102 protein-coding genes and 1 other RNA gene (1 of these 103 running past the window's edge) are annotated in these 115343 nt (G+C 32.4%); 73 read left to right on the top strand and 30 right to left on the bottom strand.

Features of this window, described 5'->3' with window-relative positions:
- The 22 genes from hisD to pdxH all read left to right on the top strand — a co-directional run.
- Positions 1-644, top strand: partial view of a histidinol dehydrogenase gene (gene hisD, locus ACWNT5_RS09840; protein ID WP_299600861.1) — the 3' end only. 646 nt of this gene lie to the left of the window's left edge; the window shows 644 of its 1290 coding nt (coding positions 647-1290); the start codon falls outside the window, past its left edge; its stop codon occupies positions 642-644.
- Positions 645-685: 41 nt separating this feature from the next.
- A complete protein-coding gene (locus tag ACWNT5_RS09835; RefSeq protein WP_456517246.1) occupies positions 686-1525 on the top strand; it encodes a DUF3667 domain-containing protein in 840 nt (279 codons plus the stop codon).
- A gap of 20 nt (positions 1526-1545) precedes the next feature.
- Positions 1546-2595, top strand: coding sequence for a histidinol-phosphate transaminase (gene hisC / locus ACWNT5_RS09830; protein WP_299600865.1), 1050 nt, complete (start codon positions 1546-1548; stop codon positions 2593-2595).
- An 87-nt stretch (positions 2596-2682) separates the two neighbouring features.
- Positions 2683-3825 (top strand): bifunctional histidinol-phosphatase/imidazoleglycerol-phosphate dehydratase HisB, encoded by a 1143-nt coding sequence (gene hisB, locus ACWNT5_RS09825; RefSeq protein ID WP_456517245.1) that lies wholly within the window; start codon positions 2683-2685, stop codon positions 3823-3825.
- A 98-nt stretch (positions 3826-3923) separates the two neighbouring features.
- Positions 3924-4505 (top strand): imidazole glycerol phosphate synthase subunit HisH, encoded by a 582-nt coding sequence (gene hisH, locus ACWNT5_RS09820; RefSeq protein ID WP_456517244.1) that lies wholly within the window; start codon positions 3924-3926, stop codon positions 4503-4505.
- A 47-nt stretch (positions 4506-4552) separates the two neighbouring features.
- Entirely contained in the window at positions 4553-5281 is a 729-nt protein-coding gene (gene hisA, locus ACWNT5_RS09815; protein ID WP_456517243.1) for a 1-(5-phosphoribosyl)-5-[(5-phosphoribosylamino)methylideneamino]imidazole-4-carboxamide isomerase, read from the top strand.
- Positions 5282-5283: 2 nt separating this feature from the next.
- Positions 5284-5799, top strand: coding sequence for a DinB family protein (locus ACWNT5_RS09810; protein ID WP_299600873.1), 516 nt, complete (start codon positions 5284-5286; stop codon positions 5797-5799).
- Positions 5799-6554: an imidazole glycerol phosphate synthase subunit HisF gene (gene hisF, locus ACWNT5_RS09805; protein WP_299600875.1), complete on the top strand. Its 756-nt coding sequence runs from the start codon at positions 5799-5801 to the stop codon at positions 6552-6554. Before ACWNT5_RS09810 ends, hisF begins: the two co-directional genes overlap by 1 nt.
- A gap of 92 nt (positions 6555-6646) precedes the next feature.
- The gene (hisIE, locus tag ACWNT5_RS09800) at positions 6647-7243 is read left to right on the top strand and encodes a bifunctional phosphoribosyl-AMP cyclohydrolase/phosphoribosyl-ATP diphosphatase HisIE (protein ID WP_299600878.1); all 597 of its coding nucleotides are present in this window, start codon (positions 6647-6649) and stop codon (positions 7241-7243) included.
- Between the two features lie 333 nt (positions 7244-7576).
- Complete coding sequence (locus ACWNT5_RS09795; RefSeq protein WP_456517242.1) at positions 7577-10366, top strand: T9SS type B sorting domain-containing protein; 2790 nt, start codon at positions 7577-7579, stop codon at positions 10364-10366.
- 7 nt (positions 10367-10373) lie between these two features.
- A complete protein-coding gene (locus ACWNT5_RS09790) occupies positions 10374-11291 on the top strand; it encodes a PorP/SprF family type IX secretion system membrane protein (protein ID WP_456517241.1) in 918 nt (305 codons plus the stop codon).
- A gap of 3 nt (positions 11292-11294) precedes the next feature.
- Positions 11295-13340: an OmpA family protein gene (locus tag ACWNT5_RS09785; protein WP_456517240.1), complete on the top strand. Its 2046-nt coding sequence runs from the start codon at positions 11295-11297 to the stop codon at positions 13338-13340.
- Positions 13341-13436: 96 nt separating this feature from the next.
- Complete coding sequence (locus tag ACWNT5_RS09780; protein ID WP_456517239.1) at positions 13437-13958, top strand: DUF7151 family protein; 522 nt, start codon at positions 13437-13439, stop codon at positions 13956-13958.
- Positions 13959-14167: 209 nt separating this feature from the next.
- Entirely contained in the window at positions 14168-15994 is a 1827-nt protein-coding gene (gene rpsA / locus ACWNT5_RS09775) for a 30S ribosomal protein S1 (RefSeq protein WP_299600890.1), read from the top strand.
- A gap of 209 nt (positions 15995-16203) precedes the next feature.
- The gene (locus ACWNT5_RS09770) at positions 16204-16842 is read left to right on the top strand and encodes a hypothetical protein (RefSeq protein WP_299897371.1); all 639 of its coding nucleotides are present in this window, start codon (positions 16204-16206) and stop codon (positions 16840-16842) included.
- A gap of 146 nt (positions 16843-16988) precedes the next feature.
- On the top strand, positions 16989-17528 hold the full coding sequence (pyrR, locus tag ACWNT5_RS09765) for a bifunctional pyr operon transcriptional regulator/uracil phosphoribosyltransferase PyrR (RefSeq protein ID WP_299600894.1): 540 nt from the start codon (positions 16989-16991) through the stop codon (positions 17526-17528).
- A gap of 20 nt (positions 17529-17548) precedes the next feature.
- Complete coding sequence (locus tag ACWNT5_RS09760) at positions 17549-18478, top strand: aspartate carbamoyltransferase catalytic subunit (protein ID WP_299600896.1); 930 nt, start codon at positions 17549-17551, stop codon at positions 18476-18478.
- Positions 18479-18482: 4 nt separating this feature from the next.
- Positions 18483-18815 carry a ribonuclease Z gene (locus ACWNT5_RS09755; protein ID WP_299600899.1) on the top strand — a complete coding sequence of 111 codons (333 nt, stop codon included), beginning with the start codon at positions 18483-18485 and terminating at the stop codon, positions 18813-18815.
- Between the two features lie 52 nt (positions 18816-18867).
- Entirely contained in the window at positions 18868-19320 is a 453-nt protein-coding gene (locus tag ACWNT5_RS09750; RefSeq protein WP_299897369.1) for a thioredoxin family protein, read from the top strand.
- 62 nt (positions 19321-19382) lie between these two features.
- A complete protein-coding gene (locus ACWNT5_RS09745) occupies positions 19383-20288 on the top strand; it encodes a ribonuclease Z (RefSeq protein WP_456517238.1) in 906 nt (301 codons plus the stop codon).
- Positions 20289-20381: 93 nt separating this feature from the next.
- On the top strand, positions 20382-22010 hold the full coding sequence (locus ACWNT5_RS09740; RefSeq protein WP_456517237.1) for a S8/S53 family peptidase: 1629 nt from the start codon (positions 20382-20384) through the stop codon (positions 22008-22010).
- 93 nt (positions 22011-22103) lie between these two features.
- Positions 22104-22754, top strand: a complete 651-nt coding sequence (gene pdxH / locus ACWNT5_RS09735; protein ID WP_299897361.1) for a pyridoxamine 5'-phosphate oxidase — start codon at positions 22104-22106, stop codon at positions 22752-22754.
- Positions 22755-22809: 55 nt separating this feature from the next.
- Here pdxH and ACWNT5_RS09730 read toward each other — a convergent pair whose 3' ends face one another.
- Positions 22810-24990 (bottom strand): OmpA family protein, encoded by a 2181-nt coding sequence (locus ACWNT5_RS09730; protein WP_456517236.1) that lies wholly within the window; start codon positions 24988-24990, stop codon positions 22810-22812.
- A gap of 394 nt (positions 24991-25384) precedes the next feature.
- Here ACWNT5_RS09730 and ACWNT5_RS09725 point away from each other — a divergent pair, with 394 nt between their 5' ends.
- The 4 genes from ACWNT5_RS09725 (at position 25385) to ACWNT5_RS09710 (ending at position 29574) form a co-directional block, all read left to right on the top strand.
- Positions 25385-25870 carry a SixA phosphatase family protein gene (locus ACWNT5_RS09725; protein ID WP_456517235.1) on the top strand — a complete coding sequence of 162 codons (486 nt, stop codon included), beginning with the start codon at positions 25385-25387 and terminating at the stop codon, positions 25868-25870.
- On the top strand, positions 25871-27976 hold the full coding sequence (gene ppk1, locus ACWNT5_RS09720) for a polyphosphate kinase 1 (protein WP_299600918.1): 2106 nt from the start codon (positions 25871-25873) through the stop codon (positions 27974-27976). It abuts the gene before it with no gap.
- A 5-nt stretch (positions 27977-27981) separates the two neighbouring features.
- Positions 27982-28881, top strand: coding sequence for a Ppx/GppA phosphatase family protein (locus ACWNT5_RS09715; protein ID WP_299600921.1), 900 nt, complete (start codon positions 27982-27984; stop codon positions 28879-28881).
- Between the two features lie 138 nt (positions 28882-29019).
- Positions 29020-29574, top strand: coding sequence for a porin family protein (locus tag ACWNT5_RS09710; RefSeq protein WP_299600924.1), 555 nt, complete (start codon positions 29020-29022; stop codon positions 29572-29574).
- A gap of 65 nt (positions 29575-29639) precedes the next feature.
- On the opposite strand, the gene ACWNT5_RS09705 is transcribed toward ACWNT5_RS09710, so the two are convergent.
- Positions 29640-30290 (bottom strand): Crp/Fnr family transcriptional regulator, encoded by a 651-nt coding sequence (locus ACWNT5_RS09705; protein ID WP_299600927.1) that lies wholly within the window; start codon positions 30288-30290, stop codon positions 29640-29642.
- 238 nt (positions 30291-30528) lie between these two features.
- Here ACWNT5_RS09705 and ACWNT5_RS09700 point away from each other — a divergent pair, with 238 nt between their 5' ends.
- The 6 genes from ACWNT5_RS09700 (at position 30529) to ACWNT5_RS09675 (ending at position 36191) form a co-directional block, all read left to right on the top strand.
- Positions 30529-31074 (top strand): YybH family protein, encoded by a 546-nt coding sequence (locus tag ACWNT5_RS09700; RefSeq protein ID WP_299600930.1) that lies wholly within the window; start codon positions 30529-30531, stop codon positions 31072-31074.
- A gap of 178 nt (positions 31075-31252) precedes the next feature.
- Positions 31253-32563, top strand: a complete 1311-nt coding sequence (gene lysA / locus ACWNT5_RS09695; RefSeq protein ID WP_456517397.1) for a diaminopimelate decarboxylase — start codon at positions 31253-31255, stop codon at positions 32561-32563.
- A gap of 6 nt (positions 32564-32569) precedes the next feature.
- Positions 32570-32842 carry an acyl carrier protein gene (locus ACWNT5_RS09690; protein ID WP_299600933.1) on the top strand — a complete coding sequence of 91 codons (273 nt, stop codon included), beginning with the start codon at positions 32570-32572 and terminating at the stop codon, positions 32840-32842.
- Between the two features lie 161 nt (positions 32843-33003).
- Positions 33004-34578, top strand: a complete 1575-nt coding sequence (locus ACWNT5_RS09685; RefSeq protein ID WP_299897341.1) for a class I adenylate-forming enzyme family protein — start codon at positions 33004-33006, stop codon at positions 34576-34578.
- Positions 34579-34580: 2 nt separating this feature from the next.
- The gene (locus tag ACWNT5_RS09680; RefSeq protein ID WP_299897340.1) at positions 34581-35447 is read left to right on the top strand and encodes an alpha/beta fold hydrolase; all 867 of its coding nucleotides are present in this window, start codon (positions 34581-34583) and stop codon (positions 35445-35447) included.
- An 18-nt stretch (positions 35448-35465) separates the two neighbouring features.
- Positions 35466-36191 carry a DUF6733 family protein gene (locus ACWNT5_RS09675; protein WP_299600942.1) on the top strand — a complete coding sequence of 242 codons (726 nt, stop codon included), beginning with the start codon at positions 35466-35468 and terminating at the stop codon, positions 36189-36191.
- A gap of 63 nt (positions 36192-36254) precedes the next feature.
- Here the strand turns inward: ACWNT5_RS09675 and miaE are convergent, their stop codons facing one another.
- The 8 genes from miaE to ACWNT5_RS09635 all read right to left on the bottom strand — a co-directional run bounded on the left by miaE (position 36255) and on the right by ACWNT5_RS09635 (position 43179).
- The gene (gene miaE, locus ACWNT5_RS09670; RefSeq protein WP_299602585.1) at positions 36255-36836 is read right to left on the bottom strand and encodes a tRNA-(ms[2]io[6]A)-hydroxylase; all 582 of its coding nucleotides are present in this window, start codon (positions 36834-36836) and stop codon (positions 36255-36257) included.
- Between the two features lie 119 nt (positions 36837-36955).
- Positions 36956-37651 carry a hypothetical protein gene (locus ACWNT5_RS09665; protein WP_299897338.1) on the bottom strand — a complete coding sequence of 232 codons (696 nt, stop codon included), beginning with the start codon at positions 37649-37651 and terminating at the stop codon, positions 36956-36958.
- Positions 37652-37660: 9 nt separating this feature from the next.
- The gene (locus tag ACWNT5_RS09660) at positions 37661-37870 is read right to left on the bottom strand and encodes a hypothetical protein (protein WP_299600947.1); all 210 of its coding nucleotides are present in this window, start codon (positions 37868-37870) and stop codon (positions 37661-37663) included.
- 76 nt (positions 37871-37946) lie between these two features.
- Positions 37947-39749, bottom strand: a complete 1803-nt coding sequence (locus ACWNT5_RS09655) for a DNA polymerase III subunit gamma/tau (RefSeq protein WP_299600949.1) — start codon at positions 39747-39749, stop codon at positions 37947-37949.
- A gap of 118 nt (positions 39750-39867) precedes the next feature.
- Complete coding sequence (locus tag ACWNT5_RS09650) at positions 39868-40530, bottom strand: SCO family protein (RefSeq protein WP_456517234.1); 663 nt, start codon at positions 40528-40530, stop codon at positions 39868-39870.
- Positions 40511-41077 carry a toxin-antitoxin system YwqK family antitoxin gene (locus ACWNT5_RS09645; RefSeq protein ID WP_456517233.1) on the bottom strand — a complete coding sequence of 189 codons (567 nt, stop codon included), beginning with the start codon at positions 41075-41077 and terminating at the stop codon, positions 40511-40513. The genes ACWNT5_RS09650 and ACWNT5_RS09645 overlap by 20 nt, the downstream gene beginning before the upstream one ends.
- Positions 41078-41854 (bottom strand): YHYH protein, encoded by a 777-nt coding sequence (locus ACWNT5_RS09640; protein WP_456517232.1) that lies wholly within the window; start codon positions 41852-41854, stop codon positions 41078-41080. It lies immediately after the preceding gene.
- Positions 41855-41865: 11 nt separating this feature from the next.
- On the bottom strand, positions 41866-43179 hold the full coding sequence (locus ACWNT5_RS09635; RefSeq protein ID WP_456517231.1) for a sulfatase-like hydrolase/transferase: 1314 nt from the start codon (positions 43177-43179) through the stop codon (positions 41866-41868).
- A gap of 192 nt (positions 43180-43371) precedes the next feature.
- Here ACWNT5_RS09635 and rnpB point away from each other — a divergent pair.
- The 3 genes from rnpB (at position 43372) to bshA (ending at position 45461) form a co-directional block, all read left to right on the top strand.
- Positions 43372-43691: RNase P RNA component class A (gene rnpB, locus ACWNT5_RS09630), an RNA gene on the top strand.
- Positions 43692-43741: 50 nt separating this feature from the next.
- Positions 43742-44170 (top strand): hypothetical protein, encoded by a 429-nt coding sequence (locus ACWNT5_RS09625; RefSeq protein WP_456517230.1) that lies wholly within the window; start codon positions 43742-43744, stop codon positions 44168-44170.
- A gap of 163 nt (positions 44171-44333) precedes the next feature.
- Complete coding sequence (gene bshA / locus ACWNT5_RS09620) at positions 44334-45461, top strand: N-acetyl-alpha-D-glucosaminyl L-malate synthase BshA (RefSeq protein WP_456517229.1); 1128 nt, start codon at positions 44334-44336, stop codon at positions 45459-45461.
- 70 nt (positions 45462-45531) lie between these two features.
- On the opposite strand, the gene ACWNT5_RS09615 is transcribed toward bshA, so the two are convergent.
- From ACWNT5_RS09615 to ACWNT5_RS09605, 3 genes are all read right to left on the bottom strand, one after another.
- Entirely contained in the window at positions 45532-46068 is a 537-nt protein-coding gene (locus tag ACWNT5_RS09615) for a hypothetical protein (protein ID WP_299897320.1), read from the bottom strand.
- Between the two features lie 129 nt (positions 46069-46197).
- Positions 46198-46689, bottom strand: coding sequence for a hypothetical protein (locus tag ACWNT5_RS09610; protein ID WP_299600973.1), 492 nt, complete (start codon positions 46687-46689; stop codon positions 46198-46200).
- Between the two features lie 117 nt (positions 46690-46806).
- On the bottom strand, positions 46807-47622 hold the full coding sequence (locus tag ACWNT5_RS09605; RefSeq protein ID WP_456517228.1) for a 2-oxoadipate dioxygenase/decarboxylase family protein: 816 nt from the start codon (positions 47620-47622) through the stop codon (positions 46807-46809).
- Between the two features lie 160 nt (positions 47623-47782).
- On the opposite strand from ACWNT5_RS09605, the gene ACWNT5_RS09600 reads away from it, so the two are divergent.
- The 5 genes from ACWNT5_RS09600 (at position 47783) to ACWNT5_RS09580 (ending at position 54395) form a co-directional block, all read left to right on the top strand.
- Positions 47783-48262 (top strand): Lrp/AsnC family transcriptional regulator, encoded by a 480-nt coding sequence (locus ACWNT5_RS09600; protein WP_456517227.1) that lies wholly within the window; start codon positions 47783-47785, stop codon positions 48260-48262.
- Entirely contained in the window at positions 48259-51180 is a 2922-nt protein-coding gene (locus tag ACWNT5_RS09595; protein ID WP_456517226.1) for an FAD-binding and (Fe-S)-binding domain-containing protein, read from the top strand. Before ACWNT5_RS09600 ends, ACWNT5_RS09595 begins: the two co-directional genes overlap by 4 nt.
- A gap of 120 nt (positions 51181-51300) precedes the next feature.
- Positions 51301-51852: a DUF4494 domain-containing protein gene (locus ACWNT5_RS09590; protein ID WP_343912633.1), complete on the top strand. Its 552-nt coding sequence runs from the start codon at positions 51301-51303 to the stop codon at positions 51850-51852.
- A 160-nt stretch (positions 51853-52012) separates the two neighbouring features.
- Positions 52013-52573 (top strand): choice-of-anchor X domain-containing protein, encoded by a 561-nt coding sequence (locus ACWNT5_RS09585; protein ID WP_456517225.1) that lies wholly within the window; start codon positions 52013-52015, stop codon positions 52571-52573.
- 157 nt (positions 52574-52730) lie between these two features.
- Positions 52731-54395 (top strand): serine hydrolase, encoded by a 1665-nt coding sequence (locus tag ACWNT5_RS09580; RefSeq protein ID WP_456517224.1) that lies wholly within the window; start codon positions 52731-52733, stop codon positions 54393-54395.
- Between the two features lie 174 nt (positions 54396-54569).
- On the opposite strand, the gene ACWNT5_RS09575 is transcribed toward ACWNT5_RS09580, so the two are convergent.
- Together ACWNT5_RS09575 and ACWNT5_RS09570 are read right to left on the bottom strand one after the other, a co-directional pair.
- Entirely contained in the window at positions 54570-55880 is a 1311-nt protein-coding gene (locus ACWNT5_RS09575; protein WP_456517223.1) for an esterase-like activity of phytase family protein, read from the bottom strand.
- A 54-nt stretch (positions 55881-55934) separates the two neighbouring features.
- Positions 55935-56789 (bottom strand): UDP-2,3-diacylglucosamine diphosphatase, encoded by an 855-nt coding sequence (locus ACWNT5_RS09570; RefSeq protein WP_456517222.1) that lies wholly within the window; start codon positions 56787-56789, stop codon positions 55935-55937.
- Between the two features lie 360 nt (positions 56790-57149).
- Between ACWNT5_RS09570 and bglX the strand changes: the two genes are divergently transcribed.
- The 4 genes from bglX to ACWNT5_RS09550 all read left to right on the top strand — a co-directional run bounded on the left by bglX (position 57150) and on the right by ACWNT5_RS09550 (position 63874).
- Entirely contained in the window at positions 57150-59438 is a 2289-nt protein-coding gene (gene bglX, locus ACWNT5_RS09565) for a beta-glucosidase BglX (protein ID WP_299600999.1), read from the top strand.
- 9 nt (positions 59439-59447) lie between these two features.
- Positions 59448-61364 (top strand): NADP-dependent phosphogluconate dehydrogenase, encoded by a 1917-nt coding sequence (gene gndA / locus ACWNT5_RS09560; protein WP_456517221.1) that lies wholly within the window; start codon positions 59448-59450, stop codon positions 61362-61364.
- A 3-nt stretch (positions 61365-61367) separates the two neighbouring features.
- A complete protein-coding gene (locus tag ACWNT5_RS09555) occupies positions 61368-62711 on the top strand; it encodes a GntP family permease (RefSeq protein WP_299601005.1) in 1344 nt (447 codons plus the stop codon).
- Between the two features lie 113 nt (positions 62712-62824).
- Entirely contained in the window at positions 62825-63874 is a 1050-nt protein-coding gene (locus ACWNT5_RS09550) for a helix-turn-helix domain-containing protein (protein ID WP_456517220.1), read from the top strand.
- Between the two features lie 13 nt (positions 63875-63887).
- Here ACWNT5_RS09550 and ACWNT5_RS09545 read toward each other — a convergent pair whose 3' ends face one another.
- The 3 genes from ACWNT5_RS09545 to ACWNT5_RS09535 all read right to left on the bottom strand — a co-directional run bounded on the left by ACWNT5_RS09545 (position 63888) and on the right by ACWNT5_RS09535 (position 65705).
- Positions 63888-64433: an AAA family ATPase gene (locus tag ACWNT5_RS09545; RefSeq protein ID WP_456517219.1), complete on the bottom strand. Its 546-nt coding sequence runs from the start codon at positions 64431-64433 to the stop codon at positions 63888-63890.
- Positions 64430-65071: a hypothetical protein gene (locus ACWNT5_RS09540; protein ID WP_456517218.1), complete on the bottom strand. Its 642-nt coding sequence runs from the start codon at positions 65069-65071 to the stop codon at positions 64430-64432. Before ACWNT5_RS09540 ends, ACWNT5_RS09545 begins: the two co-directional genes overlap by 4 nt.
- 73 nt (positions 65072-65144) lie before the next feature.
- Positions 65145-65705, bottom strand: coding sequence for a Crp/Fnr family transcriptional regulator (locus tag ACWNT5_RS09535; protein ID WP_456517217.1), 561 nt, complete (start codon positions 65703-65705; stop codon positions 65145-65147).
- A gap of 112 nt (positions 65706-65817) precedes the next feature.
- On the opposite strand from ACWNT5_RS09535, the gene ACWNT5_RS09530 reads away from it, so the two are divergent.
- On the top strand, positions 65818-66495 hold the full coding sequence (locus ACWNT5_RS09530) for a methyltransferase domain-containing protein (RefSeq protein WP_456517216.1): 678 nt from the start codon (positions 65818-65820) through the stop codon (positions 66493-66495).
- Here the strand turns inward: ACWNT5_RS09530 and ACWNT5_RS09525 are convergent.
- From ACWNT5_RS09525 to ACWNT5_RS09510, 4 genes are all read right to left on the bottom strand, one after another.
- On the bottom strand, positions 66492-67640 hold the full coding sequence (locus ACWNT5_RS09525) for an FAD-dependent monooxygenase (RefSeq protein ID WP_456517215.1): 1149 nt from the start codon (positions 67638-67640) through the stop codon (positions 66492-66494). The genes ACWNT5_RS09530 and ACWNT5_RS09525 overlap by 4 nt on opposite strands.
- Before the next feature lie 52 nt (positions 67641-67692).
- A complete protein-coding gene (locus ACWNT5_RS09520) occupies positions 67693-68256 on the bottom strand; it encodes a nuclear transport factor 2 family protein (RefSeq protein WP_456517214.1) in 564 nt (187 codons plus the stop codon).
- A 16-nt stretch (positions 68257-68272) separates the two neighbouring features.
- Positions 68273-68797 carry a DUF4269 domain-containing protein gene (locus tag ACWNT5_RS09515; protein ID WP_299601021.1) on the bottom strand — a complete coding sequence of 175 codons (525 nt, stop codon included), beginning with the start codon at positions 68795-68797 and terminating at the stop codon, positions 68273-68275.
- 152 nt (positions 68798-68949) lie between these two features.
- Positions 68950-71250, bottom strand: a complete 2301-nt coding sequence (locus ACWNT5_RS09510; RefSeq protein WP_299601023.1) for a type IA DNA topoisomerase — start codon at positions 71248-71250, stop codon at positions 68950-68952.
- Between the two features lie 153 nt (positions 71251-71403).
- Between ACWNT5_RS09510 and ACWNT5_RS09505 the strand changes: the two genes are divergently transcribed.
- From ACWNT5_RS09505 to ACWNT5_RS09480, 6 genes are all read left to right on the top strand, one after another.
- Positions 71404-72564, top strand: coding sequence for a pyridoxal phosphate-dependent aminotransferase (locus ACWNT5_RS09505; protein WP_299601026.1), 1161 nt, complete (start codon positions 71404-71406; stop codon positions 72562-72564).
- Positions 72565-72708: 144 nt separating this feature from the next.
- A complete protein-coding gene (aroC, locus tag ACWNT5_RS09500) occupies positions 72709-73773 on the top strand; it encodes a chorismate synthase (RefSeq protein WP_299601028.1) in 1065 nt (354 codons plus the stop codon).
- A gap of 107 nt (positions 73774-73880) precedes the next feature.
- Entirely contained in the window at positions 73881-75182 is a 1302-nt protein-coding gene (locus ACWNT5_RS09495) for a dicarboxylate/amino acid:cation symporter (RefSeq protein WP_299601030.1), read from the top strand.
- Positions 75183-75288: 106 nt separating this feature from the next.
- The gene (locus ACWNT5_RS09490; protein WP_299601032.1) at positions 75289-76728 is read left to right on the top strand and encodes a pyridoxal phosphate-dependent decarboxylase family protein; all 1440 of its coding nucleotides are present in this window, start codon (positions 75289-75291) and stop codon (positions 76726-76728) included.
- A gap of 76 nt (positions 76729-76804) precedes the next feature.
- Positions 76805-77203: a hypothetical protein gene (locus ACWNT5_RS09485; RefSeq protein WP_299601034.1), complete on the top strand. Its 399-nt coding sequence runs from the start codon at positions 76805-76807 to the stop codon at positions 77201-77203.
- Positions 77204-77490: 287 nt separating this feature from the next.
- Complete coding sequence (locus tag ACWNT5_RS09480; RefSeq protein ID WP_299601037.1) at positions 77491-77670, top strand: hypothetical protein; 180 nt, start codon at positions 77491-77493, stop codon at positions 77668-77670.
- A gap of 491 nt (positions 77671-78161) precedes the next feature.
- On the opposite strand, the gene ACWNT5_RS09475 is transcribed toward ACWNT5_RS09480, so the two are convergent.
- The 3 genes from ACWNT5_RS09475 to gcvT form a co-directional block, all read right to left on the bottom strand.
- On the bottom strand, positions 78162-78569 hold the full coding sequence (locus tag ACWNT5_RS09475; protein WP_299897249.1) for a thiol-disulfide oxidoreductase DCC family protein: 408 nt from the start codon (positions 78567-78569) through the stop codon (positions 78162-78164).
- Between the two features lie 63 nt (positions 78570-78632).
- Positions 78633-79448, bottom strand: a complete 816-nt coding sequence (locus ACWNT5_RS09470) for a sugar nucleotide-binding protein (protein ID WP_299601054.1) — start codon at positions 79446-79448, stop codon at positions 78633-78635.
- Between the two features lie 97 nt (positions 79449-79545).
- Entirely contained in the window at positions 79546-80628 is a 1083-nt protein-coding gene (gene gcvT, locus ACWNT5_RS09465) for a glycine cleavage system aminomethyltransferase GcvT (protein WP_343912609.1), read from the bottom strand.
- A 199-nt stretch (positions 80629-80827) separates the two neighbouring features.
- Between gcvT and ACWNT5_RS09460 the strand changes: the two genes are divergently transcribed.
- Complete coding sequence (locus tag ACWNT5_RS09460) at positions 80828-81241, top strand: DUF3052 domain-containing protein (RefSeq protein ID WP_456517213.1); 414 nt, start codon at positions 80828-80830, stop codon at positions 81239-81241.
- A gap of 101 nt (positions 81242-81342) precedes the next feature.
- Positions 81343-81747, top strand: a complete 405-nt coding sequence (locus ACWNT5_RS09455; RefSeq protein WP_456517212.1) for a hypothetical protein — start codon at positions 81343-81345, stop codon at positions 81745-81747.
- Between the two features lie 10 nt (positions 81748-81757).
- Here the strand turns inward: ACWNT5_RS09455 and ACWNT5_RS09450 are convergent, their stop codons facing one another.
- Together ACWNT5_RS09450 and ACWNT5_RS09445 are read right to left on the bottom strand one after the other, a co-directional pair.
- Positions 81758-82387 carry a hypothetical protein gene (locus ACWNT5_RS09450; protein ID WP_456517211.1) on the bottom strand — a complete coding sequence of 210 codons (630 nt, stop codon included), beginning with the start codon at positions 82385-82387 and terminating at the stop codon, positions 81758-81760.
- A gap of 130 nt (positions 82388-82517) precedes the next feature.
- Positions 82518-82946, bottom strand: coding sequence for a hypothetical protein (locus tag ACWNT5_RS09445; protein WP_299897235.1), 429 nt, complete (start codon positions 82944-82946; stop codon positions 82518-82520).
- Positions 82947-83266: 320 nt separating this feature from the next.
- Between ACWNT5_RS09445 and ACWNT5_RS09440 the strand changes: the two genes are divergently transcribed.
- The 13 genes from ACWNT5_RS09440 to ACWNT5_RS09380 all read left to right on the top strand — a co-directional run bounded on the left by ACWNT5_RS09440 (position 83267) and on the right by ACWNT5_RS09380 (position 99156).
- On the top strand, positions 83267-85879 hold the full coding sequence (locus ACWNT5_RS09440) for a S8 family serine peptidase (protein ID WP_456517210.1): 2613 nt from the start codon (positions 83267-83269) through the stop codon (positions 85877-85879).
- Positions 85880-86334: 455 nt separating this feature from the next.
- Positions 86335-86769, top strand: a complete 435-nt coding sequence (locus ACWNT5_RS09435) for a hypothetical protein (RefSeq protein WP_456517209.1) — start codon at positions 86335-86337, stop codon at positions 86767-86769.
- A gap of 147 nt (positions 86770-86916) precedes the next feature.
- A complete protein-coding gene (gene tssD, locus ACWNT5_RS09430; protein ID WP_456517208.1) occupies positions 86917-87618 on the top strand; it encodes a type VI secretion system tube protein TssD in 702 nt (233 codons plus the stop codon).
- 3 nt (positions 87619-87621) lie between these two features.
- Positions 87622-89328, top strand: a complete 1707-nt coding sequence (locus tag ACWNT5_RS09425; RefSeq protein WP_299897223.1) for a LysM peptidoglycan-binding domain-containing protein — start codon at positions 87622-87624, stop codon at positions 89326-89328.
- A 7-nt stretch (positions 89329-89335) separates the two neighbouring features.
- Positions 89336-90196, top strand: a complete 861-nt coding sequence (locus ACWNT5_RS09420) for a hypothetical protein (protein ID WP_456517207.1) — start codon at positions 89336-89338, stop codon at positions 90194-90196.
- Entirely contained in the window at positions 90193-90783 is a 591-nt protein-coding gene (locus ACWNT5_RS09415; protein ID WP_456517206.1) for a hypothetical protein, read from the top strand. Before ACWNT5_RS09420 ends, ACWNT5_RS09415 begins: the two co-directional genes overlap by 4 nt.
- A gap of 46 nt (positions 90784-90829) precedes the next feature.
- Complete coding sequence (locus ACWNT5_RS09410; RefSeq protein WP_456517205.1) at positions 90830-91390, top strand: hypothetical protein; 561 nt, start codon at positions 90830-90832, stop codon at positions 91388-91390.
- Between the two features lie 69 nt (positions 91391-91459).
- Positions 91460-92317, top strand: a complete 858-nt coding sequence (locus ACWNT5_RS09405; protein ID WP_456517204.1) for a hypothetical protein — start codon at positions 91460-91462, stop codon at positions 92315-92317.
- A 151-nt stretch (positions 92318-92468) separates the two neighbouring features.
- The gene (locus ACWNT5_RS09400) at positions 92469-93248 is read left to right on the top strand and encodes a hypothetical protein (RefSeq protein WP_456517203.1); all 780 of its coding nucleotides are present in this window, start codon (positions 92469-92471) and stop codon (positions 93246-93248) included.
- Between the two features lie 82 nt (positions 93249-93330).
- Positions 93331-94500, top strand: a complete 1170-nt coding sequence (locus tag ACWNT5_RS09395; RefSeq protein WP_456517202.1) for a PA3715 family protein — start codon at positions 93331-93333, stop codon at positions 94498-94500.
- A 624-nt stretch (positions 94501-95124) separates the two neighbouring features.
- Positions 95125-95799, top strand: coding sequence for a hypothetical protein (locus tag ACWNT5_RS09390; RefSeq protein ID WP_299601071.1), 675 nt, complete (start codon positions 95125-95127; stop codon positions 95797-95799).
- A gap of 299 nt (positions 95800-96098) precedes the next feature.
- Positions 96099-96842: a hypothetical protein gene (locus tag ACWNT5_RS09385; RefSeq protein WP_456517201.1), complete on the top strand. Its 744-nt coding sequence runs from the start codon at positions 96099-96101 to the stop codon at positions 96840-96842.
- A 1798-nt stretch (positions 96843-98640) separates the two neighbouring features.
- Complete coding sequence (locus ACWNT5_RS09380; protein WP_456517200.1) at positions 98641-99156, top strand: hypothetical protein; 516 nt, start codon at positions 98641-98643, stop codon at positions 99154-99156.
- Positions 99157-99408: 252 nt separating this feature from the next.
- Here ACWNT5_RS09380 and ACWNT5_RS09375 read toward each other — a convergent pair whose 3' ends face one another.
- Positions 99409-100764: a hypothetical protein gene (locus ACWNT5_RS09375; protein ID WP_456517199.1), complete on the bottom strand. Its 1356-nt coding sequence runs from the start codon at positions 100762-100764 to the stop codon at positions 99409-99411.
- A 270-nt stretch (positions 100765-101034) separates the two neighbouring features.
- On the opposite strand from ACWNT5_RS09375, the gene ACWNT5_RS09370 reads away from it, so the two are divergent.
- From ACWNT5_RS09370 to ACWNT5_RS09340, 7 genes are read left to right on the top strand one after another with little or no spacing between them, the layout of a single operon-like run.
- On the top strand, positions 101035-102594 hold the full coding sequence (locus tag ACWNT5_RS09370; protein WP_456517198.1) for an N-6 DNA methylase: 1560 nt from the start codon (positions 101035-101037) through the stop codon (positions 102592-102594).
- Positions 102584-103708 (top strand): restriction endonuclease subunit S, encoded by a 1125-nt coding sequence (locus ACWNT5_RS09365; protein ID WP_456517197.1) that lies wholly within the window; start codon positions 102584-102586, stop codon positions 103706-103708. Before ACWNT5_RS09370 ends, ACWNT5_RS09365 begins: the two co-directional genes overlap by 11 nt.
- Before the next feature lies 1 nt (position 103709).
- The gene (locus ACWNT5_RS09360) at positions 103710-104687 is read left to right on the top strand and encodes a bacteriophage abortive infection AbiH family protein (RefSeq protein WP_456517196.1); all 978 of its coding nucleotides are present in this window, start codon (positions 103710-103712) and stop codon (positions 104685-104687) included.
- 2 nt (positions 104688-104689) lie between these two features.
- Entirely contained in the window at positions 104690-107836 is a 3147-nt protein-coding gene (locus ACWNT5_RS09355) for a type I restriction endonuclease subunit R (RefSeq protein WP_456517195.1), read from the top strand.
- A gap of 8 nt (positions 107837-107844) precedes the next feature.
- Positions 107845-110625 carry a P-loop NTPase fold protein gene (locus tag ACWNT5_RS09350; protein ID WP_456517194.1) on the top strand — a complete coding sequence of 927 codons (2781 nt, stop codon included), beginning with the start codon at positions 107845-107847 and terminating at the stop codon, positions 110623-110625.
- Positions 110626-110650: 25 nt separating this feature from the next.
- On the top strand, positions 110651-112519 hold the full coding sequence (locus ACWNT5_RS09345) for an McrB family protein (RefSeq protein WP_456517193.1): 1869 nt from the start codon (positions 110651-110653) through the stop codon (positions 112517-112519).
- A gap of 8 nt (positions 112520-112527) precedes the next feature.
- Positions 112528-113751 carry an McrC family protein gene (locus tag ACWNT5_RS09340; protein WP_456517192.1) on the top strand — a complete coding sequence of 408 codons (1224 nt, stop codon included), beginning with the start codon at positions 112528-112530 and terminating at the stop codon, positions 113749-113751.
- 339 nt (positions 113752-114090) lie between these two features.
- Here ACWNT5_RS09340 and ACWNT5_RS09335 read toward each other — a convergent pair whose 3' ends face one another.
- The gene (locus tag ACWNT5_RS09335; protein ID WP_456517191.1) at positions 114091-114462 is read right to left on the bottom strand and encodes a DoxX family protein; all 372 of its coding nucleotides are present in this window, start codon (positions 114460-114462) and stop codon (positions 114091-114093) included.
- Between the two features lie 161 nt (positions 114463-114623).
- Positions 114624-115022: an alkyl hydroperoxide reductase gene (locus ACWNT5_RS09330; protein WP_456517190.1), complete on the bottom strand. Its 399-nt coding sequence runs from the start codon at positions 115020-115022 to the stop codon at positions 114624-114626.
- Positions 115023-115343 lie beyond the last annotated feature (321 nt).

Below are 115343 nucleotides of genomic sequence, written 5' to 3'. Positions count from 1 at the left end.
AACAGTTAGCGACTAAGTTCGGTGTAGCAATAGATATGCCAGCAGGTCCTAGCGAATTGTTAGTAGTTGCAGATGATACAGCAGATCCTTCTTTTGTAGCTTCAGACTTATTAAGTCAGGCAGAACATGGAAAAGATAGTCAGGTGATTTTAGTATCTACCTCCAAAGATTTGATAGAGCATGTAGAGTTAGAAGTAGCAAAACAATGTGATGTATTACCAAGAAAAGAAATTGCTGAAGCTGCCATAGCAAATTCTAAATTGATTTATGTTGCTAATGATAAGGAAGCTTTAGAATTGATTAATGAATATGGTCCTGAGCATTTTATTGTATGTGTAAACGATGAAGCATATTACATAGATAATATCTCCAACGCTGGTTCTGTTTTTATCGGTAATTATACTCCGGAGAGTGCAGGAGACTATGCTTCCGGAACTAACCATACATTACCTACAAACGGATATGCTAAACAATATAGTGGTGTAAATCTAGATAGTTTTATGAAATCTATGACCTTTCAGAAATTATCTAAAGAAGGCATAAAGAATATTGGAAATGCTATCGAAATTATGGCAGAAGCAGAAGGTTTACAAGCGCATAAAAATGCAGTGACCTTGCGATTACAGAGTTTGAAAAATGGTTAGATAATAATTTTATAAAGAATATAAACTAAAATTGGAAATTAGTGAGTTGTAGAAATTGTTCATATCTCATATCTGAAAATTCAGATTACTGTCAATCTTGTGGCGCAAAAGTGATAAGAGAACGAATTACTTTTAAAGGATTAAAAAGTGATTTTTTCAGTAATGTTCTAGGGCTAGACAATCTCTTTATTAGAACATTGATTGGTATAGTTACTTCTCCACAAAAGGTTATTTCAGAATATATTTCAGGAACAAGAAAGAAGTATATGAATCCATTTGCGTTTCTGGTAATTGGTACTGCAGTTGCAACATTTACGTTTAACTTCTTTTCTGAGAAATATATCGAATTAATGTTATCCGCGCAAAATGAGGCAATGTATGAAACAATATTTTCTATTACACAACCTGAATTAGATAAAGAATCGGCGGCTTATCAGGAACAGTTTTTACAATACAAACAAGAGCAACATGAGATAAATAAAGGAACTCAAAACTTTATGCTTAAATATTTTAACTTTATTGCCTTTCTAATGATTCCTTTTTATGCCTTATTATCATTCTTAGTATTTGGAAAGAAAAAATATAATTATGGAGAACATTTAGTAATTAACTCCTATTTATTAGGATTAGCATTATTTTCAGGAACGCTCTTCTTTTTACTTGGATTAATTACTTCACCTTACATATACATGGTAAGTTCTTTAGTTGTCATCTTTTATTACTCTTATACCTATAAAAATTTAGGTGATTATAGTATTGGACAAATTTTTTTAAAGTTCTTAAAGTTTATAGCAGTATTGATCCTTTTGTCTATAGCTTTCGGCATTCTAATTATAATAATAACAATTGCATTTGTATTTCTCTTTAAGTTATTTCAATAAATAAAGAAGCACAATAAATAATGAAAACGATAAAATTCAATATAGACCAATTAGTTCGCGAAAATGTAAAAGATTTACAGCCATATTCATCTGCTCGTGATGAATATGTTTCAGATGGTTCGGAAATGATTTTTTTGGATGCAAACGAAAACCCTTATGAAAATGGGGTAAACAGATATCCTGATCCACAACAAAGAAGTCTTAAAGCTGTATTAAGTGAGCAAAAAAACATATCAACTGATTGTATTTTATTAGGAAATGGGAGTGACGAAGTTTTGGATCTTTTGTTTAGAGCGTTTTGTGAACCAAAAGTAGATAATATCATTACATTACCACCAACTTATGGGATGTATAATGTATTAGCAAACACCAATGATATAGAAAACAGAAAAGTTCTTCTAAATGATAATTTTGAGCCTAATGTAGCTAAGATTTTAGATACAGTTGATCACCAAACAAAAATGATATTCTTATGTTCACCAAATAATCCTACGGGTAATTCTTTTTCAGAAAAGAGTATAGTGGATATTTTAGAAAACTTTAATGGGTTGGTTGTCATTGATGAAGCTTATATTGATTTTTCATCTCAAGAAACATGGATTGGTAAAATCAAAGAATGTCCTAATCTTATTATTACACAAACATTATCTAAAGCATATGGAATGGCGGGTATTAGACTTGGATTGTGTTATGCTTCTAAAGAAGTTATAGGGGTTTTAAATAAAATTAAACCACCATATAATGTAAATGAACTAACACAGCGAAAGGCATTAGAAAGAGTAGAGGATGTAGCATCTGTAGAAAGAGAGGTAGACAATATTTTGCAAGAACGAGAAAAGATAATGGTTGCCTTAGAGGAAATTAGCTTTATTGAGAAGATCTATAAGTCAGATGCTAATTTTGTCTTGGTAAAAGTAGATGATGCTAATAGCAGATATAACCAACTTTTAGAAAAAGGAATTGTGATCCGAAATCGAACAACACAACCACTTTGTGAAAATACCTTACGATTTACAGTGGGTACGACAATAGAAAACCAAAAATTAATAGAAGCATTAAAGAGTTTGTAATTGTCATTCCGGACTTGATCTGGAATCCATAAATAACAAAATGTTTAATTAAAAATAGATTCCAGCCTTTACTGGAATGACAAAAAAATGAAAAAGAAAGTATTATTTATAGATCGTGATGGAACACTTGTTTTGGAACCACCAGTAGATTATCAATTAGATAGTTTGGAGAAACTAGAGTTTTACCCAAAAGTTTTTCAATACATGGCTAAAATAGCCAGTGAATTAGATTATGAATTGGTAATGGTCACTAATCAGGATGGATTAGGAACGGATTCCTTTCCAGAAGATACTTTTTGGCCGGCACATAATAAAGTATTATCAGCATTCGAGAAGGAAGGAGTTGTATTTAGTGCAATTCATATCGATAAGACATTTCCTCATGAAAATGCAGATACGCGTAAACCAAGAACAGGTTTGTTAAAAGCATACTTTGATAAAGAAAAGTATGATCTAGAAAACTCTTATGTATTGGGTGATCGTATCACCGATATGGAATTAGCTAAAAACTTGGGATCTAAAGGAATTTTCTTATCTGAAGATCCAGAACTTGGCGCAGATGAAATAGAAACAGATAAGAAGACTATTTTAGAAAGTATTGCGCTAACATCAACAGATTGGAAAGAGATTTATGAGTTTTTAAAACTAAATGAAAGAGTAGCGGAAATAAGTAGAAAAACGAATGAGACTGATATTTATATTAAGCTAAATCTGGATGGAACTGGGAAAAGTGATATTTCAACAGGACTGGAGTTTTTTGATCATATGTTGGATCAAATCTCGCGTCATGGACAAATGGATCTGGAGATTAAAGTAAAAGGAGATTTAGAAGTTGATGAACATCATACCATTGAAGATACAGCAATTGCTTTGGGAGAAGTTTTTAGTAAGGCTCTAAACAATAAATTGGGTATAGAAAGATATGGTTTTTGTTTGCCAATGGATGATTGCTTGGCTCAAGTAGCAATAGATTTTGGAGGACGTAACTGGCTCGTTTGGGATGCAGAATTTAAGAGAGAAATGATTGGTAAGATGCCAACAGAAATGTTTTATCACTTTTTTAAGTCTTTTACCGATGGAGCAAAAGCCAATTTGAATGTAAAGGCAGAAGGAACCAATGAACATCATAAAATTGAAGCTATTTTTAAAGCTTTTGCCAAAGCAATTAAAGTGGCAGTAAAGCGAGATCCTGAAAAAATGATTCTACCAAGTACGAAAGGAATGTTATAACTAATGCTTTTGTCATTCCAGCGCAGGCTGGAATCCACAGTAAAGTAGAAGGTTTAAATTAAAAAAAGATTCCAGCCTATGCTGGAATGACAATATAAATGAAAATAATAATTATAAATTACGGAGCCGGTAATATTCAGTCCATTAAGTTTGCAATTCAGCGATTAGGATATGATGCCATTCTGAGTGATGATCCAGAGGAGATTAAAGCGGCTGATAAAGTTATTTTTCCAGGCGTGGGAGAAGCAAGCAGTGCTATGCAAAAACTTCGTGCTTCTGGTTTGGAAAAACTAATTCCAGAATTAAAACAACCAGTTTTAGGGATTTGTTTAGGAATGCAATTGATGTGTAATTATACGGAAGAAGGTGACACCAAAGGTTTGGGCATTTTTGATACAAATGTGATTAGATTTCAGAAGGATGTAAAAGTCCCCCAGATAGGATGGAATCAAATAACATCTCTAAAATCTCCACTTTTTAATGATATATCCGAAAACGAATATATTTATTTAGTACATAGTTATTATGCTCCTGTTACTGAAACTACAATAGCAGAGTCTACCTATGGAATAACCTATAGTACAGCATTGCAAAAGGATAATTTCTACGGAACTCAGTTTCATCCTGAAAAGAGCAGTACTGTTGGAGAGAAAATTTTAGAGAATTTTTTAAAGCTATAAATTTAAACCAACAACTAATAAAGAATAACTATTTACCAAAGAAAAAAATGAGAATAATACCAGCAATAGATATTATAGAAGGAAAATGTGTCAGACTTTCTAAGGGAGATTATGATACCAAGAAAATATATAATGAAAATCCGCTAGAAGTAGCTAAAGAGTTTGAAGCACATGGAATTCAGTATTTACATTTGGTAGATTTGGATGGTGCTAAATCGAAGCATATAGTCAATCACAAAGTTTTGGAACAAATAGCATCTAAAACAAGTCTTAAAATTGATTTTGGTGGTGGACTAAAAACGGACGAAGATCTTAAGATTGCTTTTGAAAGTGGTGCAAACCAAATTACAGGTGGAAGTATTGCAGTGAAGAATCCTGAAACTTTTAAATCTTGGTTATCTAAGTTTGGTAATGATAAGATAATTCTTGGAGCAGATGCTCATCATGAGAAAATTGCAGTGAGTGGTTGGTTGGAAGAAAGCGATAAAGAACTAATTCCATTTATTCAAGAATACCAAAAAGAAGGAGTTTCTTATGTAATATGTACTGATATTAGTAAGGATGGTATGTTACAAGGACCTTCATTTGATCTTTATAAAAAGATCTTGGATAATTCCGAGCATATAAAATTAATTGCCTCTGGTGGAATTTCGGCGTTTGATGAATTACCTAAATTGGCAGAGATTGGATGTGAAGGAACCATCATCGGAAAAGCAATATATGAGAACAGAATTAGCTTAAAACAATTAGAAAACTATATTCTTCAAATAAACTAACAATGGATTCAGAGATAATTCAGGATTTTAAAGAACAAATCATCTACAGATTAGATGAAAGTGTCCGAATGATTACCATTAGCTTTGATCAACTTTCTGAAGAGGATATATGGAAACGGTTTAATGAATCTTCGAATAGTATTGGTAATTTGATTTTACATTTATGTGGTAATATTACACAATACGCAATCTCGTCTTTAGGGAATTTAGAAGATAATAGAGATCGAGATGCAGAATTTAGTATTACCGATGGATTGTCCAAATCGGAATTGTTAACCAAATTAACTGCTACAATTACTAAAGCTAAAAAGATCATCAATACTTGTTCAACCGCAGAGTATCAAAGAAAAAGAGAAGTGCAAGGTTTTAATTTTTCTGGAATTGGTATTGCTATTCATGTGACAGAGCATTTATCATATCATACTGGGCAAATTGCATTTTGGACAAAACAATTAAAAAACAAAGATTTAGGTTTTTACGACGGTATGGACTTAAATATAAAAAACAACGATAAGTAATGCTTACAAAACGAATCATACCTTGTTTAGATATTAAAAACGGGCGTACTGTAAAAGGAGTGAACTTTGTAGATTTAAGAGATGCAGGTGATCCGGTAGAATTAGCAGATATCTATTCTAAAGCAGGAGCAGATGAATTAGTATTTTTAGATATTTCTGCAACAGAAGAGAGAAGAAAAACATTAGCAAATTTAGTGCTGAAAGTAGCAGAAAAAGTAAATATTCCATTTACTGTAGGAGGAGGGATTTCTTCCGTGGAAGATGTTGATATATTGCTAAAAAATGGAGCAGATAAAGTTTCAGTGAATTCTTCTGCAGTAAAAAATCCACAATTGATTAATGAATTAGCCGGTAAATTTGGAAGTCAGTGTATCACTGTAGCGATAGACGCTAAACAAATAGATGGAGAATGGAAAGTACATTTGGTTGGAGGAAAAGTACCTACGGAATTAAATCTTTTTGATTGGGCAAAGGAAGTGGAAGAAAGAGGAGCTGGAGAAATCTTGTTTACGTCAATGGATAATGATGGTACTAAAGATGGTTTCGCAAATGAAGCATTAGCAAGATTATCTACAGAACTTAATATACCTATTATTGCTTCTGGAGGAGCAGGAAATATTAAGCATTTTGTGGATACTTTTAAGGAAGGTAAATCAGATGCAGCATTGGCTGCTAGTGTCTTTCATTTCAAGGAAATAGAAATAGAAGATCTAAAGAAAGAATTAAAAAAGAATGACATTCCCGTTAGATTATAATTACATTATGCTTTTACATTCGGGAGAGCTTATACCAAAATAACATACAATCAATATATTTCACTTCAATTGTGAAGTTATAAAACTTAATGATGGAAATAAATTTCGATAAAAATAATGATGGATTAGTGCCAGCAATTATACAAGATGCTTTAACGAAAAATGTACTAATGTTAGGGTACATGAATGAAGAAGCTTATCAGAAGACAGTTGACACAAAAAAGGTTACTTTTTTTAGTAGAACTAAAAAACGATTATGGACAAAAGGAGAAGAAAGTGGCAACTTTTTAAATCTGATAGATATAAAAAATGATTGTGACAAAGACACATTATTAATAACAGTGGATCCTGTAGGTCCGACTTGTCATAAAGGTGATGATACCTGTTGGGCTCAAAATAATACACAGACTTTTGGCTTTTTAACCGAGTTAGAAAATGTTATTCAAAACAGAAAGGAAAATCAAGATGATTCAAAATCTTATGTAGCATCTTTATTTAGAAAAGGGATCAATAAGGTTGCTCAAAAAGTAGGAGAAGAAGCTGTAGAAGTTGTTATTGAAGCTAAAGATGATAATGAAAAATTGTTTTTAGATGAAAGCGCAGATCTACTTTTTCATTATTTAATTTTGTTACAAGCAAAAGGATATAAATTAAATGATATTGTTGAGGTTTTAAAAGATAGACACTAACTGATTTTAATGTGTTTTACTTCCAAATTATCATAGTGATGCTACGATAAGTTTTAAACGAACTTTTAGAATAATTGATTTGATACTTCGTAAATGATTAATTCATTTATGAAAATCTTGTTTGGTATATTCTTTTATGTACCTTTTTTCTCTCTTATTTGATGAAGGGGAAAATTTCGTTACTAAAAAAGGCATCAATCTTAATATAAATCATAGTGTTTTTAAATCACTTTTTTTAATATTTACATACTTTTAGAATATTAATCAATTTTATTTCACTTTTGATAGTAACAAAATGTGATGAAATGATACTTACACTTAAACCAATTCATCTTGAAAAAATATTACGTAAAACACTTTTTGATTGTATTTCTGTTTTTTGGGGTCACAAAAAAACTATTTGCTCAATGTAACACTACACAGACAATAACTGTTTGTGATATGGAAACCATTGACTTTGATAATGATGGTAACCCCGATGGAATAATTAATTTATATAATGAAACAGGTATTGTTCCCGAATCTGGTGATTCTTGGGAATCAACTGGAATAGAAGAAGGGGAAGAGGGCATAGAGTCTTCTGGTATTTTAAGATTGTGGCAATTAAGAGATGCCTCTGGGGATTATTTTTTTGATCTTATAAACCCCAATTGTCCAAGTGGGTATAGAGTTAGAGTTAATCTAAAGCTTGGGCCTTACGCTGGGATTGCTGCTACTACGGGATTCTTTCCAGTATGTGATAATGATGATATTTGCCAACCTGGTATCGAAGTTGATATCAATCTATTTGATACCCTGGAATCTAGAGAAGGTTTTGCACTTCCTCATTTAAATGGTGAGTGGACCTACACAGGTCCTCAACCAGCAAATCCTTATATATTACAAGGTGCAAATTTTGCCACTACTATAGACGATAACGGAGGTTTTCCTGTAGATAGTGAAGATTTTAGTTTTAGATATACTGTTTTAAATGTAGATACTTGTGTAACGGATTTTGTTGATGTCCAAATAACAGTAGTAAGACCGGTGACAGCTGGTTACGGATCATCATTTACGATTTGTGAAAGTGATATTGATTTGTGGGATGAGAATATTAATCTTTTTGAAGATAGATTTTTAACAAGAGAAGATACAGGAGGAAGTTGGGAAGATGATGATAATACTGGTCAAATTACAAGTGCCACAGATTCAACAATTAATTTAAAAGAGGTTTACGACGTTTTTAGAGCTTCTCCAGACTATGTTCCTGGTTTTAGTTGTGTGAATTTTAGTTATACCTATAAAATCAACAGTAGATCTCCTATTTGTCCAAATGACGAAGAAACGGTTACCTTCGTGATTTATGAAGAATTAAGGCCATTTGCTCCTGAGAATTCAGTGGAAGAAATTTGTCCTAATTCTTCTCCAGATCAAATTAATCTTTTTGATCTACTTGAATTTGAACCTGGATATGAATATATGGATGGTTCAATTGCTGATGATTTTGCCTTTTGGACCTTTGTTGGAGGAGTGCCTTCAAATGGAGACCTGAATTTAGAAAATAATCTAAATGATCTACCTGAAGATGAGCAACATCTTGGACCAATTAATATTGCTAATGCAAATCCAGGAACTTATAGATTTCGATATGATGTGATTCCCAGACAGAGCTGCGACGTTACATTTTTATTTTCGGATGACGTATGTAATCCTATTAGCATAGATAGTAATCCTTGCGCTTCGATTTCTACTATTGTCACGATTGAGATTTTGCCTTATGATTACGCAGGACAGGATACAGTAGGTCTAAATATTTGTCAAAGTTCTAATGATCAATTTAGTTTACGCAGTTTACTCAACTCAGATGGGAGAGAAATAGCAGAAGGAGTTTGGACAGATGATATGAATGTTATAGTCGATGATATTTTTATAGTTCCTGTAGATATAGTGGATCCTATTTCTTATGCATTTACACATACGACAATGAATCCTTCAGGATGTGTAGATGAAGCTACACTTGAATTTACAATATATAAAGAAGCTGATGCAGGTGCTGGAAGTGGAACTGCTGTTACCGTATGTTCAGATAATTTGACCGTTACTCTTTTTAATCTATTGGAAGGAAATCCTGATCCAACAGGAATATGGACAGGTCCTTTCGGATATACCTCACCAGATCATTTAGGAGTTTTTGATGCTACAGATCTTACGTTACCAATCTTGGGTCCTGGAAATTATGTTTACACCGTAGGTGGTAATGCTGGATGTACTGGTCAAGATCAAGCTACAGTAACTATAGAAATAGTAGAGCCTGTAGAAATAGGAAATGATCGTAGTGCTTCTTTTTGTGAAATAGACGGTCGTGTGAATCTATTTACACTGCTAGACAATGATACTCCTAGAATTGGAAGTTTTGAGGATATTGAAAATACCGGTGCGCTAACTCCCGAAGGTGTGGTGGAATTTGATCTACTTCCTAATCCAGATAATGAGGTTAATATGATATACAATTTTAGATATGTTATTCCTAATTCTGCTCCTTGTGATCAATCTTCATTAAATGTGGAAGTACAAATAATTGATTTACCAGAACCAAATGTACCTGATCAAGAGTTTTGTATTCTGGATGCTAAAAGGCTAGATGATATAGAGGTCGATGTACTCAATTATAATTGGTATGCTAGTCTAGAAAGTGATATGCCAATTATTGATAACCCTTTACTCTTCGATAATCAGGTTTTTTATATAGCTACGGTTGATGCTGATAATTGTGAATCAGAACGAGTAATGGTACAAATAAATATCCTAGATATGGGAGAACGGTTTTCTAATGGAGAATTATGTGCGTTGGATTTTCAGGATGGAGTATCTCCAGATGGAAATAACCAAAATGACACTTTTGATCTGTTTATAGAGGATCAATTTAATATTCCAATTGCATTTCCAGATTTTGATTTAAAAATATACAACAGATACGGAGCTTTAGTATATGAAGGGAATAGAGATACAGAAGAATTTAGAGGAGAAAGTAACGTTTCTTTGCGATTAGGAGATGATCTTCCTTCTGGAACCTATTTCTATATTTTTACTCCCAATTTTGAAAATAATTTTCCAATTCAAGGAAGTTTTTACCTAAGCAGATAAATAGTTCATGAGATCACGATTAATTTTAAGTATAGCACTTGTTTTCTGCTCGGTGATGTATGCACAGCAGGATCCACAATATTCCCAGTATATGTATAACATGAGTACGGTAAATCCAGCTTATGTAACGAATCAAAGAGGGCTTATTTCTACCGGTCTTTTATATAGAAAACAGTGGACTGGAATAGAAGGTTCACCCGAAACAGCAAATGTTTTTGGTAATATCCCGTTAAACGAAAAGATAGAGTTGAGCGTAAACTATGTAAATGATAGAATTGGAGAAGCGATTCGTACCAATAATAATTATTTTAATGTTGATTTTGCATATATCACTCGTATTTCTGATAAATTTAAGTTATCATATGGTTTAAAAGCTGGTATTACAAGTTTTCAGTTTAATGCCATAGGATCTGATGTGTCCGATGATCCTGCATTTTCCGATAACAACTCTTCTTTGCAACTTAATCTGGGAGCAGGCCTATTCTTGTTTTCTAATAACTTTTATGCCGGAATTTCATCGCCAAATTTACTACCTAATGACGTTGATATAGATGGAGTAGGTGTATCTAGATCAAAAACCCATTTATATGGGGTTACTGGTTTTGTTTTTGATTTGGTTGATGAGGTAAAACTAAAACCGTCTTTAGTAATCAAACAGGTTTTGGATTCACCATTAACCTTTGATATTTCTTTAAATTCCTTAATCTATAATAAATTCGAACTAGGAGTTTCTTACCGCTATGAAGATGCTTTTATTGCGCTGGCGGGATTTAATATTACCAGAAATTTAAAAGTGGGATATGCATATGATTTTAGTACTAGTGAATTAAGTGGGTATAATAACGGAAGTCATGAAATTATTCTTCTTTATAATATCGATTTACTCAATCTTAGCAATAAATATACATCTCCAAGATTTTATTAAAATATGAAAACTAAGTTACTATTTGTATTCGTCCTATTGATCGGACAAACTATTTTTTCCCAAAGAAAGAGTAGAGCAGATCGTTTTTTTGAAACAGGAGACTATATCAATGCAGCGCTGCAATATGAGGAAGAACTCAATAGAGAAGGGTATAGAAAAGATATATTAGAAAAGATATCTACCTCATATTATAATACTTTTCAGTTTCAAAAGGCATATCGGTATCTTAAAATCTTGACTTCTGGAAAGTTTTATGCAAAAGATAAGAGTTACGATAATTCGTATAATTTTAAAATGTATCAAGTACTTTCTGCTTTAGGAAAATATGAAAAAGCAGTTGAGTTTCTGGCTTTGTATAAGAAAAACAAATCAGAAGAATTACATAGAGAAAGTGCCGTAGCTGTTATTGAGGCCTTTAAACTAAAAGATGACGACTATACCATTAGTCCTCTAAAAATTAATTCCAATGCATCAGAGTTTGCTGCAGTTAAGGTAGATAGTGCCATTTATTTCAGCTCTGATAGGAATTCTAATGGTTTTATGGATAAAAGCTATAAATGGACTCATCGTCCGTTTTTAGATATTTATAAGGTTCAGGTGAATGAGAAAAATATACCAACAACTGATATAGAAAAAATTTCGGGAGAGATTAACTCTAAATTGCATGAAGGTAATTTTTGTTTTACCAAAGACGGCAACACCATTTACTTTTCTAAAAGTAATTCTGAAAAAGGCAAAAAGAAATACGATAGTATAGGAAATAACTCAATATTCTTATATAAATCAACCAAGATAGATGGTATTTGGCAAACTCCAGAAAAGCTTCCTTTTAATAATACAAACTATTCTGTAGAACATCCATCACTTTCCTCGGATGGTAAGATATTATATTTTTCGTCTAACATGCCTGGTGGATATGGTGATTTTGATATCTATAGAGTGCTTGTTAATCAAGATGGCACGTATGATGAGCCTGTAAATCTTGGTGCCACTATCAATACTGATAATAGAGAACAGTTTCCGTTTATATCTAAAGATGGCCATTTGTTTTTTTCTTCTAATGGTCATTTAGGTTTAGGGATGATGGATCTCTTTGTATCAGAAAGAAAAAATAATGTTTTCATAAAACCTGTTAACCTTGGAGCACCTATTAATTCTAGGTACGATGATTTTTCTCTTACATATTATAATGAAACAGATGGTTTTTTTGCTTCAAATAGAAAAAATAAAACAGATGATGATATCTATTCTTTTTCTCAGATAGGAGAAATATTTCTTAAGGAATATAAAGCTAGATTCACGGTTAAAGATTTTGCTTCAGATTCCTATATACCCAATGCGGATATATCTGTTTCGAATTTAGAAAATCAATTGCACGAAGGTAAGCTAGACAAACAAGAATTTTTTACCATATCCTTATTTCCTGGTAAATATGATTTCACAGCTACTGCAAAAGGCTACAAGAGCAAAACAAAATCAATTATAGTAAAGGAAAAAGAGAATGAAGTTTATGTGATTTATCTGGATAAAGAAATAGTTTCTGTAGCAGAGGAAAATAGTAATGATGAAAATAATACAACTGCTCCTAACAAAGACATAGTTACCAACAAGGAAAACTTAACAGGAGAAAAATTACGTAACACCTTATTGAACGATAAGGTAGGCCCTCCAGTGATAGAAAAAAATGGAAAACTATATTTTGATCTTCCACCGATTTATTTTGATTATGACAAGTGGAATATAAGAGCAGATTCTAAAAAGGTACTAGATGAGTTTGCCTTAAAGTTAGAGAAATATAAAAGTGTTTATATTAAAATTTCTTCACATACAGATAGTAGGGGTACAGATTCATATAATCAGGTACTTTCCGAAAAGAGAGCAGAATCAACACGTAATTATCTTGCCTTAGTTGGTTATGTAAATGCGAGAAGAATGAAGTTTGAAGGTTTCGGAGAGTCTATTCCCTTAATTGATTGTAATGCAAAGAATTGTTCGGAGGAAGATCATCAGATCAACCGAAGAAGTGAATTTGAAATCATAAAGTATTAAAGGTTTTAGGTATAGTTATATCGTTTCAAAGAATAAATTAAAATGAATATGTGTAAAAATTTCAGTGTTTTAAAAATAAATATATTTCTTTTCATAATGATTTGTTTAAATAGTTGTTCCGATGGTGAGGATGGAATTTCTGGACAAAATGGTTTAAATAGTCTAATAGAAACAATAGGAGAACCAGCAGGTATTAATTGTGAAAATGGAGGGATAAAAATAGAGTCGGGTTTGGATACTAATGCCAATGGTAGTCTAGAAACAAACGAGATAATATCCACAGAGTATATCTGTAATGTAGAAAGACAATATCAAATATATGCCGCTCTCTTAACACAAAGTGACGAAAATGACCCGATAGAAACAAGTTTATTGAATGAATTAAATATATCTATTGATTGGATTAGATTAGATCAAGGAGAATATCAAGGGACTTTGTCCGAACCAATTAGTGAGGATACAACATTAATATTTCAGGTTAAAGATGAAAATATTTTATCCACAAGTGAATTTTTTGATTCGATGACAATTCTTTTGCATAATAGAGTTAGAACGAATCTTTATCAACCTGTAGATGGATTTGAAAACGCTGTTTTAGAAATTAAAAAATATAATTAATAGTACACGAAAGGTGTAAGTCTAGTTATAGAACTTTCTTTATTTTATTAATACGTAATACTTTGCTTTCTAATAAATTAAATTGTATTTTTGCAGCCCTTTTTAACGAGTAAGAGAATAGAAAAGGATAAAAATAATTTAATTTAACACTTCTGTATAAGTTTTCGTATTGATTCTCAAATAAATACAGGATACAAATTTTATCTTCAATGTCTGAAGAAACAAAAAACACAGATGTTCAGGAAGTAGAGGCTCCAAAAGCAGCTCCTGCAGCTTCTCCTCAACAAGAAAACCCTGAGCAATTTTTAAAAGATTTTAACTGGCATAACTATGAGGAAGGTATCGACCCAATCGCAGATTCAAAATTAGAAGAGTTTGAAAAGCTAGTTGCAGAAAATTTTGTAGACACCTTAAACGATGAGGTAGTAGAGGGAACAGTAATTAATATTACAGATCGTGACGCTATCATTGATATTAATGCAAAGAGTGAAGGTGTAATTTCATTAAATGAATTTCGTTACAACCCAGATCTTAAAGTAGGTGATAAGGTAGAGGTTTTAATTGATGTACGTGAAGACGCTACAGGTCAGTTAATTTTATCTCACCGTAAAGCTAGAGTAATTAAGGCTTGGGATAGAGTAAATAACGCTCATGATACTGGTGAAATCGTAAATGGATTTGTTAAGTGTAGAACTAAAGGAGGAATGATCGTAGACGTATTCGGAATCGAGGCGTTCTTACCAGGTTCTCAGATTGATGTAAAACCAATCCGTGATTATGATGCATATGTAGGTAAAACAATGGAATTTAAAGTTGTTAAAATCAACCACGAGTTTAAAAACGTTGTAGTATCTCACAAAGCGCTTATCGAAGCAGATATCGAAGAGCAGAAGAAAGAAATTATCGGTCAGTTAGAAAAAGGTCAAGTATTAGAAGGTACTGTTAAGAATGTTACTTCTTACGGTGTATTCGTTGATCTTGGAGGAGTTGACGGACTTATCCATATTACTGATCTTTCTTGGTCTAGAATCAATCATCCAAATGAGATCGTTGAACTTGATCAGAAATTAAACGTTGTAATCTTAGACTTTGATGAGGCTAAGACTCGTATCCAATTAGGTCTTAAGCAATTGAAAGCGCATCCTTGGGAAGCTCTTGATAATGAGTTGAAAGTTGGAGATAAGGTTAAAGGTAAAGTAGTTGTAATCGCTGATTATGGTGCGTTTATCGAAGTTGAAGAAGGAGTTGAAGGATTAATCCACGTTTCTGAAATGTCTTGGTCTACTCACTTAAGATCAGCACAGGATTTCGTAAAAGTTGGTGATGAAGTAGAAGCTGTAATCTTAACTTTAGATAGAGAAGAGCGTAAAATGTCTCTAGGTGTTAAGCAATTAACTCCAGATCCATGGACTGATATTACATCTAAATACCCTGTAGGTTCTAAGCATACTGGTATTGTTCGTAACTTTACGAACTTTGGAGTATTCGTAGAATTAGAAGAAGGTATTGATGGATTAATTTATATCTCTGACCTTTCTTGGACGAAGAAAATCAAGCACCCATCAGATTTCACCAATGTAGGTGATAAGTTGGATGTTATTGTTCTTGAATTAGATGTAGAAGGACGTAAGTTAAGTCTTGGACACAAACAAACTGAAGATAATCCTTGGGATAAGTATGAAACAGAGTTCGCAGTGGGAACTAAGCATACACATGCCATTACGGAGATTGTAGACAAAGGAGCTACTATCGAGTTTAATGAGGATATCGTTGCATTCGTGCCGTCTCGTCACTTAGAGAAAGAAGATGGTAAGAAGTTAGCTAAAGGTGAAGAAGCAGAATTCCAAATCATTGAATTCAATAAAGAATTCAAAAGAGTGGTAGCTTCTCATACAGCTTTATTTAAAGAAGAAGAAGCTAAGATCGTTAAACAAGCTGCTAAGAAAGCTGCCGCTAGTAATTCAGAGAAAACCACTCTTGGTGATATCGATGCATTAGCAGATCTTAAAGCTAAAATGGAAAAAGGAGGTAACTAGTCTCTTTATTCTTTATAAATTAAAAGACCGCTCCAAAAGAGCGGTCTTTTTTTTACACTGAAAGTAGGTGCTATGTATTCACTGATATCGGTGTAGTAAAAATCTAATAATTTATAGAATTTAGATGTCATAAGATTATAGTAGTAATGAGGGGTTTGTTTTTATTAGTAATAAGTAACTTGTTTATACATTCATTACATTGTCAGCATATGCATACAGAAGAAGAGTTACAGGAATTTAAGAAGATTGTAAGTCAAACCAGGCAGCTGGGGAGAGAAAAAATAGTATACATCGCTTTAACCGATATAACAGATGATCCAGAATCAGTTTTAAAAAATGATAAAGTTACTATTTCTGTATGGTATAATGATTTGACGGTAAAAGTTGATATTCAAGAGCATTCTCCGATTCGTTATTTTCCAATGAATACAAAGTATCATTTAGAAAAAACCATATATGTTTCTATGGATCATGTCTCTGGTTCCAGCGGAAGTATTGTATACAATCAAAAGAAGGAACAATCTGTAGACCATTTTAGTAAAGTTTTTTTATATCAACATACAGAAGCTAAAAAAAAGATGGTCTCTAAAGTTTTTCAGCTTAATAATAGAAATGATCCTCAATATTATCTAGATTCTGAAACACAAAGGCATATTACTATTAGAGAACATAAGGATCATTATAGGATACAAATTGGTGATCAATATGCTATTACCTATAATATTGATAAAGAATCTGGAAAGATTTATGATTATGACGATCCGTATAAGAATTTTTATCCTACTCCTACAGCGGCACCATTTAAACCTAAACCTTTAGGAGGATCTTGGATAGAAATAAAAGAATGACAAATTTTTATTCCATTCTGACAATAAAATTCTTTTATAAGTAACATTAGTTTTTGAAATACAAGAGCTTATTTTTATCCGAAATCTAAGATTGAATAATCCTAAAATTTGATTACATTTGTATTCCAAATGTCTATTTGGAAATTATGAGTCAAAAATTACTACTTAGTGCAAAAGAGATAGATATTATTCTGCACCGTTTGGCTTGTCAATTGATAGAAAATCATACAGATTTCGACAATACAGTCTTAATAGGAATACAACCGAGAGGTACTTACTTAGCAAAGAGGTTACAGAAAATTCTTGTTGAAGAATATCAACTCCATAATTTGAATTTAGGGTATCTAGATATAACTTTTTATAGAGATGATTTTAGACGAGGAGAAAAACCTTTAGAAGCTAATAAAACAGATATTAATTTTGTCGTTGAAGACAAAAGAGTTGTTTTCATTGATGATGTATTATACACAGGAAGAAGTATAAGAGCTGCATTAACAGCTGTCCAATCATTTGGTAGACCATTAGAAATAGAATTGTTAACATTAATCGATAGACGTTTTAGCAGACATTTACCCATACAGCCAAATTATAGAGGCAGACAGGTAGATTCGATTAATCAGGAAAAAGTAAAGGTAAACTGGATAGAAAATGAAGGAGAAGATGCAGTTTATCTTGTAAGTAGATAAAAATTAAATTTAAATACAGAATGAGCGAATTAAGTGTAAATCACTTACTAGGAATTAAATATCTTACCAATGAAGATATTAACCTCATTTTTGAAACAGCGGATCATTTTAAAGAAGTCATAAATAGACCTATTAAAAAAGTTCCTTCGCTTAGAGATATAACTATCGCTAATCTTTTTTTTGAAAATAGTACAAGAACTAGATTATCATTTGAACTAGCTGAAAAAAGATTATCTGCAGATGTTATTAATTTTTCTGCGGCATCTTCCTCCGTTAAAAAAGGAGAAACACTCATAGATACAGTTAATAATATTTTGTCTATGAAGGTGGATATGGTAGTGATGAGACATCCTAATCCAGGTGCTGGTGTTTTTCTGTCTAAGCATGTGAATGCAAGTATTGTAAATGCAGGAGATGGAGCTCATGAGCATCCTACTCAAGCATTATTGGATTCCTATTCCATCCGTGAAAAGTTAGGAGAAGTAAAAGGAAAAAAAATTGTTATAGTTGGAGATATTTTACATTCTAGAGTAGCATTGTCTAATATTTTTGCGCTTAAGCTTCAAGGAGCAGAGGTAAAAGTATGTGGTCCTAAAACGTTAATACCAAAACATATAGAAAAACTCGGTGTTACGGTAGAAACGGATCTTATAAAGGCTTTAGAATGGTGTGATGTAGCAAATATGCTACGTGTTCAGAATGAACGAATGGAAATTAGCTATTTCCCTTCCACAAGGGAATATACTCAACAGTTTGGAGTAAATAAGAGGTTGTTGGATAACCTCGATAAGGAGATTGTAATAATGCATCCGGGACCTATCAATCGTGGTGTAGAGATCACGAGTGATGTTGCTGATTCTAAACAAGCCATTATACTAGATCAGGTTCAGAACGGAGTAGCAGTGAGAATGGCGGTTATTTATCTTTTAGCTTCAAAAATAAAACAATAATAGTATGATATTCAATAAAGAAGGTTCTACAACCATTATTACACAAGAAAAAGCAACAGTTGTTGATTTCGTGAAAGCCATTGAGACTAAATACGAGTCAATGAAAAATGATAATATTGTTGCTAACTTATTCTCTTTAAAAAACCTATCAGTTGATGATATCAATGAGTTTCTTAGGGTCTCAAATAAGCACAAAGCAAATAAACGTTCATTTGTTATAGTAACAGATCAGGTATCTTACGATGAATCGCCAAAAGAGATCACTATTGTTCCAACTTTGATAGAAGCTTTGGACTTAATTGAAATGGAAGAAATCGAGCGTGATCTGGATTTTTAAAAATCTTTGATATTTTTTGTAATCAAAGTTAATTTCTAACGTCTTATTTATCATGAATAAAATAGCCCCATTTATTCTTGTGTTTATTTTGTTGCTTTCGACAACTGTAATTGCACAAGACTGGAAATATGATTTTGAAGAAGCTAAAGCATTAGCAAAAGAAAAAAATCAAAATATTGTTTTACTTTTTACTGGTTCTGATTGGTGTCCACCTTGTATTAAATTAGAGAGAAAAGTTTTTTCGAATACTGATTTTAAAAAGTTTGCCGACGAAAAATTTGTTTGGGTAAAAGCAGATTTTCCAAAACGAAAAAAAAACCGTCTATCAGAAGAACAACAGGAAAAAAACTTTTCTTTGGCAAACCAGTATAATAAAAAAATGGTATTTCCTGTCATTCTTGTTATTGATCAAGAAGGCCAGGTGCTCGGTGCAACAGGATACCGAAAAATGTCCGCGAACAGATATATGGAATTGCTTACTACATTTGATTCTTTTGGGCGTTAATATTGATATATCTATAAGATTAAGTTATCTTCAACTTTTTAAAAATTAAGATATAAAATAAATTGAAAGTTACCATTTTAGGCTGTTATTCGGCTACTCCAAGAACATTTACGAATCCTACATCTCAGGTATTAGAAATTAATAATCACATTTTTCTTATTGATTGTGGAGAAGGCACGCAAGTAGAATTAAGACGGAATAAGATAAAGTTTTCTAGGATTAATCATATTTTTATTTCTCACCTTCATGGAGATCATTTTTATGGATTAGTAGGTTTAGTATCTACCTTTAGAATGTTGAATAGAGAAAACCCTCTTCATATATATGGCCCTGAAGGAATAAAAGAAGCGATTACATTACAACTAAAACTTTCAAATTCTTGGACAGATTATCCCTTGCTTTTTCATGAACTAACTAGCGAAGATTCTCAAATTGTATTCGAAGACGATAAAGTGATTGTAAGTACGATACCTTTACAACATCGCATTTATTGTAATGGTTTTTTGTTTCAGGAAAAATTAGGAGATCGAAAATTGCTTATGAGTAAGGTGCTTAATTACGATATCGATAAGGTGTATTATAAATCCATCAAAAAGGGGAAAGATGTAATATTAGATGATGGTCGTATAATTCCAAACTCTGAATTAACAGATGATCCTGCTCCAGCAAAGAGTTATGCATTTTGCAGCGATACAAAATATGATGAAGAAAAGATATCCTTAATTCAGGATGTAACTACCTTATATCATGAATCTACATTTTTGGAAAGCCATAAACATTTATGTGAGAAAACAGGCCATAGTACTGCAATAGAAGCTGCTACCATCGCTAAAAAAGCAAACGTTAAAAACTTGATTTTAGGACATTATTCTACTAGATATGGCAATATTGAGCTTTTCAAGGAGGAAGCCCAAACCGTTTTTGAAAATGTTGAGATAGGAGATGACGGAAAAGTTTTTAAATATTAAATAAAAATTAGGGTTTTTATAAATGAGTTTGTTTCAGTAATAGATCTGCAGTTTTGTGTGATCTTATGAACAAATCTCAAAAAAATCTAATTTATGAAAACCAATATCATCTTAATTTGTTGCCTATTTTTTTATTCAACCTTTACGATTAAAGCGCAAACAGCTAAATACGTTCCAGGAGAAATTCTTGTTAAGTTAAACGAAGAATACTCTGGTAAAAAGTTTGTTCAGGATTTTAAAAGGTCTAGTAGTCAGTTGAGTAATCCTGTTTTGGTGTCTAAATCATTAAACATTTGGAAGTTTAGTTTTGATGAAAACAAAACACCTATGAAAGCTATTTTAAATAATGTTTCAAAAAATAGAAACACTCAAATAGTTCAGGTCAATCATATTATTACTAAAAGAGCTACTACTCCTAATGATGCTGAATTTGATAGACAATGGCAATATTTTCAAGCAAACGATAAGGATATAGATGCAGAAGAAGCTTGGGATATAACTACTGGTGGAACTACTGCAAATGGACATGAAATTGTAGTAGCAGTCATTGATGATGGAATTCAGTTTGATCATCCAGATATGAAAGACAATATTTGGATGAATACACAGGAAATTGCAGACAATGGTATTGATGATGATGGTAATGGATATATTGATGATGTAAAAGGATGGAATACAGCAACTAATGACGATAATGTTGGTGATTTAGGACATGGAACTCCCGTAAGTGGTATAATTGGTGCAAAAGGGAATAATGGTATTGGAGTAGCTGGTGTGAATTGGGATGTAAAGGTAATGGCTATTGATGGAGGAACAGGAGTAGAAGAAGAGGTTATTAGAGCATACTCTTATGCATTAGATAACAGAAAATTATACAATGAAACTAATGGAGCCAAAGGTGCTTTTGTTGTAGCTACTAACGCCTCTTGGGGAGTGGACTTTGGCCAACCAGGAGATGCTCCACTATGGTGTGAATTATACGATACACTTGGTGAAAATGGAATATTAAATGCGGGTGCAACTATTAATGATGATCAAGACATTGATGTAGTTGGAGATTTGCCAACAGCTTGTCCAAGTGATTTTTTAATAACTGTAACTAATATGAATCAGAATGATGAGAAAGTACAGTTTGCAGGTTATGGTAAAACTACGATCGATTTAGGTGCTCATGGAGAAAACGCGTTTACGATCACTTCTGGAAGTGGTTATGGAGGATTTGGAGGTACTTCTGGTGCAACTCCACACGTAACAGGTGCTATTGCTTTATTATATTCTGCACCAAATACTTCTTTTGCAGAATTAGCTATTAATGATCCTGAAGAAGCAGCTAGAAAAGTACGAGGTTATATTTTGGATAATGTAGATCCAAATACTTCTATACAAGATATTACAACGACTGGAGGGAGATTGAATTTGTATAAAAGTTTACAGGCTTTAATGAATGATCAAACACTTTCTATAGATGAAGTGACTAGTAAACCTAATGATGGAATTTTCTTGTATCCAAACCCTGCTAGAGATATTATTACTTTTGAATTACCTAACAATGTAAAAATAAAATCTGCGTCTATTTATTCCAGTACTGGGCAATTGGTAGAAAAATTAGAAAATAATGTAGCATCAATAAATATTTCAAATCTTGCTAATGGATTATATATAGTACGCTATCAAATAGATGGAGCTAATTCTTTATATCACACAACATTGTTAAAAAGGTAGCTAATTATTTAGTGTTTATTTATAAATTTCTCATGCATTTTTAAAATCAAATTGTTTTACTTTTACAGTATTAATTATTGCGAATACTGTTAAATGAATAGAGATCTTACAGATTATAGAAAATCATACGATAAGAAAACTTTAGAGGAAGACACACTAGAGAAGTCTCCTTTTGTATTGTTTTCTACTTGGTTTAAAGAAGTTGAAGAGGCTGGAGGAGTAGAAGAAGCTAATGCAATGACCATTACCACCAATGGATTAGACGGTTTTCCGAAAGCAAGAATAGTTTTGTTAAAGCACTATGACGAAAAAGGTTTTGTGTTTTATACAAACTATGAATCCGAAAAAGGAAAAGCTATTGCTGCTAATAATAAGGTTTGTATTTCATTTTTTTGGCCTAATCTGGAAAGACAGGTTATAATTAAAGGAGAAGTTGCTAAAATATCGAATGAGAAAAGCAATGAATATTTTCAATCTAGGCCTCGCGGTAGCCAACTTGGAGCTTGGGCTTCTGAACAAAGTAATGTGATTTCGAATAGAGAAGTTCTCGAAAAAACACTAGCAAATTTAGAAGAAAAATATAAAGATACAATCATCCCAAAACCAGACTTTTGGGGTGGTTACTGTATAAAACCATTTTCTTTTGAGTTCTGGCAGGGTAGACCAAATCGTTTACATGATAGAATACGTTTTGAATCTGAGGATAACAATGACGAGTGGAAAATCGAAAGATTATCTCCTTAAAACATAAATAATCAAGAAAAACGGTATTTTGTTGCAGCGTAATTTTGTTAGGGTGTTAGTCCATAATAACAAAATTTGATCTTCTGTTTTTACGATACTCTTCTTCTTCACAATCTTGTCCATCAAGACAGTCGTTTACTGGCCTTGTCTCACCAAAACCTTGATAAGAAAGTATTCTGTTTTTGGAAATTTCCTGATCAACTAGGTATTTATAAATGGATTCCGCTCTTTTCTGAGATAAATCTAAGTTATAATCGTGATTTCCTCTACTATCAGAGTGAGTTTCAATTTTAATGATCATACTGGGATAATCCTCTTTCATTAATTTTACTACCTTATTTAGCTCTACTTCTGCCTTTTCTGTAATATCCCATTTGTCAAACTCGAAGTAAATTTCATTTAACTTAATAAGATCATTAATTGTTTTATCAAGCTTCATATCCGAACTCAATTGAGATGAAGGATCTTGATTAGAGTTTACGATATCGTTATCATTCAGACCTGTACTTTCGGTATTCTCAGATTTGTTTGCAGTATTAACTTCGACGATATTTTTCTCTAGATTCTTTGTTCTTGCAGCAAAATTAGCGTTAAAGTTAGGACAATTTAGTCCGCTCATATCCACTGCTAGTTTTATTTGGTAATAGTCAGGAAGATTACATTTATTAATGTGGTTATATCCTTTAGTATATTTTTTAGTTTCATTAAGAGACCCATTGAACTCAGCTATTACTGGTTGATCTTGCACAAGAACTTCTCCAGTTTCATTCAAAAGCTCACAAGTACTATTTACCTGTATTGCATATCTGATTTCAAAAGGTTCGCTATCCATTTTTACCATTTTATTAGGTACAGAAAAGCTTAGTGTTCGTGTAGGTTCATCATAAGAAACTTTAATTCTTTTAGAAGGAAGAACTACAGATTCTTTAGAAAAGACAACGTGTTCAGGAAGAATATCCTTTATAATCGTATTCTTAGCGTCATCGTTTCCATCGTTATGAATAGTTAGACTATAAACAATTTCTTGATCAGGTGCAATTACGTCATTAGGAAATACAAAACTACCATCCGAATATCTGGATCTCTTAACGATTTGAATTGCAGGCTCATAAATTTCTACGCTAAAAGCAACTGCCATAACGGAATAACCATCATTATAGGTAAGCAACCTAAAACTTGATTTGGTTTGATTGTTACCAATAATACTGTTTCTTGGATTTTTAATTTCAAATAGGTCAGCATCATATCCTAGAGTATTTTGACTAGCAGGAACTCTGGATGTAATATTTCGACCATTTTCCGTAATGTTAGCATTAAAGAAATTGTTCATAGGATTGGTATTATCCGTAATTCCTTTATACTTATTAGTTTCATTAGATAAAACCTGAAAACGATCACCTCTGATACCTTTATCACCTTCATAAGAGATAACTCCTATCTTACCATGTACAGCTCCTTCTGGAATAGTTTGGAAGTTATCGAATGAAAATTCTACTGGTTTTGCTTTAGAATCAATATTTACAAAACCGTCATATACATAAAAACGTTTTCTTGGTTTGGAGTTATCTTCGTAAATAACAACCATAGTCCAACCACCAGCAAGACCATTACCTAAGGTTTCATCATCATTTACCTCTGATGTAGTAGCGGGAATATTAGCAACCGTATAAGTACCCATAGGATCTTGTAAACTCGTTACTTGATCTGTTATATCCTTGTAGCATGAGTATTGTTTAAATAATGACTTTTCATCATTATAATAATCATGAATGATTTGTGCACCAGTCAAATTAGTGTAGGTATTGCTTCCAGGATATTTTATTTTAATGGAAGTAATATCATGTGTTCTTTCTTTATCGGCATAAGATGCAGTCCAATATAAACCAACATGTTTAATAGAAGCGCAACCGGAAGGGATATCTAGATCAGCACTACTAGAATTAAAGGTAGTGTCGTCATTATCAATATCAATGAATCCCATTCTGAACTGATTATTCAGACCACCATTATTATAACTTTTGTTTGGGTTGAAAGGATCTGTTCCATCATCATTACTTACTTTACCAAGTATGGTGTTGGATACGAATTTGAAATCTCCTTTAATAGTAAATTCCGTTCTTTTTTCTAAAGGAACTTCTACCTGCCCAAAAATTGTTGAACAGTTTAATATTACAAAAGCAGCAAAAGCGCATTGTAATTTTAAGTCTAGTATTTTTGAAAGTCCAATTTTTTCCACTTTTCCTTTTTTAATCCCTGTTATATTTAACTTAAAACTTGATACTAAATTGTGTTTAATTACTAAGGGTAAACATCTTCATTATAAGGGGAAACCGTAGGTAAAGTTAAATTTTAACAACTTATTATGTAAGTAAAAACTGATCTTTTCGATATAAAATGTGGTTTTATCGATTAAATGCAACTTATTAGTCTGCTCATTTTCATTGTTTTAAGGGAGTTTTTCGCAAATAGATCATTTTAGAGTAGCAGAATAAATCGAGTTTTTCCTATAATTTGTTTACCGCTTTTTTTAACAAAAAATATTTTTATGATAATATATGTAGAATTGTAAATGCTTATTCTTAAACTTGCGTATATGTAAATTTAGGCGGATATAATTTTTTGATTCAATCATGAAAACGTTATACATTATTAGACATGCAAAATCTTCTTGGGAATTTGATTTGGAAGATCATAAAAGACCTTTGAATAAAAGAGGTTTAAAAGATGCTGAATCAATAGGTAAAGAGCTTAAAAGCCTTATGAAACCTATTGACAGGGTAATTAGCAGTGATGCCGTAAGAGCAAGAACAACAGCCGAGATTATTCTTGGTCACCTAGATATTGAGGAGGATATTTTTAATTTAGAACCCAAGCTTTATGACTTTAATGGCCATCAGGTTATAGAAGTGATAAAAAATTGTGAGAACCACATTGATACATTGGTAATTTTTGGTCATAATCATGCCTTTACTTCAATTGCTAATCTTTATGGAGATCAAATGATAGATAATTTGCCGACTGCAGGTGTGGTGGGTATTCAATTTGATATCGATAATTGGGCGGATATTAGCGTAGGAAAAAACATACTAACCTTATTTCCCAAAGATTTACGATAAATGGAGGAAAATCAAGTAAATAGATATATAAATAGAGAATTAAGCTGGTTACAATTTAATGCAAGAGTATTACAGGAAGCATCGGATGATAGTGTTCCATTGTTAGAAAGACTTCGTTTTATCGGAATATTCTCAAATAACTTGGATGAATTCTTCAAAGTAAGATATGCTGCTATCAAAAGGATTGATCTCTCTGGTACTGATGGTAAAAATGTATTAAAAGGAATGACTGCCAGTGAACTTTTAGAACAAATAACTAAAATAGTAATTAAGCAACAGTCAGAAAGTTTAAAAACGATTAATACGATTAGTGAAAGATTAAAAGATCATAACATCTTTATCATAAATGAAAATCAAGTTACTCCAGAGCAAGATAATTTTATACGTAGGTATTTTGTAGACAAGGTAAGTCCTGCTTTAGTAACTTATATTTTAAATGATTTAGATAAGTTTCCTCATCTTAAGGATAGTGTGGCTTACTTAGCAGTAAAATTGGTTTTGAAGGATACAGTGCCGAAAGAAGGTACCATATCTAAAATCTTACAACAAAAAACCAAAGAGAAAATCTATGCACTTATAGAGATTCCTAAAAATATGGACCGTTTCGTAGTACTTCCAGAAAAAGATGGTAAAAAATATATCATAATTCTGGATGATTTGATACGGTATTGTATGCAAATTAACTTTAGTATTTTTAATTATATCAGTGCTTCTGCTCATATGATTAAAATTACAAGAGACGCACAGTTAGATTTTGATAATGATTTTAGTAAGAGTTTTATTGAGAAAATTTCGAGTAGCGTAAAATCGAGAAGAGATGGAGAACCTGTAAGATTTGTATACGATAAAACAATAGATAAGGATACACTCAACTTCTTAATGGAAAAGATGGGAGTGGATAATACCGATAGTATTATACCTGGCGGTAGATATCATAACCGTCGGGATTATATGAATTTTCCAGATTTAGGAAAGAAAAGTCTTGTCTATCAGAAATTAGTACCACTTACTATTCCTGGACTAAGTCTACAGGGAAGCTTACTCGATAAAATTGCGAAAAAAGACTTTTTACAGTATACACCGTATCATACTTTTTCATATACCGTAAAGTTTTTGCGTGAAGCAGCAATCGATCCAAAGGTAAAGACGATTAAAATCACGATTTATAGATTGGCAAGGATTTCTCATATTGCAAGTTCTCTCATCAATGCAGCAAAAAATGGTAAAAATGTAACGGTACAAATAGAATTGCAAGCACGATTCGACGAGCAGGCTAATATTAGATATGCAGAACAAATGCAGCGAGAAGGTGTTAATCTAATTTTTGGAGTTTCTGGTCTAAAAGTACATTGTAAAGCATGTGTAATAGAAAGAGAAGAAGAAGGAAAGTTAAAAAGATATGGCTTTATAAGTACTGGTAACTTTAATGAGTCCACAGCAAAGATATATACAGATTATACTTTATTTACTACCAATGAGGCAATCCTGAAAGAAACCAATAAGGTATTTAAGTTCTTTGATATTAATTATAAGGTAAGTAGATATAAACATTTATTAGTGTCTCCTCACTATACACGAAGTGCTTTAACGAAATTAATTGATAATGAGATTAAGAACAGTAAAGCAGGCAAACCTTCAGGAATTAGATTGAAGTTGAATAGTCTTAGCGATTATAGGATGATCGATAAACTTTATGAAGCGAGTAGAGCTGGTGTAAAAATCAATTTGATCGTAAGAGGTATTTGTTGCTTGATACCTGGAATCGAAGGAATGAGCGAAAATATCGAAGCTATCAGTGTTGTGGATAAATTCCTAGAACATCCTAGACTATTGATTTTTGAAAATGGAGGAGATTCTAAGGTATATATTTCTTCTGCAGATTGGATGAGAAGAAACTTAGACAGAAGGGTCGAAATAAGTTGTCCTATTTATGATAAAGATATCAAAGAAGAATTAATTGATACCTTTGATATCTGTTGGAGTGATAATGTAAAAGGAAGAAAGCTTTCAGAAAATCAAGATAATAGGTATATTCGAAATGATAAAGAAAAGGTAAGATCCCAAATTGCCACTTATGACTATTATTTAAAAAAATTAGGAAATTAAATATTTTGTTGACTATAGAAAAATATGGAGCCATTGATATTGGTTCAAATGCGGTGAGATTGTTGATTAGTAGTGTCCACGAAGAAGAAGGAAAAAAGACACGATTTAAAAAAACTAGCCTTGTAAGAGTTCCTATTCGATTAGGAGCTGATGTTTTTTTAAATGGAAAAATTTCAGAAGAAAATATTGGTAGGATGTTAGATGCTATGCAGGCTTATCAACTTTTAATGAAAACTCATAAAGTTGTGCGTTATAAGGCTTGTGCTACTTCAGCCATGCGAGAAGCTAATAATGGTAAAGAAGTCGTAGATCTTATTAAGGAAAATACGGGAATACATATTGATATTATCGATGGCTCTAATGAAGCTGCGATAATTGCTATGACGGATCTCCATGATTTAGTAAATTCTGATGCAACCTATCTTTATGTAGATGTAGGAGGAGGAAGTACAGAATTTACATTATACCATAATGGTAAGACTATTGATTCCAGGTCTTTTAAATTAGGAACTGTTAGATTACTTAATAATGTAGTTTCTGAGGATACTTGGAGCGAAGTTGAGAATTGGATTAAAAAGATCACTGCTGGATACACTCGGCTATCCCTTATAGGTTCTGGAGGAAATATTAATAATATTTTTAAGAATAGTGGAAAAAGTAATGGAAAACCCCTTTCCTTTTTGTATTTAAGTTCATATTATGATTTATTAAAGTCATTGTCTTATGAAGAAAGAATCTGGCAATTGAATCTTAATCAAGATAGAGCGGATGTGATTCTTCCGGCAACTAGAATTTATTTGTCCGCAATGAAATGGAGTGGTGCTCAAGAAATATATGTGCCTAAAATTGGGCTTTCTGACGGTATTATTAAATATCTTTATAGTGAAAAATTAGAGGGTAAATAAAGTGTAGAACAACAAGTTTATTGGTATTTTATCTATTTTTATGCCTTATTTTTTATATTAAAAAAACATCATTAATTTAAAAATTGCTTTTTTTGTTATAAATTGTACATATACCAAATATTAATAAATACTTATGCTATGAATAAAAAAATACTTTTAATTTTTGTATTATTAATTACTTGTATTACGATAAATGCCCAAGAATCGAAGTATGGAATTAGAATTGGAGCTAATCTAAGTTCTATAAGTTCTGATAATATTACTGGTGATTTGGATCAAAGTAGAATCGGAGTAGTAGTTGGTTTTCTTGCAGATTATAGGTTAACCAACAAATTAAGAATACAACCAGAGCTTCAATATTCTGGACAAGGTAATAAAGATAGAGATCTTAGAGTAAATTATTTACAACTACCTATTTTATTAAAATACAACATAACAGATGTTTTTAATGTTCAATTGGGACCACAAGCTGGTATTAAAATATGGGAGTGGGAAGATAACCAAGCAGACACTACAGATTTTGGCACCTTTGATTTTGCTGGAGTGATTGGTGTTGGTGCTAATATCACGGATAATTTTTTTGTTGATCTTAGGTATGCTTTAGGATTGGCAAATGTTTTTGACGAAGATGCTGGACTAAATATAGACGGTACGAGTCGCAATATTCAATTATCAGTAGGTTACAGGTTATAAAATAAGCTCTTTCCAATAAAATATTTTGAAGCTCACCAATTACATGGTGAGCTTTTTTATTAATATTAAAATGTTCCGTAATACTCAAAGAATTTTTTGGTCAGCGTTAATGTATTTTGATCCGATTTAATGAGTAGTTTACTTTTTAGTTTATTCATGATTTTATTAATGGTTACTCGTGTTACTCTTAAGTAATTAGACATTTCTTCTTGATTTAAAGGCATATTAATAATAATATTCTCCTGATGATCTAATTTATGATCAAACTTATCTTTAAACTCCATCAATACATTAAGAATTCTTTGTTCCGTATTTCTTAGATACAGCGTTTTAATTCTTCTTTCTAGTTCTATGTATTGATCTCCTAAGATTTTCAAAAAACCAATATTCTCTGATATTTTATCATGTAATAGATTTTGTAAAATCATAATATCAAACTCTTGTATTTCTGTATTGTTCTTTTGTGCTTCACAGATATAATAAAAAGGAAAGCTATCAATCATAGGTTTAGCACCAAAATATTGACCAGAAGTTAGTAATAAAGGGATAGTTTCTTCTCCATTTTTAGTGATGCTGCTGATTTTTACAATCCCATTTTTTACATGGAATATTTTTTTGTAGAAACAGGTTCCCTGAACAATGATTTCTTTCTTGCAATAATGATTAGATTGTTTTTGATCCTTTGGGATCAAAGCGTTTAATGATGTAAGTGACATTGAATTAAGTTGGTTATTTAATTAAACAAATGTTAAAATTATGTCATATTAACACCGTAAAATGAATTTAATTGTGATTAATACATATTTCTTTTGAGGTTAATATGTCGTTCTAAGGGATTCATAATTAAAATAAAGTAGAATTAGTGTTAGAAAATTTATACCAAAGTAGCAGACCCTATACTAATTTCGAGTTGTATAAAAACACAATTAATAACTCTTAAAACCATTTAAAATCATGAACTCAATTCATTTAAAACGGGGATTTATTCTCATGCTACTTGGAGTATTGACTACAGTAATCTATTCATTTGCAAAAAATGATATATCTGAAGTAGTTAAGATCGAATACAAAGAATCTGTAGTAAGCTATTTTGGAGATGAAACAGTAACCAAAAAGGACCTTTTAAAAGAAGCAAAACTTATTGATATCGCAGATCGACGATTCGAAACAAAGTGGAGAAATAAAGATCCAAAAGGTATCTCTGAAGAATACACTACTTCTGGAGCTGTATTTATGAAACCAGGAGTAAAACCAAGAATTGGAAGATCACAAATAGAAAAAGAATTTGCAACAAGCGTTAAATCTGTAGATAAAGTAGAATTTTTTCAGGATGAGTTACAGTTTTTCGGAGGAATGGATGTTGCTTTTCAACGATGTCATATGTTAGGATATGTAGATACAGAAAATAAACCCATATTCGAAGGGTCTTATGTAATTCTATGGAAAAAAGAAAAAGGAGAATGGCTTATAGAATATGATATGTTTAATTCCGATAAATAGTCATTTTCTTAAATCTATTTGTAATTACAAAGCTTTGTATAGAAGTAATTGTAATTCATAATATCAAACTAATACTAGAGCAGGACTAGACTAATACGATTTCTACTAGAGTCTTGCATAACTTTAATTGTTTAGAATAGAATCGCTTAAAAACGATAGGGCTCATTAAAGTAGAAGAATTTTCTATTCTAGCAATAAACACACACACATGAAAATAAATAATTCAGCAATAACATCTATTGCCAAAGAATATGGTACTCCATCTTATATTTATGATGGAGATCAATTAGTGAAAAATTATAAAAATCTCATAAATGCGTTACCAAACTTTGTAGATGTATTTTATGCATTAAAAGTAAATCCGAATGTTTCACTTGTTCGATTATTAAGAAATAACGGAGCATGTACTGAGGTGTGCTCGATTACCGAAATGGAAATAGCACTAAAAGCAGGTGCTACGCCAGAAGATATTATCTATTTAGGCCCTTGTAAGAAAGACTATGAGCTTAAAAGAGCAATATCATTAAATATATTTGCTATTGTTGTAGAATCTGAAATCGAATTGGAAAGGGTTTCAAATTTTGCAAAAGATTTAGGAGTAGTAGCTAATGTAGCTATTCGGATAAATCCAGACTTTTCTGCCGAAGGATCACCATGGAAAATGGGAGGAAGACCTACACACTTCGGAATTGAAGAACAACATGCCATACAAAACTTTCGAGAGTATTTGAACACTCCAAATGTAAATGTGAAAGGAATTCACGTGTATAATGGAACTAATATTTTAGAAGCTTCTTCAGTATACGAAAACACAAAATACATCCTAGGATTATATGATAAAATTGTGCAGATGTATAACTGTAAATTTACTATGGTTGACGTGGGTGGAGGAATGGGTGTTCCGTATTTTAATAACCAGAAGGAACTAGATATTGAAGAATTTAAGGCATTAATGGTTCCCTTATTCTCTAAATTCAATCAAAAATATCCAGATACACGCATTATTATGGAATCTGGAAGATTTATAGCGGGAACAGCAGGCTATCTGGCTGTTACTGTAAATAATATAAAAGTAAATCATGGAAAAACATTTTTAGTTACGGATGGTGGTACGAACTGCCATTCTGCAGCAGCAGGTTCCGGACGTGTCGTGAAAAGAAATTTTCCAATGCAAAATATTTCAGCGTCAAAGGACAGTACAAATAAGGTATATCAAGTATCAGGACCTTTGTGTAGCCCAGATGATATCATTGGTAGAAATATGGAATTAAAAGAGGCAAAAGTTTCAGATGTTCTTTTGGTAGCATTTTCTGGGGCATATGGCCCAAGTTCTTCTCCAGGACTTTTTCATAGTCATGGTTTTCCCTCAGAAGTACTCATGTATCAAGATAAATCATATTTGATTAGAGAAAGCGATACTACTTCGGATATTATGAGTAAACAAATAATGGTGGATGTTCAGCATCACGATGAATTAATTTTAAACTAGCTAAAAATGAATACAGACATAATTTTAGATACTATAAAAAATGGACTTATAGATAGTATACCTAATATTACAAAAGATCAAATTGTTATGGATGCTCATCTTAAAAATGATCTAGGTATAGACTCATTGTCATCTATGTTTTTTCTGACTTTTTTAGAAGATAATATTCAGGGGTTTGAAGTGAATGCAGATACCATAGAAGCCAAGCATTTTAATACGCTAAAATCAATATTTGAATATGTATTGAATGAAATGAAAATACCTGTGTCTGCTATTTAAAAGAAGATACAATTAACGCCTTTTCATAGACTATCTTATATTATTAATTATTTATATATAGAGAACAATTAAGGCTTTTAGTATGATTAGATATTAGAAGCCTTGATTAATCTTCTTTCTTTATATAAAATCACAAATCTTACAAAACAATGATACCAAAAATGCAAAATTTCTTGGAAGAATCAGTACGTCTGTTTCCTAACAAGGCAGCTGTAGTCACCGGGAAAAACATATATACTTTTTCTGATGTAGAACGTCAATCAGATTCATTAGCAATTTATCTTCAAAGTGTTGGGGTAAAAAGGGGAGATAGAATTGTACTACAGTTAGGAAATACGATCGAAGCGGTTATTTCATTCTGGGCAGTTCTTAAAGTTGGAGCTATTGTTATTCCAGTAGGAACAGAATTGAAATCAAACAAGTTAGAATATATTCTTGATAATTCTGGTGCTATAGTTTTTATTTCAGCAAAAGACACCATTTTATTACACAAAAATATCATAGCGAAATCTAAACTTACAAAAGTTATCGTAGTGGATAGAGATGATCAACTCAAAGAAGATTTGTTCGTGGATTATTTCGATACGTTAAAGAATCATCATTCGACATTAAAGCCTTCAGGTTTAATAAGTATCGATCTAGCGGCCATTATATATACTTCTGGTTCTACAGGAGAACCTAAAGGTGTAATGCTATCACATGAAAATATGATCGCTGCTACAAATTCTTTAAATAGTTATCTTAATTATCAAAAACATGACAAAGTGTTATGTGCACTACCATTATCTTTTGATTACGGTCTATATCAGATGATCATGTGTATTTCTAAAGGAGCAACCTTGCTTTTAGAGAAAGAATCTTCTTGGCCTATATTTTTATTAAAAACTATAGAAAAAGAGAAGGCAACTATTTTGCCTGCAGTTCCTACTATGATTATGCTATTACACGAACAAAGTAAGAAATACAACTTTGATCTTTCGAGTGTTAGAACAGTAACAAATACAGGAGCAGCGTTGTTGCCTAGTAATATTCAGATGATCAAAAAACTATTTATCAAGGCAGATATATTCTCTATGTATGGACTTACCGAGTGCAAAAGATGCACGTATTTACCTCCTAAAGAGATTGATACAAAACCAAATAGTGTAGGAATTGCAATTCCTAATACTGAGTTATGGGTTGTAGATGAAAAAGGGAATAGAATTCTTACACCAAATACCGTAGGGCAATTGGTAATAAGAGGAGCAACCGTAATGCAAGGTTATTGGAAAAAACCAGAGAAAACATCAGAAAAACTAAAACCAGGAATATATCCTGGCGAAAGAATATTATACACTGGAGATTACTGTTGCATTGATGAGAACGGATACCTCTATTTTAAGGGCAGAATGGATCACATGATCAACTCTAGAGGGATTAAAGTGAGTCCAAAAGAGGTTGAAGATTATCTAAATACAATCTCAGGTGTTCATTCGGCAGTAGTAACTGGAGTCCCTCATGAAGATTATGGAGAAGCGCTTTTTGCTTTTGTCGTGTTGGAAGAAGGTTCCTTAGTTTCTGAAAATGATATCTTAATTCAATGTAAAGAAGGCCTAGAGATTTATAAGGTTCCAGAGTATCTTAAAATTATTAAATCGATACCTAAAACACCAAATGGCAAATTCAATGTAATTGAATTAAAAAATAGAGCATTGCAGCTTTTAAAAGAAGAGCATATTAATTCTTCGGTGATTTAATTATGGAATTAACATTTGACTTAGGAGACTTAACACTTAAGGCGAAGGCTTGGGGTAATTCTAATAACCCTCCGATTTTAGGAATTCATGGTTGGTTAGATAATGCGAATACTTTTGATAGTATCGCGCCATTAATTTCAAAGGATAAATATTTTATTGCCATTGACATTGCTGGACATGGCTTATCAGATCATAGACCTGAAAATAGCTCATATTTCTTGTGGGATTATGCAAAGGATTTACTTGGTGTTATCGATATATTAGGATGGGAAAAGATTTCAATTCTTGCTCATTCCATGGGTACAGGTATCGCTAGTATTATGGCTGGAGCGATGCCTGAGCTTGTAGATAAACTAATATTTGTTGATGGTCTTGGAGCCCCATTTGTTTTGGAAGATAGTAATGTAGTAGACAATTTTAGAAAATCTATTAAACAACGAAAGATGGCTAAGAAAACCAAATTGTATGGGTTTTCTTCAATTGATGTTCCACAATTTGCTACAAAAGAAGAAGCTATTAAAGATAGGATGAAGAGTAATTTTGGAAATATCTCATATCGATCTTCTGCTTCTTTGATAGAACGCTCCTTGCAAAAAATATCTAATGGATATCGGTGGCGATATGATGCTCGTATAGCCTTACCGGAAATCTATAAAATGACAGAGCATCAAGCACAGCTGTTTATTGACAAAATTAGCTCCGAAGTATTAATATTACTGGGAGAACAAGGACTCTTCGCCGAAGGATTGTTTCATAAAAGACTTCAAAGATTCAAAAAGAAACAGTTGCATTGGTTGCCAGGAGGACATCATCTACACTTAGAAGAACAGCATGAAGAAATCGCTGTTCTAATTAATCAATTTTTATAATCAAAATACACATTAATCATGAAAAACCTTATACTAAAGTTTTTAGTACTGCTATTTGCTACTCATATATTACAAGCTCAAGAATTAGAGAGTGAAAATAAAACAACTTTCGCAACAAAAATTATTCATAATAGTGTTGCTGGATTTTATCCAATTTTCTTCGGGAATTTTGAAACTAGTAAAAATTATGATATTACATTTTACACTATTTTTTGGACAAATCCTGCGTTTGGGAACTTAGAATCAGGAAGTGATTTATTGTTAGAAACATCTGTAGGATTGGGTTTCAAACTATTTGATAAATCATTATATATTAATCCTTCTTTCGGAATTACTAGCGGAAAGTTCTCTTCTAATAGTACAGGAACTAAGATTGCAGAAGGTGTTGTGCCAAGTATCTATGTGAATTACCAAAAAAGGTTTCTGGATTTCGAGGGGTATATAGCTTATTATAAATCTATTCGCGAAGATGATGACATCATCACCAAAGATTATTTATTGAATTGGATGGCACCAGGAATTAATGTAAGTAAGCGAGTTGTTTTGGGAGCTTTCTACGAGTCGTTCGGTATCACAAGACAAGAAGATGGAGATCCTTTGTTGGTTTATCAATGGTTAGGAGGTTCTATTAAACTGAAATTCGATAAAGGAATTGCTTTTAGGATATCTGCGGGAGCAACATTAAATACAGATGCAGGAACATCAGATGAGTTCTATAAGGTATCCGCTTTTATTCCTTTATAATAATATGGGTTGAATTAAATACACAGAAATAACGATATTTCTGTGTATTTAAGTGAATTATCTTTATCCGTGAATAGTTTCTTTTTTGCTTAAAGATTGCATGATCTCTGCTTCGAATTCTAATAAATCTTGCCATTTTTGATCCACTTCCTTGCGATCACCATATTGTCGAGCAAAATTTAAAAACATAGTATAGTGATTTGCTTCACTTACCATAAGATCTCTATAAAACTTTGCGAGTTCTTGATCTTCTAATTCTTCGGATAAGAGTTTAAAGCGTTCACAACTTCTTGCTTCTATAAGCGCTGCATATAGCAATCGGTGTACTAATTGAGTGGTTCTGCTGCCTCCTTTTGGAAAAAAAGTAACCAACTGTATTACATAATCATCTTTTCTATCTCTACCTAAAGTCCATCCTCTAGCAATAATTTTATCATGAACCATTTTAAAATGGCTAATTTCTTCTTTTACCAATTTAGTCATTTCCTGAACTAGTTCTGTATATTCAGGAAAACTAACGATAAGAGATATTGCCGTAGATGTTGCTTTTTGCTCACAATAAGCGTGATCAGTGAGTATTTCTTCAATGTTCTTTTCTACGATGTTTACCCATCGTGGATCTGTAGGAAGCTTTAATCCAAGCATGCTATTTCTTTTTTACTATACATTTTTCTTTTCAGAGGACTAAGATACTGCTTTAAAATAGAGAAGTAATTAAAAGCCTGAATATTATTCATTCAGGCTTTTGATTGTATTAAAAAGTATTAATTCTTTTCTTTTTCTGAAGTAAGCTTTACAAGTTTTTCTTCTCCTTTTGTGATACCAGATTTAACTTTTTCCATTTTCTCTTCATACTTTTTTAATCGTTCTTCGGCTTTTGCTACTTTTTCCATTTTAGCAGTATATTCTTCTTCTGTAATCTTTCCCGCTTCTTTTTTAGCAAGCAAACGATCTTTTGTTTTTTGAATTTTATCCACACCTTTTACTTTGCGATCTTCAAGATTAGATAAACGATCTTTCTTGTTTTCAATTCTTGTTTGTACCGCATTGGCTTTTTCATTCTTAAACGAAGCACGTTTCTCTTTTAATTCTTTTCTTTGTTCTTTAGTCGCTTCTTTATAAGCATCCATTTTTTCTTTAAGCTCAGGGTGTTCTGCTAAATATGCTTTTTTTTCTTCAGCTGTCATTCCCTTCATTTTTTCGCGATGCTCGCCTAAAATTTCTTTTCTACCTTCTTTCAGTTCTTTTTTAGCCTCTTTAATTTCTTGCTTTTTCTCCTTCATTTCTTCTTTCATCTCCTTCCGTTTCTCCTTCATCTCTTTGCGCTTTTCTTTCATTTCCTCTTTCTTCTGCATTTTCTTTTCTTTCAGGTCTTTAGCAGGTTTTTCAGCTTTTTGAGCATTGGTAATTCCGATGCATCCAACTAATAATGCGATAAATATATATTTTGAAAATTTCATTGTGTTTTTTTATAGGTTATCTAATTCGTTTAAAGCATTTTCTAATTCTTCTGCTTCTTTTTCTAAAGATTCAAAATCTTTATCAATTTCAGTAGCTACAGCTTCAATTTCATTATTTAATTCTTCTGTTTTTTTTGCTTCTTCTTCCTGAGCTTTTTTGTCAGTGCAGGCCACCATAAAGAATGGAATTACCAAAAGGAATAAAAGATGTTTTTTCATAATTAAAATTATTTAGGTTAGTGTATTAAAGATACCCAATTTTTTAATTACGAATATAAATTTGAAAAGGGATATTTTAGATATCTAAATCAAAATCAGATCTTAATTTATCGATAAGAGGATTCTTTTCTCGAAGTTTGGCATATTTATCCTGTGGAGTGAAAGCATATTTTTTTGAAGCTTCTTCGTTTACATGGATATCAAGAGCAATACTATAATTATTTAGTTTTTTATATAGAAACTGAAACAATCCAGGTAGCGCACTTTCCATATCGGCTTTCATGGAATGGTTTGGTAGTTCTAAATAAATCTTACCGTCATTCAATGTGGGTATATTCATCGCAAACATAGATCCAATGATACGCTCTCCTTTTTTATCTTGCATTTTACCGTATTCTTCCCAACATTTTTGCATTTGAGCTTCTGTAAAATCGTCGCTAGGTAGATTTTTAGGATCAACAATGGTATCTACTTTTTTCTCTTCGTGTTCCTTTTTCTTCTTTATACTGCTTAGAGATAAACCAGAAGTTCCTCTTTGTCTTGGTTTTACTAGAGGTTTACTTTGGGATGTAGTATGACTAGTAACTTCTTTTGGTTCTGCAACCGCATTGTCCGTTGTAGTGTTATTTGAAGTATTAGCAATAGGTATTTCGGCTACTTCCTTTGTAATTGTTGGAGCAGGAGTATGATCTACATTAGTTAAAGATTGCTTATCATCTGCTTTTTGTTTTTGTTCCTGTGAGATTTTTACAGGTTGAATGCCTTTTTCCTTAAAATAACTAGGAGGGATTATGTAAGGTTGGTCATTTTTTTTTTCTCCGTCTTTAGTAAGTACAGAGGCAAGTTGCATTAGGCAAAGTTCAACGAGTAATCGTTGATTTCGACTCGTTTTATATTTCAGATCACAATCATTTGCCAGTTCAATCCCTCTAATAAGAAATGGGTGAGGAGACTTCTGTGATTGCTCTAGATATTTAGCCTTGGTTTGCTCTCCAACTTCTAACAAATTAATAGTTGCTTGATTTTTACAAACTAAGAGATCTCTAAAGTGCGAAGCTAGTCCCGCAATAAAATGATGTCCATCAAAACCTTTGGATAGAATTTCATTAAATTCTAGTAATAACTGCGGAATGTTATTTTCTAAAATTAGATCTGTAGTTCTAAAATAAGTTTCATAATCTAAAACATTCAGGTTCTCAGTAACCGCTTGACGGGTTAGATTTTTACCACTAAAACTAACAACTCGATCAAATATTGATAATGCATCTCGCATAGCACCATCCGCTTTTTGTGCTATAATCTGCAGAGCATCTTCATCGGCGACAATACCTTCTTGTTCCGCAACCTGCATCAAATGTAGCTTTGCATCAGTAACCGTAATTCTTTTAAAATCAAAAATCTGACACCTGGAAAGGATGGTAGGAATGATTTTATGCTTTTCGGTGGTAGCTAATATAAAAATAGCATGCTTAGGAGGTTCTTCTAACGTCTTAAGAAAAGCATTAAAAGCAGCCTGAGAAAGCATATGAACCTCATCGATAATATAAACTTTATAAGTTCCTACCTGAGGAGGTATTCTAACTTGATCGATGAGATTACGAATATCATCCACTGAGTTATTGGATGCAGCATCTAGCTCAAAAATATTAAAAGCGAAATCTTCATCAGGATTTTCATGTCCTTGTTGATTGATAGTTTTCGCTAATATTCTGGCACATGAAGTTTTACCAACACCTCGCGGACCCGTAAACAATAAAGCTTGTGCAAGATGATTATTCTCTATAGCATTCAGCAACGTATTGGTAATAGCCTGTTGACCCACAACATCCTTAAACGTTTGGGGTCTATATTTACGAGCTGATACTATAAAATGTTCCATCGCTACAAAGTTAAAAATAGATTGGAAATAGGATATTGAAGATACTTTTTTTTACTCGGTAGTTATTAACAACGTCGAGTTTGTAACATCCAAATGAGTTTTATCATTCTTAAAATATCTATAGATCGCTTTCCTTTTTAAGCATTTCGATATGTCTTATTAGTCTTTTTATTTCTAAGGAGATCGTTCCATTATAAACACCTCTTATTCTTCCTTTTGGATCTACCAAAATAAAGTTCTCAGTATGAATGAATGCGTTTTCGTCCTTGGTTTTTACAAAATCTTCGTCTGCGAAATAGGAGGTTCTAGCTAAATCATAAATCATTTCTTTATCTCCAGTAACTAAATTCCATTTACCAGATACAATATCATTTTTGATAGCATATTCTTTCAGAACTTCGACAGAATCTCTTGTGGGCATCACTGTATGAGATAATAATTTAATGGAATCGTCATGCAAATATTTCTCTTGTAACACTGACATGTTCTTTTCTAATTTAGGGCATATTCCAGGACAAGTTGCAAAAAAGAAATCTGCAACATATATCTTTCCATTATAGGTTTCGTTAGTAATTATATCTCCATCCTGATTTGTCAGTTTAAAAGGAGCAATTTTATGAATTCTAGTATATTCAGGTGATCCAACAGCAATCCACTCTGGAGTAAATACAGCGGAATTAAAAAAAGGGAGGCTTTGTTTTTCAATATCTGTATTACAGGAAAATGCCGTTAAAACAACGAAAATAACGGTAAAAAATAACTTATTTGTAGGTTTCATCATTGGTACTAACGGTATAACATTTTTTTAATCCTATAAGCCCATAACGTTCTCCATTTTTGGCAACGTAGTTTGCTCTGATTTTTCCATTGGATGACCACATTTTCTGGGAACCATCTTCTTTACCATTTATAAAGTGAAATACTTTAGACTGCTGGCCGTTTTGATACCATTCGGCTACTTTACCATGATATTCACCTTGATTGTTAAATTCATATTGAAATTTTAATTGACCGTTTTTCCACCATCCTTTATGAGTATCCGTTTTCTTTCCATGCTGATAAAATCTTTTTTCTGCTAGTGTAGTATTGTCATATGTTTTTATTTCTTCTCCATGTTTTTTACCTGCTAAATAAGAAATCTTAGTAGTGATTTTATAGACAGAATCCGAAGAAGTTATAATTCCTGAAAAAGGAGTGCCCTTATATTGTAAAACGCCATTTTGTAATAAAAAATCTCTAGAATTATAGGTTACATCGAGATCAGATTTTTTCTCCTTACTACAGCCAAATGATATAAATAATACTAAATAAAAAAGAAATTTATTCATCTACTGACTAATATTTCCAGGAGTTCCAAAATATCCATTTCCATTAATATATGGATCGTCTAAGGTAATATGATAATGATATATTTCGTCTGGAAAATCTGTGGTAGTATGTGTATGTCCGTGATATTCATCTAAATCATCACTAGTAACCATCACGTTATTTTCCTCTGGTCCATATACAGGGAATCCGTCCGCTAATAATCCTAAAAAAGATGATCTTCCTAAGGTATTGGTTAAAAATAAAGGTTCAATATGATAATGATAAAGGCTACCTCCAGTTGGATGACCTGCGAATTGATCAAAGGAATTGATCTCATCTGTTAAAGGTTGATTATCTGGTCCCGCATATTGATTGAAAAAAACAACTCCATTAACAGAAATTCCTATCGGTCCCAATCTTGTAGCTTCTTTTACTTCTGCTTCTTCGGGTCTTCTAGGTATTCTGAACACAATATTTTGAGAACCTATCAAGTTCGGATTTAAATTAAAATCAGGGTTTGTTCCGTTATACGTTTCGTACATAGGATGACTTTCACCCCAATATGGGCTCGTATGATTGGGTACACCATTAGTGGTAAATTCTATAAAATCGTCTTCGATGACATAGGATACTCCATCTATATTATCAAACATTGATACGATAGAAGATATATCAGCACTTGAGTTTACAGGAGGATTATCTGTGTTATCATTATTTGTATTATTACTATCGTCAGATGAACAGCTTAAGAACAGTAGGAGAACGATAAGGAAGAAAAAGGGTATGTTATTTTTCATAGGGTGTTATTTTATTGTTTTATGTTTATAATTGCTTCTTTTAATAAATTTAATTGTGCTTCGTCTTCTGTCGAAAGTGGTAGCTGGTTGTCATTTAATAAATTAGTGTTTTCCAAAGCATCGTTTTGTAAATGGTATAAAGCTTCACTACCATCTGCAAATAGGATGTACTTATGAGAGGCATTTCTTATGGTGTATTCATCATCATTGGTATCATTGCCTACTTCAGAATACACATACTCTCGAATTGAATTAGTTGAAGGGGTAGTTAATAGTGAAGAAAAGCTTTTACTGTCATGGATAGAAGAACTATTTACTCCTGCGAGATTAGCTATAGTTGCAAATAAATCTGTTGTGCCCAAAAGTGATTCATCTATCGAATTAGTTCTAGTTACATTTTTTCCTGAAATAATCATTGGAACATTAATACCTCCTTGATATAATGAACCTTTTACTCTTCTTCTATTATATTCTTGTGCTACTTTACTAGGAGACCCATTATCTCCAATAAAAATAATTATAGTATTATCTCTTTCTGTTTCCGATAGAGAATTGAGTAGCCTTCCAATTTCGGCATCCATAGCCTCAATTGAAGCTAGGTAATATGCCAAAGGGTTGGCATCAATAGTTGCTTCATCATTAGGAAGATCACCTTGAGAGTGCAAGTCCGATGGAGGAAGGTGAAAAGGAGTATGTGGTGCATTATATGCTAACCACAAGAACCAAGGAGATTCTTGATCATCAATCCAATTTATAGCAAGATCTGTTAGCTTGGTAGTAACATATTCTGTGGAGGTTGTATTTACTCCATTTTCATTTAGACTCCAATCTTCATAACTTCTAACTCCTCCAGATAATAATCCAGCGTAATATGAAATTCCAAAATTACCAGGTTCTGATGCTCCAGTACCAAGATGCCATTTTCCTACGATACCACTATTATATCCAGTAGATTGATTAGTTAAATACTGATGAAGGGAGGTTTCAGAAGGAGATAAATCATCATCTACTTTCAAAACACCAGTTCTAAATCCATATTTTCCTGTAAGTATACTAGCTCTAGTCGGTGTACATACTGGATATGACCAAAAATTGGTAAATCGAATACCCGTATCGATCATGTTTTGAAGATTAGGAGTAGTAGGTTTTATGTCTCCAATGGAGTAACCTGGAGTAGCGTCAAGTCCCATATCATCTGCAATAATTAAAAGTATATTGGGCTTGTTTGGTTCCTCATTCTCCTCACTTTGAGAGGTGTTGTTATCGCTACTGCAGGAAAATAAAAATATAGCGCAGGCTAATATAAAAAGCAAGTTCACTTTCATAAGGCAGGTTAGTTTTTGTTATTAGACTTGGGAGAGTCGTAAAGGTTTAAATAACAAGTAAATAAAAGTAAGGAAAATCATTGTTTTATGAAAATTTTAAGAAAATTAATCTTTTTTATTAGCTGGATATCAGGGGTTTATTAATAGGTAAGTATGAACTTTAAAAAGCCATATTTTATAGTATATTTGCGGCAAGCAGATCACCTTATCGCCGTGTGCCGAACTTAGTTTGGAACAAGGAGGAAAGTCCGGACACCATAGTGCAGCATAGCGGGTAACGCCCGTCCGTCGAGAGACGAGGACAAGTGCAGCAGAAAGAATGTACAGGTAATGCTGTAGTGAAATCAGGTAAACTCTATGCGGTGCAACGCCATGTATACCAGCGCTTAAGGGTTGCACGCCCAATGTTGGAGGGTAGGCGGTTGGATTCTAAAAGTAATTTTAGAACTAGATAAATGATAAGGATCTCATTTAGGTGAGTTACAGAATCCGGCTTATGATCTGCTTTTTTATTCTTTATTTGGGCATACTGTTTGTTGATTATTGATAAACAGATCATATTATGCTAAAAAAACTCTTCATAGTACTTTTTCTATATATTTCGAATAGCGCTTTAGCCCAACAAAATCCAATAACAACTAATGATTTTTTGGGTGATTGGAGTATGAAAAAATCAAATGAACATTTTCCAGATATTTATCTAAATAAGTTAAATAAGATTATTAATTATAAAGGACATGGTGTTAGTTTTTTCATAGGTAAATACACTGGTAAAAGAAGAATTAAGATTTTTACTTCAAAAAACCTTCCAAGACGATGCGGAAATGATAACAGACTGTATTTTTCTAATGACTTCAGAAATCAAGATGTTTGGAAGTATGATTCTGATACACAATTATTGATTGTCTTTGATTATAAGACTGATCAAGAGAAGAAGTTTAAAGTCAATAAAATAAGTTCAGAAGAATTAATATTAAATCGTATCGAATAAGATTTTACAACTCTTTTAACAATAAGCAATACTAATTTTCTTGTACATTGTGCAACGTAAAGAAAATTGTATTTGTGAAATGCGCCATAAATATAGATCACTAATTCGATTCTACAATCATTGGCGAATTCCATCTAACCTACTTTAAAAATAGAATACATAGATGAATATTGCTATTGTTTGTTACCCAACATTTGGTGGTAGTGGAGTAGTTGCCACTGAATTAGGAATTGCACTTGCAAAGTTAAACCATCAAGTACACTTTGTTACCTATAAGCAGCCAGTCAGATTGGAATTATTAAATCCCAATATTCATTTTCATGAAGTAACTGTTCCAGAATATCCGCTCTTTCATTATCAACCTTATGAATTAGCACTTTCTAGTAAACTGGTTAATACAGTTAAAAAGTACAATATAGAATTATTACATGTACACTATGCAATTCCACATGCGTATGCAGGCTACATGGCTAAAGAGATTTTAGAAGAAGAAGGAATACATATTCCTATGGTAACTACCCTTCATGGTACTGATATTACACTTGTGGGAAATCATCCTTTTTACAAACCAGCGGTAACTTTTAGTATTAATAATAGTGATATAGTAACTTCAGTTTCAGCTAGTTTAAAAGAAGATACTTTAAGACTCTTTGACATTAAGAAAAAGATTGAGGTAGTTCCTAACTTTATCGATGCAAGCATTCGTAAAGCTGATTTTACCGAATGCCAAAGAGAATTAATGGCAACACCTGAAGAAAGAATAGTAACACATATCAGTAATTTTAGACCCGTTAAAAGAATAATGGATATTGTAGATATATTCTATAATGTTCAGAAAGAAATTCCTGCTAAATTATTAATGGTAGGAGATGGTCCCGAACGTGAATCTGCTGAAAAGAAGTGCAAGGATCTTGGTATTAAGGACAAAGTTATCTTTTTAGGGAATAGTAATGAGATAGATAAAATTTTGTGTTTTTCGGATTTATTTTTACTTCCTTCAGAAAGAGAAAGCTTTGGATTAGCCGCTTTAGAAGCAATGGTTAATAAAGTGCCAGTTATATCTAGTAATGCTGGTGGAATTCCAGAGGTAAATAAAGATGGTGTGTCTGGTTATTTAAGTGATGTTGGTAATATACAAGAAATGTCTACCAATGCTATTCGTATTCTTAAAGATGATAATACTCTAGCAAAGTTTAAAGAAGGTGCATTCCAGCAGGCGCTAAAGTTCGATATTGATAATATCGTTCCTATATATGTGGAGTTATATGAGAATGCATTGGCAACTGTATAACAAAGCACCATTGTCAATGACAATAGTGCTTTACAACTAAACAAAAATCAAATCAATTGATCTTTTATTATTAAAAAGTATATCTAGCGGCAATACCAATATTTACTCCAAAGTTATCTACGTCATTTACTCCTGCAGCATTTTCGATATTATGAATGTCATAAGTTGGACGTATACTAAAAGCTACTTGCAAAGGAAAATCGAAACGATAATCTACTCCAAAATCGGCACCTACATATGGAAAGAATTCACTATCTCTATTACTAGATATTCCTATACCAAAAAAACTAGTTTTGAAGTCTATATATCCGGCTCCAATCCCAGGACCTGCAAACCAGTTTAGGTTATCCCAGATATTATAACTCCAGTGAAAATATCCACCTCCTCTGTAGGTGTTGATAAAAGAATTTGTTCTCCAGCTTAGATTTAAGTCGATTCTATTGTGCTCACCAAATAATTGTCTTTGATAAGTGATTTCAGGACCGAATCCTTCATCGCCAACTACACCTTCTGATAATCGAATACCGATAGCATTTTTCGGGATATCCTGTGCGTGTGTTGAAAAGGTAGTTAGGATTAAGAATGCAACAAAAAATAATTTTTTCATGATTATAAGGTTTTTTTGAAATTTATCTTTTGTATACATTAGAATTAAAAGGTTAACATTTTAAAATAAAAAAAATAACCCTTGGGTATAATTGCCCAAGGGTTATTCATTTTCTAAGTGTATTAATTTCTAGAACTTATACCGTGCACTCAGTCCTAAATTAAATATGATATCATCATCATTATAATCATCGAAATAAATCTCAGGTCTGAAATCAAGTGAAATTTGTAATGGGAAATCAAAATGATATTCAATTCCAACATCACCGGTAACAAAACCAAAAGGTTCCAGATCATCTCGGTTATCCAAATCATTATCAAAATCTACGAGACCACCACCGATTCCTGGTCCTACATACCAATTTAAACCTCCATCGATGTTAAATACCCAATGATACATTCCTGTAAGTTTTAAGGCATTGTATCGATTTCTTCCTTGTACACCAAGATCTAATTCGATTCTAGTATCTGAACTTAATCGTGCTTGATAGGAGGCTTCAGCCCAAAAACCATCACTTTCGCTTAATCGTAAACCAATTGCATGTTCTGGAATGTCCTGTGCTTTTGCTGATAAGATAGAAGCCACTACAACAATGAATGTGATTAATATACGCTTCGTCATTATGAATTTGTTTTTTGTTAATTTTCCTAAGTATAACGCTAGATGCCAATTTTTAATGTAGCAACATTACCTAAGATTTTGTTAATTTCATATGGGTACAAACGTAAATACCTGATTTTATTGTGTTTTTTGAAGTTTCATATCAGTACTTTCAAATATTTTATCTGCAGAATTGGCAATAAAACCAGTAAATAATTTTCCATTATCTTGTGTATATCTAAATGCGAACTCATAATAACAAGAGGTTATTTCTCTGATTCCTTCTACAAACTCCATTTCGATTTTATCCGCTAGAATACTAGATTGTTCTAAAAACTGCTCAGGAGTACCTTTGATTTCACCACCAGATGTATTCATTGCAAAACCATTGTCTTTCAAAAAATCATTTAAAAGATGAAGATTCTCAAAGTTTTTAAGCTTATTTACATCTACCGTGAAATGGTTAGAGCAAAATCCATTAACATACATCCAAGCGGCATATTCAGATTCTTCTTGTAAAGATTGATATATTTCGTAAGAAGGAGTTTCCCATACTCTTCCTTTTAATACAAGATCGTCTTTATCAAAAACAGTTTGCTCACAAGCATCTAAAATATTTTTTACGTTCGATTGTAGTTCTTCAGAAAAATGAGCGGTTAGTAATTGACTTATAAAAATCTTTGGAGCGTCTGGATCTTCTAGGTTTTCATAATGTTTTGCATATAGCTTTTTAGCTTCAAAATGATACTCTCCCATTTCTTTATATCCCATTGATAAAAAAGGTTTGGCAATTACCTCTATGTTTGTTCTGGGGTCATCAAAAGTTCTAATAGCAATATGATCATTATATACAGTTTCATTTTCTTTTTCTAATAATGATTTAACTTTATGAGCAGAAGGTGTTTTATCAGCATACTGTTTCCATAGTGCTGAGAAAAAAAGTGTAGAATTCATTTTTATCTGTTTGTTTTTGATGTAAAAATACTACATTTGACTAGTATTATTGATGATGTAAACTTATTTAACTGTTTATTGATTTTTTTTATGTCAAATTGATTTTGCTTGCATAGAGGATTCTTTGTTTAAGTATAGATCTTTTAAAATTCAATTGTTTATGAATCATTTTGATTACATAGATCAGCAGATTTTATTACAAATACGTAAAGACGCTAGAAAACCATTTTCACAAATTGCTGAAGAATTAAAAATTTCTAATTCTCTAGTGCATCAAAGAATTAGAAAATTAAAAGAAAATGGGGTTATTGATAAAGCCGAATTTGTTATTGATGAAAAACGAATTGGCTATAAAACAAAGTCATATGTTGGTATTCGACTCAAAGAAGCTAGATATGCCAGGTCTGTAGTAGATGATCTTGCTAAAATTCCGGAGATATTAGAATGTAATTATGTTTCTGGTAATTATGCTCTTTTTATTTTGATCTTTGCTTATGATAATCATCATCTTAGAAATATCTTGTATGAGCAAGTACATCAAATCGATGGGGTAGCAGGCACCGATAGTTTTATTTGTTTCGATACAAATTTTAAAAGACAAATCACACTAGATTCATTGGTAAAGGGACAAAGTATATGATACCAGAAAAAGATCTAAATGCCTTAAAAACTCAATTAGAAGGAGACTTAGCATTTGATACGCTTACGAAATCATTATATGCCACAGATGCTTCTGTATATAGGAGAATTCCAACCGCAGTTGCTTTTCCAAAAAACATTAGTGATTTAAAAAAGATTATAGCTTTTGCTAATAAAAATAACTGTGGTTTAATTCCAAGAACTGCAGGAACCTCTTTGGCAGGTCAATGTGTGGGAGACGGAATCGTAGTAGACGTTTCCAAGTATTTTACAGAAATAATAGCAGTAGATGAAGTAAAGAAGACAGTTACTGTACAACCAGGGGTCATTAGAGATGACCTCAATCGATTTTTACAACCTTATGGTTTGTTTTTCGGGCCAAATACATCAACTTCTAATCGTTGTATGATTGGTGGTATGGTTGGAAATAACAGTAGCGGAACTACTTCTATTCAGTATGGGGTAACGAGAGATAAGGTATTAGAACTGCAAACATTATTATCCGATGGGAGCGAGGTTACTTTCTCCGATATCTCCAAAGAGGAGTTTCTTCATAAAACTAAAGAAAACACCTTAGAAGGTACTATTTATAGGGAATTATATAAAGAATTGTCATCATCTGAGGTGCAGAAACATATAGAGGAAAATTTTCCAAAATCTGATATTCATAGGCGTAATACTGGGTATGCAATTGATGAATTGATTAAAACCAATGTTTTTTCTGAAGGTCTTAAGGATTTTAATATGTGCGATTTGTTGGCTGGTAGTGAGGGAACATTAGCTTTTACTACACAGATTACCTTACAATTAGATGTATTACCGCCGAAGGAATCTTTAATGATTGCTTCGCACTTTCATTCGATAAAAGACTGTTTATTAGCGGTAGCTCCGGTAATGGAACATCCATTATTTACTTGCGAAATGATGGATAAAACCATTTTGGATTGTACAAAGAATAATGTAGAGCAGCTTAAAAACCGCTTCTTTATAGAAGATGATCCAGAAGCTATCTTACTTTTAGAATTAAGAGCAAATGATTTATATATCCTAGAAAAGCAAAAATCAGCACTTTTAGAAACCATTAAAGCTTCTAAATTATCATATGCAAATCCTATTTTATCTGGAAATGAAATACATCAGGCTTTAGAATTAAGAAAAGCAGGATTAGGATTATTAGGAAATATCGTGGGTGATAAAAAAGCAGTAGCTTGCATAGAAGACACAGCTGTTGCCTTACCTGATTTAGCTAATTATATTTCGGAGTTTACAGAGTTGATGAAGAAATATGATCAACAAGCTGTATACTATGCACATGCAGGAGCAGGAGAATTACATTTACGACCAATTTTAGATCTTAAAAAAAAGACAGATGTGGTACTTTTTAAAAAGATTACAGATGATGTAGCAACCTTGGTGAAAAAGTATAAAGGATCTATGAGTGGAGAACATGGGGATGGAATCGTTAGAGCTGGATATATTCCTTTTATGATAGGGGAAGGAAATTATGAAATACTAAAGAGAATTAAGAAAGTGTTTGATCCCAACCATATTTTTAATCCAGGAAAAATTGTGGATGCTTTTCCTATGGATGAACAGTTGCGCTATGAGATTGATAGAAAAGAACCAGAAATAGAAACCTTATTAGATTTTACGGATTCTTTAGGAATCCTTCGTGCTGCAGAAAAATGTAATGGAAGTGGTGATTGTAGAAAATCCGTAGAAGCTGGCGGCACAATGTGTCCTAGTTATAGAGCTACCAAAAATGAAAAGGATACTACAAGAGGAAGAGCCAATGCATTAAGAGAGGTATTAACTAATAATAAAAAAGCTAATAAGTTTGATACAAAAGAGTTGAAAGAAGTCTTTGATTTATGTATTAGCTGTAAAGGATGTTCTTCAGAATGTCCTTCTAATGTAGATGTAGCTTCGTTAAAAGCAGAGTTTGAGTATCAGTATCAAAAGGCTAACGGTGTTTCTTTACGAACAAAATTGTTCGCATATAATAACCGATTAAATGATTTGGGAAGAATTGCGCCTGGAGTCACAAATTTCTTTTTCAAAAATAAACTAACCTCTGGAATTCTCAAATCAACTTTAGGAGTTGCCAAAAAAAGAGAACTACCGCAGTTAAGTCGTAAATCTTTGAAAAAGTGGTGTCAGGAGAATTTAGCCACCTTGCAACCTCAAAATCCTATCAAAACAGTTTACTTTTTTGTAGATGAATTTACAAATCAGTTAGATACTGATATAGGAATTGATGCTATAGAACTACTAACCAGTCTGGGGTATGAAGTATTAATTACTAATCACAAAGAAAGTGGAAGAACATTTATTTCTAAAGGATTGTTAGAACAGGCAAAGGAATTGGCTAATGAAAACATCGATATTTTTAGCAACATAATTTCCGAAAAATCACCTTTGATTGGATTAGAGCCTTCTGCTATATTAACCTTTAGAGATGAATATTTAAAATTGGCAGATAAAAAGGAAGAGGCAAAACAGCTTTCTAACCAAGTATTTCTAATTGATGAATTTCTAAAATCTGAAATTGAGTTAGGAAATATAACTTCAGATCAATTTAGTAGAGAGGAAAAAACAATAAAACTTCATGGTCATTGTCATCAGAAAGCATTATCCAATATTCAAACAACGTTTGTATACTTAAATCTTCCTAAAAATTTTAAAGTAACGATCATACCGTCAGGTTGTTGTGGTATGGCAGGATCATTTGGATATGAGAAAGAACATTATGATGTAAGTATGCAGATTGGAGAACAAACCTTATTTCCCGCCATTCGAAAAGCTCCTGAAACTACAGTAATTGCAGCGGTTGGAACGAGTTGTAGACATCAAATCAAGGACGGAACAAAGCGAGTAGCCAAGCATCCTATTAGTATTTTAAGAAATGCACTGGTTTAAAATTTATCTTGTAAAATGCTTATAGACAGTATGTTTTAAAATTGTGAATATCTAATCCTAAAAATCATATAAAGAACTTTTTTTAAGATATATATTTGGCATCCTAAAAAAACGAAATATATGAGTGCTACTTGGTATGAATGTAAAGTAAAGTATAGAAAGATAAATGATTCTGGTGTACAGAAGGTTACTACAGAACCTTATTTGGTGGATGCAGTATCCTACACTGAGGCAGAAACAAGAATCAATGAAGAGATGTCGGCCTATGTAAGTGAAGAATTCATTATCACCAATATTAAGGTTGCGAATTTTGCAGAAATACACCCTTTTGAAAATTCGGATCGTTGGTTTAAATCTAAAGTTTCTTTGATTGCTTATGATGAAGAAAGTGGTAAAGAAAGAAAAACAAATATGTACTTATTAGTACAAGCCAATGATGTAAAAGAGGCGTTTGATAATACCAATAGTGTTATGAAAGGAACAATGGGAGATTACACTATCCCTGCAATTGCAGAATCTCCGATTATGGATGTATTTCCATATTTTACAGGAGAAGAAGAGCAGTTAGAAAGATTTAAAGCACTTAGAGATTCTATTCAAACGGTAGAAGAAGTAGAAATAGATGATAGTGTTCCTGCAGCTCCTGGTTTTATAGGAGAAGAAGAGGAGTAAGATCTTTGTAAATGGATAAGCTTCTTATCCTAATTTAATTAGTTAAAAGTTTTTGTACATGTGCTATTGAATGCACATGTACAAAAACTTTTTTGTGTTTAAAGGGTAACAATATTTTTTGTTGTTGATATAGTGGTATAAAACCTAAAAACTTAAGACAATGAAAAATTTAATTTTAAACAATTTGTTAGTATTTCTAAGTATAACTGTAATTATTGGTTGTACTAAGGATGAAGAAGTTATTGATCCAGCTGTATTAGAAGCACAAGAATTAAGAGAGCAAAGACAATTATTAGAAGAATCAGTAGCATTCTTAATAAACACGGATTCTATTTTGGCAGAAAGAAAAATCGAAACAGTGGAAGTGGTACGTTTTGATAGTGATTACAAAGCTTTAGATTCTTATGATGTTGATGGAAAAAGTTTTGTAGATGATGGAGAAGGCTTCGACGCAGAGAAAGGAGATGGTATTTATACAGCACAGTTGGTTTCTGATCAAACGGATATTTTAGAAGCTAAATTGGCTATAAATGATCAATTTAAGTATGGAGATAGATTAGATGGTTTATTAGAAACAAGAAAGTTAAAGATCAAGATAAAAGTAAAATGTCGTGCGACTTCTAAACAAGAAGGAGAAAGTTTATTTGGATTTTCATGCGAGAAGTGGGGTGGATGTGTAGAATTTGAAGATTGTAAAGTTGAAGTAGAAATAGAATTGTAAAATATCGTTTAATTCTGGTTAGTTAGTTTGATCAACCTTAAAGGCATCTTGCTTTTAGGGTTGATTTTTTTTAAATATTTCGGTAACTAATTTTTTATTTAAGCGTCATATATATAACAATAATAAAACAACCACAATCAATCAAAGTATCAATCACATGAAATCATTCAGAAAAATTAAAATTCTATCAACTTTGGGATTATGTCTACTGCTTACATATTCCATTAATGCTCAGAACTTAGAAAAGCAGTTAGATGATATCGTTTCTTCTATGTATTCTGTAGAAGAACCAGGTATTTCTATTTTGGCAGCCAAAGATGGGAAAGTTGTATATCGTAAAGCTTTTGGAAAAGCAAATCTAGAATTGGATGTTCCTCTAAAACCTGAAAATGTATTCGAAATAGGTTCTATTACAAAGCAGTTTACTGCCGTTGCTATTCTGATGCTAGAGGAGCAAGGGAAACTGAAAATCGAGGATGAGATTACAAAGTACATACCCGATTATCCAACCAAAGGAAAAAAAATAACCATTCATCATCTATTAAATCATACTTCAGGAATTAAAAGTTATACTGGAATGGCGAATTTTATGGAATTGACCAGACAAGATATGACACCAACAGAATTGATCGATGTGTTTAAAAATGAACCTATGGATTTTAATCCAGGAGAAGAGTTTAGATACAATAATTCGGGATATATTTTATTAGGACACATCATAGAGGTAATTACAAAAGATACCTATGAAAATTTTATAGAGAAAAACATTTTTGATAAAGTTGGTATGAAAGATTCTTACTACGGTAAAATGAGTCAAGTAATAAAGAATAGAGCTTCAGGGTACAAACAAGACAAAGGTTCTTATTTAAATGCAGATTATCTTAGTTTAACCTTACCATATGCTGCTGGATCTTTAATGTCCACAGTAGATGATCTATTAAAATGGCAAAATGCTATCAGTGCTAATACATTGATCAAAAGAACGAGTTTAGAAAAAGCGATTTATGGTTCTAAACTTAATAATGGAGATGATATTAATTACGGATATGGTTGGGGAAAAACAAATATACAAGGAGCTAAAGGATATGCACATAGTGGAGGTATTTTTGGTTACACGACAAACGGAATCTTTTTAGAAGAAGAAAATGTATATGTTATAGGGCTTACCAATTGTAACTGCAAAAATGTAGGAGAGATTACTACCAAAGTTGCAGCTACGGTAATAGGAAAACCTATACCTGATAAAAAAGATGCTATTTCATTACCGGAAACAGAGTTGAAAAAGTGGGTAGGTGCTTATGAGTTTGATGGAGGTGTTATACGCCATATTCAGTTAAAAGATGGTAAGCTATTTAGCCTTAGAGAAGGAGGACCAACACAAGAATTTCAAATTTATCCAATGAAAGACGGATCTTTTATTTTCGATGATGGTACCATTTCTTATAATTTTTCGATGACTAAAGATGGTAAAAGACAAACTATTTTTAAAACATCAGATGAAAGTTCATTAGGTAAAGGTATCGATAAAGCTCCTCCTGCGGGAAGAAAAGAAATTTCTGTAGGTTTAAATGTTTTAAAAACATATATCGGCACTTATGAATTACAACCTAATTTCTTGATTGATATTACGGTAGAAGGAAATTCAATATTCGCTACCGCAACAGGACAACCTACATTTGAAATTTTTGCAGAATCAGAAACTAAATTTTTTCTAAAAGTTGTACCAGCAGAAATTACATTTAATAAAGATAAAGAAGGAAAAGTAGAAAGTTTAACCTTGAATCAAGGAGGCAGAAAAATGCCAGCAAAAAAAGTGAAATAATTGTATGGGAGTTTCACGGGTGATAATAGTTCTTAATTCGTAAGAACAATATCATTTTTTAGACTAATTAGTAGGAAAAGCGGAATTGAAATAATAAGTTTTCAATTCCGCTTTATTGGTTGTAATTAAGTCTATAAAAAACTTAATTCTGATATAAACAGTTGGTTTAATTTGTTAATTATTTAGAGGAGTATCAAGTTTAATCATGTATAGAGAGCTGGCATCTATAGTTGGAGTTTCTCCAGGAAGGATTTTTTGTTCTATGATACCATTATCATCTTCATCTGTAACTGCAAAATCATCATCATTTATACAGCCTAATGTGTGGTTATCAATAAGCCAGATACCTTCTAATTTATCATGTGGATATCCAGTCTTTTGAACCAAATCAGCAACCAATGTTTTGGTTACAGGAACAATTCCAGCATTCTCGATTTCGGACCAGGTAGATTCTTCTAGTGTTTTCCCATTAAGTAATAAACCAAATTCATCTTCATCATTTGCCGAACTTACATCTGTAGCACCAGAAATATCGATTTTATACAAATGTTTTTGTACAGGTCCTTCACCAGAAAATTTACCATCTCTTTCGATAACAAGAAATTCTGTAGATGATAATCCAACGATTTCTGAATTCGATAAATTCGTATTCTCTTGTCTATATAGATATTGTTTGGTTTTTCCGGTTCGTAAATCAAATAGTAAAATTCTAGTAAGATCTGTTTGTATACGTTCTGGATTATACATAGTAGATTGCATAATCCCTGCTAATGTTCTTTGATCAGGAGTGATTCCTAATCCTTCCATTCCTCTATTAGGTCTACGTTTTGCAAATACAGCAGGTATTTTTCTACCTCCGTTACCTTCATTTATACCGTATGGAGAAATACGTTCTAATTCAACTCCATTAGCAGAATAATGAACAATATGAGGACCATATTCATCAGATACCCAAAAACTGCCATCATGTAGTGCTACTAAACCTTCAGCATCTAAACCAAAATCATCAAAAGATAATTGATTTCCATCAATGTCATAAGGGATTTCACCGGTAGCACCTTTACCTTCAGGATTCGGAATTCCAGAAATTGGGTTGCCATTAGGATCTTTTAGAAGAATTTCTTTTTTTAAAACGATTTCACCATCATTCGTGACAGAAAATAATCCAATTCTTGGAGTGTAGTCTGAAACTGGAAACTTTTTTCCATCAAGAAAATCAGTATTTGGTCCTCTATCGGTAATAGCATAAAATTCTCCCTTTCTTCTGGGATGTGCCGTTGCAGCAGAACCATAACCTCCATTCCTAATTTCTACATCTTCTTGAGTGGTTGTTAATACTTCGAATGGTAATTCATATTGTATATTTTCTTCCAAGACTAATTGAGGAGGAACAGAAATAGGACTACCAGAATAATCATCTAAGTACTGACAGGATACAAAAAGAGTTAGCACTGAATATAGCAGTGCGGTTTTAAGAGTTTTCATAAGTTTTAAGTTTAGTTATGTAATTAAGAAATTGTGCGAATTCTATAATTATGGTTAGTACTTTTTTTCAAGGAATGAATTCAAGAAAAATGAAGGTTGTAATCCTTCCAGATCAATAGTAACATTATCAATCTTTTCATTTGATTCTTCGATATAGGTCTCTAATTGTAGTTGTTGGTAATGAACGAGTTTCCATTCTTTATCGTGATATTCAAGTGAGGTAAGATTTTCTATCCAATCTCCAGAATTTAAATATAGGCATGATCCGTTCTTATCTTTATAGGTTCTCATTTGAGGTTGATGAATATGCCCACAAACCACATATGAATATTTATTTTGGATAGCCAATTCTGCTGCTACTTCTTCAAAATCATTGATATACTTGACCGCTTTTTTTACACTGTTTTTTATTTTTTTGGAGAGAGAAAATTTTTCTTTTCCCAGGCGTATCAAAAACCAATTGATACATTGGTTTAATAATATAAGCATGTCATATCCCCATCCTCCTAATTTTGCTAACCATTTTGCATTTTGAATAGAAGCATCAAAAATGTCTCCATGAAAAAACCAAGCTTTCTTACCATCTAGTTCCAATACTAATTTGTCTACCAATTTAAAGTTACCCATAGTAGTATCACTAAATTTTCGCAACATTTCATCATGGTTGCCAGTAATGTATACTACTTCTGTGCCCTTAGAAGCTAGGGTGATAATTTTCTTTAAAATTTTTAGATGAGGTTTAGGGAAGTATCGTTTTCTAAATTGCCAAATATCTACAATGTCTCCATTAAGAATTAATACCTTAGGTTTAATACTATTTAGGTAGTTCAGTAATTCTTTTGCCTGACATCCAAAAGTTCCTAGATGAACGTCAGAGATAACAACGAGGTCTACAGTACGTTTTTTCATAAAAATGACTTACTACTACAAATAAACTATGAAATGGTTAAAAAATAATTAACCGATTATGAGCATATTGTTATCTGTTCTTGAACATTTTAAGTCATTATTACCAAAACATTAAACAGATATTATTATCAAAAAGTTGTAAACAACTAAAAACATAATGAATCGATACTTTTTTGATCAATTCATTAAAAAAGACACTATTTCATTGCGGATAATACTTCTATATACTTTCTTAACATTGGATCAATTGGTTTGTTTTGCTTTTTTCTTATCACAAAGTATCTATAAATTCGTCAACCAAATCTTAACAGTATTCTTACTGAAATGATTTAGATTTCTTTACACTAATACAAGTACATTATGCTCATTTTTTCAAGGAAAATTTATGTTTATCGAGTGATGATTTTTAGCATGATCTTTTTGCTGTCATCTTGTAATTCTGAAGTATCTAATACAGAGGGAAATAGTGAAACAGAGGATCCGATTGAGGCTAAAATAGACAGTATTGTATCTAAAATGTCACTGGGAGAGAAAATAGGTCAAACTGCGCAAAGAGGGAAATCCAGTAGAGTTAAAGAATTACCAAAGGATTTAAAAGATGCCGTTCGAAAAGGACAAATAGGTTCTTTTCTGAATATCATGAATAAAGAAGATGCAAAAGAATTACAACGAATAGCCGTAGAAGAAAGCCCTAGTAAGATACCATTAATTTTTGCACGAGATGTAATTCATGGTTTCAAAACAATTTTCCCCGTTCCGCTAGGGCAGGCGGCTTCGTTTAATCCTAATCTGGTTCAGGAAGGTTCAAGAATTGCCGCCATGGAAGCTAGCACTTATGGCATAAGATGGACTTTTGCACCTATGTTAGATATTTCAAGAGATCCGAGATGGGGTAGAATAGCAGAGTCTGCCGGAGAAGATCCATATTTAACAAGTGAAATGGCAAAAGCTTATATAAAAGGGTTTCAAGGAGATGATTTATCATCTCTGACAAGTATGGCAGCTTGTGCCAAACATTTTATTGGATATGGAGCTGCAGAAGGAGGAAGAGACTATAATACAGCCAATATCAATGATAATTTGTTGCATAATGTTTATTTAAAACCTTTTAAATCTGCAGTAGATGCTGGTTCTGCCACTTTTATGACAAGCTTCAATGATCTCAACGGAATCCCAGCTTCCGCAAATTCTTATGTCTTAAAAGATATTTTAAGAGAACAATGGGGATTCGACGGTTTTGTAGTAAGTGATTGGAACTCTATTAAAGAAATGGTGAATCATGGATTTGCCAAAGATCAGAAAGAAGCAGCAGAAAAAGCAATAAATGCAATGCTAGATATGGAGATGACCAGTACTGCTTATCAAGATCATCTTAAGGAGTTAATACATGAAGGGAAATTTTCTGAAAAAGAATTAGATGTAATTGTAAAAAACATTCTTCGAATTAAATTTAGATTAGGATTGTTTGATAATCCATATTTTGATCCAAATGATACGGTTTTATATGCTAAAAAGCATTTAGAATCTGCACAAAAAGCAGCAGAAGAAAGTACTGTATTGTTAAAGAACAATAATCAGGTATTACCCATAAGTTCTAAACAAAAAATTGCAATTATAGGTCCTTTGGCGGATGCTCCTCATGAACAGTTGGGGACATGGACATTTGACGGAGAAAAAGAGCATACTATTACTCCTTTAAACGCTTTTGAAAATGATAATCAATACACAATAGCGTATACTAATGGATTATCGTATAGTAGAGATAGATCCACCAAAAATTTTCAAAAGGCAGTTTCTATAGCAAAATCATCTGATGTGATCTTGTTTTTCGCGGGAGAAGAAGCTATTCTATCTGGGGAAGCACATAGTAGAGCAAAAATCAATCTGCCAGGAGCACAAGAAGCATTAATACATGAGCTACATAAAACAGGAAAGCCAATTGTATTAATATTAATGGCAGGAAGACCAATAACCTTAGAAAATGTAAAAGACAAAGTAGATGCGATTCTTATGGCATGGCACCCAGGAACAATGGGAGGACCAGCTTTAAAAAATATTATAACAGGAGTAGTCTCTCCTTCAGGGAAATTACCTGTTACCTGGCCAAAAGAAGTAGGGCAAATACCGATTCATTACAATCATAAAAATACAGGAAGACCTGTAATACCCGATGAGTTTGTACAAATGGATTCTATTCCTATCGGTGCTTGGCAAAGCTCATTAGGAAATACCTCTCATTATTTGGATGCTGGATTTTTACCAGAATATCCTTTTGGATATGGATTGAGTTATAATCTTTTTACCTATTCTGATATTTCTATTTCTAATAATACTCCAAAAATAGGAGATACAATCACGGTAAAAGTAACCGTAAAGAACGAAGGAAACAGAATCACCAAAGAAACTGTACAACTATATTTCCGTGATATGGTAGGTAGTATCACAAGACCTGTAAAAGAACTACTTAGGTTTCAGAAAATAGCATTGGGCTCAGGAGAATCCAAAGAAGTATCTTTTACATTTTCTACCGATGATCTAGCTTTTTATGGGCCTGACAAAACATGGATTACGGAACCTGGTGATTTCAAACTTTGGGTAGCAAAGGATGCTTCAGATGAAAGTAATGTTTTAGAATTTACCATAGAATAATTATCTTTTATGCAGAATGCTATAGTCTATATTGTATTTGGAGTTTCCGGAAGTGGTAAAACTACAGTTGGAAAAGCTTTAGCAGAAAACTTAGGGATTCCGTTTTATGATGCAGATGATTTTCATCCCAAGGAGAATATTCGAAAAATGTCTGATGGTTTCCCGTTGAATGATACAGATAGAGCGCCTTGGCTGCAAAAATTAGCAGATGCAATTTCTGAATGGAATACAAAGGAAGGAGCCGTATTGGCGTGTTCTGCTCTAAAAGAATCCTATAGAAGTACCTTGCAAGGTGTAGATCCAAATTATATAAAATGGATTTTTTTAGATGGAAGTTTTGAGCTAATTACGAATAGATTGGGGGCAAGAAAGAATCACTTTTTCAAGAAAGAAATGTTGATTTCGCAGTTCGAAACTCTGGAAAAGCCAAAAGGAGGCATTGCCATTAATATTGATAAAAGTGTTGATCAAATCATAAATGAAATTAAATCCAAGTTGAATACAAGAAAATCAGAAATAGGATTGATAGGGTTGGGAGTTATGGGTAATAGCCTGGCTAAAAATCTTTTATCTAATAATTTTAGAATCTCTGTTTATAATAGACATGTCGACGGGATCGAAGTAGATGTAGCAAAGAGGTTTGTAGAAGACCAATCCGAAAGTGATACCGTTTTAGGTTTTGATGATTTAGAAAAATTCGTAAACTCAATAGAAAAACCTAGAACGATCATGGTAATGGTCAATGCTGGTAAACCCATTGATTTAGTAATAGAAGCATTAATTCCATTATTATCAAATGGTGACTGTATCATAGATGGAGGAAATTCTCATTATAAGGCTACCTTAGAAAGAAGTGAAAAATTGATTCAAAGTAACATTCATTTCTTAGGTACTGGAATATCTGGAGGCGAAGAAGGTGCGTTAAAAGGACCTTCTATCATGCCTGGAGGCGCTAAAGTGGCCTATGAAAGATCTGGCAAGTTTTTAGAAGCTATTGCTGCAAAAGATAAAAGCGATCGCAGTTGTTGTACGTATATAGGACCAGATGGATCTGGACATTTTGTAAAGATGGTGCATAATGGTATTGAGTATGCCGAAATGCAACTTTTAGCGGAGACTTATCATTTATTAAGATTTTATCTTTCTAAAACTCCTATTGAAATCTCCAATATATTTAAGAATTGGATTCAAAATGGTGCGCAGAGCTATTTACTCGAAATAACGGCAGATCTTTTATTAAAAAAAGAAAATGAGGATTTTTTAATAGATAAGATTTTGGATAAAGCAGGGCAAAAAGGAACTGGCGGATGGTCTACCGTTGCGGCATTGGAGCTAGGAGTTTCTTTACCAACGATCTCAGAATCTGTGATGGCTCGTAATGTTTCTGGAATCAAATCTAAAAGAGTAGAAGCCTCAGAAATTTATAAATTAGATAAAAGTCAATGCGACTTAGATGAGAAAACTTTTATCAATAATTTAGAAAAGGCTTTTATCGCTACAAGTATTATTAATCATCATATTGGTTTCGAGTTGATGCAGGAAGCTTCGACTACGTATCAATGGGAATTAAATCTTTCGGAAATAGCCAGAATATGGACCAATGGATGTATTATACGAAGTACCTTAATGGAAAAGATTTCGGAATTATTTCTTTTAAATGATCAATCTTCTTTACTGCTTTTTCCGTCCATTGTTCAAACTTTAAAATCTAATATAACCGCTCTTTCTGAAGTAGTAAGTGCTGGTTTAAAATCTGGATATCCACTTCCTGTATTGTCATCAGCGATTAACTATTTTTATAGCTATACATCCGTTCAATCATCAGCGAATATTATACAGGCACAACGAGATTATTTTGGGGCACATACTTATCAAAGAGTTGATAAACCTCTGGATCAATATTTTCATACTAACTGGAAAAGCTAACCTATGGACTATCAATTATTAATAGCAGTAGGAATTGGAATTGCTGCTTTACTTTTTATGATCTTAAAACTTCGTATGCAAGCATTTATTGCTTTGCTTATTGTTTGTATTATTGTTGGAATTTTAGCGGGATTACCAGCAGAAGATGTTCTCAATAGTATAAAAAACGGAATGGGAGGTACGCTGGGGTTTGTGGCTACCGTAGTAGGATTAGGTGCATTGTTTGGAGGTTTACTTGAACATTCGGGTGGCGCACAAGGATTAGCAAATTATATACTAAAATTAGCTGGAGAAAAAAATGCTTCATGGGCTTTGATGATTACGGGATTTATTATTGCAATCCCCGTATTTTTTGATGTAGCTTTTATTATCCTTATACCTATTGTGTATGCAATTGCAAGAAAAACCAAAAAATCATTATTGTTATATGCAATTCCTCTATTAGCTGGTTTAGCAATTACTCATAGTTTTATTCCCCCAACACCAGGACCAGTAGCAGTTGCTGATATATTAGGCGCTAATTTAGGTTGGGTTATCGTTTTTGGATTTTTAACAGGAATTCCTGCTGCTATTATTAGTGGTCCCATGTTAGGTAAATATCTTTCAAAAAAAATTAAACTAGATATTCCAAATACAGAGGTTACTAACACTACTATTGATAATCCTCCAAATCCAATTGGTATTATTGGAATTATTATGTTCCCGATAGTATTTATTGTACTAAAAACAGTCTTGTTGGGAGATTGGTTTGATCAAAGTCAGTTCCCGAAAGCAATACTATATACGATAACATTATTAGGACATCCTTTTACAGCACTAATTATGGCAAATTTAATTGCTTGGTATTTCTTAGGGATTAAACGAGGTGTTACTAGAGATGATTTATTAAAAATTTCTATGAAGTCTTTTAAACCTGCAGGTGCTATCATACTGCTTACAGGTGCTGGAGGCGCATTTAAACAAATATTGGTAGATACAAAGGCTGGAGAATTGTTAGCTTCATCATTACAGAGCTCATATATTCATCCGTTATTATTTGCTTTTATTGTAGCAGCATTAATAAGAGTTTTGCAAGGTTCCGCAACTACAGCAATGATCGCTGCAGCTGGAATTACTTCTCCAATCATTATGGCTGGTAATTTTAGTGCTGCACAGATAGCATTATTTGTAATTTCTATAGCATCGGGAGCAACTATGTTATCACATGTAAATGATAGTGGCTTTTGGTTAGTGGGTCAATATCTTGGAATGACCGAAAAACAAACATTTCGTTCGTGGACCGTAATGACAACACTGATTGCTATAACTGGAGTTATAATGTCTTTGTTACTATGGTATATATTTTGAATCCCGTGTTTATAGGTGTTAATGATTAGTTTCTATAAAAGTCTAAATTTATTTAATTCTTTATCGTATTATTAGTAGTAAAGCAATAGGAAAATTATTTTCTTTGCTTTTATATGAATCCTGAGATTTTTAAACATATCGAATTATTATTAGGTAGTGTTGGCCTAATAATAGCGCTGTTTTTTGGTGCCTTTATGATCAGCAGTAAAGAACAGCAAAAAAGTGCAAATATTTTTTTAGCTATATATCTTTTGGCATTTAGTTTAAGGATAGGAAAATCCTTATTTTATAACTATTTCCCTATCGATCCTATTATTAGAAATGTTTTTTTGGGTATGTTGTTAGCTATAGGCCCTTCTTTATGGTTATATGTTAAAAACTTAAGTGCAAACAATAAAAATGGGGAACGTAAGATACTACAAGTACATTATATTCCGCTGCTATTTTTCGTAGGATTTTGTTGGCTAATTCCAAATGATGGTTCTCAACTTTCCAGAATGATCTTTATTGGATTATTACTACATATTTTAGGATATGGAGTTTGTACTTTGTATTACTTGTTAAGGAGTAAAGAACGGTTGATTGTTAAAGAAAAAAAGACATATACTTGGCTGTTTTTTTTGACATTACTTACGATGCTGATGTCACTCGTGCAAATTGGAGTTTTTTTTCAATGGGTACCTTATTTAAGTACAGCATTTTTATTTTCAATTGTAATTATAACTTTAGCTATATGGGGGCTAAAAAATGTGTCTTTATTTAAAATAGAACCAAAAAAATATACGGGCTCTACCATTTCTGACCAAAATGCAACAGTCTATCTCGATAAGCTGATATATCTGATGAAGGAAGAGAAATTGTATTTGGATCCAGAAATTACCTTAACTAAGCTTAGTGATAGAATCGGAATAACATCTAAACAATTATCACAGATTATTAATCAACATAAAAATGAGAATTATTCTCAATTTATCGCTAGATATCGAGTAGAGGAAGCAAAGAAATTATTGGGTATGCCAGCTTACAAAAATTTTAAAATTGCTGCAATTGCATATGAAAGTGGATTTAACAGTATCTCATCATTTAATGCTTCTTTCAAAAAAATCACTAATACTACAGCTTTAAAATATAGAGAATCTCTTTCACAATCATCAACTGTATAGAAGATTAAAGTACCTAAAGATATTCCTGATTAATTTCTGAGGTGATCTTTTTTATTTTTTCTTCTAATGTAGTTTCTCCCCGAATTTTTATAACCTTACAATTTAATCTCTCTATCCATTGCAGATGGATTTTGAGAGTTCTACCGTGAAAATTAGGATTCTCATATTGATTGGCCCAAGATAAAAAAGCTTTTGAATGTTCTTGAGTGCTTTTATCGTGTAATAGCAGAGTTCCATATCTTTCTTGTTCTCTTTGGATCAATCTATTCATTCGTTCTTCATTGTTTAGATATATAAAAACTGCGAGATCAAATAGTGATTCCCATTGTTTTCCCCAACTTACTAAAGAACCACTGATAATTACGTTTTTATAAAGGTCAAAAGCAGCTCTTAGTTTTTTGTTTCGCTCTGGTAAGGGATTTTTTTTCTTGTAAGGAGGTGTTGTTTTTTTCCAATAGAAGTCATCAGAATCTAAATGAACAAAATCTATACGTTCAGCAATTTCTTTTGCCAATGTAGTTTTACCAGTACCTGAAGCTCCAAATATTAAGATTTTCATTTTCTCGAAGAATACTTTACTAATACAATCCCATTCGATAATACCCAAGCAGCTATACTAAAAGTAAATATTCTAAAACCCATTAAATTTGTAAATACAAAATCTGTGAATCCGCCAATAATAGAGAAAGTGATAATAAAAATCCCTAAATAGCTGATCCATTTTGGATGTTTTTGTTCTGAAATATTGGCAATGGAATAAAGGAAAATTGCAAAACAACATGCTACGATAAAGATATAATCCAGAGGAATATTAATAGCAAATCCATAGTTTTTAATCATATTTAAGGATTCTATATTCTGGTCCAGATTATCAGCATATTTGTTTAGAAAGTAAGGCAATGTAAGTCCATTAAAGAGTGCTGCAAACATTGCTGCAATAAGTCCAAAAGTAATTACTAAAAAAGCTAGAATTGACAACCTGTATGTATCCATAAGCGCGTTAGTAAGTCCATAAAATCCAAATAGCAGTATGGGTAAACTAAAAATTGCTAGTGCATGAGTGTTTTGAATAGAACTAGAAATTTTAATAATATATTCGATCGTACCTCCTGAAGGATGTAATACCATGGTTACTATTATTAATAGCGCTCCTAAAATCAGGGCAGAACCCGTACTTTTATACATGTGATGTTTCATATGTTTTAGATTACATTAAAACATCAAAGATCTTAGGTTTAGTTCATTGGATCACTTGATCCAAATCAAGAAATTACTTTAACCGTTTTCGTACTCGACTTAAAGTTTCGGGAGTAATGTTCAGATAAGAAGCTATAATTTTTTGAGGAAATTTCTGGATAATTTGAGGTTTATTTTTAAGGAGGTATTTGTATTTTAGATCAGGAGTATTATTGTCGTTTAATATGGTCATTCGTGCTGTTGCATCTTGTAGGACAACGCCCATTTTTAGGAAAGATTGAGAAACTCCAATTAACTTATGAATCGAATCTATCGTAAGTTCCAAAATAGAACTATCCTCATAGGCTTTGATATCATATTCGGATGGTTTCCTAGAGGTAAAACTTTGATGATTTATGATCCAATCATGTTCTACTCCTAAGTCCATAACGTTTTCATTTAGGTCAGTATCCATTTTAAAGTGGTAAAAACTACCAGAAATAATATAACATAATGAAGAACAAACTTCTCCAACTCTCAATAGAAGATCATTCTTTTTATATGTTTTATGGAGTACTTCTTGTGCTATTAAAAAAGATTCTTCTTCGGTAAAATCTCCAAGTTTATGAATAAATTTTAAAACTGATGGATCCAAGATGCAAACGTGTTTATTGATTGTTAAAAGTACAGATTAAATTGTTTTCTGAAATCTAAATTTTTTTAAATCATTTATTTTGTAGGTTTGAAGTTGAAAAACTTATTAGGTATTGAGTATAAAGAGAGATTATTCTAAGAAAGTAAAGAAACCATGGCCTACAAAGGACGCGATGGAACAAATTTACGATATGAATTTGTGGGGTTCGAACGGTTCGGATTTCTATTCTGGTGAGGGATCTCATCATCCAAATATCAAAAAGCCATATGTAGAGAAGATATCTCAGTTTTTAGCATCTTTTAAAAGTCCAATTACCGTTTGTGATTTTGGTTGTGGAGATTTTAATGTTGGTAAAGAACTGGTGCAGTATACAAAAGAATATTTTGCTGTGGATATTGTAGATAGTTTAATCCTTCGAAATAAAGAAAAGTTTAAACCTGATCACTTGACTTTTTATTGTTTAGACATCGCAAAGGATGAGTTACCTGTAGCAGATTGCGCAATAATTCGTCAGGTATTTCAACATATATCTAATGCCGAAATTGAAAGCACACTTGCAAAACTATCTGCATATAAATACGTAATTATTACAGAGCACCTTCCAAACGGAAGTTTTGAACCTAATATAGATATTATATCTGGTCAAGGTATCCGTTTAAAAAAGAAGAGTGGTGTAGACGTTTTAGCGCCTCCTTTTAATTTTAAAGCAAAAAACGTAACAAATTTGCTAACGATTCCATTAGGCACAAATAAAGGAGTTTTAGTCACTAATTTATACAAAACCTATTAAGGGATTGATACGGTTTTATCGATTCGATACATTTCTAGCATCTGTTTTTCGATCATTTTTTTGGGAGCATTCTTTAAAAAGAAATTTCTAAGCCCTTTTCCATATCTCCAATGTGCTATTCTTCCAGTATTCCAAGATTGTTTTACAATTTGATTTACTTTTTTTCTTCGTTTTTGTTCAAATATTTCGAAAATGTTCTTATTCGTATTTTTACTGATGAGTTCACTTAGGTAATAAGCATCTTCAATAGCCTGTGCACCTCCTTGTCCCATATTTGGTGTGGTCGCATGACCAGCATCTCCTATTAAAAGGATATTGTTTTTATGCCAAATTTCTAAAGGTTTTATATCGCTTATATCATTACGAATTATATGCTCCCGTGAAGTAGAGGAGATTAAGTTGCTTACAATAGGATGGAAGTCATTAAACATTGTAAGAAGCTTCTTCTTGGTATCAGCTTCATCTTTTTCATTTTGTTTATCTATCGCTACGGCAAACCAATATACATTGTTTTCTGATATTCTGGAGATTCCAAAACGTATTTGGTTTCCCCAAAGTTCTATTCCTCTATGATGAAATTCTTCATCCAATGATATATCTGCAATTCCACGCCAACAGGTTTGTCCAGAATATCTAGTTTTGCTACCTGGAAAAAGCTGCTTTCTTACTTTAGAATGTATACCATCTCCGCCAATTAAATAGTCCGTTTCTACACTTGACCCGTCTTCAAACAACACTTTTATTTTGTCATTAGAAAGTTCTTCATAACGATGAAAACCTTTGCCAAGGTGTATTTTGCTTTTTGGGATCTTATCAAATAATAGTTTTTGGAGCTTTGCTCTATGAATTGCAACAGTAGTATATCCAAAAATATCTTTTATGTTGTTTTGGTAATTATCTGAAAGTGGAGTTAAATCAGCTTTTCCTAAAGTAATTCTATTAATAGTATTTCCTTTTTGCTGTACCTCTCCTAATACATCTAAGTGGTCTAACACTTGTAAGGCGTTAGGAGCTAACCAAATTCCTGCTCCCACCTCTAGTAATTCAGGTGTTTGTTCAAAAATCTGATAATCAATATCGTTTCTTTCAAAAGCTAATGCAGTGGTTAATCCTCCAATTCCTGCTCCGATAATCGTGTAAAGCATATATTATTTTATTTGATGTATGTTTAATAAATTATATTTTCTATAAGTACTATTATTCGTTAGATATTGGTAACCCGTATATGGTAGTTTGCATTCCTGCGATTTTCCAGTGACCATCTACCTTTTCCATTAATCTTGTTTCTCGTTTCAATCCACGTAGAGAGTCTTGCTGTTCAAAGGTAACCCAAGCACCAGACCCATAAAGGCGAACATTAATTTTGTCTAATAGTTTTGGAACAGGTTCAGGTTCTGGATGTTCATCCATAAATGTTTTTACAAACCGACTAATTTCTTCCCATCCTACTGATTTGGAGAATTTTTTTGTTGTAAAATCAAGATATACTTTTGTTATTGAAGAATCCTGAATCCAGTAGTCTTGCCAAGCTTTATAGTCTCTACGAAATGCAGCTTTGGTTTCATTATTTAAAGTATTTAAGATGGCTTGCTCTTCTTTTAAGATATTCGTTTTATGATCTGTATGAGATAATGTATTTGTATTCTCACCTTTACAGCTCCAAGCCATTGTAAAAACTAGAAATAATAGTATTATAGTTCTTGCTTTTTTGAGAACATTCGAATATGAAAGTTTTTTGATGAATAATGCGTAATGTACCATGATATCTCTTTATAACTTATATTCTAAAATTTAATAGTTCTTCATAAGGATCTCCAGATATCCGCAATAATTCTGCAAAGGCTGGTTCTGTTTTTATTCCTTTTCTCTTTAGCATTCTAATATTCTCCTTAAAAGTAGGGCTCATTTTCTTCAAAATTTCATACTCTATCATCATATGCTTATATGCCTTTTGTTCTTGAGTAGGAATATTTTGTCCAAAAATTTCAATAGAAAACGAGGAATAGCTAAAATTGGCTACCGTGTATGGAGAAATACGATGATTATTTGTGGCTATTCGAAAATCCTCTTGGTCAGAGAATAATGTAAATACTGTATTTGTAAATTCTTCATGATCACGACATTCACAAATAATATCTAAATCACTATTATCAGTATAAATATCAATAGGAATGGTACCTGTTAGAATAGGATCGTAAGATTTTAGCTGTTTAAAAATTTCCAAATTCCGAAGTACGTTATAGGTGTCTTGTTGGTATTTATTACCTGATTTTAAGTATTCGATATTAGTAAAATCCACCATTGCTACTGATATCTTTTATGAAATTTTGTATTGCTGATTATTGTAATTCAGCTATTTAACAATTCTGTTATAAAATCACTCTAAAATAGCCATTTATAGCTGTATTAGCAAGAATTAAATAGGTAGATTTTATTTGATTTTAAGGAGTGTTTTTACGAAACATGACTCTGTATAATATCGTATACCAATTCTTTTGATAACTTTTGATTACCTGCTTTATTTCTTATGATTTCGAAAGAACATTGAAAATTACAACCATTATTGAATTCACTACAGCCGTAAGCTGTTTTTCCTTTTAGTATATGACCTTTCTTGCATTTAGGGCATGAGATCTTATCGGGTACAGTTTGAGGTTGTGTTGCGATTTTTTTAGTTTCTAAAACCAATTGATGATCTTCATCAAAACGTACTAAACCTTCTACTGTTTTCTCTTCTGTTTTGAAGCCTTTTAAATTTACTGTACAACCTTTTTTGAGTAATCGTATATATTGTTTTTCAGAGATTTTTTTACCTGTAAAAACAAAGGGTAATTGAAAATCACAACCTTCTTTATATGCACTACATCCGTAAGCGGATTTTCCTTTCAATAGCGTTCCTTTGCCACATTTAGGACATTTCTCCTGTAAAATAGATGATTTAGTAACTTTTTTAGTTGCTTTTTCTGTTTTTTCGGAAGTGGTATACGATATGTTAGCTCTAGTTTTTTCAGTTCGTACTTCATATACTAAATGATCTACCATTTGCTTCATGTTTTTAATAAAAGCACCAGCATGAAATGTACCTTTTTCTATCTCTTTGAGTTGCTTTTCCCATCGACCAGTTAATTCAGCAGATATTAATAGTTTATTTTGTATCGTATCTATCAATTGTATACCTGTGGTAGTTGGTAAAATCTGTTTTTTATTACGTTCTATATATTTTCTTTTGAATAAGGTTTCAATAATGTTAGCTCTAGTAGAAGGTCTTCCGATTCCATTTTCCTTCATGAGTTCTCTCATTTCTTCATCATCCACCTGTTTTCCTGCTGTTTCCATAGCTCTTAATAAAGTAGCCTCTGTAAATTGTCTGGGAGGTTTGGTTTCTTTTTCTAGAAAAGAAGGTTCATGAGGACCTTTTTCACCTTTTACAAATTCAGGGAGTATTCCAGATTCTTTTTTACTATCACTTTCTGGTGTTTCAAATACAATACGCCAACCTTTTTCTAAAATTACCTTTCCAGTCGTTTTAAAAGATACGGTATCAGCTTTACCAATAACTGTTGTATTGGCTACTTTACAATCGTCATAAAATACAGCAATAAAACGTCGTGTAATGATATCATACACTTTTTTCTGATTGATTTGTAATTTGGTTTGCTCTCCGGTAGGTATGATAGCGTGGTGATCAGTGACCTTTTTATCGTTAAAGACTTTGGTAGATTTTTTGATCTTTTTCCCAAGAATTGGAGTAGTTAGAGCATTGTAGTCTGTTAGTTTTTGTAAAATACCCGGAACTTTTGGGTAGATGTCATTTGGTAAAAAGGTGGTGTCTACTCTAGGATAAGTAACTACTTTTAATTCATATAACCGTTGAACAATTTTAAGTGTTTCATCTGCAGAAAAACCAAATTTGGTATTACAGTATACTTGTAAACCAGTTAGGTCAAACAATTTTGGAGCATACTCTTTACCATTCTTTTTGGTAATAGAAATAATCTCAAAATCACTTTGTTTTACTTTATTAGCTAATATTTCGCCGTCTTCTTTTTTAAGAAAACGACCTTCTTCATAACTAAATAAGGTATCTCTGTATAAGGTTTGTAATTCCCAATATCGTTGTGGTATAAAGTTTTGAATTTCCTTAAATCTATGGACTACCATGGCTAGACTAGGAGTTTGTACTCTTCCAATAGACAAAACTTGTTTGTACCCTCCATGTTTTACGGTATACAATCTGGTAGCATTCATTCCTAATAACCAATCTCCAATAGCTCTAGAAAAACCTGCATAATACAAATTATCATATTGTGTAGAAGGTTTTAAATTGGTAAAACCTTCTTTGATAGCTTCTGTAGTAAGAGAAGAAATCCATAATCGTTGAACTTCACCAGTATAACCAGCTTGATCGATTACCCATCGTTGTATCAATTCTCCTTCTTGGCCAGCATCACCGCAATTAATTACAACAGTTGCTTTTTCGAATAATGATTTTACAATACCAAACTGTTTTTGAATTCCCTGATTATCTACAACTTTGGTTTTGAATTTTTCAGGGAGCATTGGTAGATTATTAAGATCCCAACTTTTCCAATGAGGTTTGTAGTCATTAGGTTCATATAGCGTGCATAAATGACCAAAAGTATACGTGACAGCATACCCATTACCTTCATAATATCCATCGCGCTTTGTGGTAGCTCCTAAAACAGTAGCAATTTCTCTCGCAACACTTGGTTTTTCGGCTATGCAAACTTTCATTAATTCAAATTAGTTTTCCGGTGGAAAATTAGTCAAATTTTAATTAAGAATGATGCGTTTAAATTATTCTATTATCATGTTTTAGTGTGCCAATATCATGATTTAGGAATGAAAATAGCAGTATATCTACCAAATTTGTAGAAAACCTTATTTATGGAAACGTATAGACATAATAGAAGAAAATTTTTACAATTAGGAAGCACATTAGCTGTGGCTAGTTCTATAGCTCCGATTACCTATGGAGCTTCTTTATTGGAAAAAAATGATTTTAGAACCCTAGAAGAAAAAGAACCCATACGCTTATTCTCTAATGAGAATCCTTACGGACCTTCACAACAGGTAACTAAGGCAATAACAGAGCATACATCGAGAGTCAATAGATATGCTTCTTTTAATTCATATGCTACAGATGAGTTAAGAAGAAAAATAGCTAAACAGAATGGTATAAATGAAGACCAAGTGATTTTGGGACATGGTTCTTTCGAAATTTTATGCATGCTTACTCGAGCTTTTGGGCAACAGCAAGATAGTATTATAGTACCTGCAACCACTTTTAATGTTACAGCAGCTTTTGCTGATAGGATTTTTGATCATAAAGCCAAAAGAATATTGTTAACAGATGCTATGGATATTGATTTAAAAACAACCAAAAGTGCGATTACGAAGGCTACCAGATTGGTATATATCTGTAATCCTAATAATCCTACTGGTAAAGCTTTATCAGCGAATGATTTACTATCTTTTTGTAAAGAAGTAGCATCATCTAATTGTACGGTGGCTATAGATGAAGCCTATGTAGAACTTATGGACCCCAAAAAGAAACCTGATACGATTAAATTATTACAAGAAAAATATAATGTTTTAATTATTAGAACATTTTCTAAAGCCTATGGCTTGGCAGGTTTAAGAGTAGGGTATGCTATGGGCTTATCAGAAACGATAGCCAAATTGAATCATGAGTTTTATAATTTTGATGGATTAATTAGCAATCCTGGAGTAGTAGCCGCGATTACAGCTTTGGAAGATCCTTCATATGTGAATGAGTATCAAAAGAAGAATTCTGAAGTAAAAAAATATATGGAAGATAGTTTAGATGATTTAGGACTTCAGTATGTAAAAAGTGATACAAACTTTATGTTGATAGAAGTAAAGGATGTAAAACGTCTCAAAGAAGAATTAAAAACCTTTGGAATTGCAATTTTTCCTAGTGGAGGAAAACATTATCCTACTTGGGCTAGGATTAGTATTGGAACATTACCACAGATGCAAAGTTTTATGAAAGCCATTCGAACAATGAATTGGTTAAAGGTATAAATAAGGTAGAAATAAGTATTGTTCAAAAAATAAGTTTGAAATATGAAATAGTAACAATTTTCGAAAAATATTGATGGGTTTTCTATCAAATTACTATCGCATTTTTGAAGATTAACAAGTACATTTGTTGAAAATTGTTTTTGAATGGCAGGAAATACATTTGGGAATCTATTTAAGGTAACCACTTTTGGAGAATCTCACGGACCAGCAATAGGAGGAGTCATCGATGGATGTCCTTCTGGAGTACAACTCGATCTTGATGCGATACAAGCAGAATTAGATCGTAGAAAACCAGGACAATCTACAATTGTTACTCAACGAAAGGAGCCTGATACCGTAGAATTCTATTCTGGTATTTTTGAAGGTGTTACCACAGGAACACCAATCGGGTTTGTGATTAAAAATGCAAATCAAAAATCAAAAGACTATTCGCACATTAAAGATTCTTATAGACCATCACATGCAGATTATACCTATGATCAAAAGTATGGTATAAGAGATTATAGAGGAGGAGGACGATCATCGGCGAGAGAAACTGCTAGTAGAGTAGTAGCAGGAGCTATAGCAAAGCAAGTCCTTTCTGGTATTAGTTTTAATGCTTATGTGAGTGGTGTGGGATCGATTAAACTAGAGAAACCGCATACAGAACTAGATTTTTCATTAGTAGAAAGTAATATCGTTCGATGCCCTGATGCTGAAAAAGCGCAGGAGATGGAACAGTATATCAAACAAATACGAAAGGAAGGAGATACCGTAGGAGGATTAGTAAGTTGTGTTATTTCTGGAGTTCCTGTTGGATTGGGAGAACCAGCTTTTGATAAACTCCATGCAGAACTAGGTAAAGCAATGCTTTCCATTAATGCAGTAAAAGGGTTTGAATATGGTAGTGGTTTTGCCGGAGCAGAGCTGAAAGGAAGTATGCATAATGATCTTTTCAATACGGATGGTACTACAAAAACTAATCTTTCTGGTGGAATTCAAGGTGGAATTTCTAATGGAATGGATATCTATTTTAATGTAGCGTTTAAACCAGTAGCTACTATTATGCAAGACCAAGAGACTATTGATAAAGAAGGGAACATAGTTAATATGCAAGGAAAAGGTAGACATGATCCTTGTGTAGTGCCACGCGCCGTTCCTATCGTTGAGGCAATGGCAGCTTTGGTAATTGTTGATTACTGGCTAATGAATCGTACGATTAAAAAATAAGCACTTAAAAATATAGTTAATGTTACGGTAATCTTAACAAGGTTACCGTTTTTTTGTTTTTAATTTATATCTTCGACTTTTTGTATTCAAAAAATTAGATAATTCACATGAAGAAACTTGCTTTGCACTGGCAAATCCTTTTAGGAATGATTGCTGGAGTATTATTCGGATTTTTAATGACTCAGTTTTCTTGGGGAAAAGGTTTTACAGCAGATTGGATTAAACCTTTTGGAACCATTTTTATCAATTCTCTTAAATTGATTGCGGTGCCCTTAATCTTGGCGTCTTTAATTAAAGGAGTTTCAGATTTAAAAGATATTTCTAAGCTTTCCAAAATGGGTGGGCGTACGATTATAACCTATATCATTACGACTGTGATAGCAGTAAGTATTGGTTTGATTGTAGTGAATATCGTAAAACCAGGAGCTGCAATCACTGAAGAAACAAGAAGTGAACTTATCGCAAGTTATAAAGGCGCAGCAGATAGTAAGATTGCAGATGCAGAGAAACAAAAGAATGCAGGACCGTTACAAGCTCTTGTAGATCTGGTGCCTAGTAATATATTTAGTGCAGCGAGTAACAATAGAAATATGTTACAAGTAATATTCTTCGCTATATTTTTTGGTATAGGATTAATTCTAATTCCTGAAGAAAAGGCAAAACCTGTAAAAGACTTTTTTGATGGTTTTAATGATGTTATACTAAAACTCATTGACCTTATTATGCTAGCAGCTCCTTATGGTGTTTTTGCATTGTTAGCGGCATTGGTGGTTGAATCTCCGAGTGCAGATTTATTTGCGGCATTGGGAATGTATGGAGTTTCTGTACTTATCGGTCTTGCTTTAATGATAGGAGTTTATATTTTGATTGTATGGTTTTTCACTAAGAAAAGCCCTTCCTTTTTTATCAATGGAATTTCTCCAGCACAGTTATTAGCTTTTTCTACTAGTTCTAGTGCAGCTACCTTACCAGTAACTATGGAAAGAGTAGAAGAACATCTTGGGGTAGAAAAAGAAGTGACCAGTTTTGTGTTACCTATAGGAGCTACTATTAATATGGATGGTACAAGTTTATACCAAGCAGTAGCAGCAGTTTTTATTGCTCAAGCTTTTGGAATGGATCTTACTTTAGGAGCACAGTTAGGGATTGTTGCAACAGCAACCTTAGCATCTATTGGTTCTGCCGCAGTTCCTGGTGCAGGAATGGTAATGCTAGTTATTGTGCTAGCACAGGCGGGTATTCCTGAAGCAGGATTAGCACTAATTTTTGCTGTGGATCGTCCTTTGGATATGTGCAGAACTACAGTAAATGTAACTGGGGATGCAGCTGTATCTATGATGGTAGCAAAAAGCGTAGGAAAACTTGGGGATCCTAAGGTAAAAGATTGGGATGATCATTACGAAGGATAAGGTTAATCCTAGAATTTGTTATACTTTTTCTAAAATTTGATGCTTTTTCTCAATAATATTATTGGTAGTTATACCTTTATTAAAAAATTGAGTAATACACAAAAGAATGAAGGAAACTATTTTTTTAGAAGAATCATTGAAAAAAATATATGATCCTTCGGATTTTAGAGAAATAGGACATCAGTTGGTAGATATGCTTGCAGATCACCTAGAGCAAGTACAATCTGATAAGGACGCACCAGTCATCAAATATCGAAATCCAGAAGAGGAACTGTCTTATTGGAAAAATGATTTGTCTTACGGTTCTAATATGATGGATTTTTACAAAGAAATCTTAGATAGATCCATACACGTGCATCACCCTCGTTATATGGGGCATCAGGTTGCTGTTCCATCCGTAATAAGTAGTTTATCGGGATTAGTAACAGATCTTCTTAGTAATGGTACTGGAGTTTATGAAATGGGAATGGCCTCGAATGCTTTAGAAAGGATTGTAACTGATTTTGTTTCTGATAAAATTGGATATGGAACAGAAGCTGCTGGTTTCCTTACTTCTGGAGGAACATTGGCTAATTTAACAGCCTTATTGGCTGCCAGAAAAGCAAAAGCTCCTGGATTGGTTTGGGAAGAAGGACACCAAGAAAATCTAGCTGTTTTAGTTTCTGAAGAAGCACATTATTGTATTGATAGAGCAGCAAGAATATTAGGTTTTGGTGCGAAAGGGATTATAAAAGTACCAACGAATTCCTCTTTTCAGATAGATGTAAACGTAATAGAAGAATACTTAGAAAAAGCTGAGCAAGATGGCTTAGTTGTCATTGCTATTGTTGGGTGCGCTTCTTCTACAGCAACAGGTTCATATGATGATTTAGCAACGTTAGCAGAGATTGCTAAAAATCACAATTTATGGTTTCATGTAGATGGAGCTCATGGTGCTGGTGTTGTTTTTTCTGAAAAATATAAACACTTGGCTAAAGGAATAGATCAAGCAGATTCTGTGGTCATAGATTTCCATAAAATGTTATTGACTCCTTCTTTAAATACAGCATTATTGTTTAAACAAGGAGAAGAATCGTATAAAACTTTCGAACAACGGGCTCAGTATTTATGGGACTCCCAACAATCTAGAGAATGGTATAATTCTGGGAAAAGAACTTTTGAATGCACCAAATTAATGATGTCTTTAAAAGCCTATTCTATTATTAAGATGTATGGAGAGGATGTATTCGAGAAAAACATCAATCGATTATATGACCAGGGAAAATTATTTGCTCAGATCATACGTAATCGCGATGGATTCGAACTGTTAATGGAACCTGAAGCCAATATTTTGAATTTTAGATATCTAAAGTTTTCAGATTCCGATTTAAATGCAAACAATTCCAAAATACGAGAAGCACTATTGAAATCTGGTAAATTTTATATTGTACAAACGATGATTAATGAACAACGTTATCTTAGAACTTCTATAATGAATCCATTGACTACAGAGGAAGATTTTGAAGCATTGTTAGATGAAATAGAAATCATTGCTACATCACTCTAATGTTGTTTTGTGTGATCTACGCAACCTTTTTATAATGAAAGCATCTAAATAGTAAATTAGAAAATCACACAAGTTTATGAGACGATTTTATTTTATTTTACTGTCAATTCTTATGATGAGTTGTAGTAATGATGATGATGGTAACGCAGTTGTACAATCTACAATAGAAGGAGAATGGAGTTTAGTAAAGGTTACTGGTGGTTTTGCCGGAGTTGATGAAGATATAGATAAAGGTACAATCGAATGGGATTTTGACGAAGCTTCAGGTATGGTAACTATTACAAATACGATATCCGATGCATCTTTTAATACCATTTTACCTTCTGGAACGTATACTTATAGTATATCCGCTCCTGCAGATGCCGATGATTTAATTGTGAACAATGTAAATCTAGGAAGACTTACCTTAGAAAATAGCTTTTTTACCGTCGAAGAATCTTTAGTAGACGGATTTACTTTTCGATTCGAAAGATAGTAGATAATTACATTAAAATAATTTTATGTAATAATTAGTTTAACTAATATATAATTCAAATAGGCTTGTTACAAAGCCTATTTTTTTTGTTTAATATGTTTAGAAACTGAATTTTAGCTTCTAACTATATAATGGCTTACATAGTTGGTATAGAGTTTGATATTATATACCCATAATGAAAAAGGGGGAAAACCCCTATATGATTTCTAGCTAAAGTCCCCTTAATTTGCTTCAGATATAAACATACTTTTGAACCGCACATAAAATAAACCTTAAATTAACTCAATATGAAACGGCTTTTTCTACCCTTAGCTTTAATATCTTTTGCAGTGATCTGTTTAAGTATTGTACATATAGATAATGTAAATAAGTTAGATAAAAAATATAATCAGTTAAGACAAAAACATCAGTTAGATACCAATGATAATACTGAGGTAACAGCTATTGAGCAGCTGGATAAAAAATGAACATCAGCTCAAGATACGTTACAAACCAATAAACAAGAGGGAGCCATTATTCCAGAATTAGTGGAATAGAGGGGAAAACAACAAAAGTAACGGATAACCACCTAAAGACTGTCTTGCCTAATCTTGGCAAGGCAGTTTTTTAGTTAAATAATGGGAATATTTGGTCTTTGCACTGCTATAAATTTTCAATATCAAACGAATTCTAATTGAAACCCAACGAATTCTAAAATACCTACTACTTAGGTCATGATTGATAATTACTTTTAAACCGTAATTAAAAGATGGTCTTTTTTTTGCTCCCAAATTATTTTACCCAAAATAAAATAGATAGGATGAAACAATTGTTATTACCGGTAATCCTCATATGTTTTGCCATATGCTGTTTAGGATTTGTACATATAGACAATATGAATAAACTGGAAAAAGAGACAAGTAAAATTGAACACACTAACACAAAAACAATCGTATAAGTTGGATAACCTATAACCAATTTAGTCAATGAAAAGGGCTTTAAGCTCCGGAGTTGGGATTACACAATTATCTCTTTTACCAAACCATTTGTATCTGTTTTTTGAAATAATGTCATAAACCCAATCTCTTAAAAGCTTAGGAAAGATTAAAAAAACAGAAAGTAACGGATAACCACCAGACAGCTGCTTTGCAATTTGTAGAGCAGCTGTTGATTTATGATAATATGTGTTTTGCTCTATTAATAAGATAGTATCTAATTTAGAAGTGTCTACACCTCGTTCTGCTGCTAGTTGTTTTCCTATATCACTTTGCAGCGAAGCATATCGAAACACATCGTTTTTATCACGTTTTATTATAAAATTGACAGCACCATTACATAAATTGCAAACACCATCAAATAATATAATCTTTTTCCCTTCTAAGTTCATAATACAAAGATACATACCAATTACGAATTTACCTTAGAATTATAATTTTGTTAAGAAGGTATATTATTTAATGATTACAGATTCAATAACTTCTTTAGTAGTGATTTGTAGGTTTTTTGGAAGTATGTTATCCTTTGGCAATACCGCTAGGTACCTATCATTATTAGAATCAAAAACTTGTTTAAACATAGGATCTTCTAATTGCAAAGTATCACATATTTCAGTAATAAGATCTAAATGATAAATAAGATCAGTACTTCCCAAATGAAAGATTCCTTTTTTATCTCTGTTAATAATGTAGTGTAATTGTTGGGTTAATTTAGAAATCGATGTGGCATTAATAATTACATTTGGGAAAACTTCTATAGACGCTTTAAGATCATGTAAAGTTTTAATTTCTTGTACACGCGGTGTATTAGCACCGAATACCATAGGTACCCTCGCAATTACATATTTATCAGTAGGTAATCGCAATAGTGCATTTTCTATTTTAATTTTAAACTTACCAAATATACTTTCGCTTAAAGTTTTATCATGTTCATAAGACGGATAATTACTAAAAGTATCAAATACATTAGCGCTAGAGATAAAGATTAGTCTAGCCGTATTTCTTTGTAACCAACTAATAATACGGTAATGTGCATCTATCTGAGAATTGAAATTACCTCTTAGCGCAGAAACAATAATATTGGGTTTTAAGTTATCTAATAGGATAGAGATATCCTCTAGTTCCATATCATACTGAAAAAATTTCTGATTCTTTTCATAGAAAGCATTATCCGTATGATACGTTCCATAGGTGTCAAAATAGGAATTTAGCTCCTTATACAAGGAATTTCCTATAAAACCACTGGCTCCTATGATTAAAATTTTTTTCAATATTGGGGTGCTAAAAAAGTTAAGTTTCAGAGATCACTATGTATTAGTATCTGTAATCCTGAAACTTAACTTACGGTTTATTATTGTTATAAAGAACTTATCCTTTATAAAAAGGTAATTTTACTACAGTTGCAGGAATCGCTTTTTTACGAACCTGAATATTAATTTTACTTCCTGGCGAAGCAAATACTGTTGGAACATATCCTAAACCAATTCCTTTCCCTAAGGAAGGAGACATGGTACCAGAGGTTACAATACCTATTGCATTTCCATTACCATCTACAATATCATAATCGTGTCTCGGAATTCCTCTTTCATCTAGCTCAAAACCTACTAGTTTTCTTTCTGCACCACGTTCTTTCTCTTTAGCTAGTTCTTCAGAATTAATAAAATCTTTAGAGAACTTAGTAATCCATCCTAAACCAGCCTCGATAGGAGAGGTCTCATCATTAATATCATTTCCGTATAGGCAATATCCCATTTCTAAGCGTAGTGTATCTCTTGCTGCCAGACCAATTGGTTTGATATCAAAATCCGCTCCTGCTTCGAATACTTTATCCCATATTTGTTGTACTTCAGAATTTTTACAATAGATTTCAAATCCACCACTTCCTGTATAACCTGTTGCAGAGATAATCACGTGTTCGATACCTGCAAAATCAGCTACCTGAAATGTATAAAACTTTAATGCTTCTAAATCTACAGAAGTAAGGGATTGCATAGCCTGTGCTGCCTTTGGTCCTTGTATGGCAAGTAAAGAATAGTCTTCTGATAAATCACGCATTTCTGCATTCATCGTGTTATGACTTTGTATCCAATCCCAATCCTTTTGGATATTTGATGCATTTACTACTAATAAATATTTTTCTTCTTCTAAACGATATACGATTAAATCATCTACAATTCCTCCTTTATCGTTTGGTAAACAACTATATTGTGCTTTTCCATCTACTAATTTAGAAGCATCGTTAGAAGTTACTTTTTGTATGAGTTCCAAAGCATTTGGACCAGTAATAAGAAACTCACCCATATGAGAAACATCAAAAACACCTACACCATTTCTAACCGTTTCGTGTTCTACATTTACTCCTTCATACGATACGGGCATATTATAACCAGCAAATGGCACCATTTTGGCTCCTAATGCCATGTGAGTTTCAGTTAGCGCAGTATTTTTCATAAATTATAAATTAATAGAATTAGCAATCAAATTGACGCCGAAAGTAAAAAACTTTGCGTTGGTAAACAATGCTTTTAGATGATAAATTGTTAACTTTTTACTAATCTAAAAGCTATTTATTGAGAATTTGATAATTCGTAATCTTGCTCTATTCGTTTTTTTATAACTTTAGCATACTTCGTGTAATAAATGAGTGATTATGTCTGCAGGGTATTCAGGAACACCTTTGGCTAAAAAATTGGGAATTAAGTCGGGAACAAGTGTATTATTGTATAATGCACCAGATCATTATTGGAAATTGTTTTCTGATATGCCTAATGATCTTCAGATCCATAAAAAGGTTGTAGAACAAGAGCTTGACTTTATTCATGTGTTTTGCAAAACTCAGAAAGAATTAGAAGAGATCATACCAAAATATAAAGTTGGATTGAAAAAGACAGGAATGCTTTGGGTAAGTTGGCCAAAGAGAACTTCTTCTATAGTTACGGATTTGAAGAGAGATATGATAAGAATCTACGTTTTACAACAAGGACTGGTAGATATAAAAGTAGCAGCGATAGATAATGATTGGAGTGGATTAAAGTTTGTATACCGGGTTGGTGATAGAAAATGATACTCTGTAAATAAAGAATCTAAACCTATTATTAAGGTATTTATGAAGCAACCATTTATTTGTTCTTGTATCTACAAAACGAATACATAAAAGATAAATTTATGAAAAAGCGTTTCTTTCTCCTGGTAATCCCATTTTTAATGCTACTGGCTTGTAGCAATGATGATGATGCAAACATCGATAATCCTGATTTGTTAGGAAAATGGAGATTGATAGAGCAATTAGTCGATCCTGGTGATGGAAGTGGTACATTTCAGCCAATCTCAAGTGATCAGGAATTAGAGTTTCTTGAAGAAGGAGTGCTAAACGTTACCAATGGTGATATATGTACATTAGCTATCGATTCTGACGGAGAAAATACTGTTAGTTACTCATTGGATGAAAGCACTATTATCGCAGATTGCGAAAATTTCATCGGTATAAGTTTTGAAATAAAGGAAGGAAGATTGTTTCTATATTATTCCTGTATAGAAGGTTGCGCTCAAAAATATCAAAAACTTCCTTGATAAGATATATCTAATGTATTTGCATATATTTTAGTATACGAACCAGGATAAGTGTAATTGCTGTTAGTATCGTAATGACTGTTCCTATCTTTTTCCATTTTTTTATTTTCTCAGGATTTCCAAATCCATGTGGTTTTTGAAGATATAACCCGTTTGGAATTTGCATCGAAGCAATTAGGGTAAACAATTCATCGATCGTTATTTTACCTCTTAAGAAATCGATAAAAACCGGATTTTTACGAATAAGGTCGTAATTTCCTTTTTGCTTTATAATAATATATTCATCATCCTTATATATCTTGGTATCTAAACTTTGCATATAGACCAAGTTTATTTCTTGTTTAGGGACTTCCTTTTCTGTGTATAAGGTGTAGTTTCCTATAGTTTTTGAGGTAAGCAAATTTTCCTGACTTTCAAAAGGGTTCTCTTTTAGTGCTTTTTCAATATTTCCCTTAATGATTTGTAGTTCAGCAATTGCTAATTGACCTGAACCTCCTAAGTTTAGCAAGTAGGTTTTTAGATGTAAATGTTTTTCATGGTTTTTTGCAATCAGTTCATCTTCACTCTCTGAAGTCAAGGCCAAACCAATAGATGCAATTTGTTGCTTAAAAACTTTTCGGAATTTATGTAGAAGTAACATATTGATTTTTTAGTATTAGTATGTGGAACATTGTGTATGCTAAGACCAACAAATCCCGTTCTAAACAGAACAGGATTTGCTCAATAACCCCTATCAATTATGATAACTAAACTTAATAGGTCCTAAATGATTACTGCATTAGCTTTTTAGAAAGCTCCTGTAACTCAGCCGACTTAGCTGTCATATAATCATTTAGCTTTTTTACATCATCTCCAGAAAGGTTACCCATAACTTCCTGAGCTTTTGTTCCTAACTCCTGACCTTTTTGCCCTAAAGAAGCGAAAGCCGTCATATCTTTACTTTCTACTGCTTTTTTGTATTCTTCGATATAAGCTTCATAAGAATCTACATATTCCTGAACCTTTTGGTCGCTAAAACTAGGAACACCATCAGATGATGTTGATTTTGCTTCACTGCTTTTTTCTTCAGATTTTTCTTCAGTCGCTACTTCTTCAGTCTTATCTGCAGTATCAGTAGCTTCAGATTTAGTTTCATTTTTACAAGAAGCTGCAAACAAAACAGCGATAATTAATGCGAAATTTAAAATGGTTTTTTTCATGATTTTTATATAAGTGTTAATTAATCGATTGGTTTTAATTATGGTACAAATATATCTTCGTAATAGAAGTCGCCAAACACTCTTTTCCGTGAAAAAAACACCCTGTTTTCAGGGAGTTGACTGTTTGTTTCTTTTGTAGAAACTTGTTTATGAGGGGTTTGTGTGTTATTCTTTTAAATCGTTCATTAAAAAACGAATTACTTGCTGCTTAACCATAATCAATAAGGGACAAATCCCTGTTTGTAAAGGGTAAAACACCTATTGTCTTCACGTATAGTGTCTTGTAAGTTTACGATATCAACTTTAAAAATATATTACAGATGAAATCAAAAACAACTATTGTATGGTGTATGCTGCTATTGTTTACGACAATGGCTTGGGCACAAAAAACAAGAACAATCAATCAACAACAGTTCTCTGAGGAAAAAGAGGGTTGGAAATTGGTAGACGAACAAACGGGGCAGAAGTTTGCACTAAGCGATGAGATCACGATTCAGTTTCAAAAAGCACCTTCTCAAAGAGCAATCCAACGATTAGAAGAAACCTACGGGATGAAACTGATGAGAAGTAACAGACTTGGTTTTTATGACTTTAAAATCATTACCAGAGGTAAAATTCTGGACACGTATGATAAAATGGCCCGAGAGGTAGATGCTCAGCAAATCTTCACAAATACTATGGGATCGTATATCTTAACACCAAATGATCCGCTTTTTGGTATGCAATGGGGATTGGAGCAGGTGAGTGATGCCGATATTGATGCCGAGGATGCTTGGGATATTACCACAGGAAACAGTAATGTCATTGTAGGGATATTAGATAGTGGAACCGATTGGACTCATGAAGATTTAGGATTAGGAACCGATGGATACCAAAACGTATACCTTAATCCTGGAGAAGATGCATGGGCTAATCCTAATGATCCTACCACAGGAAATGGAATTGATGATGATGGTAATGGTTTCGTAGATGATTGGAAAGGTTGGGATTTTCAAAATAATGATAATGATTCTAGAGGGCCTTTTTGGCATGGAACTCATGTAGCTGGAGTAGTTGGTGCTAAAACCAATAACAATACTGGTATTGCTGGTATCGCTGGAGGTAATAACGGTGTCGGAGCAAGATTGATGTTAGAAGGTGTTGGAGATTTTGCACCAAATGCTGCTATTTTAGATGATGCGATCATATACGCAATGGATAATGGAGCAGATATCATACAGTTGAGTTTGACTGTTGGTAGCTCTCCTGCGATTAATACAGCATTACAAAATGCATACAATGCAGGCGTATTTATTGTATGTGCAGCAGGTAATTCTGGTGGAGGCGCAATATCTTATCCAGCTTCAAATGTTAATGTGTTTTCTGTTGCAGCAACTACCAATACAGATGCTAAAGCAGGTTTCTCTCAGTTTGGACCTAATCTAGATCTTGCTGCTCCTGGAGTGGGAATTAGAAGTACTCAGAATGGAAATGTATATGCTAATAGCGATGGAACTTCCTTTGCTGCTCCTGCGGTTTCAGGAGTAGCTGCTTTAATGTTATCTGTAGATCCTACATTGAGTAATCAGGAGATTGAAGATATTCTAAAATGTACTGCTGATAAGGTTGGAGGTTATGATTATAACTGGAACGCAACAGAGCCAGGGCATTCTCAAGAGCTAGGATATGGTAGATTAAATGCGCATCAGGCAGTATTGGCGGTGGATACCTCTGATATGTATATCCGAGATACCGTGGCAGATGACGGAACCGAACCATCTTCCGGAACAATGTATCTAAGCCCAGATATTTGGGTGCGAAACGATGATGATGGTATATTAACCCATGAAAATCCGGAATACAAACTCTTAAGTCCTAATTGGGTGTATGTAAGGATCAATAGAAAAAACTGCTCTAATATCGATGATGGAGTGCTTAAGCTCTATTTTAGTAAAGCTTCTACAGGATTATCTTGGCCAGTACATTGGAACAATTACTATCAAATGGTAGGAGGAAGTAATATTCTGCACGGTGATTTTATTGGTGACGTTGCTATTCCTACTTCTCCAGATGATGAGATTATTGTAAAAATTCCTTGGTATCCACCAAATCCAGCAGACTTTGTAAATGATGTACACCACTTTTGTTTACTAGCAAGAATAGAATCTGCTACCGATCCAATTGGAGTTGAAGTAGCCTCTGTATGGCAAAACACTAAAAACAATAACAATATTGCATGGAAAAATGTTAGTGTCTATGATATAAATGCGTTCAACAATGTAGCACCTGCAGTATTTATCAGAAATATAGATAAAAGAGTGAGAGCTATCAATCTTCAGTTAGCTGTTACGGAAAACAAAACAGGAATCCCTTTTGAAAAAATAGGAGCTTTTTATTTAATGCCAGATGAAAAACTAAATGAATTGTTAGGGGAAGCTAAGATGGAAGGAATTGAGCGTGTGGATAGGAATATTTATAGAGTATATGAACCCAAGGCAATGATATATAATGTAAGGGCAGAACCTTATGAAACCTTTAGTCTTAAACTACTCGTAAAACCAGAGGTAGAGTTAAAAGAAGGAACCTATCTTAATTACAATATTTTACAAACAGATGAAGAATTCCAGCCCATGGGAGGAGAACAGTTTACGATAGGCAATTTTGGTGGCAAGCAAGATGATAAAGAAGATGCTAGACCTGTAGAAGAAATCAAGACGATTGATTTTAGTGCATACCCTAATCCAACACAAGGAGAAGTAGCAATTCAGTTAAATGATACTTATACCAATGTAGGGATAGTGATCAGGAATATGGCTGGGGATGTTATCTATGCGGACCATCAAAAAGAAACTGATCGTTTTGATGTTGAGCTAAAAGGATATAAAGGATTGTATTTTGTAAAGATCATCACTGAAGATGGTGAAACGAAGACAATGAAATTACTTAAGAATTAATCCTAGAGATATACCCCAAGATTTGTCAAAAACCGCTCTTCAATAGGAGCGGTTTTTTTGTTTTGTACTTATTAGTCTTCAAGACAAATACCGAGCTTTTACACTGAGCTTATTGGGCTTCGAGACGGATGCTGAGCTTCCTCCATAGGCAGACAGGTGTCGAAGTACAGCCTTCGGATTGATTTGAACCCTGAGGTGTCACACAGAGCTTCCTCCATGGGCGGACAGGTGTCGAAGTGCAGCCGAAGTATTACTCGAAAGGTAAGTAGGTATATTGGAACTCCTCCAGAAACTGATAGATATAAAAGTATCGTCCGAAAGCTATGCTTATATTGTAACCCGCTTATACCTCATACAATACCATTCGTCTACACTTTTTGTTTATTAACCGAAATATGTGTACCTTTCATATGTATTTTTCTTCACCCAGATCATAGATGTATTATTTTTACACTATGCAATACCTTAAAGACACCGTATTTTTTCGCGAAGCCATCCAGGAGTTAAATTATTCCTTTGGAAATTTTTATTTATTCGATGGATATGTGGTTGGCGAAATCAATGAAGATGTTGTTTTTACCTGGGATGATCATGCCAAAATTCTTGTAGAACACCTTACCAATCTATATGATCACGATGGCGGAGAAATTGTATATATTACCAACAGAGTACATTCTTATGCCGTAAAGCCTAGTGATTGGATTAAGTTTTACAGAAGTGACTATAAACTTCGTGCCTATGGTATTGTAAGTTATACTCCCAAAGGGTTAATGAATGTGTTATTAGAAAAGTTGTTTATGCGCAACAAGATCAGGGGATTCGATACTTTAGGAGATGCTATTCATTGGGCCAAGGTACTAACTAGTGTCATCCGATCAAAAGCTAGTTAATATTTTATTCTTACATACCCTTTTAGGACTGCACTTATCTACAGTTTATCACGGGAAATAACACCTATATCGAAATAATTTGTTTGCGTGTAGCTCCTTCCACATATTTTTGATATTTTACTGCTCCAAATTTCAAATTGTCACGCTATGGCCTTTCAGGCGAAACTTTTTATTAATGACGAAGAACGAAATGTACTAAACAGCGCATTTTTGTATCAACAGTTGGTAGATGCTAATGGACGCCCACAAACGACTATTCAAAATGGTAAAATCCATTTACTTGTAGAGTCTACCAAAAATGATGAATTATTTTATGATTGGATGTTTTCTACCCATACCATGTACAACGGTTATGTTCGCTTTTACAAGAGGGATGGGTTTAGTAAGCTATTTGATTTTGAGTTTGGTAATTGCCACTGCGTACAATTAGAGGAAAAATTTAATGCGGAAGGCAATGATCCCTTAAAAATGGAACTATTGCTATCGCCAGGTATTCAGAGAGTACGTGGACAGGTTTTCGAAAAAAACTGGAATCCCAGCAATCCTTTTGCTGAAGCTGCTCCGATTACGGAGAGGGAGGAGAATGTTGAACCTGAAATAGAGGATATGTATTATACCGATATGGATGGAAATAGGATACCAGATGATGAATTACAGTCAGGAACTGCTGTTTATCTTGTATTGAAAACTAAAAATGGTGTAGGTAAAGATGTTGATATAGATCTTGATGATAATCAAAATGACTTTAAGTACAATGGAGAAGTGCTAACAAATGATATTATTGAAGATCTAACAATCACCTCAGATACTCAAAAAATTAAATTAGAGATTATCACTCAAAAGAAATAGAATATGCCAACGCTAACATTCAAGGATTTTCCTAATATATTTAAATCAGTCCCCTCTCTTAAAATAATAAGACCAAAAGTGACAAAAGCCTATTTTGCGGAAGCTACTATAGAAGAGATTGAAGTGGAAAGTGAAACAGGTGCTCAAGATAATGAAATATACACTGTGCAATCTGGTGATACATTAAGTAAAATAGCTAATAAGAAAGGTACAACAGTTGCAGCTATTATAGAAAGTGATGCAACAATTACTACTGCAAATCAAAACAGTCTTAATATAGGACAAGAAATTACTCTACCTATACTTGTTGCAGCAAAAGAAAAGAAAAAGAAGATAACTTTTAAAAAAGTTGATCAAGGTAATATTGGAAAAGAAATCTATGTAATAGTAGAAACTGAGTTGCTTCAAGGTAGGACTATGTCGATTAATGTCCGTCAAGGAAAGGAAAAGGGGATCGAAGAGCAAGATGAGAATATAATGCTTAAAGATGATCAGGGTAATTACAATACTATGGTAAAGACTACTATAGGAGGTATGTGCGAGACTGATTATTTAAATAAAGATGATTTTGCCGATCAGGCTATTTTTAAAATAGCAATTGATAGCAGTAATGAAGAAAAAAAAGATGGTTGGATAAAATCATTAAGTGAAGCAACAGGTAAAAAGACATTATTATACATTTTAGCTGATGCACATACTTTAGAAGGACAAACTGAATTAAATATTCAATATCTCGGAGATACAGAAGAAGGAGAAATAAGAGGAGAAAAAATTACGAACAGATGGTTAGATACGGATGGACAATGGTTTGAATTAAAAGGAGGTCCTAAATTTCCTATTACTCCAGAGCAATTATTGGAAATATTTCCAAAATCAAAAAAAACAAGGAGAGAAGAAGTCGCAAAAGCAATTAATAATAATAGTGATGAATTCGAAATACATAATTTGGACAGGATGTCTCATTTTCTTGGACAGATTGGTACTGAAACAGGTGAACTAAGAGCTTTGCAAGAAAATTATGGATATAAAGCAAAAAATATTTATGATACTTTTTTGAGAAAAGTTTTAGTTTCTCATCCAACCAAATCTGGTAAATACACATTTAAATATCATGATTTAATTGAAGGTTATGATGCAACACTAGAATGCGAATATTCTAATCCCACAACAAATTATCAGAAAAACTATGGTCATAAGAGAGATGTTGATGACCCTATTGAAGTAACAAGAGTTCTTTTAAAAGGAAAATACGTAGCGTCTTGGGACTATGATGCCTTTAAAGAAGATTATAGCATAAAGTCGTCTTATATTGAAAGTAAGACTCTTTTTGATTATGTATATGGATGTAGAATGGAAAATGGTAAGAAATCTACCGAAGATGGTTCTGATTATTTTGGTGTTGGTTTTATACATTTAACAGGAAAGGATAAGTATAAGGCTTTAGATGAAAAATGGAAAGAATTATATCCGGAGGATACCAAAGATTTTATGGGTGATGATATTTCTCTTTTAAAAACGGATGTAGAGGTCGCTATTAAGGCATCTATGATAATATGGACTCACGTTCAGGATGGGACAAATAGTAAAGCAGATCAAGGAAATAATAATGCCGCGATCACATCCGTTACTTATGATGTAAACGGTGGCGATAATGGATTAACTCATAGAAAGAGGTATACTAAGAAAGCCTATGAAGTTCTGGATAAATAAAAAAATGATGAAAAACATAAATAAAACGAAGATCTTAATCTTCTCTGTGTTATTTCTTTTTTTCGCCTGCAAACAGAGCGATAGTGTAAAAAAAGAAGAGGTGATTTCCGAAAGCATTGCTGAGGAAGTAATTATTGAGCCTGTACATCAAAATAAATCGAAACATTCATTAGACGATTTTCAAGGTATTTGGGAAAGCTATTCCGAATATCTAGAACATGAATCTGATTTTAAAGATTATAATAAGCATAAATATTATAAGATCATTAGTGGTAATGAAGTCCTTGATATAATTTTGGTGAATGGGAGTAAAAGTAATGTGCAAATAGATCAGTATTATATAGGCTTTTTAGATACTTTTAATGATGATTTTTCTAAAAACAAGGATGAGTTTTTAAATACTTTACAAAAATCGGGTTCCATGTTAGTTAGATCTAAAAAAGGACAAAAAACATATGATAAAACCAATATTGAAAGAAGTATTGAATGTCAAAGATATTTTGATGTAACAGAAGTTTTGGATGATGGCTTTGTTTACGATGAAAAGGACAAGTACGTTAGCTTTAGATTAATTTCATCATTGCCAATAGAAATTTTCAACATGTTAAAAACAACATTGAAAAAAGAAAATTTAGACTATATAAGTGGATATGGTATAGATGAAAAATCAAAAAAAGTAAAGATAACAGTAGGTAAAACTTTTTTTCATAATGAAATGTCAGAAACATCTAAAAGAAAGGCCTTCTTAGTAAAGGGAGATATTGCCTATATGGAAGATGTTAATGAGAACTGGGTTAAAGTGTATTACGATGGAAAGATCATTTCAGGCGGATATATTAAACGAGCAGATGTTGAAGTTTTAAAATGATTATTAAAGGTTCATCTCAATTACTAAAATGCATTTATTTCTGGATTATTATTGCTATAATTTTTAGTTGTAAAAATGCTAAAACTGAAGATAAAAATGTAGTTGTAGAGGTTACAGCTAACACAAAAAAAGAGAATATTTTAGAAAATAAAGAAAATAATTCTTCAAGTATTCAGATTGCTAAATCAATATTTAATGATATCATTTCCATAGATGAGAAGGCTAAAGACTCATTACTATTATTTAATAAATATAAGTTTAACATCTCTCAACAAAAGAATCTAATAAGTTTAAATTTTCGTGAATGTCTTATTTTTTCAAATCAACAATACTTTAATGATAAATTTGATCTAAAAGAAACTAATGTATGGTATGAAGAAAGACTTGAACATACTAATCTTTTCTATTCGGACCATAATAATAAACATATCATTGTTTTAGACTTTTTAAAGGCAACAACATTTAAGAAATGTAATATTTCTAAAGGAAATGATTTGATACTGGATGCAATAAGAATTTTTAAAAAAGAAAAATATAACGAAATATCTAAGAAGTCAAATTCACCTTTTTATAGTTATAAAATGTAAATGTAGTATTTAAAATTGAAATCAAATTTTTCGGATAATTTATATTATGAATTATTATAGATTTTTTTTTCTTCTATTAATATGTTTTTTCTCTTGTAAAGAAAAAAAGAGTAAAAATCTTTCTTCTATTGATGATAAAACATCTAAGGATATCAGAATTGATACTATAAGTAGCTATAAAAAAATAGATACTATCATACACACCATAAAAAATGATACTTTAGTTTTTAAGCTAAGTGACAGGGTTCTTTATTTCTCAGATAAAGTAGAAAATCGTTGGAAGAAGATTCAAGTAAAAAAACTTGAGAATGGAGTCATTATTAATGTTAGTATACCTAAAGAGTTAAGTTACGAGAAAAGTGATATTTCAGATTTTTCTCCCAACCAGAAATATCTATTATTACATGCGATTGAAAAAGGAGAGCTTTCGGATGGAAATTCTGTTGAGGAGATAGAAAAGTATAATTGCATGTTTTTAGATATTCAAAATCTTAAGTTGTCTGACAAGTATGGGGATCTATTCTGTAGTGGTGAATGGAAAGATCGAGATACATGGATGGTTGATGAAGAAGAAACTTATCGATTAGAAGAGATATTTAAAAATTAACTTTTGAAGGAGTATTTTATCTTTTGGCTCACTTTGTTTGTTTTGAATTTATCAAGTCAAAAAAGAAATGTGATTATAAAAAGAACAGTTCAAGATGTTCCATTAAGTTCAGTAATCAAAAAAGGCTGTTTAGATACTTTAATTGTAGAAAAGAGAGAAAACAAAATTTTCAATCAATTTGTTGTACAAAAACAAAAGAATTCATCACTTTCTGTAATCATTAAAGCAATTCAAGATTCGACCTTGTCTGGAGTATTAACAGAGAATGAAAAAGATAAATTGATAGAGGTTTTTACGAAAGTTAAAACTATTAGTGCTAAAAACTTACAAAGAGTAAATCCAACTGGTAATTGTGGTACATATTTCCAAGATAAATCGAGTGTTGATTTATTAGATATCAATTTTGATTATAACTTTTTTAGACCTGATAGTTTCCATAATACAGAAGAAAAAGATAGAGAGACTCTAATATTAAAGAAATACATAGATTCATCAAAAGTGGTTTTTGAAAATGAACCTTTTTACTCAGAAAAAGGTTCTTATTTTGAGATAAATAAAAACAAGGATCAATATTTTTCTAAAAATTATGAATTCTATTCTAATGATGGAGGAGATTTTTTTACCGCATATAAGATTTCTAATATTTTAGATTATGATAATAGTTGGTTAAAATCAGGAATACTTCATCGTTCTTTTTTTAAACATTATTTCTCAGACGAAAAAAGATTTATAAGTAGTCAAGAAGATGAAACGTTGGATGTAACAGATCATTATACATACTTTGAAACAGAAGTAGACGATAATAATTCTGTCCTTCATAGTATAATTATTTATTATGTTACTTTAGACAGTAGTAACTCTTCAGAGAAAGTTGAGTTTACAATAAAAAAAGATTTATTAACATTCAAAGGCATTGTTTCTGAGTAAATAACACGACAACAAGATCATTGTAAACGGAAAATATTTTGTATACTGATTTATCGGGTTTGGGAATTATAAAATGATATCTACAAATTTATCACATACATTATTTACTATATATGAGTATTGGTTACACAGATTCATCTTCAATAGCTTAATGTTTTGCCTTTTTTTCTTTTTTATATCCTTAGCATATGGGCAAAAAAGTTCTAATGAAATTTCAATTATAAAGGATTCTATAGTTTGTAAAGGAAATACTCAAGCTAATTATAGTTATATTAATTTAAATAATGTTAGTAAATACAAGTCTATAAATAATTATTTATTAAATGACATAAAAGAAATGTTCGATGCAGATTCAGGTGTTTTATCGATAGATGAAATTTTGACCAAACACATCGCATCTAAAAGAGAGCAATGTGATAAAGAAGGAATGATTAAAGGTTTAATAACTTATGATCAAAACATTATTTATCAGAATAAGTCATTTGTTGGAGTACATATATTTGCCGAATATTTTGCAGGGAATATCACTACTACAAGTGATTATGTGAGTTTCAACTTGAAAACTGATCAAGTCATGACTATAAATCAGATATTCGAAGAAAGTAAAATATTATCTTTTTCTGAAAAGTGTAATGAAATACTTCAAAAGACTATTGAATTTGACAAGGAAGATTGGCAACAGGAGTTAACAGAGACAGCATATAAGGACTATATCACAATAATTAATACAGCGGAAATAACTGTTGATGTTTTTAAAACGTTAGAATTTCTATTTACAAAAGAAAAAGGAAAAGAAGGTTTGCGATTTTTTTATACTGTTGGATTTGACTATATAAATATTAATTGGGAGCCTTACCCCGAAATATTTTTCACTTTCGAAGAATTAAAACCTTATCTAAAAAATGAAGTTCTAGAACAATTAGCTATGTAATGGCTAAAAGTTATAATCATATTTTAATAAATCAAATTATAAGAACTATTCATCTGTATTTCAAAAAAACAAACACATTCCATTGAAAAATCTATTTACCTTATTTACACTTATTCTTCTTATTTCCTGCAATTCCAAACCTACGGAAACGAAACAAGAAGGTGTTACTATTCTAGAAGATGGCACTAAAGTAGAGGATGCTGTAGAGCGTATTCAGGAAAAAGTAGAAGACGCTGTAGAAAGTAGAGAAGAACCTGTAGAAACTAATGAAACTTCTGATCAATCTGAAGATATTTTTCAACCAACTCCATTTATTGCTAAAATTCTAAACCAATTGGGAGTGCAACCCAAACAGGTGTATGAGGAGTTTGTGGTGCAAAAGGTAATGCCTTATGATGCCAGTAGTACAATTGTGGTGATTCCTACTGTAGCGAGTCAGGAGTATGATTGGGAAGTTTTTACGTTAAATAGTTATGTATTGGTAGTAGATTCCGAAACAGCGAAGATCAAACAACAGTTTTACGAAAAAGAAAGCTGGTACTCAGATGCTATTGAGCTTCGGGAAATAGGAATTGATACTGCTAACTATATAGTTGCTGAAGGGAAAAGAGCTTTTGGAGTTACATTGTATTATATTGGAGCTTCCAGACCGAATCCTATGAATTCTAAAACCCTGTCTTTATTTGTTCAGGAAGAGAATACATTGGTGCAGATTTTAGACGAATTCGAAATACATTCCTTTTGGGGTGAATGGGACGTTCAATGTACTGGAGAATTTACTAAAGTGGATAAGATTCTGATAATGGATACTAATCCGTATAATGGATTTTATGATATTAAAGTGAGAGTAGAAACTAAAAACATAGAATCTTTTGAGAAAGGAGAAGATGATTGTGATGAAAAGGCGACTATACAAACATCCAAACAATTACTGCGCTATTATGATAGTTATCAGTTGTATAATAGAACCTATGTTTTAGAAACAAAGGCTTCTTGTGGATTAGAAATCAAATTAACGGGCGACCAGTACCATCTAAAAACTAGCAAACGAGAACACGCAGGAACCTATAAAATCCAAGATGGATATATCACCTTCAAAGGATTATTAGCCGATAATCCCAAAAGAGAAGTACAAGGTAGTTATAACGAAGATGAAATCGTGATACAAAATTATGGCAACGCCATGAATGAGTTTACCGTCTTCGAAGAATGCTCAGACCAAAAGTACTTGCGTTTGGTGTTAGAGGATTGATGTTTTTAATTGCATCCTTCTAAATCTCCCTTCGAAGGATTATAAATACATCCATTTAGTCTAAAAAGGTATTCATTTTAATAATGAAGTGGTTTAAACTTTTTTCAATTTGCTAAAAAAATGCTTTTTTGTACCCATATTTCACAATTTTTGACTTCCGTAGCGCTGCTATGCAACTAAAAAATTACTTCATCTGATCACAAAACTGCTATTTTTCACTTAAATCAAAAAAGTTTAAACCACTTCAATTCTTAGTGATTTCTGTTCAGTATAATAATTGCTGTATACTGGCCTATCAAAAAGAATTTTAAAAATCAAGGCAGCCGTTTGGGTTTGGGATGAAAAACTGTTTGAACGTAGTGAGTTTTTTTCATCCGTGGCTGGTGATGCCGTAGTATTTTCTTAAGTTCGTTTTGTAAGCCTAGACTTTTTTTGTTTCTTTTTTTGGCAATGAAAAAAAGAAAAGAACTAAATAGATTAAAGGAAATTACAATGATATAACTTTTTAAAAAATCATCGTATCATTTCGACTTCTATACATACGAACTTCAACATATAATTAGTTATTATGTAAAAAGGAATAATCTTTGTTACATATTCTGAAATCATCAAAGTTTCTTTCTTATGAAGCAATACATTCTTTTAATCATTCTATTATGGAATATGCAAGGCTTTGCGATTCAGCATGACTATATAGCATTAAAGCAGCAAATCGAAAGAATTCAAAAAGAAAAACAAAGTGCCTATAACAGCGCAGTTTCCGAAGAAGAGAAAGAAGTGATTATCGCAGAAACACGAACCTATATTTTCAATACATTAATTGATAAAGTAATTCCTTTTTGGTATGGAACACCATGGGATTATAATGGTCATACCAAAACACCAGGAAAAGGAAAAATTGCTTGTGGTTATTTTATTACGACCACTTTAGAAGATATGGGATTTAATATTCCAAGATACAAATGGGCACAATCTGCATCAGAAGTATTCATCAAAAAATTAGCGGGCAATAATATAAAACGTTTTACAAACGCTTCTATCGCTAAAGTTGAATCTTATGTATTACAAAAGGGTGATGAACTATATCTAGTAGGTCTAGATGATCATACGGGATATATTGTGGTAAAAGATCAGAAAATCAAGTTTATACATGCAAATTATTACCAACCAGAAATCGGTGTAATGTCTGAAACCTTAGACACAGAAAATCCACTAAAAAATTCCAGTTATCGAGTGATCGGATCCTTATTATCAGATACGATGGTACTTAATTGGATAATGAATACACAGTATCAATAGGAATTTGGGATTGTTATATCCTTAAAGCATACTGTTTTTACTTCCAAGAATTAATGTATTAATGAGAATTACTATAGATGATTTTGTAGAATTCATTATATCTAACAACCTTTTAAATGTTGATCAGGACTATTGATACTTTACTTTATTGTTTAAATAGAAATATTGAAAGAAAAAATATTCGGCAATTCAATTTAAAAAAATAAGGGAATCTTCCAACCATAACAGTGGTTTTCAGGGGTGTTTTTCATGTAGGAAAATTGTTACTTTGATTTCAGCAACTGACAACACACAAAGCTATGCCCATTTTTACGATTCAAGAACACCTAGAACATTATCAAACATTAAAAAGTCAATTCGTATCTCCATATCATAAATCACAAGTATTGATGGAGGTAAACTTATATAAAAAGGTAATACATACAGGACTTATCCAACATATCCAGAAAAGTCCGATTATCGAATTCTACACGACAACAGACAGAAAAGAAATACCAAAAAAGCATTGGACACCACAGATGAAAAATGCTGCATTAGCCTATATCAAGGAATATCCTGTTTGGGATGCAGGTAAGAATTTTTCTGTGATAGGGAAGACTTTATTTTCCATAGCAGGTATTGGAGTATTGGCAGCTTGTATTTTTATTTTTTATTTAGCCTTTTTTACTACTCCACAGTCTAAAAATGCTATCGATGAGTTTGTTTCTTTACCAGAAATAGGGGATAAGTATTATGGATTTATTCATCAGGTTATCGATGAAAACCAACCACCTTTTTTAGCACATGGATGGATCAAAATAGTAGAAACTAATCCAAAAGATAGTACGTGTAAGTATGTAACAAGCGCTAGTTTAGGAGAACTTACTTTTGATACGCTAGAAGCTGAGCATACCAATTTTTCTGCCCAGCTGATCGAAGGGAAGTTTATCGCCGACAAATCTTCTCAAAAGATCTCTATTGTTTCATATGACAAACGAATGAAGTTTGATGCACAAGTCATGGGAAATAACAAAGGACATTATAAAATAAATTCTATTAAATAGGAATACTCATATCAATCACAAATCTATTCAGTGTCTCAAATTATAAAAAAGGCTTTTCAAGTACTCGTTATAATCAGTTGTTTAACCCGCTTTATGCAATAGAACTTCGTAATGAAGCTTTGAGATGCAATAAATACTGGCTTTTTCTTGATTTCAGCATTGCATCGCTATGGTTAGATTAAAAAGAGTAGTGAAGCGGTAGTATTTGCAGTAGCTCAAAGATGGAATAGATTTTCTACTGTATAAAACGGGTTTAATCATTTTAGGTACAGGTTATTATCTTATAAAAACAAGTGTCTATCAAAGGAATCTTTTTCCGTTCTTGATGCCTGGTATCCGAAATTAAACCGCGAATAATGTTCTTACTCTCGTCCTAAGAAAATATTACTTCAAAGCGCATACGTGTCGAAGTTTTGTTGGGCTTCGAGATGGATACTGAGCTGTCACACTTAGTCTGTCGGGCTTCGAGAGCCTCAGCCCTCGGAATGATTCGAACCCTGAGGCTCTCGAAGGGTGGTAATGCAAAAAAGAATGTATCAACTATAAAAAGTTATTTAAACAGAACATATTTTTAGGGCTTCGAGATGGATACTGAGCTTCCTCCATAGGCGGACACGTGTCGAAGTAACAGGCCTTGGATAGGTTCGAACCCTGAGGCTCTCGAAGGGTGGTAATGCAAAAAAGAACGTACTACAACCCACGAAATGATTCGAACACTGAGGAGACTCGATGGTAGTGTTTACCGGGTTTCGAGAGCCTCAACCCTCGGAGATAGAACGAAACCCTCAGTGCAGTCAAAGTAAAGCCCTCAACACATTTTTAATCTCGTCCTAAGAAAATAATACGTAAAAAATGAAGAGAGCCAAGCGTAACATAAAATTCGCAAAATGTTGTAGGATATAATATAGCAGTAATACTATTGATCAAATGATTGTTTATGTGAGTACACATAGTTTCATTTTATGTAGTGGAGTGATCAAAATTTTTAGTATTGTTTTCTTCAGACTAGCGTTTTTTGGTTAGTCACCCTGAGCCTCCTCCAAAGGCGGACACATGTCGAAGGGTGGGCAATGCAAAAAAGAATATACTACAGCCTTCGAAGGTAATTTGAACCCTGAGGAGACTCGATGGGTGAGTTTATAGGGCTTCGAGAGCCTCAACCCTCGAATTGATTCGAACACTGAGCGAAGCCGAAGTGTAAGCTGTCACAACGCCAGTATATTCTTCAAAAACCAAATCAAAGCTGTCAGTAACGATCTACTGAGAAAGCGTTTAATGAAATATTCAAAATGTAGGTTTCTAAAAAGAATACGTTTTTAACCCTTTGTATTATAGTGATTTATCAAAACGTCAGCCTGTCAGTAGAAATTTTGTTGATTGAAGAATATATAATGATTTACAGAATAAGTTAGTAATTAATAAGTTAAGTTTTGTTTTTAACACAAAATTATCAATAAAGTCAATGAATTCTTAAATTATCGGTATTGTAATTGACGATACATCATCTCAAATGAATGTTAAACTCAATCTGGATGTGTTTATGTTGAGTTTTAGATATTGTTGTCATACTAAGTATATCGGGCTTCGAGAGCCTCAGCCCTCGGAATCCGAACCCTGAGGCACTCGAAGGGTGAGCTGTCACACTGAGCCTGTCGAAGTGCTGTCGAAGTACAGCCCTCGAATGGAATCCGAACCCTGAGCGTAGCCGAAGGGTGAGCCTGTGATACATTAGTTGTCTATAGATTGACAATTAGTATTTAATCAATTTAAACCTCCAGATTACTAAAACAAATGAAGTATGAGTAATGTATTAAACAACCGATTATCGGTAACCGTAGATCCAGCCGTGATCACAGAAGTAAAAAACAGAATTGAGGAAATCAATACGCTGTTACCATTTTTAACAGGATTGACAAAGGAGGAACGTAGAACCCTTCCAAAGATCAATCGTAGTAACAAGATCTTTGTAGAAGATACTTTGGATAGTATGCGCCAAAACGGGAATATCCTTCCTAATTTTATTAGTGTGGATGAAGTGGAGAAGGATTATGATTTGTATAATGAGCTTAAGGTACTGGCATTAGAATTAGCACAGTTAACCGAAAAGGTTAATGACACACGTATCCTAGCAGGATCCGAAGCCTATACCACATCCTTATTAGCGTATAAAATGTTTGGCGTAGCGGCTAATAGTGGAGTAGCGGGAGCAGAGGCATTGCATAATAGACTCAAAGAGCGTTTCGTTATTGCTGGTGGTAGTTCCACCGATGACGATACCCCAGACGAAATCGATGAGAATTCGGACGCAGCGTAGTGAAACTTCGAGAGCCTCAGTCTCCATCGAAGAGTGAGGTTCTCGAACTCTGAAGAACCGGGCTTCGACTCGGATGCTGAGCGTGTCGAAGTACAGCCCTCGGAATCCGAACACTGAGCTGTCACACTGTCCCGATAGCTATCGGGAGTCGAAGTGCTGTTGAAGGATCGAAGCACAGCCTACGCTATTTACCAAACACCCCTAATCATTAGGAATAATGGTTAGGGGTGTTTTTTTGTTTAATTATATTCACTAATTTTTGGTATTCAAAATATTATAGGTAATTCCTATAAAGTACCCCCATTGTATTTTTTTAAAAGTAGGTATTTCTTGACCGGCAGGGATATTAAGACCTTGTGCATCTTCTGATACGGCTCCGGATAACTCATTCATTCTCGCTAAGGCAGCACCAGTACTGATTGCTAATTGATTCTTTTTACCCAATAAAATACTGGGTCCGAATAAATACCTGGTTTCTCCATCAAAAGGAGATACCGCTATTCCCAAATTAAGTCCCAAGCTGGTAGCGCTAGAAAATTTATAATGCAGATGGGCCAATGCACCTATGGAAACATCAACATTATCCTGATCTTCTTTAATAATAGAAGTGGTGTTCGCATCACGTGATTGTAAAAAGTACTTGTCTTCTGTAATATTGTTAAAAACAAAACCAGAAGAGAATCCTAATTTCCATTTATTTACTTTGCTATAATAATCGATAGTTTTTTTAACCAGTGTATCTTTTGTAAAGGTGTTCACTATTGCAATGTTAACTTCCAGAATGTCTCCCTCAGGAACCAAATACTTTTCAGAGGTTTTGGAATTAGAATAATTACTTGCTTTAACAATCAATTGCCAGTAGTTAAGATACTCTTTTGCACTATAGGAGTTGGCAATTATCTCCATTTGGGCTTTATAAAGTAATAGTTCACTTTCATGCAGTTCCTCAGGATCTAAAATTTTCGCAAGCTTGTTATTAAAGAATGTATTCGCTGCTTGTATATAGTGAATAGTCGAAAGTACTTCTTCTTTTAGGATTTGTTGATTTACGATGTTGCTTTTATCATCGGGATCAATCTTTAAATTATCAGATGTAAAACCAGAACTCCAACGTGCTAATATTGTATCGATTTGTTGGTTGATGGCATCTCTATCGTTGTTTTGTAATTCTTTGTATAGTTTAAGCGTTTCAACTTTTAGCCAATCTAGCTTGTTTTTTTTATTTATTACTTTATTCAGAATCTTAGAGAAATAATCTGTTTTTTCATCTTCTCCAGTTATACCCAAAAAACCTTCGGTACTGTCACCAAATGTAATGCTCTCCGATATACTTGGCAAAATTAGTTTTAGCGGTTCTGGAATTGAAGAAACCAATTTTTTTGGTTTAGCATTGATTTTCACATCCATAAAGGCTGTGTTAACACCTGTTATTTTAATCACATATTCTTTATTAGGATCTAAATCTTCAATATCTTTTTTGGTCTCTAGTGTTCTTCCTTTTTTTTTGTAGTCTATTTCTAATTCTATTTGTTGGGTATAACCATTAAAAGACACGTATAACAAACAAATAATACTTAATAATGAAAGAGAGTTTATTTTTAAATACATAAAATGTTGGTTTTTTAGTTACCCTAAAAGTAAGTGAAATCGTTTTGATATTACATACCCAACAACAGGTATATTTAAAATTTAGGATTCATAAATATTGCTTATATTCGGGGAAATAATAAACTTTTTAATGATAGAATTTAATTTTTGTCTAAATGTCCCAAGTAATGTCACCAATTCTTAATAATTATCATAATCGTATAATAAACGAGATTAGATTTTCTATTCGTCTTAGGTTTTCTATTTTTAGCAGATAATTATAAATAGAGTATGGCGAAGAAAGTAGTAAAAACAAAATCTATAGAGGAAAGCCTTTGGCAATCATGCGATAAATTGAGAGGCTCGATTGAACCCAGTGAATATAAGCATGTGGTACTAGGCTTAATCTTTTTAAAATTTGCAAGTGATAAATTTGAAGAACGCAGAGAGGAATTAATTAAAGAAGGCAAAGAAAAATATGTAGAAATGAAAGACTTCTACAATATGAAAAATGTCTTTTTCTTAAACGAAACCTCTCGTTGGAACTACATAAAAGCCAATGCGAAACAAGACGATTTAGCACTTAAAATTGATACGGCTTTACACCAAATAGAAAAAAATAATCCTGCGCTTAAAGGGGCATTGCCAGATAATTACTTTTCTCGTTTAGGTTTGGATAAAACCAAACTAGCATCATTAATTGATGAAATAAGTAAGATAAACACCTTAGATGATAAAGAAACTGATATTGTCGGTCGTGTTTATGAATATTTCTTAAAAAAATTCGCCATTAAAGAAGGAAAAACAAAAGGAGAATTCTATACACCTAAAACTATTGTAAACTTAATAGCAGAAATGATAGAACCTTACAAAGGTATTATCTATGACCCTGCTTGTGGTACTGGTGGAATGTTTGTGCAGTCTATTAAATTTATCGAAAACCATCAAGGAAACAAAAAAGAGGTTTCTATCTACGGACAAGAGTATACTAAAACAACCTATAAACTGGCTAAAATGAATTTAGCCATTAGAGGAATTACAGGAAACTTAGGTGAGAAAGATGCTGATACTTTTCATCAAGATTTGCATCCAGATTTAAAAGCCGATTACATAATGGCTAATCCACCTTTTAATCAAAAAGATTGGAGAGGCGAAAATGAACTAACAAACGACCCTCGCTGGAAAGGTTATGATGTGCCACCAAAATCAAATGCCAATTACGGTTGGATACTGAATATGGTGTCTAAACTATCTGAAAATGGTGTTGCTGGTTTTATACTGGCAAATGGCGCACTTTCTGGTGGTGGAGAAGAATACAAGATTCGTAAAAAATTAATTGAAAATAATTTAGTTGATGCAATTGTAATTATACCAAGAAACACATTTTATCATACCGACATTTCAGTAACACTTTGGATTTTAAATAAGAATAAAACAAAGCATACTGCTCAAATAAACAAGCAAACTAAAAACTACAGAGAGCGTAACGAAGTTCTATTCATGGATTTAAGACGTTGGGGAAGCGTTTATGAAAAGAAGTTTATTGAACTTACAAAAGACCATATTGAAGAAATAGCCAACAATTACCACAACTGGCAACAAGAAGATTTCCAAAACACATATAAAAATGTACCTGAATTTTGCTATTCGGCTTCATTTGAAGAAATAAAAACTAGTGATTTTTCTTTAGTGCCTAGTAAATACATAGAGTTTGTAGATGCAGATAGCGGTATTGACTTCGACAGCGAAATGAAACGCATACAACAAGATTTTAAAGCGCTTTTAAAAGAAGAAAAACAAAGCCAAGACCAATTAATTAACGCCTTTAAAACTTTAGGGTATGAGCTATAAACGTTTGGGCGATTATATACATTTGGTTGATAACCGTAATAAAGATTTATATTTTGACAATCTGCTAGGTATAAACATTACTAAAAACTTTATGCCTTCTGTGGCAAATGTTACCAATACAGATTTGTCAAAATATAAAGTCATAAAGAAAGGTCAGTTTGCTTATTCTGGAATGCAAACAGGAAGAGATGAAACGATAAGGATTGTTCTCTACACGGAAGATAAACCTGCAATTATTTCACCTGCTTATTCAGTTATTGAGGTAAATGATGAAAGCAAATTGCTTCCCGAATTTATGATGATGTGGTTTCAAAGACCCGAATCTGACAGGTATGGTTGGTTCATTAGTGATAGTAGTGTGCGAGCAAATTTAGACTATGAGAGACTATGCGATATTGAAATCCCAATCCCAGGGGATATAGAAGAACAACGCAAATACGTAAACCTATACCAAGGATTGCTTAACAACCAAAAATGTTATGAGAAAAGTTTAGAAGATTTACAACTTATTTGCGATACCTATATTGAAAATCTTATCAAAACTGAAAAGCCCAAAACACTTGGAGATTACATTATTCCTATCGAAGCAAGAAATAAAGATGGACAAATTAAACTATTTCAAGGAATTAGTAATAACAAGCATTTTATGACACCTAAACAGATTGGTGCAAATATTTTTTCAGCTAAAGTTGTCAAAAAAGGTCAATTCGCATATAATCGAGCAACTACGAGAAATGGTGAAAAAATTTCTATTGCCTATCGTTCTGGTGAAGATTGTGCAGTGTCCTCTGCATACCAAGTTTTTGAAATTAGCAAACCTGAAGAGCTATTACCTGAATACCTCTTAATGTATTTCAAAAGAAGTGAATTTGATAGGTATGCAAGATTTAAGTCCGAAGGAAGTGCCCACGAATTTTTTGATTATGATAATATGTGTAGAGTTAAACTTCCAATACCAGACATAAAAATTCAAGAGGCTATTGTAACTATTTATCACACCTTAGAAACTCGTAAAAAATTAAATGAAAATTTAAAAGCTAAAATACAACCACTTTGCCCAATATTAATGCGTGGTGTGGTAGAAAATATAATACGAAATCCAATCGCCATTTAATATGAAAAAAGAAAGAAATCATAAGACGCTCTACATCATAGGCAACGGATTCGATTTACACCATAACTTAGATACGTGGTACACCTCATTTGGCCTATTTCTAAAAAAACATTATAGTGATATTTATGAGGTATTTATGGAGTACTACGGTTTTGGCGATTTAGATGAAGAGGATGAAGAAAGTCTAAAAGACCCTATGTGGTGGGAATTTGAAGCTTCCTTAGCCCAAATGGATGGTGACTTATTATTAGAAAACCATACAGAACATACACCGAACTACGGTAGTGATGATTACAGAGATAGGGACCTTTATAATATTCAAATATATATCCAAAACATTGTTGCAAAGGCTACTATAAATATGCGACAGGCATTTGAAGAATTTATCAATAATGTAGATTATCCTGAGTTATCAGAAAATCAATTAGCCAACATTAATAGAGAATCACTTTTTCTCACATTTAACTACACTGATACATTGGAGCGTTATTACGGTGTAGCACGTGAAAATATTGAACATATCCATAATAAAGCTGGTGAAGGCAATGCTTTAATATTAGGTCACGGCATAGACCCAGATGAATTTGAAAAGCAAGAAGAACAACCACCCGAAGATCCAGAAGAAAGAGAGCGTTGGGAAGAATGGATGGCAGATCAATATGATTATTCTATAGAAAGAGGAAAAGATGAAGTGCGTGGTTACTTTAAAGAATCATTTAAACCAACAGAAGATGTTATAGCTCAAAAGCATTCGTTTTTTGAAAAACTCAATGACATAGAAACTGTCTACGTTTTAGGACATTCTTTAGCAGAAGTAGATATCCCTTATTTCAGAAAATTAACAGAATATCTTAATGGTAACGAAGAATGGGTAGTTTCATATTTCCGTGAAACTGAAATAATAAATAGAAAAGCAATAGTAAAATCCTTAGGTGTCGCAGAAGAAAAGATACATCTAACGGTCATAAGTGAATTATAATTATGGGGAAATTCACAGAAGCACAATTAGAAAATGCTTTTGCCGAAGTTTTGGCAAATGAAGGGTATCCACATCATTTAGGCAATACCTTAAATCGTGCTGAGGATGAAGTGATATTGGAAGACGATTTACGTGCTTTTTTAAATTTAAGCTATACTAAAGAAAATATCACAACTACAGAAATAGAAGGTGTTATTTTACAATTAAAAACCTTGCCTGCTTCTGACCTTTACGAAAGCAACAAACGTTTTATGCGTATGCTTTCAGATGGGTTTATTCTCAAAAGAGAAAACCCCAACCAAAAGGATATGTATATCAATTTGGTAGACTATTCTGAGGCAGATAATAATATCTACAAGTTTGTAAATCAATTAGAAATTATAGGCAGCCACAAACGTATTCCAGATGGTATTTTATACATAAATGGTTTGCCTTTGGTGGTGTTTGAGTTTAAGTCTGCCATTAGAGAGGAAGCTACCATATTTAATGCCTATGAACAACTAACGGTTCGCTACAAAAGAGACATCCCACAACTGTTTATTTACAATACGTTTTGTGTGATAAGTGATGGTGTAAATAATAAAGCAGGTTCGTTTTTTGCACCTTATGAGTTTTATTATGCTTGGAGACGAATAGCTGGTTTAGCCAAAGACGTAGATGGCATAGATTCTATGTTTACTTTGGTACAAGGTATGTTGTACAAAAAACGGTTGCGAGATATTATTCGCAATTTTATCTACCTACCCGATAGCAGCAAAAAAGACGAGAAAATTGTGTGTCGTTATCCTCAGTATTATGCGGCTAGAGCATTATATAACAATATTAAACTAGCTCAAAAGCCAGAAGGAAACGGTAAAGGTGGAACTTATTTTGGTGCCACAGGATGCGGAAAGAGTTTTACAATGTTGTTCTTAACACGCTTATTAATGAAAAGCGAATATTTTAAGAATCCAACCATTGTACTCATCACAGACCGAACCGATTTAGACGACCAACTTTCAGCACAATTTACCAATGCCAAAAATTATGTAGGCGACAATGGCATTGTAAGTGTAGAAAGTCGAGACCATTTACGAGAATTATTACAAGGTTGCGAATCTGGTGGCGTGTTTTTAACAACCATTCATAAGTTTACCGAAGATTTAGAATTACTCACAGAACGTACCAATGTCATTTGTATTTCTGATGAAGCCCATAGAAGTCAAACGAATTTAGACCAAAAAATAAAAGTTACCGAAAAAGGTGTTCAAAAAACCTATGGTTTTGCAAAATACTTACACGATTCTTTACCTAATGCCACCTTTGTAGGTTTTACAGGAACACCAATAGATGCAACATTAGATGTATTTGGTAAAGTAGTAGATTCATACACAATGACAGAATCTGTAAAAGATGAAATTACGGTAAGAATTGTGTATGAAGGAAGAGCTGCAAAAGTAATTTTAAACAACAGTGAACTAGAAAAAATTGAAAAATACTACGAAGAAGCTGCCGAAGCTGGTGCCAATGAATATCAAGTAGAAGAAAGCAAAAAGCAATCGGCAAATATGAATGCCATTTTGGGCGACCCAGATGTGCTACAAAAAATAGCAGTTGACTTTGTTGATCATTATGAAAATAGAATTAATGAAGGCGCTACGGTAAAAGGTAAAGCTATGTTTGTTTGCCCAAGCAGACCTATTGCTTATGAATTTTATAAAAACGTCATTGCATTGAGACCAGAATGGGCAGAAATAAAACAAGCTGAAGATGGAGCTGAATTAACAGATAAAGACAAACGACACATAAAACCAATGGAACGTGTTAAAATGATCATGACACGTGGTAAAGATGACCCAGAAGCGTTATATGATGCTTTAGGGACAAAAGAATATCGTAAAGAATTAGACCGTCAGTTTAAAAATGAAAAATCAAACTTTAAAATAGCTATTGTTGTGGATATGTGGCTTACTGGTTTTGATGTGCCATTTTTAGACAGTATTTATATTTATAAACCTATTCAGCAACATAATTTAATACAAACTATTTCTCGTGTAAATCGAAAATTTGCAGGAAAAAACAAAGGATTGGTAGTCGATTATATTGGTATTAAAAAAGCAATGAATTTAGCCTTAGCTAAGTACGGAAAAGGCGATCAAGATAATTTTGAAGATATAGAATCATCCTTAATTGCGGTTCGTAATCACTTAGATTTACTAGCTAAATTCTTCCATAAGTTTAATAATAGTAAATATTTTAATGGTTCAGTATTAGACCAGTTAAACACTTTAAACCAAGCAGCAGAATTTGTACAAGTCACCAAAGAAGCTGAAACCCGTTTTATGGGCCTAGTCAAAAGACTAAAAGCAGCTTACGATATTTGTGCAGGAAGTGAAAAACTAACCCAAGAAGAAAGAGATTATACGCATTTCTATTTAGCAGTTCGTTCTATTGTGTTTAAGTTAACCAAAGGTGATGCACCAGACACCGCACAAATGAATGCTAAAGTACGCGATATGATTAAGGATGCTTTGCAAAGTGATGGTGTAGAAGAAATATTTAAACTTGGTGAAAACACAGAAGCCGAACAAGACATTTTTGATGATGATTATTTAGCCAAAATAGACAAGATAAAATTACCCAATACTAAAATTAAGCTACTTCAAAAGCTATTAGCGAAAGCTATTGGAGAAATCAAAAAAGTAAATAAGGTAAAGGGAATTGATTTTACAAAAAAAATGGACTCTCTTGTAGCAAAATATAATGATAGAAGTGAAAATGACATTTTAAGAAGTGAAGTGTATGAAGAAATGGCTGAAGCATTAACTGAAATGATTATGCAAGTTCGTGATGAATTCAACGCAGGAGAAGAACTCGGAATTGATTTTGAAGAAAAGGCATTTTATGATATTCTTCTAGAATTATGTAATAAATATGATTTTACGTATCCTGAAGATAAATTAATCGAATTAGCACAAGCAGTCAAAAATTTGGTAGATAGTCAAGCAAAATTCCCAGATTGGAATAAAAGAGAGGATATAAAATCCGCTTTAAAAGTTGGTTTAATTTTATTATTAGATGAATTTGGGTATCCACCTGTAGAACGAGACGAAGTTTATGAAGAAATATTCTCACAAGCTGAGAATTTTAAGAAGTATCATAATATTTAAAATTGCTTATGAAAGAAAAACTAAATAGTAAAAAGCTAAGGTTAGTTATAATCTATTTTATGGCAATTGCGCTATTTTTAATCTTTAAGCCGAAAATAGAAGTTTTTCTTTCTAAATTAGATAATTCTTTTACCGTTGATCATTTTTCTTTCAAGATAGGTTATGTTATCCTATGTTTCATAGTAATTACTTGGTACGTATTTATAATTGAAAAGAAATATATTTTCAATCCTATTCATAATTTAACTTTGTTGTTAATTGGATCTTTTTATGGTATTTTAAGATTCGGTTACGATACTATTGTTTTTTTACCACCAGAAGACATTATAAAATATCTAGATGTTTTATTCTTTGTGTTGTTACTTCATGGAATTGCTCTTTATTTAAGGTATAAAGAGGGTAAATCTTCGGAACTTCCTATAAAGAATGATCCTATTCACTTTATTGAAGATATTCCCTTAGTAAATGAGGTGATTGATAACGAGTATATTGTCGATCATCTTATAACTACAATTAAAAGTTTTACCCCAAAGGAATCTTACTCTATAGGTGTTAATGCGGTATGGGGATACGGTAAATCTACTTTTTTAAAGCGATTTGAATATAAAGTAAAGGAAAGTAACCCAGAGACTATAGTTTTCTGGTATCATTTATGGAAAAATAAGGGTGAATCAGCAATTATTGAGAATTTTTTTGCTGAATTGAAGAAGCAATTGGCACCTTACTCAGGTAATTTTTCAAGCACTATAGATAAATATGTAGATGCCGTCGTAGCGCATGTACCAGATGTGCTACAAAAAATTGTCGCTTCCGGGAAAAGTATTTTATTTAAAGATAAAACATTAGAAGAATATTATAATGTTATTAATAAAGGCATCTGCCAAATTAATAGACAGATTATAGTTCTTTTAGATGATTTGGATAGATTGGATGAAAAAGAAATTTTACAATCTTTTAAACTTATTAGAACTTTAGCAGATTTTAATAATGTCATTTTTATTGCAGGATATCATCGTCAGTATATTACTAATACGATAGGAAAAAATAAGCAAAACTATATTGACAAAATTTTTAATGTAGAAATAGATCTTCTTCCGTTTAACGAAAAAAGAATCGAAGAAGAATTAATTTTACAAGTCAAAAAATCATTCCCAGTTATTGAAAGTACCTTAGATACTCTTCGATATGATATTGCATTTGAAAATTTATTTATAACAGAAGAACCTCAATTTGAACATATGGAAATTAGTTTAGAAAATTCATCGAATTCTTCTAATATTTTAAGTTCATCTATCGAAATAACCTACAGGCACTTTCTTCTAACATTTAGAGATATTAAGAGATTTATTAATGAGTTTAAATTCAATGCGTTTTTCTTAGAAAGTAAAGAAAATGTTGTTTTTAAGGAATACATACTTCTTAAACTCTGCACTTATAAGTATAGAGTTTTGCAAAGTTTGATATTTAATCGATTGGATGTTTTATTAACTTTAAAAAACATCGATGGTCTCGAACTTGACTCCATGTATGAGGGACTATACGGAAAACCAGATATCTACATATATGATCAGAAGGCTAAAGATAAAGTTTCTGAAATTATTTCTAAAAATGAGGGTTTTAACGAAACAGATTTTGAATTAATAGATGCCGTATTGATCAAATTATTTGGAGAGAAAACAAAACATTATTATAATGAAAATCAGAATTGTATAGCCAAAATAAGTTATACTAATATTTATATTCGTAATAATATTGCAGGTGCATTATTTAAAATCAGTGACTTTCAGAAAGCATTTGAAAATAATACCTTAAATTCTTTCTTAGATCAGTTTAAGAGTTTAACTAGACAATCTCTATCAAGTGCAGAAAATGAATTAAAGTTATTCATTTTTAGATCAAATATCACTGATAAAAAACAGTTTTTTGATGTATTTAATACCATTAATGGCCTTTCTGTGATAACGCAGTCAGAAGATCGTCAAAGTCTAATCATTCTCTTTAATGAGATTATGAAAAAAGTTTATGATGGTAATAAACAATCCTTTTTAGATGATTTTAAACAGGAAATTTTATCAAATAGTTCGATTGGTACTATAGACTGGTTGTTAAATGATATTAATAAAAACGAAAAACGTTCTGAACGACCAGAACTATATACTTCTACTGGGATTATTCGATATGAAAATGACCTTTTTGATAACACTTTCTTAAAAGAAATACTGATTGCAAAGTTTCAAAAAACAATAGAAAGTAATGTGTCAGTTAGTATAAGATTATCGGGATATCATTTGTATACAGAAAAAATAGTAGTAGATCATAGAATAATACGATCGAAACAAGCCGATGAATTAATTAAGAGTAATATTACAAAACCAGAAAATTTTGATGTATACTTAAAAGAAGGTTTTTTTGATTTCTCGAACTCTTCAAAGGAAAGATCAGCAGAATATGATACTCATGAACCTTGGCCTTTTTTAGATCAAATGTTTTCTAATCCAAAAACATTAGATGATTTACTTGCAGATCCACTTAATGAAAAACTATATATACAATTTTCTAATGAAGGTTGGGATAATTATTATAAGTTTTTGGCAGGTATTGAAAATCCTATAAACGATAAAGGGAATTATGCTAATGAAAGATTAGAAAAGAATCTAAGATTATTAAGAAAGTTTATCGAGAAAGGATACAAGTCACTGACGAATGCTGAATATGAAACAATAATAAATTCAAGGTTAATAAAACCTCCCTCAAGGGTTAGAAAAAATTCTGATAAAGGTAAATATTAGTAATTAATGATTTTAAAACCTACTTATGGATTTTTTTACTAAAAAAGAATTTGAACTATTAAATAAATATAAAGGGAAGTCTTGTAATAGATCAATTCCTGAATTTGCTGAGACTTATGATATTTTAGTTGAAGCTTATAAGAAAGTAGAAGAATGGGCTAATCTTATTACAGGTTCCATTTTTAAAGATGGAGTTGTTAAAATATGGAAAAAACCAACAAGTCAGGCAAGTAAATTTGATGGATATTTGTGGGCTAAGATATATCCAACAAAGACTGATTTGGAGGATAAATGGCTAGCAATAACAGTTGGTTTAGATGACGATTTCCATTATAATATAAAGATAGATACTGTAGGGCTAAAAGATGATCCTATCTTAAGAAAGAGTTATGAAAGGTATCGTGGGGATTTTTTTAATTCGGATATAGTAATACGTCATTTTGTTGATGATATAACTAATTGGGATGAATTAATTTCTACAAGCAAAAATGCTATATATAAATTAATTAAACTTTATCCAAAGGTAAAAGAATTAAAGACTAACAGAAGTTCAGCTTTGAATTTGACTGAAATTAATGAGAATAAGATGATATATCAAGAAAAGACTATTAACCAAATTTTATACGGTCCACCTGGAACTGGAAAAACATATAAAACAAAAGAGCTGGCGGTTAATATAGTTAATTCTGATTTTAATATAGATGGAGCACTACCCTTAAAAGAACAACGAATTAAAATTAATAAGGAATATGAAAGATTATTTGAAGGAGGTCAAATAGTATTTACCACCTTTCATCAGAGTATGAGCTATGAGGATTTTGTAGAAGGGATAAAACCAGATACCTTAGAAGGTAAAATTTCTTATGATATTGTTCCTGGTATTTTTAAAGAATTATGTGAAATAGCAGATACTAAAAGTAATTCTAATTTTGAAGAAGTATTAAGAAACTTTAAAAATGATCTAGAAGAAAAACAAAAGATCACGGTCGATACAGGATCAATTATATTCGATGTTTTCTACACGGGAGGTAAAACTTTTAAAATTAATCCAAAAGAATCAAAAAATAAGAACCCTATGTATCCTGCATCGATACAGAATTTATTAAAATTATATAAGAATATACCAGATGAAGGAATGTATAATCCTTCTTATGTAAAAGGGATCCTTAATTATTTATTCAAAAATTATAAATTAACTCCATATGAAGAAGTAAAAGGAGGAATAGATAAAAATTACGTTTTGGTTATTGATGAAATAAATAGAGGTAATGTTTCACAAATTTTTGGTGAGTTAATCACATTGTTAGAACCAGATAAGCGTATCGGTAATAAAGAAGAAATACGAATCAAGTTACCATATTCAAAAACTCCTTTTGGTGTTCCAAAAAACCTATATATTATAGGAACTATGAATACAGCAGATAGATCTGTAGAGGCCTTAGACACTGCTTTACGTAGACGTTTTTCTTTCGTGGAGATGATGCCTGATCCAGAAGTGATTACCCCAAGAGAAGTTGAAGGTATAGATATAAAAACTGTACTAGAAACTATAAATAAAAGAGTAGAAGTACTTATCGACCGAGATCATACTATAGGACATTCCTATTTTATGGGGATTACTTCTTTAGGGGATTTAGCAAATGTGTTTAAGGATAAAGTTATTCCGTTATTACAAGAATACTTTTACGGCGATTATGGCAAAATAGGTTTGGTGTTGGGAGATGGTTTTGTGAAGGTAGAAACCGATAAACAGACCGATTTTGCCAAGTTTGCATATCCTGATGCTCGAGACTTTAGTACAACAAAATATACTTTGATAGATATCGATATGGAGAATATAGAAAGTGCTATTGGTTCGCTACTAAACATTACGACAAAACAAATGACAACATAGAAAATAAATTGGGGAACTACAAGAGCATATCTGTTTATGAGCACCAACGACTTTGTGTTGGAGATCAGGGTTTTTTGGATACTCATCTCAAAGCATTGTTAAAGTTAAATGAATATCACGGTTTCTCATATTTTGAAGTTATTGTTAATGGTATAAAGTTCAAACAATACGTTGGCGTCATTCAGGTAGATGGTTTAATAATAGAAATTCACCCTAAAGCTGATAAAAACGATATAGATAGTAAATGGAAAGGAGTGTTACTACAAATGCTACAAGCTTGTGGAAAATTAAAAGCGTCATCAGCGGGCTCAGCTCTGGTAAGTAAAACACACTTAAATTTGCTAGAAGTTTATTTTGAGTTATATCTATCAGAATTACAGCAATTACTGCATAGAGGATTAATCAAACAATACAGAAAAGAAACAGCAAACGTAAAAACCTTAAAAGGTAAATTAGAATTTGCAGGACATATTCAACGAAATCAAATTAATAAAGAACGATTTTATACAACGCATCAGGTTTATGATAAAGATCACTTACTACATCAAATATTGAAGAAAGCTCTAGATATAGTTGCTAATTTTTCTAGAGGAAGTTATTTGTATGATCATTGTCAACGAGTATTATTAGATTTTCCTGAGGTTACAAGTACCAAAGCGACTAAGAAACAATTAGATCAAATTAAACTAACTCGTAAAGCAGAACCCTATCGATATGCTTTAGAATTGGCACGTTTGATCATCCTAAATTATTCTCCGGATATATCAAATGGAAAAGAGAAAATGATTTCGTTACTATTTGATATGAATAAGCTTTGGGAAGAATATGTCTTAGTTCAGTTACAAAAATATTGTCGAGATCATCATACCGACTTAAAGATTTCTGGTCGACAAACAAAGAGATTTATAAATTCAAATTATTTACAACCTGATATTATTATTGTCAAGGATAATAAAACTTTTATTATTGACACCAAATGGAAAATACCGGAGAATACAACAGCTTCCATTTCAGATTTAAGACAGATGTATACCTATGCACGTTTTTGGAATGCAGAAAAAGTCATGTTATTGTATCCGGGTAATAGAAACAGTGATGAATTCAGACAATTTGAGAATATGCTAGACGAACCTAAACATCAATGTAAATTGGGATTTATTTCTGTGTTAGATAATGATGATAAACTGGATTCTAAAGTTGGTAAAAATATTGTTTATCAATTAGAAATATAAAACATGCAAACAATTGATTGGCCATTTTTACTATTTACACTAGCGTTAGTGGGTATATTGATAAGTTTTTTGTTTAAGCTTCAATGCCCACGATGTAAAGCAAAATTCTACTTTATAAAACGTGTAGGGAAAAATGATTTGGGGGCAGACCTTTCTCATCCACATCAACGTATCTATCGAAAGTATTATCAATGCAGAAAATGTAAACACGAATGGAGCATCATAGAAAAAAGAAGTGATCGTGGGGATATAGATTAATTGCTCACAAACCAGTTCTTTCCTAAAGAAAACAACCATCCAAAATTATATAAAAATAAAGGACAGGTACACTCGATCATATTATCCCCTCACACACCAAGCCCAAACCATAAACAACGGATGAATGACTATGAGTCGTATCCAAGCAACCCAACTGGGAACGCATAAACCATCGGGAATACAACTACCTATTTTGATAAAATAGACATGAGAAGGAATAAAAGCGATCAATAAAGCAATGATTAGATAAGCAGAAATTCTACGAGTGCCTTTATATAAAACCCCAATACTTAGCAAGACTTCTACCAGACCACTACTGTAATTAATAAATTCTGGATATCCTAAATATTCAGGGATCAGCGGTAAGTAAAAGTCAGGATACACGAAATGATTGATACCCGCGATAAAAAAGAAACCGGAGAGGAGATATAGAAAAAATTGTTTAAGCTGCATTACCATACATATTTAACCATACTATTTTTTAGTTCTGTTATGTTTACCAAGAAATTTTATAAGACTATTTTTTTTTCGTTAGTCACCCTGAGCTTGTCGAAGGGTTGGCAATGAAAAAAAGAAAAGCATAAAATAATAGGTTTTCTATTGCATAAAGCTATTTATATCCATTTAATTTTTTTCAGTTGGTGCGTTTTTCTAAGGATTAAAAAGAAAGGGATCCACCATATAAAATCATTAGTAATCAGCGTATAGAAAAATTCCAAAGGTACTTCTCCAGTCACATAGTTAAACAGAAATCCTAGCGGCCCAAAGATTTTACCCAAAAATCCAACCATTACAATAGGCCAGTGGGTAGTAGGATCTTGCGCTGCCCACCAATAGCCCAGACCATACACCCCAATCACCATACCCATACCTTGCCAAATCATAGGATGGGTGGGGAGTTCCATACCTACCAATTCAAAAAAATGATCGGGAAACAATACCACCCAAGCTCCCCATAGTAGGTTGTATATCGCTGCCGCTCTTAGTACTGTAAACATTTGTTTTTTGCTCATATCGGATCTTTTATGCTTTCTAAAAACAAGGTATATAAAATGCGTTGCGTAACACATTAATCAAATGATAATTTTTCTATAAAGTATGGAGAGTTATATCTTTTTGAATTACTCATACTTCGACTTCGCTCACACTTCGACTTCGCTCAGTGTTCGAATTATGTTTGAGGGCTGTATTTTGACAGCACTTCGACAAGCTCCTTTAGATTTGTTTTTTAGATATTTATGAAAGAGAAAGGAAACAAAAGTAACCTATGACAAGGCTCTAAGTTTTAAGACTTATAAGCTGATTTAGACTTTTGTTTCCCTTTTCATCAAAAG

This window comes from Aquimarina sp. 433 (assembly GCF_054054605.1).
This window is presented reverse-complemented; position numbering and strand designations above follow the sequence as displayed.

What these genes read in the sequence shown, in the direction of transcription:
- hisC (WP_299600865.1), top strand. Translation starts at nt 1,546, where the DNA reads ATGAAAACGATAAAATTCAATATAGACCAATTAGTTCGCGAAAATGTA.
- hisB (WP_456517245.1), top strand. Translation starts at nt 2,683, where the DNA reads ATGAAAAAGAAAGTATTATTTATAGATCGTGATGGAACACTTGTTTTG.
- hisH (WP_456517244.1), top strand. Translation starts at nt 3,924, where the DNA reads ATGAAAATAATAATTATAAATTACGGAGCCGGTAATATTCAGTCCATT.
- hisA (WP_456517243.1), top strand. Translation starts at nt 4,553, where the DNA reads ATGAGAATAATACCAGCAATAGATATTATAGAAGGAAAATGTGTCAGA.
- ACWNT5_RS09810 (WP_299600873.1), top strand. Translation starts at nt 5,284, where the DNA reads ATGGATTCAGAGATAATTCAGGATTTTAAAGAACAAATCATCTACAGA.
- hisF (WP_299600875.1), top strand. Translation starts at nt 5,799, where the DNA reads ATGCTTACAAAACGAATCATACCTTGTTTAGATATTAAAAACGGGCGT.
- hisIE (WP_299600878.1), top strand. Translation starts at nt 6,647, where the DNA reads ATGGAAATAAATTTCGATAAAAATAATGATGGATTAGTGCCAGCAATT.
- ACWNT5_RS09790 (WP_456517241.1), top strand. Translation starts at nt 10,374, where the DNA reads ATGAGATCACGATTAATTTTAAGTATAGCACTTGTTTTCTGCTCGGTG.
- ACWNT5_RS09785 (WP_456517240.1), top strand. Translation starts at nt 11,295, where the DNA reads ATGAAAACTAAGTTACTATTTGTATTCGTCCTATTGATCGGACAAACT.
- ACWNT5_RS09780 (WP_456517239.1), top strand. Translation starts at nt 13,437, where the DNA reads ATGATTTGTTTAAATAGTTGTTCCGATGGTGAGGATGGAATTTCTGGA.
- rpsA (WP_299600890.1), top strand. Translation starts at nt 14,168, where the DNA reads ATGTCTGAAGAAACAAAAAACACAGATGTTCAGGAAGTAGAGGCTCCA.
- ACWNT5_RS09770 (WP_299897371.1), top strand. Translation starts at nt 16,204, where the DNA reads ATGCATACAGAAGAAGAGTTACAGGAATTTAAGAAGATTGTAAGTCAA.
- pyrR (WP_299600894.1), top strand. Translation starts at nt 16,989, where the DNA reads ATGAGTCAAAAATTACTACTTAGTGCAAAAGAGATAGATATTATTCTG.
- ACWNT5_RS09760 (WP_299600896.1), top strand. Translation starts at nt 17,549, where the DNA reads ATGAGCGAATTAAGTGTAAATCACTTACTAGGAATTAAATATCTTACC.
- ACWNT5_RS09755 (WP_299600899.1), top strand. Translation starts at nt 18,483, where the DNA reads ATGATATTCAATAAAGAAGGTTCTACAACCATTATTACACAAGAAAAA.
- ACWNT5_RS09750 (WP_299897369.1), top strand. Translation starts at nt 18,868, where the DNA reads ATGAATAAAATAGCCCCATTTATTCTTGTGTTTATTTTGTTGCTTTCG.
- ACWNT5_RS09740 (WP_456517237.1), top strand. Translation starts at nt 20,382, where the DNA reads ATGAAAACCAATATCATCTTAATTTGTTGCCTATTTTTTTATTCAACC.
- pdxH (WP_299897361.1), top strand. Translation starts at nt 22,104, where the DNA reads ATGAATAGAGATCTTACAGATTATAGAAAATCATACGATAAGAAAACT.
- ACWNT5_RS09725 (WP_456517235.1), top strand. Translation starts at nt 25,385, where the DNA reads ATGAAAACGTTATACATTATTAGACATGCAAAATCTTCTTGGGAATTT.
- ppk1 (WP_299600918.1), top strand. Translation starts at nt 25,871, where the DNA reads ATGGAGGAAAATCAAGTAAATAGATATATAAATAGAGAATTAAGCTGG.
- ACWNT5_RS09710 (WP_299600924.1), top strand. Translation starts at nt 29,020, where the DNA reads ATGAATAAAAAAATACTTTTAATTTTTGTATTATTAATTACTTGTATT.
- ACWNT5_RS09705 (WP_299600927.1), bottom strand. Translation starts at nt 30,290, where the DNA reads ATGTCACTTACATCATTAAACGCTTTGATCCCAAAGGATCAAAAACAA.
- ACWNT5_RS09700 (WP_299600930.1), top strand. Translation starts at nt 30,529, where the DNA reads ATGAACTCAATTCATTTAAAACGGGGATTTATTCTCATGCTACTTGGA.
- ACWNT5_RS09690 (WP_299600933.1), top strand. Translation starts at nt 32,570, where the DNA reads ATGAATACAGACATAATTTTAGATACTATAAAAAATGGACTTATAGAT.
- ACWNT5_RS09685 (WP_299897341.1), top strand. Translation starts at nt 33,004, where the DNA reads ATGCAAAATTTCTTGGAAGAATCAGTACGTCTGTTTCCTAACAAGGCA.
- ACWNT5_RS09680 (WP_299897340.1), top strand. Translation starts at nt 34,581, where the DNA reads ATGGAATTAACATTTGACTTAGGAGACTTAACACTTAAGGCGAAGGCT.
- ACWNT5_RS09675 (WP_299600942.1), top strand. Translation starts at nt 35,466, where the DNA reads ATGAAAAACCTTATACTAAAGTTTTTAGTACTGCTATTTGCTACTCAT.
- miaE (WP_299602585.1), bottom strand. Translation starts at nt 36,836, where the DNA reads ATGCTTGGATTAAAGCTTCCTACAGATCCACGATGGGTAAACATCGTA.
- ACWNT5_RS09665 (WP_299897338.1), bottom strand. Translation starts at nt 37,651, where the DNA reads ATGAAATTTTCAAAATATATATTTATCGCATTATTAGTTGGATGCATC.
- ACWNT5_RS09660 (WP_299600947.1), bottom strand. Translation starts at nt 37,870, where the DNA reads ATGAAAAAACATCTTTTATTCCTTTTGGTAATTCCATTCTTTATGGTG.
- ACWNT5_RS09655 (WP_299600949.1), bottom strand. Translation starts at nt 39,749, where the DNA reads ATGGAACATTTTATAGTATCAGCTCGTAAATATAGACCCCAAACGTTT.
- ACWNT5_RS09650 (WP_456517234.1), bottom strand. Translation starts at nt 40,530, where the DNA reads ATGATGAAACCTACAAATAAGTTATTTTTTACCGTTATTTTCGTTGTT.
- ACWNT5_RS09645 (WP_456517233.1), bottom strand. Translation starts at nt 41,077, where the DNA reads ATGAATAAATTTCTTTTTTATTTAGTATTATTTATATCATTTGGCTGT.
- ACWNT5_RS09640 (WP_456517232.1), bottom strand. Translation starts at nt 41,854, where the DNA reads ATGAAAAATAACATACCCTTTTTCTTCCTTATCGTTCTCCTACTGTTC.
- ACWNT5_RS09635 (WP_456517231.1), bottom strand. Translation starts at nt 43,179, where the DNA reads ATGAAAGTGAACTTGCTTTTTATATTAGCCTGCGCTATATTTTTATTT.
- ACWNT5_RS09625 (WP_456517230.1), top strand. Translation starts at nt 43,742, where the DNA reads ATGCTAAAAAAACTCTTCATAGTACTTTTTCTATATATTTCGAATAGC.
- bshA (WP_456517229.1), top strand. Translation starts at nt 44,334, where the DNA reads ATGAATATTGCTATTGTTTGTTACCCAACATTTGGTGGTAGTGGAGTA.
- ACWNT5_RS09615 (WP_299897320.1), bottom strand. Translation starts at nt 46,068, where the DNA reads ATGAAAAAATTATTTTTTGTTGCATTCTTAATCCTAACTACCTTTTCA.
- ACWNT5_RS09610 (WP_299600973.1), bottom strand. Translation starts at nt 46,689, where the DNA reads ATGACGAAGCGTATATTAATCACATTCATTGTTGTAGTGGCTTCTATC.
- ACWNT5_RS09605 (WP_456517228.1), bottom strand. Translation starts at nt 47,622, where the DNA reads ATGAATTCTACACTTTTTTTCTCAGCACTATGGAAACAGTATGCTGAT.
- ACWNT5_RS09600 (WP_456517227.1), top strand. Translation starts at nt 47,783, where the DNA reads ATGAATCATTTTGATTACATAGATCAGCAGATTTTATTACAAATACGT.
- ACWNT5_RS09595 (WP_456517226.1), top strand. Translation starts at nt 48,259, where the DNA reads ATGATACCAGAAAAAGATCTAAATGCCTTAAAAACTCAATTAGAAGGA.
- ACWNT5_RS09590 (WP_343912633.1), top strand. Translation starts at nt 51,301, where the DNA reads ATGAGTGCTACTTGGTATGAATGTAAAGTAAAGTATAGAAAGATAAAT.
- ACWNT5_RS09585 (WP_456517225.1), top strand. Translation starts at nt 52,013, where the DNA reads ATGAAAAATTTAATTTTAAACAATTTGTTAGTATTTCTAAGTATAACT.
- ACWNT5_RS09580 (WP_456517224.1), top strand. Translation starts at nt 52,731, where the DNA reads ATGAAATCATTCAGAAAAATTAAAATTCTATCAACTTTGGGATTATGT.
- ACWNT5_RS09575 (WP_456517223.1), bottom strand. Translation starts at nt 55,880, where the DNA reads ATGAAAACTCTTAAAACCGCACTGCTATATTCAGTGCTAACTCTTTTT.
- ACWNT5_RS09570 (WP_456517222.1), bottom strand. Translation starts at nt 56,789, where the DNA reads ATGAAAAAACGTACTGTAGACCTCGTTGTTATCTCTGACGTTCATCTA.
- bglX (WP_299600999.1), top strand. Translation starts at nt 57,150, where the DNA reads ATGCTCATTTTTTCAAGGAAAATTTATGTTTATCGAGTGATGATTTTT.
- gndA (WP_456517221.1), top strand. Translation starts at nt 59,448, where the DNA reads ATGCAGAATGCTATAGTCTATATTGTATTTGGAGTTTCCGGAAGTGGT.
- ACWNT5_RS09555 (WP_299601005.1), top strand. Translation starts at nt 61,368, where the DNA reads ATGGACTATCAATTATTAATAGCAGTAGGAATTGGAATTGCTGCTTTA.
- ACWNT5_RS09550 (WP_456517220.1), top strand. Translation starts at nt 62,825, where the DNA reads ATGAATCCTGAGATTTTTAAACATATCGAATTATTATTAGGTAGTGTT.
- ACWNT5_RS09545 (WP_456517219.1), bottom strand. Translation starts at nt 64,433, where the DNA reads ATGAAAATCTTAATATTTGGAGCTTCAGGTACTGGTAAAACTACATTG.
- ACWNT5_RS09540 (WP_456517218.1), bottom strand. Translation starts at nt 65,071, where the DNA reads ATGAAACATCACATGTATAAAAGTACGGGTTCTGCCCTGATTTTAGGA.
- ACWNT5_RS09525 (WP_456517215.1), bottom strand. Translation starts at nt 67,640, where the DNA reads ATGCTTTACACGATTATCGGAGCAGGAATTGGAGGATTAACCACTGCA.
- ACWNT5_RS09520 (WP_456517214.1), bottom strand. Translation starts at nt 68,256, where the DNA reads ATGGTACATTACGCATTATTCATCAAAAAACTTTCATATTCGAATGTT.
- ACWNT5_RS09515 (WP_299601021.1), bottom strand. Translation starts at nt 68,797, where the DNA reads ATGGTGGATTTTACTAATATCGAATACTTAAAATCAGGTAATAAATAC.
- ACWNT5_RS09510 (WP_299601023.1), bottom strand. Translation starts at nt 71,250, where the DNA reads ATGAAAGTTTGCATAGCCGAAAAACCAAGTGTTGCGAGAGAAATTGCT.
- ACWNT5_RS09505 (WP_299601026.1), top strand. Translation starts at nt 71,404, where the DNA reads ATGGAAACGTATAGACATAATAGAAGAAAATTTTTACAATTAGGAAGC.
- aroC (WP_299601028.1), top strand. Translation starts at nt 72,709, where the DNA reads ATGGCAGGAAATACATTTGGGAATCTATTTAAGGTAACCACTTTTGGA.
- ACWNT5_RS09495 (WP_299601030.1), top strand. Translation starts at nt 73,881, where the DNA reads ATGAAGAAACTTGCTTTGCACTGGCAAATCCTTTTAGGAATGATTGCT.
- ACWNT5_RS09490 (WP_299601032.1), top strand. Translation starts at nt 75,289, where the DNA reads ATGAAGGAAACTATTTTTTTAGAAGAATCATTGAAAAAAATATATGAT.
- ACWNT5_RS09485 (WP_299601034.1), top strand. Translation starts at nt 76,805, where the DNA reads ATGAGACGATTTTATTTTATTTTACTGTCAATTCTTATGATGAGTTGT.
- ACWNT5_RS09480 (WP_299601037.1), top strand. Translation starts at nt 77,491, where the DNA reads ATGAAACGGCTTTTTCTACCCTTAGCTTTAATATCTTTTGCAGTGATC.
- ACWNT5_RS09475 (WP_299897249.1), bottom strand. Translation starts at nt 78,569, where the DNA reads ATGAACTTAGAAGGGAAAAAGATTATATTATTTGATGGTGTTTGCAAT.
- gcvT (WP_343912609.1), bottom strand. Translation starts at nt 80,628, where the DNA reads ATGAAAAATACTGCGCTAACTGAAACTCACATGGCATTAGGAGCCAAA.
- ACWNT5_RS09460 (WP_456517213.1), top strand. Translation starts at nt 80,828, where the DNA reads ATGTCTGCAGGGTATTCAGGAACACCTTTGGCTAAAAAATTGGGAATT.
- ACWNT5_RS09455 (WP_456517212.1), top strand. Translation starts at nt 81,343, where the DNA reads ATGAAAAAGCGTTTCTTTCTCCTGGTAATCCCATTTTTAATGCTACTG.
- ACWNT5_RS09450 (WP_456517211.1), bottom strand. Translation starts at nt 82,387, where the DNA reads ATGTTACTTCTACATAAATTCCGAAAAGTTTTTAAGCAACAAATTGCA.
- ACWNT5_RS09445 (WP_299897235.1), bottom strand. Translation starts at nt 82,946, where the DNA reads ATGAAAAAAACCATTTTAAATTTCGCATTAATTATCGCTGTTTTGTTT.
- ACWNT5_RS09440 (WP_456517210.1), top strand. Translation starts at nt 83,267, where the DNA reads ATGAAATCAAAAACAACTATTGTATGGTGTATGCTGCTATTGTTTACG.
- ACWNT5_RS09435 (WP_456517209.1), top strand. Translation starts at nt 86,335, where the DNA reads ATGCAATACCTTAAAGACACCGTATTTTTTCGCGAAGCCATCCAGGAG.
- tssD (WP_456517208.1), top strand. Translation starts at nt 86,917, where the DNA reads ATGGCCTTTCAGGCGAAACTTTTTATTAATGACGAAGAACGAAATGTA.
- ACWNT5_RS09425 (WP_299897223.1), top strand. Translation starts at nt 87,622, where the DNA reads ATGCCAACGCTAACATTCAAGGATTTTCCTAATATATTTAAATCAGTC.
- ACWNT5_RS09420 (WP_456517207.1), top strand. Translation starts at nt 89,336, where the DNA reads ATGAAAAACATAAATAAAACGAAGATCTTAATCTTCTCTGTGTTATTT.
- ACWNT5_RS09415 (WP_456517206.1), top strand. Translation starts at nt 90,193, where the DNA reads ATGATTATTAAAGGTTCATCTCAATTACTAAAATGCATTTATTTCTGG.
- ACWNT5_RS09410 (WP_456517205.1), top strand. Translation starts at nt 90,830, where the DNA reads ATGAATTATTATAGATTTTTTTTTCTTCTATTAATATGTTTTTTCTCT.
- ACWNT5_RS09400 (WP_456517203.1), top strand. Translation starts at nt 92,469, where the DNA reads ATGTTTTGCCTTTTTTTCTTTTTTATATCCTTAGCATATGGGCAAAAA.
- ACWNT5_RS09390 (WP_299601071.1), top strand. Translation starts at nt 95,125, where the DNA reads ATGAAGCAATACATTCTTTTAATCATTCTATTATGGAATATGCAAGGC.
- ACWNT5_RS09385 (WP_456517201.1), top strand. Translation starts at nt 96,099, where the DNA reads ATGCCCATTTTTACGATTCAAGAACACCTAGAACATTATCAAACATTA.
- ACWNT5_RS09380 (WP_456517200.1), top strand. Translation starts at nt 98,641, where the DNA reads ATGAGTAATGTATTAAACAACCGATTATCGGTAACCGTAGATCCAGCC.
- ACWNT5_RS09375 (WP_456517199.1), bottom strand. Translation starts at nt 100,764, where the DNA reads ATGTATTTAAAAATAAACTCTCTTTCATTATTAAGTATTATTTGTTTG.
- ACWNT5_RS09370 (WP_456517198.1), top strand. Translation starts at nt 101,035, where the DNA reads ATGGCGAAGAAAGTAGTAAAAACAAAATCTATAGAGGAAAGCCTTTGG.
- ACWNT5_RS09365 (WP_456517197.1), top strand. Translation starts at nt 102,584, where the DNA reads ATGAGCTATAAACGTTTGGGCGATTATATACATTTGGTTGATAACCGT.
- ACWNT5_RS09360 (WP_456517196.1), top strand. Translation starts at nt 103,710, where the DNA reads ATGAAAAAAGAAAGAAATCATAAGACGCTCTACATCATAGGCAACGGA.
- ACWNT5_RS09355 (WP_456517195.1), top strand. Translation starts at nt 104,690, where the DNA reads ATGGGGAAATTCACAGAAGCACAATTAGAAAATGCTTTTGCCGAAGTT.
- ACWNT5_RS09350 (WP_456517194.1), top strand. Translation starts at nt 107,845, where the DNA reads ATGAAAGAAAAACTAAATAGTAAAAAGCTAAGGTTAGTTATAATCTAT.
- ACWNT5_RS09345 (WP_456517193.1), top strand. Translation starts at nt 110,651, where the DNA reads ATGGATTTTTTTACTAAAAAAGAATTTGAACTATTAAATAAATATAAA.
- ACWNT5_RS09335 (WP_456517191.1), bottom strand. Translation starts at nt 114,462, where the DNA reads ATGCAGCTTAAACAATTTTTTCTATATCTCCTCTCCGGTTTCTTTTTT.
- ACWNT5_RS09330 (WP_456517190.1), bottom strand. Translation starts at nt 115,022, where the DNA reads ATGAGCAAAAAACAAATGTTTACAGTACTAAGAGCGGCAGCGATATAC.